89 protein-coding genes, 1 rRNA gene, 4 pseudogenes and 1 riboswitch are annotated in these 101,617 nt (G+C 70.4%); of the genes and pseudogenes, 63 read left to right on the forward strand and 31 right to left on the reverse strand.

Translation table 11 applies throughout. The annotated features are described in order from the left end of the window. The first annotated feature begins 147 nt into the window (after positions 1–147). The 11 genes from rrf to GCN81_RS11755 all read left to right on the forward strand — a co-directional run bounded on the left by rrf (position 148) and on the right by GCN81_RS11755 (position 10,559). Positions 148–264, forward strand: a 5S ribosomal RNA gene (gene rrf, locus GCN81_RS11705). Positions 265–445: 181 nt separating this feature from the next. Beyond that, on the forward strand, positions 446–1,054 hold the full coding sequence (locus GCN81_RS11710) for a CDP-alcohol phosphatidyltransferase family protein (RefSeq protein WP_156724481.1): 609 nt from the start codon (positions 446–448) through the stop codon (positions 1,052–1,054). A gap of 116 nt (positions 1,055–1,170) precedes the next feature. Further along, on the forward strand, positions 1,171–3,666 hold the full coding sequence (locus GCN81_RS11715) for a mannose-1-phosphate guanyltransferase (RefSeq protein WP_156724482.1): 2,496 nt from the start codon (positions 1,171–1,173) through the stop codon (positions 3,664–3,666). An 86-nt stretch (positions 3,667–3,752) separates the two neighbouring features. Continuing rightward, the gene (locus GCN81_RS11720; RefSeq protein WP_156724483.1) at positions 3,753–4,652 is read left to right on the forward strand and encodes a DUF881 domain-containing protein; all 900 of its coding nucleotides are present in this window, start codon (positions 3,753–3,755) and stop codon (positions 4,650–4,652) included. Then, entirely contained in the window at positions 4,649–4,981 is a 333-nt protein-coding gene (locus tag GCN81_RS11725; protein WP_156724484.1) for a small basic family protein, read from the forward strand. Before GCN81_RS11720 ends, GCN81_RS11725 begins: the two co-directional genes overlap by 4 nt. Before the next feature lie 5 nt (positions 4,982–4,986). After that, entirely contained in the window at positions 4,987–5,766 is a 780-nt protein-coding gene (locus tag GCN81_RS11730; protein ID WP_156724485.1) for a DUF881 domain-containing protein, read from the forward strand. A 148-nt stretch (positions 5,767–5,914) separates the two neighbouring features. Further along, positions 5,915–6,802, forward strand: coding sequence for an FHA domain-containing protein (locus GCN81_RS11735; protein ID WP_231626663.1), 888 nt, complete (start codon positions 5,915–5,917; stop codon positions 6,800–6,802). Positions 6,803–6,842: 40 nt separating this feature from the next. After that, positions 6,843–7,589, forward strand: a complete 747-nt coding sequence (gene ftsR, locus GCN81_RS11740; protein WP_156724487.1) for a transcriptional regulator FtsR — start codon at positions 6,843–6,845, stop codon at positions 7,587–7,589. 53 nt (positions 7,590–7,642) lie between these two features. Further along, positions 7,643–8,116 carry a bifunctional nuclease family protein gene (locus GCN81_RS11745; protein ID WP_006123076.1) on the forward strand — a complete coding sequence of 158 codons (474 nt, stop codon included), beginning with the start codon at positions 7,643–7,645 and terminating at the stop codon, positions 8,114–8,116. 187 nt (positions 8,117–8,303) lie between these two features. Continuing rightward, on the forward strand, positions 8,304–8,912 hold the full coding sequence (locus GCN81_RS11750) for a MerR family transcriptional regulator (protein ID WP_156724488.1): 609 nt from the start codon (positions 8,304–8,306) through the stop codon (positions 8,910–8,912). A gap of 108 nt (positions 8,913–9,020) precedes the next feature. After that, on the forward strand, positions 9,021–10,559 hold the full coding sequence (locus tag GCN81_RS11755) for a DNA polymerase IV (protein ID WP_156724489.1): 1,539 nt from the start codon (positions 9,021–9,023) through the stop codon (positions 10,557–10,559). Here the strand turns inward: GCN81_RS11755 and GCN81_RS11760 are convergent. Then, positions 10,463–10,852 carry a PRC-barrel domain-containing protein gene (locus GCN81_RS11760; RefSeq protein WP_156724490.1) on the reverse strand — a complete coding sequence of 130 codons (390 nt, stop codon included), beginning with the start codon at positions 10,850–10,852 and terminating at the stop codon, positions 10,463–10,465. The genes GCN81_RS11755 and GCN81_RS11760 overlap by 97 nt on opposite strands. Before the next feature lie 139 nt (positions 10,853–10,991). Further along, positions 10,992–11,087, forward strand: a riboswitch (glycine riboswitch). A gap of 174 nt (positions 11,088–11,261) precedes the next feature. On the opposite strand from GCN81_RS11760, the gene gcvP reads away from it, so the two are divergent. Then, a complete protein-coding gene (gene gcvP, locus GCN81_RS11765; protein ID WP_156724491.1) occupies positions 11,262–14,147 on the forward strand; it encodes an aminomethyl-transferring glycine dehydrogenase in 2,886 nt (961 codons plus the stop codon). Between the two features lie 133 nt (positions 14,148–14,280). Here the strand turns inward: gcvP and GCN81_RS11770 are convergent, their stop codons facing one another. Both GCN81_RS11770 and GCN81_RS11775 read right to left on the reverse strand, forming a co-directional pair. Continuing rightward, positions 14,281–14,487 (reverse strand): DUF5999 family protein, encoded by a 207-nt coding sequence (locus GCN81_RS11770; RefSeq protein ID WP_156724622.1) that lies wholly within the window; start codon positions 14,485–14,487, stop codon positions 14,281–14,283. A gap of 298 nt (positions 14,488–14,785) precedes the next feature. Further along, positions 14,786–15,373 carry a hypothetical protein gene (locus tag GCN81_RS11775; RefSeq protein ID WP_156724492.1) on the reverse strand — a complete coding sequence of 196 codons (588 nt, stop codon included), beginning with the start codon at positions 15,371–15,373 and terminating at the stop codon, positions 14,786–14,788. 514 nt (positions 15,374–15,887) lie between these two features. On the opposite strand from GCN81_RS11775, the gene GCN81_RS11780 reads away from it, so the two are divergent. Then, the gene (locus GCN81_RS11780; RefSeq protein ID WP_231626654.1) at positions 15,888–17,459 is read left to right on the forward strand and encodes a glutamate--cysteine ligase; all 1,572 of its coding nucleotides are present in this window, start codon (positions 15,888–15,890) and stop codon (positions 17,457–17,459) included. Here GCN81_RS11780 and GCN81_RS11785 read toward each other — a convergent pair. Next, a complete protein-coding gene (locus GCN81_RS11785) occupies positions 17,437–19,239 on the reverse strand; it encodes a substrate-binding and VWA domain-containing protein (RefSeq protein WP_156724493.1) in 1,803 nt (600 codons plus the stop codon). The two genes, GCN81_RS11780 and GCN81_RS11785, sit on opposite strands and share 23 nt — an antisense overlap. A 166-nt stretch (positions 19,240–19,405) precedes the next feature. On the opposite strand from GCN81_RS11785, the gene GCN81_RS11790 reads away from it, so the two are divergent. Continuing rightward, a complete protein-coding gene (locus GCN81_RS11790; RefSeq protein ID WP_156724494.1) occupies positions 19,406–20,206 on the forward strand; it encodes a CPBP family intramembrane glutamic endopeptidase in 801 nt (266 codons plus the stop codon). Positions 20,207–20,253: 47 nt separating this feature from the next. Here GCN81_RS11790 and GCN81_RS11795 read toward each other — a convergent pair whose 3' ends face one another. Both GCN81_RS11795 and GCN81_RS11800 read right to left on the reverse strand, forming a co-directional pair. Continuing rightward, positions 20,254–21,063 carry a PhzF family phenazine biosynthesis protein gene (locus tag GCN81_RS11795; RefSeq protein WP_156724495.1) on the reverse strand — a complete coding sequence of 270 codons (810 nt, stop codon included), beginning with the start codon at positions 21,061–21,063 and terminating at the stop codon, positions 20,254–20,256. A 213-nt stretch (positions 21,064–21,276) separates the two neighbouring features. Then, a complete protein-coding gene (locus GCN81_RS11800) occupies positions 21,277–22,767 on the reverse strand; it encodes a UDP-N-acetylmuramoyl-L-alanyl-D-glutamate--2,6-diaminopimelate ligase (RefSeq protein WP_156724496.1) in 1,491 nt (496 codons plus the stop codon). Positions 22,768–23,269: 502 nt separating this feature from the next. Between GCN81_RS11800 and GCN81_RS11805 the strand changes: the two genes are divergently transcribed. Continuing rightward, positions 23,270–23,866 (forward strand): PadR family transcriptional regulator, encoded by a 597-nt coding sequence (locus tag GCN81_RS11805; protein WP_156724497.1) that lies wholly within the window; start codon positions 23,270–23,272, stop codon positions 23,864–23,866. Positions 23,867–23,976: 110 nt separating this feature from the next. Here the strand turns inward: GCN81_RS11805 and GCN81_RS11810 are convergent, their stop codons facing one another. Both GCN81_RS11810 and GCN81_RS11815 read right to left on the reverse strand, forming a co-directional pair. Further along, positions 23,977–24,405 carry a type II toxin-antitoxin system Rv0910 family toxin gene (locus GCN81_RS11810; protein ID WP_156724498.1) on the reverse strand — a complete coding sequence of 143 codons (429 nt, stop codon included), beginning with the start codon at positions 24,403–24,405 and terminating at the stop codon, positions 23,977–23,979. A 76-nt stretch (positions 24,406–24,481) separates the two neighbouring features. Beyond that, positions 24,482–24,670, reverse strand: a complete 189-nt coding sequence (locus GCN81_RS11815) for a hypothetical protein (protein ID WP_156724623.1) — start codon at positions 24,668–24,670, stop codon at positions 24,482–24,484. A gap of 354 nt (positions 24,671–25,024) precedes the next feature. On the opposite strand from GCN81_RS11815, the gene GCN81_RS11820 reads away from it, so the two are divergent. The 3 genes from GCN81_RS11820 (at position 25,025) to GCN81_RS11830 (ending at position 27,943) form a co-directional block, all read left to right on the forward strand. Then, positions 25,025–25,549 (forward strand): Clp protease N-terminal domain-containing protein, encoded by a 525-nt coding sequence (locus GCN81_RS11820; RefSeq protein ID WP_197287583.1) that lies wholly within the window; start codon positions 25,025–25,027, stop codon positions 25,547–25,549. A gap of 151 nt (positions 25,550–25,700) precedes the next feature. Further along, complete coding sequence (locus GCN81_RS11825; RefSeq protein ID WP_156724499.1) at positions 25,701–26,729, forward strand: EamA family transporter; 1,029 nt, start codon at positions 25,701–25,703, stop codon at positions 26,727–26,729. Between the two features lie 257 nt (positions 26,730–26,986). After that, a complete protein-coding gene (locus tag GCN81_RS11830; protein ID WP_156724625.1) occupies positions 26,987–27,943 on the forward strand; it encodes a DMT family transporter in 957 nt (318 codons plus the stop codon). Here the strand turns inward: GCN81_RS11830 and GCN81_RS11835 are convergent. Further along, on the reverse strand, positions 27,930–28,649 hold the full coding sequence (locus GCN81_RS11835) for a pyridoxamine 5'-phosphate oxidase family protein (RefSeq protein ID WP_156724500.1): 720 nt from the start codon (positions 28,647–28,649) through the stop codon (positions 27,930–27,932). The two genes, GCN81_RS11830 and GCN81_RS11835, sit on opposite strands and share 14 nt — an antisense overlap. A gap of 36 nt (positions 28,650–28,685) precedes the next feature. Here GCN81_RS11835 and GCN81_RS11840 point away from each other — a divergent pair, with 36 nt between their 5' ends. After that, positions 28,686–30,023 carry an aminotransferase class I/II-fold pyridoxal phosphate-dependent enzyme gene (locus tag GCN81_RS11840; protein WP_156724501.1) on the forward strand — a complete coding sequence of 446 codons (1,338 nt, stop codon included), beginning with the start codon at positions 28,686–28,688 and terminating at the stop codon, positions 30,021–30,023. 29 nt (positions 30,024–30,052) lie between these two features. Here the strand turns inward: GCN81_RS11840 and GCN81_RS11845 are convergent, their stop codons facing one another. Continuing rightward, entirely contained in the window at positions 30,053–31,045 is a 993-nt protein-coding gene (locus GCN81_RS11845; protein WP_156724502.1) for a DMT family transporter, read from the reverse strand. A 74-nt stretch (positions 31,046–31,119) separates the two neighbouring features. Between GCN81_RS11845 and GCN81_RS11850 the strand changes: the two genes are divergently transcribed. Continuing rightward, positions 31,120–32,022 carry a LysR family transcriptional regulator gene (locus tag GCN81_RS11850; RefSeq protein WP_156724503.1) on the forward strand — a complete coding sequence of 301 codons (903 nt, stop codon included), beginning with the start codon at positions 31,120–31,122 and terminating at the stop codon, positions 32,020–32,022. Between the two features lie 40 nt (positions 32,023–32,062). Here GCN81_RS11850 and GCN81_RS11855 read toward each other — a convergent pair whose 3' ends face one another. Further along, positions 32,063–32,548 (reverse strand): pyridoxamine 5'-phosphate oxidase family protein, encoded by a 486-nt coding sequence (locus tag GCN81_RS11855; RefSeq protein ID WP_156724504.1) that lies wholly within the window; start codon positions 32,546–32,548, stop codon positions 32,063–32,065. Positions 32,549–32,670: 122 nt separating this feature from the next. Here GCN81_RS11855 and GCN81_RS11860 point away from each other — a divergent pair, with 122 nt between their 5' ends. Further along, positions 32,671–33,330, forward strand: a complete 660-nt coding sequence (locus tag GCN81_RS11860; protein ID WP_156724505.1) for an isochorismatase family protein — start codon at positions 32,671–32,673, stop codon at positions 33,328–33,330. 27 nt (positions 33,331–33,357) lie between these two features. On the opposite strand, the gene GCN81_RS11865 is transcribed toward GCN81_RS11860, so the two are convergent. From GCN81_RS11865 to GCN81_RS11885, 5 genes are all read right to left on the reverse strand, one after another. Further along, positions 33,358–33,846 carry a Rieske (2Fe-2S) protein gene (locus GCN81_RS11865; protein ID WP_156724506.1) on the reverse strand — a complete coding sequence of 163 codons (489 nt, stop codon included), beginning with the start codon at positions 33,844–33,846 and terminating at the stop codon, positions 33,358–33,360. Between the two features lie 138 nt (positions 33,847–33,984). Further along, positions 33,985–36,090: a S9 family peptidase gene (locus GCN81_RS11870; RefSeq protein ID WP_156724507.1), complete on the reverse strand. Its 2,106-nt coding sequence runs from the start codon at positions 36,088–36,090 to the stop codon at positions 33,985–33,987. Positions 36,091–36,106: 16 nt separating this feature from the next. Then, the gene (locus GCN81_RS11875; protein ID WP_156724508.1) at positions 36,107–37,297 is read right to left on the reverse strand and encodes a CapA family protein; all 1,191 of its coding nucleotides are present in this window, start codon (positions 37,295–37,297) and stop codon (positions 36,107–36,109) included. Between the two features lie 22 nt (positions 37,298–37,319). After that, positions 37,320–38,066: a PP2C family protein-serine/threonine phosphatase gene (locus tag GCN81_RS11880; RefSeq protein ID WP_156724509.1), complete on the reverse strand. Its 747-nt coding sequence runs from the start codon at positions 38,064–38,066 to the stop codon at positions 37,320–37,322. 33 nt (positions 38,067–38,099) lie between these two features. Continuing rightward, the gene (locus tag GCN81_RS11885; RefSeq protein WP_231626656.1) at positions 38,100–38,954 is read right to left on the reverse strand and encodes an HAD-IIA family hydrolase; all 855 of its coding nucleotides are present in this window, start codon (positions 38,952–38,954) and stop codon (positions 38,100–38,102) included. Between the two features lie 125 nt (positions 38,955–39,079). Between GCN81_RS11885 and GCN81_RS11890 the strand changes: the two are divergent. The 10 genes and pseudogenes from GCN81_RS11890 to GCN81_RS11930 form a co-directional block, all read left to right on the forward strand. Next, a pseudogene (locus GCN81_RS11890) lies at positions 39,080–40,420 on the forward strand (phosphoribosyltransferase family protein); the annotation flags it as partial. Between the two features lie 147 nt (positions 40,421–40,567). Continuing rightward, positions 40,568–41,005, forward strand: a complete 438-nt coding sequence (locus GCN81_RS31825; RefSeq protein WP_197287588.1) for an NfeD family protein — start codon at positions 40,568–40,570, stop codon at positions 41,003–41,005. A 44-nt stretch (positions 41,006–41,049) separates the two neighbouring features. Then, on the forward strand, positions 41,050–42,165 hold the full coding sequence (locus GCN81_RS11895; protein ID WP_156724512.1) for an SPFH domain-containing protein: 1,116 nt from the start codon (positions 41,050–41,052) through the stop codon (positions 42,163–42,165). Between the two features lie 479 nt (positions 42,166–42,644). Beyond that, positions 42,645–43,634, forward strand: a complete 990-nt coding sequence (locus tag GCN81_RS11900) for an alpha/beta hydrolase (RefSeq protein WP_156724513.1) — start codon at positions 42,645–42,647, stop codon at positions 43,632–43,634. Positions 43,635–43,648: 14 nt separating this feature from the next. Then, complete coding sequence (locus GCN81_RS11905; protein WP_156724514.1) at positions 43,649–45,241, forward strand: peptidoglycan DD-metalloendopeptidase family protein; 1,593 nt, start codon at positions 43,649–43,651, stop codon at positions 45,239–45,241. Between the two features lie 41 nt (positions 45,242–45,282). Next, a complete protein-coding gene (locus GCN81_RS11910) occupies positions 45,283–47,331 on the forward strand; it encodes a family 43 glycosylhydrolase (protein ID WP_156724515.1) in 2,049 nt (682 codons plus the stop codon). Positions 47,332–47,463: 132 nt separating this feature from the next. Beyond that, positions 47,464–48,231: an FHA domain-containing protein gene (locus tag GCN81_RS11915; protein ID WP_156724516.1), complete on the forward strand. Its 768-nt coding sequence runs from the start codon at positions 47,464–47,466 to the stop codon at positions 48,229–48,231. Positions 48,232–48,237: 6 nt separating this feature from the next. After that, positions 48,238–49,653: a serine/threonine-protein kinase gene (locus GCN81_RS11920; RefSeq protein ID WP_231626665.1), complete on the forward strand. Its 1,416-nt coding sequence runs from the start codon at positions 48,238–48,240 to the stop codon at positions 49,651–49,653. Positions 49,654–49,875: 222 nt separating this feature from the next. Continuing rightward, positions 49,876–50,934 carry a BTAD domain-containing putative transcriptional regulator gene (locus tag GCN81_RS11925; RefSeq protein WP_156724517.1) on the forward strand — a complete coding sequence of 353 codons (1,059 nt, stop codon included), beginning with the start codon at positions 49,876–49,878 and terminating at the stop codon, positions 50,932–50,934. Between the two features lie 44 nt (positions 50,935–50,978). After that, entirely contained in the window at positions 50,979–52,631 is a 1,653-nt protein-coding gene (locus tag GCN81_RS11930; protein ID WP_156724518.1) for a peptidase M23, read from the forward strand. 157 nt (positions 52,632–52,788) lie between these two features. Here GCN81_RS11930 and GCN81_RS11935 read toward each other — a convergent pair whose 3' ends face one another. Continuing rightward, positions 52,789–53,883, reverse strand: a complete 1,095-nt coding sequence (locus GCN81_RS11935; protein ID WP_156724519.1) for an alpha/beta hydrolase — start codon at positions 53,881–53,883, stop codon at positions 52,789–52,791. Positions 53,884–53,917: 34 nt separating this feature from the next. Next, complete coding sequence (locus GCN81_RS11940; RefSeq protein ID WP_456115046.1) at positions 53,918–56,374, reverse strand: penicillin acylase family protein; 2,457 nt, start codon at positions 56,372–56,374, stop codon at positions 53,918–53,920. Between the two features lie 329 nt (positions 56,375–56,703). On the opposite strand from GCN81_RS11940, the gene GCN81_RS11945 reads away from it, so the two are divergent. From GCN81_RS11945 to GCN81_RS12015, 18 genes and pseudogenes are all read left to right on the forward strand, one after another. Next, the gene (locus GCN81_RS11945) at positions 56,704–57,630 is read left to right on the forward strand and encodes a hypothetical protein (protein ID WP_156724521.1); all 927 of its coding nucleotides are present in this window, start codon (positions 56,704–56,706) and stop codon (positions 57,628–57,630) included. 96 nt (positions 57,631–57,726) lie between these two features. Beyond that, a complete protein-coding gene (locus GCN81_RS11950; RefSeq protein WP_156724522.1) occupies positions 57,727–58,146 on the forward strand; it encodes a peptidase inhibitor family I36 protein in 420 nt (139 codons plus the stop codon). Positions 58,147–58,211: 65 nt separating this feature from the next. Next, positions 58,212–58,316: pseudogene (locus tag GCN81_RS32705) on the forward strand (HipA family kinase); the annotation flags it as partial. 427 nt (positions 58,317–58,743) lie between these two features. Next, a complete protein-coding gene (locus GCN81_RS11955; protein ID WP_156724523.1) occupies positions 58,744–59,004 on the forward strand; it encodes a ribbon-helix-helix domain-containing protein in 261 nt (86 codons plus the stop codon). After that, complete coding sequence (locus tag GCN81_RS11960; RefSeq protein ID WP_156724524.1) at positions 59,001–59,444, forward strand: PIN domain-containing protein; 444 nt, start codon at positions 59,001–59,003, stop codon at positions 59,442–59,444. Before GCN81_RS11955 ends, GCN81_RS11960 begins: the two co-directional genes overlap by 4 nt. Before the next feature lie 476 nt (positions 59,445–59,920). Then, positions 59,921–60,441, forward strand: a pseudogene (locus tag GCN81_RS11965) (FAD-dependent oxidoreductase); the annotation flags it as partial. A gap of 1,065 nt (positions 60,442–61,506) precedes the next feature. After that, on the forward strand, positions 61,507–62,904 hold the full coding sequence (locus GCN81_RS11970; protein ID WP_156724525.1) for an ATP-binding protein: 1,398 nt from the start codon (positions 61,507–61,509) through the stop codon (positions 62,902–62,904). Between the two features lie 2 nt (positions 62,905–62,906). Further along, positions 62,907–63,707 (forward strand): response regulator, encoded by an 801-nt coding sequence (locus tag GCN81_RS11975; RefSeq protein WP_156724526.1) that lies wholly within the window; start codon positions 62,907–62,909, stop codon positions 63,705–63,707. Then, positions 63,704–64,339, forward strand: coding sequence for a hypothetical protein (locus GCN81_RS11980; RefSeq protein ID WP_156724527.1), 636 nt, complete (start codon positions 63,704–63,706; stop codon positions 64,337–64,339). The genes GCN81_RS11975 and GCN81_RS11980 overlap by 4 nt, the downstream gene beginning before the upstream one ends. A gap of 173 nt (positions 64,340–64,512) precedes the next feature. Beyond that, entirely contained in the window at positions 64,513–64,647 is a 135-nt protein-coding gene (locus GCN81_RS32710) for a hypothetical protein (protein WP_267904575.1), read from the forward strand. Positions 64,648–64,692: 45 nt separating this feature from the next. Then, positions 64,693–64,836, forward strand: a pseudogene (locus GCN81_RS32315) (IS5/IS1182 family transposase); the annotation flags it as partial. A 273-nt stretch (positions 64,837–65,109) separates the two neighbouring features. Beyond that, entirely contained in the window at positions 65,110–66,009 is a 900-nt protein-coding gene (locus GCN81_RS11985; protein ID WP_156724528.1) for a HipA family kinase, read from the forward strand. After that, positions 66,006–66,389, forward strand: a complete 384-nt coding sequence (locus GCN81_RS11990; RefSeq protein ID WP_156724529.1) for a DUF3037 domain-containing protein — start codon at positions 66,006–66,008, stop codon at positions 66,387–66,389. The genes GCN81_RS11985 and GCN81_RS11990 overlap by 4 nt, the downstream gene beginning before the upstream one ends. Before the next feature lie 154 nt (positions 66,390–66,543). After that, positions 66,544–67,305, forward strand: coding sequence for a 3-oxoacyl-ACP reductase FabG (gene fabG, locus GCN81_RS11995; RefSeq protein WP_156724530.1), 762 nt, complete (start codon positions 66,544–66,546; stop codon positions 67,303–67,305). Between the two features lie 70 nt (positions 67,306–67,375). Beyond that, positions 67,376–68,131: an SDR family oxidoreductase gene (locus tag GCN81_RS12000; RefSeq protein WP_156724531.1), complete on the forward strand. Its 756-nt coding sequence runs from the start codon at positions 67,376–67,378 to the stop codon at positions 68,129–68,131. A 140-nt stretch (positions 68,132–68,271) separates the two neighbouring features. Next, positions 68,272–69,852 carry an ABC transporter substrate-binding protein gene (locus GCN81_RS12005; RefSeq protein WP_197287586.1) on the forward strand — a complete coding sequence of 527 codons (1,581 nt, stop codon included), beginning with the start codon at positions 68,272–68,274 and terminating at the stop codon, positions 69,850–69,852. A 145-nt stretch (positions 69,853–69,997) separates the two neighbouring features. Beyond that, on the forward strand, positions 69,998–70,693 hold the full coding sequence (locus GCN81_RS12010; protein ID WP_156724533.1) for a uracil-DNA glycosylase: 696 nt from the start codon (positions 69,998–70,000) through the stop codon (positions 70,691–70,693). A gap of 132 nt (positions 70,694–70,825) precedes the next feature. After that, a complete protein-coding gene (locus tag GCN81_RS12015) occupies positions 70,826–71,371 on the forward strand; it encodes a hypothetical protein (RefSeq protein ID WP_231626658.1) in 546 nt (181 codons plus the stop codon). Here the strand turns inward: GCN81_RS12015 and GCN81_RS12020 are convergent. Next, a complete protein-coding gene (locus GCN81_RS12020; protein WP_231626659.1) occupies positions 71,359–71,949 on the reverse strand; it encodes a hypothetical protein in 591 nt (196 codons plus the stop codon). The genes GCN81_RS12015 and GCN81_RS12020 overlap by 13 nt on opposite strands. A gap of 75 nt (positions 71,950–72,024) precedes the next feature. Here GCN81_RS12020 and GCN81_RS12025 point away from each other — a divergent pair, with 75 nt between their 5' ends. Both GCN81_RS12025 and GCN81_RS12030 read left to right on the forward strand, forming a co-directional pair. Beyond that, positions 72,025–72,183, forward strand: a complete 159-nt coding sequence (locus GCN81_RS12025; protein WP_156724535.1) for a hypothetical protein — start codon at positions 72,025–72,027, stop codon at positions 72,181–72,183. Positions 72,184–72,199: 16 nt separating this feature from the next. Then, entirely contained in the window at positions 72,200–73,105 is a 906-nt protein-coding gene (locus GCN81_RS12030) for a Gfo/Idh/MocA family protein (protein ID WP_156724536.1), read from the forward strand. Here GCN81_RS12030 and lnt read toward each other — a convergent pair. The 6 genes from lnt to GCN81_RS12060 form a co-directional block, all read right to left on the reverse strand. Then, on the reverse strand, positions 73,029–74,600 hold the full coding sequence (lnt, locus tag GCN81_RS12035; protein ID WP_156724537.1) for an apolipoprotein N-acyltransferase: 1,572 nt from the start codon (positions 74,598–74,600) through the stop codon (positions 73,029–73,031). The two genes, GCN81_RS12030 and lnt, sit on opposite strands and share 77 nt — an antisense overlap. A gap of 127 nt (positions 74,601–74,727) precedes the next feature. Continuing rightward, a complete protein-coding gene (locus GCN81_RS12040; RefSeq protein ID WP_156724538.1) occupies positions 74,728–75,207 on the reverse strand; it encodes a nuclear transport factor 2 family protein in 480 nt (159 codons plus the stop codon). A gap of 70 nt (positions 75,208–75,277) precedes the next feature. After that, positions 75,278–76,198, reverse strand: a complete 921-nt coding sequence (locus GCN81_RS12045; protein WP_156724539.1) for a PASTA domain-containing protein — start codon at positions 76,196–76,198, stop codon at positions 75,278–75,280. A 176-nt stretch (positions 76,199–76,374) separates the two neighbouring features. Next, positions 76,375–76,620: a hypothetical protein gene (locus GCN81_RS12050; protein ID WP_156724540.1), complete on the reverse strand. Its 246-nt coding sequence runs from the start codon at positions 76,618–76,620 to the stop codon at positions 76,375–76,377. A gap of 177 nt (positions 76,621–76,797) precedes the next feature. Then, entirely contained in the window at positions 76,798–77,670 is an 873-nt protein-coding gene (locus GCN81_RS12055; protein ID WP_156724541.1) for an undecaprenyl-diphosphate phosphatase, read from the reverse strand. 192 nt (positions 77,671–77,862) lie between these two features. Beyond that, positions 77,863–78,573 (reverse strand): TVP38/TMEM64 family protein, encoded by a 711-nt coding sequence (locus GCN81_RS12060; protein WP_156724542.1) that lies wholly within the window; start codon positions 78,571–78,573, stop codon positions 77,863–77,865. Between the two features lie 467 nt (positions 78,574–79,040). Between GCN81_RS12060 and tuf the strand changes: the two genes are divergently transcribed. Then, the gene (gene tuf, locus GCN81_RS12065; RefSeq protein ID WP_156724543.1) at positions 79,041–80,210 is read left to right on the forward strand and encodes an elongation factor Tu; all 1,170 of its coding nucleotides are present in this window, start codon (positions 79,041–79,043) and stop codon (positions 80,208–80,210) included. Between the two features lie 104 nt (positions 80,211–80,314). Further along, on the forward strand, positions 80,315–81,160 hold the full coding sequence (locus GCN81_RS12070; protein WP_156724544.1) for a spermidine synthase: 846 nt from the start codon (positions 80,315–80,317) through the stop codon (positions 81,158–81,160). Here the strand turns inward: GCN81_RS12070 and GCN81_RS12075 are convergent. Both GCN81_RS12075 and GCN81_RS12080 read right to left on the reverse strand, forming a co-directional pair. Continuing rightward, a complete protein-coding gene (locus tag GCN81_RS12075; protein WP_156724545.1) occupies positions 81,122–82,429 on the reverse strand; it encodes an MFS transporter in 1,308 nt (435 codons plus the stop codon). The genes GCN81_RS12070 and GCN81_RS12075 overlap by 39 nt on opposite strands. A 66-nt stretch (positions 82,430–82,495) precedes the next feature. Then, complete coding sequence (locus GCN81_RS12080) at positions 82,496–83,554, reverse strand: hypothetical protein (protein WP_156724546.1); 1,059 nt, start codon at positions 83,552–83,554, stop codon at positions 82,496–82,498. A 129-nt stretch (positions 83,555–83,683) separates the two neighbouring features. On the opposite strand from GCN81_RS12080, the gene GCN81_RS12085 reads away from it, so the two are divergent. Together GCN81_RS12085 and GCN81_RS12090 are read left to right on the forward strand one after the other, a co-directional pair. Next, the gene (locus GCN81_RS12085) at positions 83,684–84,136 is read left to right on the forward strand and encodes a DUF4442 domain-containing protein (RefSeq protein WP_156724547.1); all 453 of its coding nucleotides are present in this window, start codon (positions 83,684–83,686) and stop codon (positions 84,134–84,136) included. A gap of 154 nt (positions 84,137–84,290) precedes the next feature. Beyond that, entirely contained in the window at positions 84,291–86,822 is a 2,532-nt protein-coding gene (locus tag GCN81_RS12090) for a beta-glucosidase (RefSeq protein ID WP_156724548.1), read from the forward strand. On the opposite strand, the gene GCN81_RS12095 is transcribed toward GCN81_RS12090, so the two are convergent. After that, positions 86,795–87,340 (reverse strand): gamma carbonic anhydrase family protein, encoded by a 546-nt coding sequence (locus GCN81_RS12095; RefSeq protein ID WP_156724549.1) that lies wholly within the window; start codon positions 87,338–87,340, stop codon positions 86,795–86,797. The two genes, GCN81_RS12090 and GCN81_RS12095, sit on opposite strands and share 28 nt — an antisense overlap. Positions 87,341–87,501: 161 nt before the next feature. Between GCN81_RS12095 and GCN81_RS12100 the strand changes: the two genes are divergently transcribed. Continuing rightward, the gene (locus GCN81_RS12100) at positions 87,502–88,344 is read left to right on the forward strand and encodes an acyltransferase (RefSeq protein WP_156724550.1); all 843 of its coding nucleotides are present in this window, start codon (positions 87,502–87,504) and stop codon (positions 88,342–88,344) included. 18 nt (positions 88,345–88,362) lie between these two features. Here the strand turns inward: GCN81_RS12100 and GCN81_RS12105 are convergent, their stop codons facing one another. After that, a complete protein-coding gene (locus tag GCN81_RS12105; RefSeq protein WP_156724551.1) occupies positions 88,363–89,229 on the reverse strand; it encodes a DMT family transporter in 867 nt (288 codons plus the stop codon). Positions 89,230–89,324: 95 nt separating this feature from the next. On the opposite strand from GCN81_RS12105, the gene GCN81_RS12110 reads away from it, so the two are divergent. Continuing rightward, entirely contained in the window at positions 89,325–89,897 is a 573-nt protein-coding gene (locus GCN81_RS12110; RefSeq protein ID WP_156724552.1) for a helix-turn-helix domain-containing protein, read from the forward strand. Between the two features lie 43 nt (positions 89,898–89,940). Next, a complete protein-coding gene (locus GCN81_RS12115; protein ID WP_156724553.1) occupies positions 89,941–90,498 on the forward strand; it encodes a YbaK/EbsC family protein in 558 nt (185 codons plus the stop codon). 46 nt (positions 90,499–90,544) lie between these two features. Here the strand turns inward: GCN81_RS12115 and GCN81_RS12120 are convergent, their stop codons facing one another. Continuing rightward, positions 90,545–90,952, reverse strand: a complete 408-nt coding sequence (locus GCN81_RS12120) for a CoA-binding protein (RefSeq protein ID WP_156724554.1) — start codon at positions 90,950–90,952, stop codon at positions 90,545–90,547. Between the two features lie 89 nt (positions 90,953–91,041). Next, positions 91,042–92,871, reverse strand: a complete 1,830-nt coding sequence (locus GCN81_RS12125) for a serine/threonine-protein kinase (protein WP_156724555.1) — start codon at positions 92,869–92,871, stop codon at positions 91,042–91,044. 366 nt (positions 92,872–93,237) lie between these two features. Between GCN81_RS12125 and GCN81_RS12130 the strand changes: the two genes are divergently transcribed. The 5 genes from GCN81_RS12130 to GCN81_RS12150 all read left to right on the forward strand — a co-directional run bounded on the left by GCN81_RS12130 (position 93,238) and on the right by GCN81_RS12150 (position 101,590). Continuing rightward, complete coding sequence (locus GCN81_RS12130) at positions 93,238–94,284, forward strand: terpene synthase family protein (protein ID WP_156724556.1); 1,047 nt, start codon at positions 93,238–93,240, stop codon at positions 94,282–94,284. Then, the gene (locus tag GCN81_RS12135) at positions 94,281–95,651 is read left to right on the forward strand and encodes a cytochrome P450 (protein WP_156724557.1); all 1,371 of its coding nucleotides are present in this window, start codon (positions 94,281–94,283) and stop codon (positions 95,649–95,651) included. Before GCN81_RS12130 ends, GCN81_RS12135 begins: the two co-directional genes overlap by 4 nt. A gap of 125 nt (positions 95,652–95,776) precedes the next feature. Continuing rightward, positions 95,777–98,677 (forward strand): ATP-binding protein, encoded by a 2,901-nt coding sequence (locus tag GCN81_RS12140; RefSeq protein WP_156724558.1) that lies wholly within the window; start codon positions 95,777–95,779, stop codon positions 98,675–98,677. 227 nt (positions 98,678–98,904) lie between these two features. Beyond that, positions 98,905–100,410 carry an FUSC family protein gene (locus GCN81_RS12145; RefSeq protein WP_156724628.1) on the forward strand — a complete coding sequence of 502 codons (1,506 nt, stop codon included), beginning with the start codon at positions 98,905–98,907 and terminating at the stop codon, positions 100,408–100,410. A gap of 61 nt (positions 100,411–100,471) precedes the next feature. After that, on the forward strand, positions 100,472–101,590 hold the full coding sequence (locus GCN81_RS12150; protein ID WP_156724559.1) for a lactonase family protein: 1,119 nt from the start codon (positions 100,472–100,474) through the stop codon (positions 101,588–101,590). The last annotated feature ends 27 nt before the right edge of the window (positions 101,591–101,617 follow it).

Here is a 101,617-nt window from a genome sequence, read left to right on the forward strand (position 1 = left end):
CTGGAAGCCCGGTAACGGGTGGAGGTGACTGGTACTAATAGGCCGAGGGCTTGTCCTCAGTTGCTCGCGTCCACTGTGTTGGTTCTGAAACCACGAACAACCCCACGTTTGTCACAGAGCGTGGTGCGGTTGACAGTTTCATAGTGTTTCGGTGGTCATAGCGTGAGGGAAACGCCCGGTTACATTCCGAACCCGGAAGCTAAGCCTTACAGCGCCGATGGTACTGCAGGGGGGACCCTGTGGGAGAGTAGGACGCCGCCGAACTAAATTTGGGCCCCGGCCCCCGAGTTTTCACTCGGGGGCCGGGGCTTTTTTGCGTTTTGCGTGGTGTCCCCTGGCCGTATTTGTACCCGTACCGGTAGCCGTACCACCCTCTGTACTTGGTGATGGATGCTGCGGGTAAAGTCGGGGGGTACCGTTGTCGCTTTTCACAGGAGGCCCCCGGGTGGAGGTCCAGGAGACCCGCGTTCAGACCGACCGGGTCCTCACCATCCCCAACATCCTCAGCATGGCGCGCCTCGTCGGTGTGCCGGTCTTCCTGTGGCTGATCCTCAGCCCGGTGTTCGGGGGGCCCGACCTCGACCTGTGGGCTCTGCTCGTTCTGGCGTTCAGTGGTGTCAGCGACTATCTCGACGGGAAGCTGGCCCGGCGCTGGAACCAGGTCAGCAGTCTGGGTCGACTTCTCGATCCGGCCGCGGACCGGCTGTACATCCTCTCCACGCTCGTCGGGCTGACATGGCGTGAGATTCTGCCTCTTTGGCTGACGGGCCTGTTGTTGGCTCGTGAGCTGCTGCTTCTGGTGATGGTGGGCATCCTCAGACGGCATGGCTATCCGCCGCCGCAGGTGAACTTCCTGGGCAAAGCTGCCACTTTCAACTTGATGTATGCCTTCCCGCTGCTGCTTCTCAGTGACGGAAGCGGATGGATCGCGACACTCGCCGCTGTTTTCGGATGGGCGTTCGCTGGATGGGGTACAACGCTGTACTGGTGGGCAGGAATCCTCTACGTGGTTCAGGTCCGTCGGCTTGTCCGGGCGGACGCCACGGCCGATTGAGCCCCCGATTCGGTGGCCGAAGAGCGGCTGGTGGCCCGCCACCTGAGCTGAGCGGGGCTGGCCGGACGGGCTAAGTCGGCAAATCCGTCGTCTCTTTCAAGGAGGACGTTTCCGACATGAAGGCCGTTGTGATGGCTGGCGGTGAAGGCACTCGCCTTCGCCCTATGACCTCGAGTATGCCCAAGCCACTTCTTCCCGTGGCGAACCGGCCGATCATGGAGCATGTGCTGCGGCTGCTCAAGCGGCATGGGCTCAACGAGACCGTGGTAACCGTCCAGTTTCTGGCGTCGCTCGTCAAGAACTACTTCGGGGACGGGGAAGAGCTCGGAATGGAGCTCACCTATGCCAACGAGGAGACGCCACTTGGCACTGCCGGCAGCGTGAAGAACGCCGAGGAGGCACTCAAGGACGACGCGTTCCTCGTCATTTCCGGTGATGCCCTGACTGACTTCGACCTCACCGACCTCATCAGGTTCCACAAGGAGAAGGGGGCGCTTGTCACCGTATGTCTTACGCGAGTGCCGAACCCCCTGGAATTCGGGATCACCATCGTCGACGAGGACGGCCAGGTCGAACGGTTCCTGGAGAAGCCCACCTGGGGACAGGTCTTCTCGGACACGGTGAACACCGGCATCTATGTGATGGAGCCCGAGGTCTTTGACTATGTCGATCCGGATGTGTCGGTCGACTGGTCCGGTGATGTTTTCCCGCAGCTGATGAAGGAAGGCAAGCCGATCTACGGCTATGTCGCCGAAGGCTACTGGGAGGACGTCGGTACACACGAGAGCTATGTGAAGGCCCAGGCCGACGTGCTCGAGGGCAAAGTCGACGTCGAGCTCGACGGGTTCGAGATTTCGCCCGGTGTGTGGGTGGCTGAAGGTGCCGAGGTGCATCCGGACGCCGTACTGCGCGGGCCGCTCTACATCGGTGACTACGCCAAGGTCGAGGCCGATGCCGAGATCAGGGAGCACACGGTCGTGGGCTCCAACGTCGTGGTCAAGAGCGGTGCGTTCCTGCACCGGGCCGTGGTGCACGACAACGTCTACATCGGCCAGCACAGCAATCTGCGTGGCTGCGTCGTCGGCAAGAACACGGACATCATGCGCGCCGCGCGTATCGAGGACGGCGCGGTCATCGGCGATGAGTGTCTCGTCGGTGAGGAATCGATTATCCAGGGCAATGTGCGGGTCTACCCGTTCAAGACGATCGAGGCCGGTGCGTTCGTCAACACCTCGGTGATCTGGGAGTCCAGAGGCCAGGCGCATCTCTTCGGCGCCCGCGGGGTGTCCGGGATCCTGAATGTGGAGATCACGCCAGAGCTCGCCGTGCGTCTGGCGGGTGCCTATGCGACGACCCTGAAGAAGGGGGCGACCGTCACTACGGCGCGAGACCACTCGCGTGGCGCGCGGGCACTGAAGCGGGCGGTCATCTCGGCGCTGCAGACCAGTGCGATCGACGTACGGGACCTGGAGAACGTCCCCCTGCCGGTGGCCAGGCAGCAGACGGCGCGCGGTAGTGCGGGCGGGATCATGATCCGTACGACTCCCGGGGTGCCGGACTCCGTGGACATCATGTTCTTCGACGGGAGCGGAGCCGACCTCTCGCAGGCGGGACAGCGGAAGCTGGACCGGGTGTACGCGCGGCAGGAGTACCGGCGGGCGTTCCCCGGGGAGATCGGGGACCTGCATTTCCCGTCCAGCGTCTTCGACTCGTACACCGGCTCGCTGCTGCGGAACGTGGACACCGCGGGGGTCCAGGAATCCGGGCTCAAGGTGGTCGTCGACGCCTCGAACGGCAGCGCCGGTCTGGTCCTGCCGAGCCTGCTGGGGCGGCTCGGTGTCGAGGCGCTGACGATGAATCCCGGACTGGACGAGGCGCGGCCCACCGAGACGGCTGACGCGCGGCGCGCGGGGCTGGTGCGGCTTGGGGAGATGGTGGCCTCGGCGCGGGCGGCGTTCGGCGTGCGCTTCGACCCGGTGGGGGAGCGGCTGTCGCTGGTCGATGAGAAGGGACGGATCGTTGAGGATGACCGCGCGCTACTGGTGATGCTCGACCTCGTCGCCGCGGAGCGGCGCAGTGGGCGGGTGGCGCTGCCGGTGACGACGACGCGCGTCGCTGAGCAGGTGGCGGCGTATCACGGGACGCAGGTCGAGTGGACGACGACGTCGCCGGATGATCTGACCCGGGTGGGGCGCGGCGATTCGACGATCTTCGGGGGCGACGGGCGCGGCGGGTTCATCATCCCCGAGTTCAGCAGTGTCTTCGACGGCGCGGCCGCCTTCGTGCGGCTCATCGGGCTGGTGGCCCGTACGCAGCTCACACTCAGCCAGATCGACGCCCGTATCCCGCGCGCCCATGTGCTGCGCAGGGACCTGGCGACGCCCTGGGCGGTGAAGGGGCTCGTCATGCGGCGGGTCGTGGAGGCGGCGGGGGAGCGGTCGGTGGACACCACCGACGGTGTACGGGTGGTGGAGGCTGACGGGCGCTGGGTGATGGTGCTGCCTGACCCGGCGGAGGCCGTCACTCATCTGTGGGCGGAAGGGCCCGACGACACGTCCGCGCAGGCGCTGCTCGACGAGTGGTCGGTCGTGGTGGACAGCGCCGGGAGCTGACGTCGTACGCTGCCGGGTAGCGGCCCTGGAGCCGCTGCCCGGCGCACGGATGGGCCATTCGGAGGTATGGGCCTCGACGTGCGACGATGTGCGGCATGCCGCAGCAGCACCCGGATCGGAGCACCGCCTCGCCGCCCGCGCGTCTCGACGCTTCGATGTCGCTGCTGACCAACGTCATGGACCATAGCCTCGACGAAGGCTACGCCGAGGCGGCGGCGCGTAAGCAGGCCCTGGGCGAGGGTGGGCTGCCGCCCACGCTACGCGCCAAGGTCTGGCTCGCGGTGGGCCTCGCGCTGGCTGGTCTCGTGGTGACGGTGGCGGCGGTGCAGGCTCAGGTCACGGCACCGGAGGCCGCCAGGGATCGGCAGGAACTGATCGACCGCATTGAGCGGGAGACCGCGCGGGCGGACCGCATCGAGGACGACATCGACACGCTCCGTGCCGATGTGGGCAAGCGGCAGCGGGAAGCCCTCAAGGCGCACGGCGGCGACCAGGGTGAGCTGGTGGCCCTGCTGTCCGGCGCCACGGCCGTCCAGGGGCCCGGAGTGAAACTCGTGGTGGACGACGCCGAGGAGGCCGACCAGGGCGGCGACGGGCCGCGGGCGGGTAGCGGCTTCGCCGACACCGGCCGAGTGCGCGACCGCGATATGCAGCGGGTCGTGAACGGGCTGTGGCAGTCGGGCGCGGAAGCCATCTCCATCAACGGGCAGCGGCTGACGGCCCTCTCCGCGATCAGGGCGGCCGGTGACGCGATACTGGTGGACAACAAGCCGCTGGTGCCGCCGTACACCGTGCTCGCGATCGGGGACGGGCAGCAGGTGAGCAGCGCGTTCCGCGAGAGCGCCGACGGGTTCTATCTGCAGGCGTTGAAGGGGAACTTCGGGATCAGGTTCCGGCTTGGTGTCGAGAAGGAAGTACGGCTGCCCGCCGCGCCCAGCCTGATCGTACGTAACGCAGAGCCGAAAGCAGGGAAGAGCACATCGTGATCGCCGTACTGGGCCTCATCGCGGGAGTCGTGGCCGGACTTTTGGTCCGGCCCGAGGTTCCCGCGGTGGTCGTGCCCTATCTTCCGATCGCCGTGGTCGCGGCGCTGGACGCCGTCTTCGGCGGTCTGCGGGCCATGCTGGACGGGATCTTCGACGACAAGGTCTTCGTCGTGTCCTTCCTCTCCAACGTCGTGGTGGCCGCGCTCATCGTGTTCCTGGGCGACCAACTGGGTGTCGGCGCACAGTTGTCCACAGGCGTGGTGGTGGTGCTCGGCATCCGGATCTTCTCCAACGCCGCGGCGATCCGTCGGCATGTCTTCCGGGCGTGAGGGCGATGAGCAGCGAAGAACCAGCCGCGCAGGAGGAGACGGGCGGCAGCGAGCCCGCCGAGCAGCTCACTGGCCGCCAGCGGCTCCTGAAGGGTCTCTGGCCGCCGAGGGTGTCCCGGGCGCAACTCATCGTGGCGCTCCTGCTGTTCGTGCTCGGGCTTGGTCTGGCCATCCAGGTGCGCTCGAACAGTGAAAGCAGCGCGCTGCGGGGCGCGCGGCAGGAGGATCTTGTCCGCATCCTCGATGAACTGGACAACCGCACCCAGCGTCTTGAAGACGAGAAGCAGCGTCTCAGCGGTCAGCGCACCGAGCTGGAGAACAGCTCGGACCAGGCCGAGGAGGCGCGTAAGCAGACGGCTGAGAAGGAGCGGCAGCTTGGCGTGCTGGCGGGCACGGTCGCGGCACAGGGCCCCGGCATCACCCTCACCATCTCCGACGCCGCGGGCGCGGTGGAGGCGGACGCCCTCCTCGACGCCATTCAGGAGCTGCGGGCGGCCGGTGCGGAGGCGATCCAGATCAACGACGTCAGGGTGGTGGCCGGTACCTACCTCGCGGACGGGGACGACGGGGTACGTGTCGACGGCCGCAAGATCAGTGCGCCGTATCGTTTCAAGGTCATCGGCAAGCCCGAGGACATCGAGCCGGCGTTGAAGATTCCGGGAGGTGTGGTGCAGACGCTGCAGAAGGAGCAGGCCACGGTCTCTGTGGCACGCGAGGACAAGATCGTCGTAGATGCCTTGCGACGGGCGAATCGTCCTGACTACGCTCGGTCGTCTTCCCCATGAGGCGGGGCGGGGCAGGGGCGGTGAGTCGAGCGCGAGACGTTGCGGGGGGTCGGCGCACCAGAAGAGTGTCGCGTGGTGGAAACTGTCTGGTGGATGCGGACGTTGTGAAGATGTCCGGGTCGACCGGTGTGCGTAGTCAGGGTTCGTCCTGCCCCACGGGCGGGTCTGTTTCGGTCAAGGGGAATCGCCCGTGAAGTTGTTTGCGAAGTTGTTCGGCAAGAGCTCGCGCGAGGACGGCGCCAACAACGCCGCCCGGCACCGCGCCCCCCGGCAGGGAGAGGCCGATGAGCAGGGCGCGGAGCGTCCGCTCTTCCGCGATGAGGTCACTGGGCCAGGCGGTGGCATTTCGGGCGGTCAGGGTGAGTCTTCTGTTGACCCTGCCGCATCCGGCCGCATAGGTTCCGGAGGACCGTCACCCTCAAGTACGGGTGGAGGGTTGACCTCCGACCCTTACGCATCCCATGCCCCCGCGGGGCAGCCGCGGCAGGAGGATCCAGCCATGTCCGCCTTGGTGTGTACGAGGTGCGGAAACCGTAACGCCGAGGCCAGCCGGTTCTGCTCGAACTGCGGGGCGCCGCTGCGCCCTGGAGTGGCGGCTGAGCGGCCCTCGGAGACGACGTCGACGATCTCCATCTCCGGCCTTGAGGCCTATGAGGCGGAGGCCACCGGACAGACGCCGATCCCGGCCCTCTCGCCAGAGGCCCAGGCCGCCGTCGACGCGCTGCCGCTCGGCTCCGCGCTACTGGTAGTCCGCCGCGGCCCCAACTCCGGCAGCCGGTTCCTGCTCGACGGGGACCTGACCACCGCGGGGCGTCACCCGCAGAGTGACATCTTCCTGGACGACGTGACGGTGTCGCGCCGCCATGTGGAGTTCCGTCGTGGGGCGGACGGTGTCTTCACCGTCGCCGATGTCGGCAGCCTCAACGGCACGTACGTGAATCGCGAGCGGATCGACTCGGTCGCGCTGTCCAACGGCGACGAGGTGCAGATCGGCAAGTACCGGCTGGTCTTCTACGCGAGCCAGCCGGGCATCTGACCTCCCCGGACGACGTCCGGGGGACCCTCAGGGGAGGCCCATGCTTGACACATCGAGTGGCGGTGCCGGAGATGGCGCCGCCACGGCGGACGGTCGACTGGTGAGCATCGGCACGGTGCTGAACCTGCTGCGCGACGAATTCCCCGAGGTGTCCATCTCCAAGATTCGCTTCCTGGAGTCCGAGGGGCTGGTCGAGCCGCAGCGCACACCGTCGGGGTATCGCAAGTTCAGCCCTGAGGACGTTGAGCGGCTCGCTCAGGTGCTGCGTATGCAGCGGGACCACTATCTGCCGCTGAAGGTGATCCGGGAGCACCTGGACGCCCTGGAGCGCGGAGAAGAGGCACTGCTGCCCACCGCGGGGCAGCAGGGGGTGCCGTTCGCCTCTGAGGAGGAGGCCCGCGGGGACGGGGAGCCGGTGGTGGCCAGTGTCGGCCGCGCCGAGCTGCTGGCGGCGGCGCAGGTCAGTGAGCGGGAACTGGACGAGTGGGAGGCGTACGGCCTCATCACGCCCGCATCCGACGACGGATACCGCGTCGAGGCAGTGGAGATCGCCAGGCTCGTCGCGGAGCTCGGAAGTTTCGGTATCGAACCACGGCACCTACGGGCCATGAAAGGCTCCGCCGAGCGAGAGGCGGGACTGGTCGACCAGGTGGTGTCGCCGCTGCGCCAGCATCGTAATCCGCAGACCAGAGCCCATGCGGAGGCGCGCGTCCAGGAGCTCGCCGACCTCACCGGCAGGCTGCACACGGCGCTCGTACAGACCGCGCTCAGAGGCCGTCCCTACTGACGGGAAACGTGCTCGACTACCCAAACCTGCCAGGCACGTCCTAGGGTTGCTGTGTGAATGAGCTCGACGTTGTCGGTGTCCGGGTCGAAATGCCCTCCAACCAACCGATCGTGCTCCTGCGTGAAGTGGGAGGCGATCGGTACCTCCCCATCTGGATTGGGCCAGGGGAGGCGACCGCGATCGCCTTTGCCCAGCAGGGCATGGCGCCCGCCCGTCCGCTGACGCACGACCTGTTCAAGGACGTGCTGGAGGCTGTTGGCCAGGAGCTGACCGAAGTACGGATCACAGATCTGCGAGAGGGTGTCTTCTACGCGGAACTGGTGTTCGCCAGCGGAGTCGAGGTCAGCGCGCGTCCCTCGGACGCCATAGCGCTGGCCTTGCGCACCGGTACGCCCATCTATGGCAGCGACGGGGTGCTCGACGATGCGGGGATCGCCATCCCGGACGAGCAGGAGGACGAGGTGGAGAAGTTCCGGGAGTTCCTCGACCAGATCTCGCCCGAGGATTTCGGTACGAACAGTCAGTGAGCTGTTTCAGCCAGTCGGTGCGGTGGTCCGGCGCTGAGCCGGACCATTCGGCTAGCCTTTCCCCGCAGGGGGGCGGGGGAAACCACTCTCGGGGTGATTATCACTCGGCGTGCCGAGTGTGGCGTTCGTTGACGCGTCCCTGGGTACTCCCTACCTTCGTGTAGGCAGGTCAAGGACGGAGGTCGGCGTGAGAAGCAGCGGCGACGGTACGGCGGCTGGCGGTCCGTATCCGCTCCACAGCGGTGCGGCGAGTTACTCCGCGCAGCGGCCGACGGTGGTGGCGGGGAGCGGCGGCGCGACGTCCGATGAGGTGGGTTACCGGGGGCCGACAGCATGCGCGGCGGCCGGGATCACGTACCGGCAGCTGGACTACTGGGCGCGTACGGGCCTGGTCGAGCCGAGCGTCCGGCCGGCGAGCGGATCGGGGACCCAGCGCCTCTACGGCTTCCGGGACGTCGTTGTCCTGAAGATCGTGAAGCGCTTCCTGGACACCGGAGTGTCCCTCCAGAACATCCGGACGACGGTCCAGCACCTGCGTGACCGCGGGTCAGCGGATCTGGAGCGGATGACCCTGATGTGCGACGGCGCGACCGTCTACGAGTGCTCGTCGCCCGACGAGGTCGTGGATCTTCTCCAGGGTGGCCAAGGAATCTTCGGGATCGCCGTGGGCGTCGTCTGGCGTGATGTCGAGGCGGCGCTGTCGCAGCTGCACGGTGAGCGCGTGGACACGGGCGAGACACTCATCGGCCACAACCCCACCGACGAGCTGGCACAGCGCCGCAACCGCGCGGGCTGACACCTGGCGGCGCCGCGCTGTCAGACGGGGCGCTGTTCAGGCGCCGCTTTGCCAGGCGCCGCGTTGTCTGGCGCCGCGTTGTCAGTGGCGTAGGGCAGCATCAGAGGTGTGAGATCAGCGCCCACCGTTCTGCATCTGGATATGGATGCGTTCTTCGCCGCCGCCGAGCAGGCGGCGAAGCCGAGCCTGCGCGGCAAGGCCGTGATCGTGGGCGGGCTCGGGCCGCGCGGGGTGGTCGCCACGGCCTCGTACGAAGCACGGCGCTTCGGGGTGCACTCGGCGATGCCGATGGGGCAGGCCCGCAGGCTGGCGCCGAACGCGGCGTATCTGGTGCCCCGCTTCGAGGTGTACCGCGGCATCAGCGAGCAGGTCATGCGGCTGCTGCACGGACTCTCACCGCTGGTCGAGCCGCTGAGCCTGGACGAGGCCTTCGTCGACCTCGAGGCGGGTGGGGTGGCCTGGGACGAGGTATCGGCGCGGGCGGTGGGGGAGCGGCTGCGCGCGGACATACGGGCGGTCACGGGCCTGACCGGTTCGGTGGGGCTCGCCGCCTCCAAGATGCTGGCCAAGATCGCGTCAGAGCGAGCCAAGCCGGACGGTCTGGTGCTCATCACACCGGGTACGGAGCGCGCGTTGCTCGGGCCGCTGCCGGTGCGCACGCTGCCGGGGGTGGGGCCGGTGACCGGGGACCATCTGCGGCGGGCCGGGATCACCACCGTCGAGGACATCGCCGAAGCCGGGGCGGATGAGCTCGTACGGCTGCTGGGCAAGGCGCACGGCGGGCAGCTGTACGCGATGGCCCTGGCGCACGACGAGCGGCCCGTGGTGGCCGAGCGGGACACCAAGTCGGTGTCCGTCGAGGACACCTACGACGTGGACATCCACGACCGGGTGCGGGTGCGGATCGAGGTGGCGCGGCTCGCCGAGCGGTGTGTGCGGCGGTTGCGCGGGTCCGGGCACTCCGGGCGGACCGTCGTGCTGAAGGTGCGCCGCTATGACTTCTCGACGCTGACCAGATCCGAGACGCTCCGGGGGCCCACGGACGACCCGGTGGTGATCCAGGAAGCCGCGGGCAGGCTGCTGGAGGCTGTGGACACGACGGGCGGGGTGCGGCTGCTGGGGGTGGGGGTCACGGGTCTGGCCGACTTCACGCAGGAGGACCTCTTCGCGCAGGCGCAAGCACAACAGGCCCAGGAGGCCCAGGAGGCCCAAGAAGCGCAGGAGGGGTTGGCATCGGAGGGGGAGCCGCGGGTGGCGGTGGAGGCGGCGTCGCCGGGTGAGGCGGGAGGGGTGGAAGCGGCGGAGGAAGCGGGAGAGGGGGCGGAGGACGCGCGGGGGGAGGGCGTGGCGGCGGAGCGGCGGTGGCTGGCCGGGCACGATGTGCGGCATGCCGAGTACGGAGCGGGGTGGGTGCAGGGCAGTGGGCTCGGGCGCGTGACGGTGCGGTTCGAGACTCCCGCGTCCGGGCCGGGCCGGGTGCGTACCTTCCGGACCGACGACCCCGCGCTCGAACCGGGGCAAGCGCTGCCGCTCGTCCCCGAACCCGCTGGTCAGGATTCGTCGGAGCCGGCGATCTGGCCGAAGTCGCGGTCGGGCGCCGGGGACTCCGGCGATATCTCGTCGGGTGGCGTGACGTCGAGTCCGTAGTGGTGGTAGAGCTGCAGCTCCTGCTCGGGTGAGAGATGGCGGCCGACTCCGAAGTCGGGGGCGTCCTTGATCAGTGCGCGCTCGTACGGGACGCGCAAGGTGCCCTCGACCACTTCGCTGGGTTCCAGGGGGACGAAGGCGTCCCTGCTGAACAGGCCGGTGCGGATGGCCGCCCACTCGGGTGAACCGGTGGCGTCATCGAGGTAGACCTCGTCCACCGTGCCGAGCCTGCTGCCGTGCCGGTCGTACGCCTTGCGGCCGATCAGGCTCCGCGGATCGATATCGGTCTGCACGGTCCCTCCAAGAGGTCGCAACCCATCCGTAAAGTCTACAAAAGAGCAGAATGCGGGAGGCGGCCACTCGGGACCATGCTGCCTGTCGTTGGGCACCCGGCTGCCAGGTGTCCGCGCTGGTAGGCTGGCAGACGGCTGCTGACCCCGTGCGGGAGAGCTCTCCGGCTACCGCCGGAGGCGCCGAAGGAGCAACTCCTCCCCGGAATCTCTCAGGCCCCTGTACCGCACGGACGAGGTCACTCTGGAAAGCAGGGCGGGCGTCGACGGCATCCGCTCTCACCGACGGTGAAAGCTGGCCCGCGTAGCGCGGACCGGTGAAGCTCTCAGGTTGAGATGACAGAGGGGGAGGCCGTCCGGGTACCCGCGCCGTGGTACCTCTCGCAGGTCGTAGTGACCAGGAGGCCTCCGTATGACCGCCAACCGTATTCCGCTCTCCCAGCTGGAACGTGGCATCCCCTTCGAGCAACGCCACATAGGGCCGGACGCCGGGGCCCAGGCGAAGATGCTCGCCCAGGTCGGTTACGGCTCACTCGACGAGCTGACCGCGGCCGCGGTGCCGGAGGTCATCAAGTCCGCCGAGGCGCTGAACCTGCCCGCAGGGCGCACCGAGCCGGAAGTCCTGGCCGAGCTGCGCTCCCTCGCGGACCGCAACGACGTGCTCGCGCCGATGATCGGCCTCGGCTACTACGGAACGTTCACGCCGCCCGTGATTCTGCGTAACGTCATGGAGAACCCGGCGTGGTACACCGCGTACACGCCGTATCAGCCGGAGATCTCCCAGGGGCGCCTTGAGGCGCTGCTGAACTTCCAGACCGTGGTCGCCGAGCTGACCGGACTGCCCACGTCCGGGGCCTCGCTGCTCGATGAGGGCACCGCCGCGGCCGAGGCCATGGCGCTGTCCCGCAGGGTCGGCAAGGTCAAGCAGGGCGTCTTCCTGATCGACGCGGACGCGCTGCCGCAGACGATCGCGGTGATCCAGACCCGTGCCGAGCCGACCGGTGTCGAGGTCGTGGTCGCGGACCTGTCGCAGGGGATTCCCGCTGAGGTGGCCGAGCGCGGTGTGTTCGGTGTGCTGCTGCAGTACCCGGGCGCCTCGGGTGCCGTACGGGACCTGAAGCCCGTCATCGACGAGGCCCATGATCTGGGCGCGATCGTCACCGTCGCCGCCGACCTGCTGGCGTTGACGCTGCTCACCGCGCCCGGTGAGCTCGGCGCGGACATCGCGGTCGGTACAACCCAGCGCTTCGGTGTCCCGATGGGCTTCGGTGGGCCGCACGCCGGTTACATGGCCGTACGCGAGAAGTTCGCGCGCAGCCTGCCGGGACGGCTCGTCGGCGTCTCCGTCGACGCGGACGGCAACAAGGCCTACCGCCTCGCGCTGCAGACCCGCGAGCAGCACATTCGCCGGGAGAAGGCGACCAGCAACATCTGCACCGCTCAGGTGCTGCTCGCCGTCATGGCCGGGCTGTACGCGGTCTACCACGGCCCCCAGGGCCTGAAGGACATCGCCCGCCGCACGCACCGCTACGCCGCGATACTCGCCGCGGGCCTGACGGCGGGCGGCGCCGAGGTCGTCCACGGCGCGTTCTTCGACACCGTGACGGTGCGCGCTGAGGGCAAGGCCGCCGACATCGTCGCCGCGGCCCGCGAAGGCGGCGTGAACCTGTGCCTGGTGGACGGCGACCACGTCTCGATCGCCTGCGACGAGACCACCACGCGGACGCAGCTGGCAGCCGTGTGGGCGGCCTTCGGCGTCGACGCCGACATCGAGGCGCTCGACGAGACGGCCGCCGACGCGCTGCCCGACGCGCTGCTGCGCGCCGACGCGTATCTGACTCACCCGGTCTTCCACCAGTACCGCTCCGAGACCGCGATGCTGCGCTACCTGCGCAGGCTGGCCGACCGGGACTACGCACTCGACCGCGGCATGATCCCGCTGGGCTCCTGCACGATGAAGCTCAACGCCACGACCGAGATGGAGGCCGTCACCTGGCCGGAGTTCGGTGCGTTGCACCCCTTCGCCCCCGGCGAGCAGGCGCAGGGCTATCTCACGCTGATCCGTGAGCTGGAGGAGCAGCTCGCCGCCGTCACCGGCTACGACAAGGTGTCGTTGCAGCCCAACGCCGGTTCGCAGGGCGAGCTCGCGGGCCTGCTGGCGGTACGCGGCTACCACCGGGCCAACGGCGACACCCAGCGCACCGTCTGCCTCATCCCGTCGTCCGCGCATGGCACCAACGCCGCCAGCGCCGTGATGGCCGGGATGAAGGTCGTCGTGGTGAAGACCGCCGACGACGGCGAGATCGACGTCGAGGACCTGCGCGCCAAGATCGAGCAGTACCGCGACGAGCTGGCCGTCCTCATGATCACGTACCCGTCGACGCACGGCGTGTTCGAGGAGCATGTCGCGGACATCTGCGCCACGGTGCACGACGCCGGTGGCCAGGTCTACGTCGACGGCGCCAACCTGAACGCCCTGGTGGGCCTCGCCCAGCCGGGTCGCTTCGGTGGCGACGTCTCGCACCTCAACCTGCACAAGACGTTCTGCATCCCGCACGGCGGCGGCGGCCCCGGCGTCGGCCCGGTCGGCGTGCGGGCGCACCTGGCTCCGTACCTGCCGAACCACCCGCTGCAGCCCGAGGCCGGTCCGGAAACCGGTGTCGGCCCGATCTCCGCGGCCCCGTGGGGCTCCGCTGGCATCCTGCCGATCTCCTGGGCGTACGTACGCCTCATGGGCGGCGAGGGACTCAAGCGCGCCACCCAGGTCGCGGTGCTCGGGGCCAACTACATCGCCAAGCGCCTGGAGCCGCACTACCCGGTGCTCTACACCGGCCCCGGCGGTCTGGTCGCGCACGAGTGCATCATCGACCTGCGGCCACTGACCAAGGCGACCGGTGTGACCGTGGACGACGTCGCCAAGCGGCTCATCGACTACGGCTTCCACGCGCCGACGATGTCCTTCCCGGTGGCGGGGACGCTGATGATCGAGCCGACCGAGAGCGAGGACCTCGGTGAGATCGACCGGTTCTGTGAGGCGATGATCGCGATCCGCGCCGAGATCGAGAAGGTCGGCTCGGGCGCGTGGCCGACGGACGACAACCCGCTGCGGAACGCTCCGCACACGGCGGCGGTGCTCGCGGGCGAGTGGGAGCACGCGTACGCGCGTACGGAGGCCGTCTTCCCGGCTGGTGTCGAGGCCGCGGACAAGTACTGGCCGCCGGTGCGCCGGATCGACCAGGCGTACGGCGACCGCAATCTGGTGTGCTCCTGCCCGCCGATGGACGCGTACGACGACTGAGCGGCGGCGGTCATGCGTCGGGGCCGGTTCGGAGGTTTCCTCCGGGCCGGCCCCTCGTTTCTGGTGAGCTCTGTTCTGCTCTGTTCTGTTCCGTGCTCTGTTCTGTTGTGTCGTGATGCGTGGTTGTCTCGTGCTACGCGGCGCGCGCGACCCCCTCGGTGCCCAGCGGTCGGTGCGGGGCGATGATCTGCCCGTTCGGCAGCAGCTCCCCGGTGTCCTCGAAGAACAGGACGCCGTTGCACAGCAGGCTCCAGCCCTGTTCGGGGTGGTGGGCCACAAGGGCCGCTGCCTCCCGGTCGGCTGAGTCGGCTGTCGGGCAGGGTGGCTGGTGCTGGCACATGGAGGTGTTCTTTCGCTGCGTCGTCGTGGTGCTGCGTGTCCCGCGGTTCGATGCGGTGTTCATTCCGACCCCCGTTGATGTCGGTCTGATTCCAGTGTTCCCCTACGGGAGAGATTCCGCAGGGATTTCGCGGCAGCTCCCCTCACTGAGAGAGGACGCATCACCCGTGCGGACGGTTCAGCCCAACTTCACTGCACCACTGGGTGGTTAGAGGGGGCCGGATGGGACTAGTCCGGATGGGGCGGACAGCGGAGCGCCCCGCGACCGGGTGGGCCGCGGGGCGCGCGTGGTGGGTGTGTCAGGCGGGTGAGCCGAGCAGGGGCGCGGGCCGCAGGCGGTGGGTGAGGGTGGGCAGCAGGTCCGCGACGCGGTGCGGGAGATGGGCGGCGATCCCCGGCGGGGCGGGAGCGATGGGCACCAGCAGGTCAGCGGGGGCCAGAGGGCCGCCCGCGCAGTCGCTGTCGGTGTCGCCGTGCAGCCACAGGGTGAGCATATAGAGCTCGGGGACGGACAGCAGCCGCGGCTGGTAGTGGCCGGGCATGGCCTCCGCCTGCCGCAGGGCACGCTGGGTCGCGGCGATGTACGGGCCTTCGAAGAAGTGGGAGAAGGCCCAGCCGTCCGGGGTCAGCCGGGTGTCGCCCGCGGCGACGGCGCGGTCGCCGCACCGGATCAGGAAGCGCCAGCCGGCCAGCCGGGTGCGGGGCGGGCCGTCGAGCGGGGTGACCCGGTCGAGTACATGGACAGGAAGGGGGAGCTCGGGGTGGGCGGGTCCCTGGGCGGAGCGCAGGGACGGGGTGCGCGCCTCGCGGACGGCGGTGGGGGAACCGAGTGCCGCGAGGACGCTGCGCAGGGCGGGCGCGGGAGCCGGGGGGACATGCAGCGGCATGGTGGGTGCCTCTCACTTCGACAGGCCGGGTGAAACAGGGGGCAGACGCGGACGACGCTGTCAGCTCTTGGGGCCAGAGAGGGCGGGAGGGGGCGGGAGCTTCGGTCCGTCTGCGCCAACTCTCTGCCTCGTCTGCGGAGTTTATACGACGTGTGTTCAGGTCGTGTTTCGTCGAACGGTCCCACTGGAGTTGACAAGGCGTCATCCGGTCGAATTCTTCCGCTCAATTGCGGCATTGATCCCGGTTCTTGACGTCGTTGACGCGGTGGCCTCGGCTTATCTCGCGTGGGTGGTCGGCCGATTCTGGTCGGCATATTGTGCTGGTTCCCGCGTCCGGCGAATCCGCGTACTGCCGTGTGCCGTGCCGTATGCCGTGTAAATGTGCCTGGCGGCGACGGGTTCGAGCCTACTCCTCAGCGGTCGGGCACGGGGCGTTATTGATCACATCGGCTGGGCATCATCCCCTGACGCACCGGCCGTGGCGTGGGTTGCCCAATCGAGGAAGGACGCTCCGATGGGGGAGAAGGTCGTGGCAGGCGTGAGCGACCTGTCCGATCGGCAGCGGTACCGCAGAAGACTCCAGCAGTGTCTGGCGGGGTTGCGGAGGCTGTTGGAGGAGCAGAAGTTCGACCGGCCAAGGAATCTGGTGGGGCTGGAGATAGAACTGAATCTCGTCGGCCCTGACGGGATGCCGAGGATGATGAATGCCGAGGTTCTGGAGCGCATCGCGAGCCGTGATTTCCAGACCGAACTCGGAATGTTCAACCTGGAAGTGAATATCGCTCCGCACCGGCTGGGCGGGCGGGTACTCGACCAGCTCACCGAGGAGTTGCGTACCGGACTCGCCTATGCGCACCGCAAGTCCGGTGAGGTGGCCGCCGGTATCGCGATGATCGGTATTCTGCCGACTCTCACCCGGCAGGACCTGGTCTCCGCCAACCTCTCCGACGTCGACCGCTACGCCCTGCTCAACGACCAGATCGTGGCCGCGCGCGGCGAGGAGTTCACCCTCGACATCGAGGGCGTGGAGAGGCTGACCTGCACCTCTACGTCGATCGCGCCCGAAGCGGCGTGCACCTCCGTGCAGCTGCACCTTCAGGTGACTCCGGCGCGGTTCGCCGACGTGTGGAACGCCGCGCAGGCGCTCGCCGCGGCCCAGATAGCCGTCGGCGCCAACGCGCCGTTCCTGTTCGGGCGAGAGCTGTGGCGTGAGTCGCGGCCGCCGCTGTTTCTGCAGTCCACCGACACGCGGCCGCCGGAGCTCCAGGCACAGGGAGTGCGGCCGCGCACCTGGTTCGGCGAGCGGTGGATCAGTTCCGCGTACGAACTGTTCGAGGAGAATCTGCGTTACTTCCCGCCCCTGTTGTCCCTCTGCGACGACGAGGACGTGCTGCGGGTCATCGACGGTGGCGGCGTGCCGCGGCTGGCCGAGCTGGTGCTGCACAACGGCACCGTGTACCGGTGGAACCGTCCGGTGTACGGCGTCGCGGACGGCGTACCGCATCTGCGGGTGGAGAACCGGGTGTTGCCCGCGGGGCCCACGGTCACCGATGTGATCGCCAACGCCGCCTTCTACTACGGCGCCGTGCGGGCCCTGGCCGAGGACGCGCGTCCGGTGTGGACCCGGCTGCCGTTCGAGACGGCGGCGGCTAACTTCGACGCCGCGTGCCGTCATGGCATCGACGCCGAGTTCGAGTGGCCGCGCGCCGGCCGGGGCGGCGGCACCGTACGGATGGCTGCCGTGGATCTCGTACGGGAGGAACTGCTGCCGCTGGCCGCGGCCGGGCTCGACGCGTGGGGTGTCGAGCCCGCCGACCGCGACGCCTACCTCGGGGTCATCGAAGGCCGCTGCCGAGCGCGGGTCAACGGCGCGTCCTGGCAGGTGGCGACGTACCACCGGGCGCTGGCCTCCGGGCTGGGGCGGGAGGCGGCGCTCGCCGCCACCACCCGGCGGTACTGCGAGCTGATGCACATCGGGGAGCCGGTGCACACCTGGCCGGTGGGGCTGCTCCCCGGATCCGGGGCAGGGCCGGGGCCAGGGTCGGGGCCGGTGGCCGAGGGTGTCAGTTCTGGCCCGCTGTCATGATCGCCTTGAGGATGACCTGGTGGATCTGTGCCGGGTCGTTGACCTGATGGCCGGAGCCTCCGGTGGCCTTGGCCAGCTCGGCGACCTCGTCCTTGTCGGCGTCCGGGCCGACGGCGATGGCGATGAGCGGGATCGGGTGCTTGGGGTCGGAGAGGCGCTGGAGTTCTCTGACGAGGGCGCTGCGGGAGAGGGACCCCGGGTCCTGGTTCACGCCGTCGGTGAGGACCACCACGGCGTTGAACTTGCCGCTCACGTACGTCTCCCGCGCCTCCTTGTAGGCGGCGAGTGTGGTGTCGTACAGACCGGTGTATCCGCCGGGGATCGGCCGCAGCTCGTTGAAGGCCTTGGTCAGCAGCGTGCGGTGGCTGGTGCCCTGGTCGGTACGGTCGCCCAGGCGCGCGGTCTCCACCAGCTTGCGGTAGTCGCGTTTGCCGTCCAGCAGCGTGGAGAACTCCCAGAGGCCGATCTCGTCGTCCGCGGTGAACTGGTCGAGCGCCCGCACCAGGGAGTTCCTGGTGACCTCCATCCGTGACTGGTCGCGGCCCGGGACCGGTGCCGCCATCGAGGACGAGGCGTCGACGACGGTGGTGAGCCGGGCGCTCTGCACGGTGACGGTCCACAGCCCGAGGGCCTCCAGGAGCTGCTCCGGTGTCGGGGGTTCGGCCGTGGCCGTCGCGTACGGCTGGGGGGCGCGGCCGCCGGCGGCTGAGACCAGCGCGGCGGGCGGGGTGCCGTTGCCGCTGCGGAAGCCGTTCTTCGTGAGGATAGCCTGGCCCGGGTCCTCGCCGAGGAAGTGCATGAAGCGCAGCGCGGCCCGGCTCTGGTCCGTGGACAGCCGGATCTCGTTGATCAGCGCGAAGGGGTAGTCGAGTTGCGGGGCGCCGTCCTTGGGGTAGAAGAGCGCGAGTCCGCCCTCGGGCCCCGCTGTCGCGTTGTGGGTGAAGGCGGCCTGCTCGGAGACGAGCAGGGCCTGGTTGCGGCGCGGATTGCCCCGCTCGGTCCCGGAGTCGTCGCGGGCGAGGGTGTCCAGGGCCTGGGCGTCGCTGTCCGAGGTGCGCTGGGACAGCAGCTTGGCGGTGGCGGCGACCTGGGTCTCGGCCTCGGGGCCGCTGGACCGCTCCGCTGACGTGCCGATCGCGGCGAGCGCCAGCAGTCCGGTGGCGCTGCGCGCGGGGTCGGCGGCACCCAGCTTGAGCTGGTCGTCGCTGGTCGCCGCCAGGGTCAGCTCCGCCCAGGAGTACTGCTTGCGCGGCCAGCCCAGGGACTTGGCGGCTGACGGTACGGCGCCCATCGCCACCGGCGTGTGGGCGATGTTGCCCGCGGCCGTGAGCGGTACCCGTGCGTCGCCCTGGGCCGCCCGGTCCAGCCAGAGTTCGGAGTCCGGCACCCACACCTCGTAGCCGAGGTCGTCTCCCGCGCGCAGCGCGTCGGCCATCTTGTACGAGGCACGGGCGCTCACCCGGACATCCAGGCACTGCCCGTCCGATGTGACCTCCCGCTTGCGGGCCTGGGTCGCCGCTGCCCGCAGCGTGGGCGCCATGTCAGGCGACGCGACGAGGTTGACCCGTACCGCGGTGTCCGCGCACGAGCCGCTGAAGCCGCTGAAGGAGAGCAGGTCGCTGCTGACCGCCACCGCCGTGCCCGCCGCCACGCCGAGTACCACCACGGTCGCGAGCGCCACGGAGCGCTGGCGGGTGCGCGCCACCGAGCGCTGGCGCGTGCGCGGACGCGGCGTTGCTCTGTCCCGCGCGTGGCGGTCGGATCTGTGGTGACGTCCCATGGCGGTGCTGCCCCTCCTCGAGCGATGACGCAGGGAAAAGGGGGAGTACGGCACGATGTGGCGTACCGTCCCCCTCGGCCTTTCGCGCACGTACTCCGTACCTGCATTCGAGAACCTAGTGCGGTGCGGATACGTGTGCGGCGGGATGGAACAAGTGGAGGCATGTGTGCGGGTGGAGGCGGGGCCGGTGGCCGGTTTTCTTCAGGATGAGCGTTTCTCGCGACGGATCGTGCGGAACGAGATGCTCCTGGTCCTGGCGCTGTCGCTCGGCGCGAGCGCGGTGTCCTCGCTGATCAGGTTTATTGGGGTGGCCACCAGGCCGGGTGGACTGAAGGACCAGGCCGCCACCTTGAACGCCTCGGCCGCTCCGGGGCGGCCGTGGCTGGATCTGGCCTGGCAGCTGTTCGGCATCAGTGTGGCGCTGGTGCCGGTGGCGCTCGTCGCGCATCTGCTGCTGCGCGAGGGGGCCGGGCTGCGGGCGATCGGCTTCGACGGGCGGCGGCCCTGGTTCGATCTGGGGCGCGGGACGCTGATCGCCGCCGGGATCGGGAGTACCGGGATCGCCTTCTATCTGGCCGCCAGGGAGCTGGGGTTCAACCTGACGGTGGTACCGGAGGCGCTGCCCAGTGTGTGGTGGAAGTTCCCGGTACTGATCCTCTCCGCGATGCAGAACTCCGTGCTCGAGGAAGTGATCGTCGTCGGCTATCTGGTGCGCCGCCTTGACCAGTTGGGCTGGTCACCGATGGCGGTGCTGATGACGAGCTCGGTGCTGCGTGGCTCGTATCACCTGTACCAGGGCATCGGGGGGTTCATCGGGAACATGGTGATGGGGGTGGTGTTCGTGCTCCTCTACCGGCGCTGGGGGCGGGTCGGGCCGCTGGTGGTGGCGCATACGCTGCTCGATATCGGGGCGTTCGTGGGGTATGCGCTGCTGGCGGGGAAGGTGGGGTGGCTGCCTACCGCGTGAGGGGGGTACGACAGGTTCGTACGCCCCTCCCCGTCGCGTGTGCCCGGTCAGGCGAGCAGCTCGCCCTCGATGACCGTGACCGCGTGGCCCGTCAGCAGGGTGCGGTCGCCCCGGAGTGCCGTGCGCACCAGGCCCGAGCGGGCCGAGGCCTGAAGGCCGGTCAGATCGTCGCGTCCCAGTCGTGGCGCCCAGTGGGGTGCCAGCGCCGTGTGCGCGCTACCGGTGACCGGGTCTTCGTCGATGCCCACGCGCGGGAAGAAACAGCGTGAGACGAAGTCGTAGCCGCGGGTGGGGTCCTGGGCCACGGCGGTCGCGATGATGCCGCGCTTCGAGTGCGCGACGAGCGCCCGCAGGTCGGGGGTGAGGGCGCGCACCGTCTTCTCGTCGGCGAGCTCGACCAGGAGGTCGCCGACCTGCGGCCCGGTGTCGAACGCGGCCAGCGGCTCGGCTCCCAGCGCCTCGGCCACGCCCGCGGGAACGGAGACCTCGGTGAGCGGGGCGGTGGGGAAGTCCAGCGTGTGGGAGCCGTCGTCGTGGGCGGCGGAGGTGAGGACGCCGCTGCGGGTGGTGAAGTGCACGGCGGTGTCGGTGGTGCCGGTGCTGCGCAGGACGTGCGCGGTGGCCAGGGTGGCGTGTCCGCAGAGGTCCACCTCGGTGGTGGGGGTGAACCAGCGCAGCGCCCAGTCGGCGCCGCCGCCGGTGGGGAGCGGGTGGGCGAAGGCGGTCTCGGAGAGGTTGACCTCCGCGGCCACCCGCTGCAGCCAGTCGTCTGCGGGGAAGGCGTCGAGGAGCAGCACTCCGGCCGGGTTGCCACCGAAGGGACGGTCGGTGAAGGCGTCGACGATTCGAATCTTCATAGGGCTGACGCTAGAGGGCGGGGAAGCCGCTGACCAAGGCCAATCGGTGCTGGCTGGCCCTGTGTCTCGTCGCAGTGTCCGGTGCACGGAAGTTCGACAAGGCCGACTGCACAGAGCGCCACGAGATACGACAAGTCCGCCGTCCACGACGAGGCGACGGTGCTGGTCGCAGCCCTCAACGAGTGGCGGTGACCAGCACTTCCGAAGGGCACCCTAGTCCCGTATGGCTGACAGATCGCGCACCGTCGCCATATCGCTGAACGGGATCAGCTGGTCGCCGACGATCTGGTACGGCTCACTGCCCTTCCCCGCGATCAGCACGATGTCGGCCGGCCCTGCGGCGGACAGGGCGAAGGCGATGGCGTCGCGGCGGTCGGCGATCCGCTCGAAGGGGGTGCCGGTGGCCGTGAGACCCGGAGCGATCTGGTCCATGATCGCCTCGGGGTCCTCGTTACGGGGGTTGTCCGATGTGAGCACGCACAGATCGGAGTGGGACCCGGCGATCTCGCCCATCTGGGCCCGCTTGGTGACGTCCCGGTCGCCGCCGCAGCCGAAGACTGTGATGACGCGTGCGGCGGCGAAGTCCCTGATGGCGGCGAGCACCTTGTCCAAGGAGTCGGGCGAGTGCGCGTAGTCCACGATCACGGAAGCGCCCTGCGAGGTCTCCAGCCGTTCCAGCCGCCCGGGGACCGGGGGCATCTGGTCGAGCGCCGCCACCAGACCGGTCAAGTCATGGCCCAGCAGATGGCATGCGGCCAGGGTGGCCAGGGCGTTGGAAACCGAGAACCTGCCGGGTACGGGGATCGCGGCCGGGTACTTGCGCCCGTCGTGGTGGAGCGTGAACCGCGTGCCGAATGCGTCCATGTCCAGGTCGGTCGCCCGGTAGTCGGCTTCGGCGTCCAGGGCGTACGTACGGGCCAGACCCGGCATCATCGCCGGAACCAGCGCGCCGACCGGGTCGTCCGCGTTGACCACCGCGCGCTGGCAGAGTCCGTCGAAGAGCCGGAGCTTGGCGTCCCGGTAGTGCTCCATCGTGCCGTGGTCGTCCAGGTGGTCCTGGGTGAGGTTGGTGAAGATGCCCACGTCGATGAAGGAGTGGTCGATGCGGTGAGTCAGCAGGCCCATCGAGGTGGCCTCCAGGACCACGGTGCCCACCTCGTGGTCGCGCATGTGCCCCAGCAGATACTGGAAGTCCGGTGACTCCGGAGTGGTCAGCACCGAGCGCGGCATCGGGATCAGCTCGTCCCCGATCCGGTTCCCGCCCGTCCCGATCACACCCACCTTCGCGCCCTCGGCGATCCGCAGCACGGACTCCACCATGTACGAGACGGACGTCTTCCCGTTGGTGCCGGTGACGGCCACCATGTCCATCGCCCGGCCGGGCTCCCCGTAGTAACGCGAGGTGATCAGCGCTGCGGCCTTACGGGTGTCGGCCACCCGCACGACGCAGGCGCCTTCCGCCGACGGCCATACCGCTGGGGGAAGACCGGACGCGGGTTCCTCGACGAGCACCGCGACGGCGCCCCGCGCCAGCGCGGAACCGACGGCTTCGGGGCCGCCCTCGCGGTGCCCGGGCACCGCGAGGAAGAGCGAACCCGGCGAGACGCGGTGGGCATCCAGGCACGCTCCCGCGGTCACTCTCGTCTCCGGATCGCCCAGAAGTACTTCGTGGTCGTGCCCGGCCAGCAACTCGCTCAGCTTCACAGGGGTCCTCTCAGGGTGCCGCTGGCCCGCCGGGTCGCGGGAAGCGATAGCGGCGGTACGCCAGGGGCGGGGGCGCAGGGGGGTAGTGCGGGAGGGGGATGTGCGGTTCAGGACGCGCGGTTCAGGGACGCGCGGTGCGGGAGCCCGCCGAACCCTTCGGCAGAAGCTCAGGAGACGGCGCCGTGGTGCGCCGGGTTCGCCGTGGAGGTGCTTCCTGCGGGCGCTTGGGCATGGCGGGAAGGGGGAGACGGGAGAACCGGATGCGCGGGCCCGTCGGGAAAGTTGCTAGCCGTGACCGTGCAGCGCACGGCAGCGCGCCTGGGGCGCGACGGGACCCAGCGGTTGAAGGGCCCGGACCGGGCTCTCCGTCGCCGTATGTGTATGCCCCATACGGAGAGTGTACGTGCCCGGAGCGCCAGCGTTCTGGTGCTTGCCAAGCGAACAGTCCCGATATATCGTTGAAGCATCGCGACTGATCATATGGTGAAGGAGAGTGAGCGCTATGCGTTCCCAGCGGAATGAACGCGGGCATGAGCACTGCGGACCCGGTCATCGGGGTCGGGGTGACTTCGAAGAACGGCGTGCCGCCTTTGGTCCCTTTGGGCCCGGCTTCGGGGGTGGCCCCTGGGCCGGGCGGGGTCGGGGTGGACCTCGGGGGAGGGCGCGGCGTGGTGACGTACGCGCGTCGATCCTGGCTCTGCTCAAGGATCGTCCGATGCACGGGTACGAGATGATCCAGGAGATCGCCGAACGCAGCGCGGGGGCATGGAAGCCGAGCCCCGGGTCGGTGTACCCGACGCTGCAACTGCTGGAGGATGAAGGGCTTATCGCCAGCGAGAGTGGCGGCGGGAAGAAGCTGTTCGCGCTGACCGACGACGGCCGTGCGGCGGCTGAGGAGGGTCCCGACGCGCCGTGGGAGGAAGCCGGGCGCGGGGTCGACTGGGAGACGGTCAACGAGATCCGGCAGGCCGGGTTCGGTCTGATGGAGGCGTACGGGCAGGTCTGGAAGACGGGTTCGCCTGAGCAGCGCAAGAAGGCGCTCGATGTCATCAACGAGGCCCGGAAGAAGATGTATCTGATCCTCGCCGACGAAGGGTGAGGCGGTCGGCCGGTCGGCCGGTCGGCCGGTGGAGGGTGGGGGTGCGGCGGCGTCTCGCGTGGTGTGCGTGGGGCGCCGCCGTTGGGTGTGGCGAGGAGTTTCGGCGAGGGTCAGGTGATGAGGGTGCTCAGTTTGCGTAGGGACTCGTTGAGCGCGGCTGTCGCCGACTCTTTGAGCTTGCTCGCCATCAGGGATACCGCGGCGCCGGTGAACTCGCCGTCGATGCGGACCGTCGTGGCGTCGCCGTCAGGCGTGAGGCGGTAGCGGGTGCCGACGCTAACGCCCATCGGGCCCTTGCCCTTGATGGTCAGCACCCGGGCCTCCTCGAGTTCGTCCACCGTCCAGGTGACTTCGGCGGGGAACCCCATCATCTTCATGTTCTCCTCGAAGGTGTCGCCGACCGCGAGTGAGGCGGGGGCGCCCTGAGGGAATCCGGTGTGCGTGGCGTTCCACTCCCCGTACACGGAGAAGTCGGTCAGCTTTGACCAGACCTTCTCGGCGGGTGCCTCGATGCGTGCCTCCGCGCTGACTTCGGCCATGCGGCCACCCCTTCTCGTCGGGCGCTGCGGCGGGCGCAGCTACGGTGTCGCGGAACGTAGCGGCGGGCTCCTGAAGTTACAAGGCTGATGGCCCGTCAGAAAATGCCGGTGGCTCACCGATGCGCCGGATGACGGCGGTGTCGAAGAGGTCGGGGGCCCAGGGGAACGGCCCCTCGTCGTGGCAGTGCCAGGCCTCCCAGAAGAGATCCGCGAGGAGGGCGTCGGCCGGTGCGTACACCCGGTACACGTACTGCTTGCCGTCCATCGCGGGCAGTGCGACCAGCCAGCAGTCGTATTCCTCTTCCTCGGCGGGCTTCGGCTTCGGCTTCGGGGCGTGCGACGCCATGTGCCTGGTGGCGCGGTGTGGACCGGGTGGCATGCGTCGCCTCCTTCGGCGGGTCGACGGGTCGGCGGATCGGGTGTCGGGGTGGACGTGTCAAGAGTCGGGCGTGGTTGCGTAGGGGGAGCGAAGCAAGGCGGCGCGCGCCCCTCAGGGGTGAAGAGCACGATCTCATCCGTAAGGATGAGGACTCGCACGCGCGTCCCCAACTTCTGTGGGAGGCTCGCATGCTTCCCGTCGGGGATGTCTTGAGCGTCCGGGGCTGGTGGGGTAGGAGATGTGCCAAGTCCTGCCCGGTCGACCCCGCATCCCGGCCCTCTGTGTACGGATCGTGGCGTCCAGCTCAGCGCGGAGCTGACGTCAGCGGTCGCCGGTGCGCGCAGGCGTGCCGCGCGCACCGGCGATGGACAGATCGACACGGCGCATCTCCTGCACTCCCTGCTGGAGTCGGACCCCGCCGTGCGCGACGCGTTCAGTGGCGCCGAGATGTCCCGGCTGCTCGGCTATCTCGTACAGCGCAGCATCGGGTACGGGCTGCGCTGGGCGGGTGCGGTCGAGGACTCCGGCGCAGTGCCGGTGGTACGGGAGTACGCCGGGTGGTCACCCGCTGCGGCTACGGCGATGACGGCCGCCCTGGCGTGGGCCGAGCGGCGCGGCGTGCCGCGCGCCTCCGGCCTCGGACTGCTGGCGGCGCTGACCGGGGACCCCGAATGCCGGGCGGTCGAGGTGCTGCGGCGGGGCGGGGTGGAGCCGGAGGTTCTCGCGCGGCGGCTCGCTGACCAGGCCGGAGGTGCGCCTGGGTGAGCGGTCCGGCGGGCTGCGTTCGGGGCGTGGTCTGTGTCCGGTCAGGGGCGGGCGCTGGTCCGTCAGCGGGCGGGCGCTGGTCCGTCTCGGGCAGTGAGATGTCAGGGGTCTCGGTGGTGACGCTCATGACTTCGGCTGTCATGATGTGCCGATGTCCAGGTCTCAAGGGATTCAAGTGGCCCCCGGAAGCCGGGGGAAGGGCGTCGGTCTCGGGTACGCCCTGATCGCCGCGTGCGCGTTCGGCGGTTCCGGGGTCGCGGCCAAGCCGCTGATCGAGGCGGGGCTCGACCCCCTGCATGTGGTGTGGCTCAGGGCGGCCGGTGCCGCGCTCATCATGCTGCCGATCGCCTGGCGGCACCGGGCGCTGGTGCGGCAGCGGCCGATGCTGCTCGCGGGCTTCGGGCTGCTCGCGGTGGCGGGTGTGCAGGCCTTCTACTTCGCCGCGATCTCCCGCATCCCGGTCGGTGTCGGGCTGCTCATCGAGTTCCTCGGGCCGGTGCTCGTCCTGGGCTGGATCCGCTTCGTACAGCGTCGGCAGGTGACCCGGGCCGCGGCGGTCGGGGCGGCGCTCGCGGTGACCGGGCTGGCCTGTGTGGTCGAGGTGTGGGCCGGGCTGCGCTTTGACGCGCTCGGCGTGCTGCTTGGTCTGGGCGCGGCCTTCTGTCAGGCCGGTTACTTCCTGCTCGGCGACCACGGGAGCGACGCGGGGGACGCGGCCCCGGACCCGCTCGGCGTCATCGCGTACGGGCTGATCGTCGGAAGCGTGGTGCTGACGTTCATCGCGCGCCCCTGGAACATGGAGTGGACGGTGCTCACGGGCGACGCCGACATGGGCGGCACCTCCGTGTCGGCCCTGGTGCTGCTGGGCTGGATCGTGCTGGTGACGACCGTACTCGCGTACAGCTTCGGAGTGTTCTCGGTGCGGCGGCTGTCGCCGCAGGTCGCCGGGGTGGTGGCCTGTCTGGAGGCGGTCATCGCGACCGTGCTCGCCTGGGTCATGCTCGGCGAACACCTGTCGGCGCCGCAGATCATCGGTGGTGCGGTGGTGCTCGTGGGAGCGGTCATCGCCCAGTCCACGGCACCCGCCGGGCCGCCGTCCGGGCCGGTTGCCAGCGGGGGGCCGGTCGAGGGCCAGGACCACGAGGGGGAGAGGTTGTCCGCGCGTGGGCACGCGGCTTAGGGTGACGATCATGCCGAACACGCTCGTCCTTCCGCCGCCTGCCGCTTAGCGCGGGCGGCCATCACGCTGATGCTGTGACCCCGGGGGTTCCGGGGCGGATGAGTGCTGCCCGCAGACGACAGTCCTGATCGTTCTGTCTCACGCGGAGAAGCCACGTGTCGTCGTCATCTGTTGTGCCTTCTGTATCTCCTGTATCTGCTGCATCTGCTGTTGCCTCCGGGCCTGGTGGTCCCTCTGGTCCCTCTGGTGCTGGTGGGCTGTCTGTCGGGCGGGGCCTGTTCGCTCTCGTCATCGCCGGGATCGCCTGGGGCACCGCGGGCGCGGCCGCCTCGCTGGTCTTCCGGGTCAGCGACATCGGGCCGCTCTCGCTTTCCTTCTGGCGCTGTGCGGGCGGCTTGCTGCTGCTCGGTGCCGCCGGGCTGCTGCGGCGCCGTCGGCGAGCGTCGGGTGGGCGGGTGCGGCTCGGCCGCGTCGTCCTGCTCGGGGTGGCCCTGGCCGTCTTCCAGACCGCGTACTTCGCCGCCGTGGACGCCACCGGTCTCGCCGTCGCCACCGTGGTCACCCTGGGCACGGGTCCCGTACTCATCGCGCTGGGCGCCCGGCTGACCCTGGGCGAGCGGCTGGGGCGCGGAGGTGTGTGCGCGGTCGCGGGGGCGCTCGCTGGTCTCGCGGTGCTGGTCCTCGGGGACGGCGGCGCGACCGTACGTCCGTCGGGTGTCCTGTGGGCGCTGGTCTCCGCGGCCGGGTACTCCACGATGGCGCTGCTGGCGCGCCGGTGGGGGCGAGGCGGTGGGGGTGACTCGGTCACGACGACGGTGTGGGCCTTCGGGGTCGCCGCGCTGTTCCTGCTGCCGCTGGCGCTGGTCGAGGGGCTGCTGCCGCACGCGGCGGACGCCGGGCGGGTGCTGGTGCTGGCCGCGTACATCGCCGCCGTACCCACGGCTCTCGCGTACGCCCTGTACTTCGCCGGTGCGGCCGTGGTGCGAGCCGCGACCGTTTCCGTGGTCATGCTGCTCGAGCCGGTGAGCGCGGCCGTGATCGCGGTCGTCCTGCTGGGCGAGGGCCTCACGCTGGCCACGGTCACCGGCACGCTGCTCATGCTGGCCGCGGTGGCGGGGCTGGCCTGGGTCGAGGCGCGCGGGGCGATGGCGGCGCGGAAGGCGGCCGCCATCGGTGGCCCGGCGCGCTCGGCTGGCGACGTCAGAGCGTCTTGAGGTAGTCGGGCAGCTCGATGCCGGGGGCCAGGTCGTCGGCGGGTATGGGGGTCCCGTACCCCCGCACCACTGGGATCACGCCGGTCCAGTGCGGGAGTTCCTGGTCCTCCAGGTCGTTGCTCGGGCCACCGGTGCGGACCTTCGCCGACACCTCGTCGAGGTCGAGCCGGAGTATGGCGGTGGCGGCCACCTCCTTGGCGTTGGCGGGGCGTGAGTCCTGGGAACGGCCGGGGATCGCGTGGTCGACCAAGGTGTCCAGCGCGGTGCGCTTCTCGTCGAGGTCGGTGACCTGGTGGGCGGTGCCGTGCACCACGACTGAGCGGTAGTTGAGCGAGTGGTGGAAGGCGGACCTGGCCAGGACGAGGCCGTCGACATGGGTCACCGTCAGGCACACCGCCAGACCGGGATCGGGCTGCTCGGGCTGCTCGGGCTGCCCCGCCATCCGCAGCGGCCGCGAACCGGTGGAGCCGTGTACGTACAGCCGCTCGCCAAGGCGGCCGTGCAGGGTGGGCAGCACGACGGGCGCGCCGTCCCGGACGAAGCCGAGGTGGCAGACGTATGCCCCGTCAATGATCGAGTGCACCAACGCGCGGTCGTACGAGGCGCGTTCCCGGGCCCGGGTCGGGACGGTGCGGTCCGTCGGGGCGTAGGCGTCGCTGGCCGGGGCGGCGGCGGTGGTGGCGGCGGTGTCTGGCGGGACGGTCATTTGCGGGCTCCATTGTACTAGTGCATAATGATGTTTGTGCTAGGAGAATATCGGATTCAGGGGCGACGTGCAGCGGATATCGCCGCCAGCGTGGAACGGGCGGTCGGCGACGGGATGCTGGAGCCAGGTCAACTACTGCCGCCCATGAGAGAGTTGGCGGCCCAGCTCGGCGTGAATCCAAACACCGTCGCCGCCGCGTACCGCACCCTGCGTGAGCGCGGGGTGATCGAGACCGCGGGCAGGCGGGGCAGCCGGGTGCGACCGAGGCCCGCGAGTACGGCGCGCGAGGCGATCCGGGTCGACGCCCCGCCGGGGGTGCGCGATGTCTCGCAGGGAAACCCGGACCCGGCGCTGCTGCCCTCCCTCACCGAGGCGTTGGCGGCGGCCGGAGAGCGCGCCGCCGAGCGGCCCGTGCTGTACGGCGCCCCGGCCGTCGACCCCGAGCTGGAGCGATGGGTGCGCGCCGCCTTCGACGCGGATGGCATCCCGCAAGGTCCGGTCGCGGTCGCCTCCGGAGCGCTCGACGCCATCGAGCGGGTGCTCGCCGTCCATCTCAGGCCGGGCGACGCCGTCGCCGTCGAGGACCCCGGCTGGGGCAGCCTGCTCGATCTGGTCCCGGCCCTCGGGTTGCGTACCGTCGGGATGGAGGTCGACGACGAAGGGCCGCGGCCCGACGCCGTCGAGCGGGCCCTGCGGGCGGGGGTCAGCGCGGTCATCGTCACCGGCCGGGCGCAGAACCCGACTGGTGCCGTGGTCAGCGCGTCGCGCGCGCGAGCGCTCAAGACCGTGCTCGCCGCGTACCGGCAGGTGCTGTTCATCGAGGACGACCACGGCCACGGCATCGTCGATCAGCGGCCGCATCCGGTCGCGGGGGTGACGGACCGGTGGGTCCTGGTCCGCTCGGTGGCCAAGGCCTACGGTCCGGATCTGCGGCTGGCCGTCTTCACCGGCGACCCGGACACCGTTGACCGGGTGCAGGGCAGGCAGCGGCTTGGCCCGGGCTGGGTGAGCCGGTTGTTGCAGGGTGCCGTGCTGCGGCTGTGGACGACGGGCGCGGTGGACGCGCGGGTGGTCGCCGCGAGTTACGGGAAGCGTCGGGACGCGCTGATCGCCGCGCTCGCGGAGCGCGGTGTCGTCGCGTACGGGCGCAGCGGGCTGAACGTCTGGGTGCCGGTGCCGGACGAGACCGGGGCGGTGGCGCGACTGCTGCACGCCGGGTGGGCGGTCGCGCCGGGGGCCCGGTTCCGGATGGATACGGCGCCCGGGGTGCGGATCACGGTGTCGTCGCTTTCGCCCGACGAGATCCGGGCGGTGGCGGACGCGGTGGCCGACGCCGTGGCGGTGGGCCCGGGGCGCGCTCGGCGCCATGAGTGAGAGGCCACGAAGGCAGGCTCTGAAGTGCGCTACCCGCGTGGGCGCGGCCTGGACTGGGTGAGTGCGGCGCCCGCGAGGATGATCAGCGCACCCACGGGTGTCGACCAGGTCAGTGCTTCGCCGAGCAGCGTGACACCCGCGGCGGTGGCGATCACCGGGATGAAGTACGTGACCATCTGGGCGGTCGTCGGGCCGACCTCGGCGACCAGGCCGTACTGCAGCAGCAGCGCGAGACCGGTCCCGAGCGCGCCGAGCGCCACCACCGCGAGCAGCGGCACGAGCGGCAGCTCGGTCGGCATCGAGGTGAACAGCGGGGTCACCACCGCCAGTTGCGCCGTGGCGAGCAGCAACTGTCCACCGGTCATGGACAGGTTCGAGTGCCCGCTGCCGGCCAGCGTACGGCGCACGTAGATCCAGCCGATCGGGTAGCTCAGCGAGGCCAGCAGGGCCAGCGCGGTGCCGCCGAAGTCCAGCCCGTTGAAGCCCTGCCAGGCGCCCAGCACGGTGAGTACCCCGAGGAATCCGATGCCAAGTCCCGCTACCCGGCGCCGGGTCGGCCGGTCCTCGGACAGTGCGGCCAGGGACAGGGCCATGCCCCACAGCGGTGACGTGGCGTTGCAGATCCCGGCGAGGGTGGAGGGGATGGTCAGCTCGGCGTAGGCGAAGAGCGAGAACGGCAGGGCGTTGAGCAGGAACGCCGAGACCGTCAGATGTCCCCAGGTACGCAGGCCGCTCGGCAGCCGCTCTCTGCGTACGGCGAGCGCGACTCCGAGGACGGCGGCGCCGAACAGCAGCCGCCCGAAGGTGACTTGGAAAGGGGCGTACGCCTCGGTGCCGACCTTGATGAGCAGGAAGCTGAAGCCCCAGATGAGCGAGAGGACCGCGAAGCGGATACGCCAGTCGATGGCGGGACGTCGCGGTGTGGGCGTGGAGGCCGAGCGGGCGGTGGTGTGGGTGGGCGGAATGGGTGGTGTGGGTGGTGGGGGTGGTGGGGCTGGAGTGGGGAGCGCGACGGGTGCCATGGGAGTCACCTTGGCGGAGACAATCTCTTAGCACAATCGAGATTTTGTGTGTCCCATGACGTAGCATCGCTTACATGTTGAATCTGGAGCGACTGCGCACCCTGGATGCCCTCGCCCGGCACGGCTCGGTCAGCGGAGCCGCCGCGGGGCTGCATGTCACCACCTCGGCCGTGTCGCAGCAGATGACCAAGCTGGAGCGCGAGGTGGGTCAGCAACTGCTCGCCAAGAATGGCCGCGGCGTCCGCCTCACCGACGCCGGGCGGCTGCTCGCCGACCACGCCGCACGCATCCTGTCGCAGGTCGAACTCGCGCAGTCCGACCTCGAGGCGCAGCGCGGCCTCGCCGTCGGCGAGCTGCGGATCTGCGCCTTTCCTACCGCCGCGCGCGGGCTGTTCCCCACCGCGCTGGTCGCCCTGCGCGAGCGGCATCCCGGACTCCGCGTCACCTCACGGGAGTTGGAACCCGCGCACGGCACCGCCGGAGTCGTACGCGGCGACCTCGACCTGGCCGTCGTACTCGACTGGTACAACAAGCCGTTCGCGGTGCCCGAGGGGCTGGCCAGGGCGTCCCTGCTCGACGACCCCGCCGATGTGCTGATGCCCGCGGGGCACCGGCTCGCCGACCGCGACGAGGTCGACCTGGAGGAGCTCGCCGGTGACGCCTGGGTCTCCTGGCCGGAGGGTGAGTACTGCCACGACTGGCTGATGTACACGTTGCGGGCCAAGGGGGTTGAGCCGCGCGTCAGTCACTGTGCGGCGGAGCATCACACGCAGCTGGCGCTCGTCGCCGCGGGGCTCGGGGTCTGTGTGGCGCCGCGCCTGGGCCGTGGGGCGGTGCCGGAAGGGGTGCGGGTGGTGCCGGTGCGCAAGGGGGTGCGGCGGCATGTGTACGCGGTGTGGCGGGCGGACGCCGACCGCCGCCCGTCGATCCAGGCGGCGGTGGAGGCGCTGCGTGCGGCGGGGGCGGCGGTCGGTTGAGGTGGTAGTCGGTTGGGGTGGAGGTCGGCTGAGGTGGGGGCTATGAGTGGGGCGGCTGCTGGGGCGAGGCGAGTTTGCGGAAGTCCCAGGAGGCGATCGCGTCCGGGGTGAGCCGTGCCCAGGCGTGCCTGCCGTCGTGTGGCATCTCCTCCATGCCGAAGTTCTTCCGCGCGAACAGCCGCTCCGGAGCCTCGAGTTCGGCGCACGGCTCGCCGGTGCGCGGCGCCTCACCGACGAACTCCGCGGTGCCCGAGAGTTCGACGCCACGCAGATCGCCGTACTGCTCGCCCGCGTCGACGACCACGGCGATCCGCTGGTCCTTGCGCAGGTCGGCCCAGCGCCTGCTCCGGGTGATCGAGTACAGCCACAGCGCGCTGCCGTCCCAGGCGAACCAGAGGGTGCTGGCGTGCGGCGTGCCGTCCGGCGACACGGTGGCCACCCGGCAGGTGCGTTGTTCGGTCAGGAAGGCGTCCCGTTCATCCGGCGTCATCATGATCCTTCGGCCCCTGCGCTGGGTTTCGGCCATAGGTCCTCCCCTGACGTCGTGTCTGACGTGGCGCCTGACGTAGTGTCAGGAAAGGATGGGGCCTCTTCCTTCGGTACGCAATGGGCGTTACTCTCGCGCCGCATCCTGCGACAGGGGGACTCATGCTGACGAACGGAGAGCTCGTCGAACTCCTCGACCCGGCCTCGACCGTACTGCTCACCGTCGAATGCCAGCAGGGCGTGGTCGGTACGGACAGCGCGCTGCCCGAACTCGCCCAGGAGGCCCGGGCATCGGGGGCACTCGGCCATGTCGCCCGCCTGGTGTCCGCCGCGCACACCGCCGCCGTACAGGTGCTGCACGCGGTGGCCGAGCGTCGTCCCGACGGCCGGGGCGCCAACCACAACGCCCGGCTGTTCCGCGCCGCCCAGCGGCTCCCCGTCCAGCAGCACTCGGGCACCAAGGCCGTACGGATCGCGGCCCCCATCGAGGTGGCCGAAGAGGACCTTGTGGTGCGGCGGCTGCACGGCCTCTCGCCGCTCGCGGGGACCGACGTCGACGCGCTGCTACGGAACCTCGGCTGCCGTACGGTGATCGTCACCGGCGTCTCGGCCAATGTCGCCATACCCAACGCCGTGTTCGACGCCGTGAATCTCGGCTACACCGCGGTGGTACCGGCCGACGCCATCGCCGGGGTGCCCGCCGACTACACCCCGGCGATGATCCGTCACACGCTCTCCCTGGTCGCCACCATCACCACCACCGACGCGGTACTGGGCAGCTGGAAGCACCCACGCCGCGGCGCGCGGGGCCTGACCTCCTAGGCCACGACCTAGGCGAGCCTGCACGACCTAGGCGAGCCTGATGGAGTCGCCCTCCACGGTGATCTGGGTGGCGGGCAGCGGTCGGGGCGCGGGACCCGCCGCGACACTCCCGTCGGCGAGGTCGAACCTGCTGCCGTGGCACGGGCAGTTGATGGTGCCTTCCGCGACGTCCCGCACCGTACAGCCCTGGTGCGTACAGGTGGAGGAGAAGGCCTTGAACTCACCCGCGGTCGGCTGGGTGACCACCACACCCTGCTCCTTGAACACCGTGCCACCGCCCTCCGGGATGTCCGAGGTCGGCGCGAGCACCTCCCCCTCGCCCGTGCCGCCGGTCGTGTCCTCACCGGGCTGCGGGGTCTGGTCGTCGGAGTCCCCGCAGGCCGCCAGTACCGCCGCGAGCCCGGCCGCGCCCACGGCGGAGACGACGACGCGGCGGGACGGGGTGTGGGCGGCGCCTGTCGGAGCGGGGTGTGTCTGAGCGGGGTGTGTCGGAGCGGGTTGCTGTACAGCGGTCATGCCGGTCTCCCCTGGATCGCCTCGGCGTGGTAGCTAGCCGTGCCGGATATGGTGCGTTTGCTGCGCCCTTGCCGTTGTTAACCGTTCTTACGGTGGTGCAGTCCTCGGGGAGTCGTACGGAGCGCCGCGCCGGGATGTTCAAAGTTCCAGCGATTTCCTCACGAACTCCAGCTCGTGCAGCAGCAGCGCGTCGGCCACCCCGGCCCCGGTCGCCAAATGCGTGGCATCGGACAACGGCAGGACGCTGTGTGGCCGCCCCGCGGCCAGCAGCGCGGCGGAGAACCTGAGCAGGTGCGCGACGACCACGTTGTCGTCGGTCAGTCCGTGGACCAGCAGCAGCGGCCGGGTCAGCAGATGCGCGTGCGCCACCAGCGAGCACCGCTCGTAGTTCTCCGGCTGGTACTCCGGATGGCCGAGATAGCGCTCCTTCCAGTGGGTGTCGTACATCTGCATATCGGTCGGAGCCGCACCGGCGACCGCGGCCCGGAAGACGTCCGGCCGGTGCAGCACCGCCCCCGCCGCCAGAAACCCGCCGAACGACCAGCCACGGATCGCCACCCGCTCCAGATCGAGGTCCGGATGCGACCGCGCGGCCGCGTGCAACGCGTCCACCTGGTCGTCGAGTACAGGCGACAACTGGTCGCCGTGGATGGTCTTCTCCCACCTTGGCCCACGCCCGGGCGTGCCGCGTCCGTCCGTCACCAGGACGGCGAAGCCCTGGTCGGCGAACCACTGCGAGACCGCCGACCACCAGCCCCTGGCCCGCACCACCAGCTGGACGGAGGGCCCGGCGTACGGGTTGAGCAGCACGGGCAGCCGTCCGCTGCCCGGCTCGTGGCCGGTCGGCAGGTACAGGTGGCCGCGCAGTTCGCGGTCGCCCAGGCGCAGCAGGGCAGGTGCGGGCCGCACCAGGGGCTGTTCGGCCCGTACGTCGATCTGTCCGGCGGCCTTCCCGTCGCGCAGCACCGTCACGGTGTGCCCGTCCGGGGTGCGGCTGTCCAGCACCAGGGTGCCGCCGCCCGCGGCGGCCGTGTGCACCCCTGGCCCCTCGCTGACCTGGACGAAGCCGTCATCCGGAGCGTACGACCAGACGTGGACCTCGGTCGGCTCCGCGCTTGCCGTGAACAGCACCCGCTCGCCGGTGGTGGCCAGCACCTCGCGGACCTGGAGTCCGGGTGGACTGATGGCGTTCCCGATGCGCAGGCCCGTCGTGTCGTTCTTGGCCCAGGGGAGTACGGGAGTGCCGGACTCGGTGCGTACCACCGTGCCCGGCATCAGCTCCACCCACGCGTCATCGCGGCGCTGGTGCAGCAACTCCGTACTCCCGGTGTCCGGATCGACGCCGAAGACGCATACGGAGCGCTGGTCGCGGGTCTGCCGTGAGACGAGCGGCCCGTGCTCGTCCCAGGACGCGTGGGTCATGTACTCGAGGGCGGTGTCGGTCCAGTCACCGGCGAAGTGGTGGTCGGCGGCGACCGCGTCCGGCGTACGGACCTCGGCGCGCCGGCCGTCGAGCCGCAGCAGACTGAGACTTGTCACGGCGTTGGCGGTGCCCACCGCCGGGTAGCGGACCGCCCGGGGCGGGCGCTCGGGGTGTGCGGGGTCGGCCAGGTACCAGCGCTGTACGGGGGAGGTGTCGACGCGGGCCGCCAGCAGGGCCGTACCGTCCGGGGCCCACCAGTACCCGCGATGGCGGCCGATCGACTCGGCGGCGACGTGGTCGGCGAGGCCGTATGTCACATCCGGTGACTCGGGCGCCGCGAGCTGCCGGTCCTCCGTGCCGTCGGTACGGACCACGCGCAGGGCGCCCTCGCAGACGTACGCGATGACCGAACCGTCCGGCGACGGCCTCGGGTCGATCACCGGTCCGGCCGTCGGGACGCGGCGCGGCGCGCCGCCGTCCGTGCGTACCACCCAGAGCGCGCCACCGAGCGGAAACGCCACTACGCGCGCGTGGCGGTCGGTCGCGTAGGCCACCACTCCGTCTGATGTCTCCCGGGCGCGTTCCCTGCGGACCCGCTCCGCCTCGGGAAGCGCGCCGTCCCGGTTCAGCACCAGCGGATCGGCGAGCATCCGCTCGTCGCCGCCCTCGTACAGCCACAGCCGGCTCACCGGGTCCGTGCCGCCGGTGGAGCGCAGGAACAGCACTCGCTCGCCGTCAGGCGACACGGTGAACGCGCGGGGCACACCGAGGGAGAAGCGGCGGGTGCGGGCGAACTGGCGGGGCAGGTCACGGGTGTTCATCCGGGCACTCTGCCAGTCAGGCGGCCCTGAGTGACAGGGCGTACCCCGCTGAGTCCACCGAGCCCACCAAGCCCACCGAGCCCACGGAGCCCGCCCAGTCCGTCGCGACGCACGGCCGGAACCCCAGGGCGAGTTGGTCCAGGAGCGAGCGCAGCCACTGGGAGTCCTCGGACGAGGCGTGGCACAGGCGCATGCGGCGGGCCTGGAGCGGGACGACGCGCACTTCGGCCAGCCGACCCGTATCCGGTTCGAGCGAGACGAAGTAGAGGAGTCGCAGGTCGTCGCGGTAGCGCTCGTACCCCGTGATTCCTTCGTAGTCGTTGATCAGGTCGCCGCAGCCGTGCAGGACCAGCTTGCCGCGGTACGTCTCCAGGGGGCGGGGGTGGTGTGAGGAGTGACCGTGTACGACGTCCGCTCCGGCGTCGATCAGGGCATGGGCGAGGGCGATGTGGTCCCGGGACAGGTCGTAGCCCCAGTTGGAGCCCCAGTGGACCGAGGCCACCGCGATGTCTCCCGGGCGCTTCATCCGCCGTACGTGGTCGGCCACTTCGGCCGCGGCGGTGCCGGAATGGCTGGCCACGAAGCTCACCCCGCTGAGGTCCGCGGTCGCCGCCCAGTGGTAGGGGATGCCGCTGGAGGGCATGCCGAAGGCGAAGACGAGGAGACGGCGGTCCCCGTCGAGCGGGACGATCGCCGGGTGGCTCGCCGCCGTGGAGTCCCGTCCCGCACCGGCCGTCCGCAGCCGCGCACCGGACAGCGAGTGGAGGGTCTCCGCGAGGCCGGGACGGCCGAAGTCCAGGACGTGGTTGTTGGCCAGGACGCAGACATCGGGACGGGCGGCCGCCAGGCAGGGGAGGTTGGCGGGATGCATCCGGTAGTGGATCTCCTTGCCGGGCGCGAACGCGTCGTGGCGCGTGACGCTGGTCTCCAAATTGATGACGCGGACGTCGGGCGCGGCCGCGTCCAGGACCTCCAGCGCGTCGCCCCAAGGCCAGCCGAAGTCGACCGGGCGCGGAATGGGCCCGTTCTCCGCCTCCGCCAGGCGGACGTATTCCCGGGCGTCTCGTACGTAGCTCTCGCGCAGTTCAGGGTCGCAGGGGTGCGGCAGGATCTGGTCCACGCCACGACCGAGCATGACGTCGCCACAGAAGAACAGAGTGGTCAAGCCTGCCCTCCGTCCCTCCGCTGCCTTGCCTGATCGACTCATTGACGACTGAGCGACCGAGCGACTAATCGACGACGCCGATCAACGCCAGGGTGATGTTGTCCGGGCCGCCCGCCTCGATGGCGGACTTCCACAGCTCGAAGGCCGCACGGCCGCCGTCGTGGCTCCGGAGCACGGCGTCGAGCGCGTCCTCCGGCACGGGGTCGGTCAGGCCGTCGCTGCACACCAGGTAGCGCTCTCCCGGGGCGAGCGGTGCGGTGTTGACATGCGGCGTGATCGCGTTGAACCGCGAGGCGCCACCGAGCGCCTGCGTGACGACCGGCGTGGTGCGCTGACCGGGCTCCAACGGCGGACTGTCGTCGACGCTCAACTGGTGTGGCGTCGCGTGGGTGCTGGTCACATCGAGCACCCTGCTGTCACCGACGTTGAACACCAGCAGTTCCTTCGCGAGGACCACGACACCCGCGACCGTCGTCCCCATGGCGGTCAGGTCCGGATCGCGCTCGGCGGCCCCGTACACGGCCTGATTGCAGACGTCCAGCGCGTTCCGAACGGCCTGCTCGCTGTCCAGCGTGGGCCCGAGCGCCGCCAGATGCCGGACGACGAGGCCGCTGGCCACCTCGCCGGCGGGCTGGCCGCCCATGCCGTCGGCGACCGCGACGACAAGCGGGGAACCGAGCGGGAAGCCCAACGTCTGCGGGTTCTCGGTCACGGTTCCGCACAGCGTCCATGGCCCGACGGCCAGGCTGTCCTCGTTGTGATCGCGCACGAGGCCCGGGTGGCTCAGAGCGGTGACCGTGACGAACGGCATAGCTCCATTGTCGCGCCCCGAGCCGCGTTTGGCTCAGCCGGAGCCCGTGGCCAGGCGTTCCAGGAGGTCGGGCAGGTCAGCGAAGGAGTCGAGTACGTGGTCGGGCGTGCCGCTCGCCGCCCGATGGGTCTCGGGCAGGTACTTGCCGGTTTTGACGAGGACGCCGGTTACTCCGACGCGCTGGGCGGCCAGCACGTCGGACTCGATGTCGTCGCCGACCATGAGCGTCCTGGACGGGTCGGCGCCGAGGTGGGAGAGCGCGGCGGCGAAGAACGCCGCCGACGGCTTTCCGGTGATCTCCGCCTCGACCCCGGCGGCCCGCTCCAGGCCCGGCAGAAAGGCACCCGTGTCGAGGTCGAGGCCGTCGGCGGTGCGCCAGTAGAGGTTCCGGTGCATCGCCACCAGGCGGGCTCCGAGCCGCAGGTGCCGGAAGACGCGGTTGAGGGCGTCGTAGCCGAACTGGGGGCCGGCGCCGCCGATGACGACCACGTCGACGTCCGGGTCCAGGCCTGCTGGTGCGTCTGGTGCGTCTGGTGCGTCGACCAGCGTCACGCCCGTCAGGTCGTCCCGGATGTCACCGGCGTTGAGCAGCAGACACCGGGCGCGTGGGTGGTGCTCGCGCAGATGCGCGGCGGTGACGGCGGGCGCGGTGAGGATGTCGTTCTCGGCCACGGGGAACCCCGCCTCCGCGAGGCGACCGGCGATCGAGGCGCGGGTCCGTGAGGTCGTGTTGGTGACCAGCGCGAAGGGAACCCCCGAGGCGCGCAGCCACTCCACGGCCGCGACAGCCCCGGGCAGCGGCTCCCAGGACACCGTGAGCACTCCGTCGATGTCGATGAGCACGGCCCTGGCATCCTCGCCGCGATCACTGCGGCTCACTGGTTCCACAGGACCGACGGTAGTCATCTTCGTACGCCGTCGCAGCGTGTACGTCGCGCCGTGTGGGGGACCCGGAAGAACGGATAGGCAGATAATGGAAGTCCTTCCAACTCCCCTGAGATGGGGCGAGCACAGTGCTGTTCACCGACCGTGTGGATGCCGGGCGACGCCTCGCCGAGGCAGTGCGGCACCTGAAGGAAGAGAAGCCCGTTGTTCTTGGCCTGCCCCGGGGCGGCGTCCCGGTGGCCTTCGAGGTGGCGCGGGTACTCGGTGCCCCCCTCGATGTGATCGTGGTCCGCAAACTCGGGGTCCCCTACCAGCCGGAACTCGGTTTCGGCGCGATCGGAGAGGACGGCGTACGGGTCCTTAGCGAGGACATCGTGCGCCGCGCGGGGATCGATCCGACGCAGATCGCGACGGTCGAGCAGGAGGAGGAACAGGAGCTGCTACGGCGGGCCCGGCGGTACCGCGACGGGCGATCGCGGGTGCGGATCGAGGGCCGTACGGTGATCGTGGTGGACGATGGCATCGCGACCGGCGCCACGGCAGCGGCCGCGTGCCGGGTGGCACGGGCGCAGGGCGCGGCCCGAGTGGTGCTCGCCGTGCCGACGGCGCCGCCGGACACGGTGCACCGGTTGCGCGAGGCGGCGGACGACGTGGTGTGCCTGTCCACGCCGCACCTGTTCCGCGCCGTGGGCGAGTGGTACCAGGACTTTTCGCAGACCAGCGACGAGGAAGTCGTCTCCCTCCTGGCACAGGCCGCGAACACCGCGAACACCGCGAACACCCGCCCGTCCGGCCGGGCCAACCCGGTCGCGGCCGAGGTCGAGGTGGACGCGGACGGAGTCCGACTTGCCGGAGACCTGGCCGTGCCCGACGGCGCGGCGGCGGTGGTGATGTTCGCCCACGGCTCCGGAAGCAGCCGACACAGTCCCCGTAACCGCTCGGTGGCGTCCGTCCTGCGGGAGGCGGGCCTCGGCACGCTTCTGTTCGACCTGCTCACGCCCGCCGAGGAGACCGACCGCGCAAACGTCTTCGACATCGACACCCTCTCCGGGCGGCTGCTGGGTGCCACCCGATGGCTACGGGAGCGCGAGTCCCTGCCGATCGGTTACTTCGGAGCCAGCACCGGGGCCGCGGCGGCGCTGCGGGCGGCCGCCGACGCGAGCGCTGCCGCTGACGGCGCCGCTGACGCGGCCATGGGCTTGGGCTTGGGCGTGGGCGCCGTGGTGTCCCGGGGCGGACGGCCGGATCTCGCCGCGCCCCGCCTCGGCGACGTACGCGCACCCACCCTGCTGATCGTCGGCGGGGACGACGCGCTGGTGCTCGACCTCAACCGGGCCGCCCAGGCGGAACTCCGCTGCGAGAACCGGCTCGAGATCGTCCCGGGGGCCACGCATCTTTTCGAGGAGCCCGGAGCCCTCGACGATGTCGCCGACCTCGCACGGGACTGGTTCATCGGGCATCTCGCGGCGTTATCGGCGCAGGGCGCGGGTCGTGTGTGGGCGGTCTCCGAGGGGCGAGGACGGCTGTCCGCGCGAGAACCCCGGCTGCGATGTCTGTGCTGCCCGGTGTTTTGGGAGGTAGCTTGGTGGAGAAGGCCCCTAAGGGAGGGCGATTCGATGCCGTGGTTCATTTGGCTGCTCGCCGCCGCGGCGCTGGGTGCCGCGGAGTTCTTCACCCTGACGCTGGTGTTCGGGCTGCTGGCGGGTGCCGCGTTGGTCGCCGCCGTAGTCGCTGGTGTGGGCATCGGCTTTCTCGGCCAGCTCGTGGCCTTCGGCGTGGCGGCGGCCGCGGGCCTCGTCATCGTCCGTCCTATCGCGCTGCGGCAAATGACCCAGCAACCCCTTTCGCGCGAGGGCAGTGACGCACTGATCGGCAAGCGGGCCGAGGTCATGGAGGAGGTCACCGCGACCCACGGCCTGATCAAACTCTCCGGCGAGGAGTGGTCCGCCCGTACCCTGGACGAAAGCCTGGTGATCCCGGTGGGCGCGCTGGTGGACGTCATGGAGATCGAAGGCGCCACGGCCATCGTCTACCCCCGCGAACTCCTTCCGTGAACGGCTGAACACAGAGCAGCTGAACAGTTAGCGATGGAGGCACTGTGGAACCCGTTGTCATCGTCTTTCTTGTCGCGGCCCTGGTCGTCGTCTTCCTTGTGGCCTCCACGGTGCGGATCGTCCCGCAGGCACGCCGCTACAACATCGAGCGCTTCGGCCGGTATCGCAGGACGCTGCAACCCGGCCTGAACCTGGTCCTGCCGGTGGCGGACCGCATCAACTCCAGACTCGACGTACGCGAGCAGGTTTATTCGTCCGATCCCAAGCCGGTGATCACCGAGGACAACCTCGTGGTGAATATCGACACCGTGCTCTACTACCAGATCACCGACCCTCGGGCGGCGGCCTACGAGGTCGCTGACTACCTGCAGGCGATCGATCAGCTCACCGTGACGACGCTGCGGAACGTCATCGGCAGCATGGACCTGGAAGCGACGCTCACCTCACGTGAGGAGATCAACGCCCGGCTCCGCGCCGTCCTGGACGATGCCACCGGCAAGTGGGGCATCCGCGTCAACCGCGTCGAGATCAAGGCCATCGATCCCCCGCACAGCATCAAGGAAGCGATGGAGAAGCAGATGCGGGCCGAGCGCGACAAGCGCGCGGCCGTCCTGCATGCCGAGGGTGAGCGGCAAGCCAAGATCCTTACCGCGGAAGGCACGAAGCAGAAGGACATCCTGGAGGCACAGGGCACACAACAAGCCATGATCTTGCGGGCGGACGGTGAGGCGAAGGCGGTGGAGCGTGTCTTCCAGGCCGTCCATCGCAACAACGCCGACGCGAAGGTCCTGGCCTACAAGTACCTTGAGACGCTCCCGCATCTGGCGAGCAGCGACAACAACACGTTCTGGGTGATCCCGGGTGAGCTGACCGAGGCGGTTCGGACCGTCACCAGCGCGTTCGGTGATCATTCGGCGATGGGTCTGCCGCCCTCCGCGCAACGTGAGGAGGCGGCCATCGCCGCGGACGAGACGTCGGACGAAGGCCGGACGCCGGAACTCGACGCGGGCTCGACGGCTTCACCCGAGGCTGCCACGGCCACAGCGATGGAGGAGGCCGTGAAGCAGGCGGCCGCCGCGGTGAGCGACGCCAAGGCGGAGGCCGAGGCCGCGAAGTCGTCGCCCCAGGTGCCGGGCCGCGGGCAGACGCCCGACGAGTGAGCCCGTCCTAGGCTGCCGTCAGGGAACGCGAAGGACAGCAGTTCTGGTTCGTTTCCGGACGCCCTGGTTGGTGACGTACACCGTGACTCGTACGCGAGCCATGGGCTTTCTCTGCCGTGAGCGCCCAGTCGCACAGCCGACGCGCGGGCGGCAGGGCGCCGATGTCGGCACCGTAACGCGGACAGGCCCTGCCGCCGCCACGGTCCGCAACCGCTCGACCCGGGAAGCCAGTTCGCACAGCACGCCCAGACGCACTCTCCTGGGCGTGCTGTGGGCGTATGCGGACGGTTCCCTGCCGCCAGCCTCGGATCCACCGGCGACCGTACGGGATCGCGTCTGTAGCGGACACGCGTCGGGTCTGTCAGTCCGTAAGGTTCCGGGTACTCCCGCCGGGCGGGCTTCGCTAGCTTCCGAACCGGCCGCGCCGCCGGAACGGGCGGCCGGATTCCCCCATCCACGCTCGCCCACAGGAGGTCACTGTGACCGCGCAGAAGCCCACCCGCAGGAGCATCCTCAGGACCGCTGGCGGACTCACCGCCGCGGCGGCCCTGGGCGCCGGAGGCGTCCTCGCGGGGGCGACCACGGCCGCGGCGGTCGGCAACGGCCGCGGCCTGACCATCACGCAACGCGACGAGCGGGACCACCGGATGTGGTACTACCGGTTCCGGACCGACGCGATCGGCTGGGACCCCGCGGTCAACGTGCTGCTGCCCGACGGCTACCACACCAGCGGACGCCGCTACCCCGTCCTCTACCTGCTGCACGGCGGCGACCAGGACTTCATCACCTTCGACGCGCACCACAGGATCCGGGAGGTGACCGCCTGGAAGAACCTCATCGTCGTCATGCCCGACGGCGGACGCGCGGGCTGGTACTCCAACCCGGTCGGCTCCAACGTCGGCCCCCGCAACTGGGAGCACTTCCACATGGCGCAGCTGCTGCCATGGATCGATGACAACTTCCGTACCTACAACGAGTACGACGGCCGCGCCGTCTCCGGCTTCTCCATGGGCGGCTTCGGCGCGCTGAAGTACGCGGCCAAGTACTACGGCCACTTCGCCTCGGTCAGCGCCCACTCCGGCCCGGCCAACCTGCGCGGCGCCAACGGCAACCTGGTGACGAACTGGGCCAACCTGTCCTCCGCCGCCGTGGAGTTGGGCGGCGGCAGTGTCTACGGCATGCCGAACTGGGATGAGGCCCGGGTCAGCGCCGACAACCCGGTCGAGCGCATTGAGAGTTACCGGAACAAGCGGGTCTTCCTGGTCGCCGGCACGAGCCCCGATCCGATCAACTGGTGGGACCTGGCCAACGAGGGGATGGTCCTCCGCACCCAGCGGGAGTTCCGGCACCACCTCGACCGCGTGGGCATCCCGCACGAGCCGCACGAGGTGGACGGTGGTCATTTCGTCCGCCACGAGCTGCTGGTGCGTGACATCGACGGCGTCATCGCCCGTCTGCGCAAGGCGTGACGGGCGGACGTCACATGTCGCTCGGTCTTTCCCGGCTTTCCCAGATTTCCCGGCTTTCCCGGCGCCTGACGGCATGTGTGCCGAGACGGGCCGTCGTCGCGCTCATCGCGGCGACGGCGGTCCTGGTGACGGGGCCCGCGGTGGCGGCGCCAGCCAAGGCGCGGGCGGCCACCGCGCAGACCTCCGACCGGGCGGCCGGCTTCGCCGCCGCCTGCCCGGCCACCGGTTTCATCTCCCAGGGCTACACCCCGGGCCACAACGGCATCGACGTCGCCGCCGACTACGGCACCCCGATCTACGCTGTGGGCGACGGCGAGGTGACCATCTCGGGTTACGACCCCGGTGGCTACGGCCAGTGGATCCGCATCCTGCACCCCGACGGCACCACCACCGAGTACGGCCACATGTACCAGCGGGACGTCCAGGCGGGCGATCGCGTGACAGCCGGGCAGCAGATCGCGCTGATGGGGAGCGAGGGCCAGTCCAGCGGGCCCCATCTCCATCTGCGGGTCTGGGTGAACGTGGGCACGGGGGTGCACACCGACCCGATCCCGTACCTGGCGGATCGCGGCGTCAACATGCCCTGCACACCGGGCAGCGACCCCCGTCCGGTGCCGTTGGAGCATCCGGCGGAGTCGGGGCGTGTGGTGTCGGCGCGGTCGGCGGACGGTCGCCTTGAGGTGTTCGCCGCCGGGGTTGACGGCGTCCATCACGCCTGGCAGGAGAGCGTCAACGGGGCCTGGTCGGACTGGGAGCCCCTCGGTGGGCCGCCCGGCTCGGAACTCGCGATCGGGCCGAACGCCGACGGTCGGCTTGAGCTCTTCGCCATCAACGGCGACGTCTTCCAGCACCGCTACCAACTCCAGCCGTCGGGCGGCTGGTCCGGCTGGGAGTCCTTCGGCCGCGGCGGGCGTGATATCGCCGTCGGCGCCAACGGTGACGGCCGCCTCGAAGTGTTCGCCTCAGGACCCGACGCCGTACTGCACAGGTACCAGACCGCGCCCAACGGCGGCTGGTCCGGCTGGGAGGCCACCGGCGGCGGACCCGCGAACAGCCGTATCGAAATGGAGAAGGCGCCCGATGGACGGCTTGAGGTGTTCGCACTCAACGGCGACACGTTCCAGCACCTGTACCAGACAGCCGTCAACGGCGGCTGGTCCAGCTGGCAGCCGTTCGGCACCGGCGGACACGACCTGACCCTGGACCACAACCAGGACGGCCGCCTTGAGGTCTTCGCCTCAGGACCCGAAGGCGTCTTCCACAGGTACCAGACCAGCCCCGCCGACTGGTCGGGCTGGGAGGAGTTCGGCGGCCCGGCCGACTCCCAACTCACCAGTCAGCGCGCCGCTGACGGTCGCATCGAGGTGTTCGCCATCAACGGCACCACGGCCCAGCACATCTGGCAGACCGCCGTGAACGCCCCCTATGGCGCGTGGGAGCCCTTCGGCGATGGTGGCACCGAGATCACCGCGACGGCCAACGCCGACGGCCGCATCGAGGTGTTCGGCACCAACCCCACGGGCGTCTACCACCGATGGCAGACCGGATTCTCCACCTGGTCCACGTGGGCCTGGCTCAACAACACCCCCGGACCCGGGGTCAACTGATCCGCAGTCAGCTGACCTCGGTGTCGGTCTGGAGCAGTCTCGTGCATCCGATCAGCAGGCGGCGCCTGCTGCGGGCGGCCGGAGCGGGAGCCCTCGTGCTCCCGCTCGCGGGCCGTACCACGGCCGCCGCCTCGGCCGCCTCCGACGCCTTCGCCGACGGCCCGGCGTCCCGCTCCTGGGTGGGCGCCGGTTCCCTCACCCACGTCTACGACCCGTCCACACCCGGTCGGCGTCGCTACCTCAACGACCACACGCTGATCCGAGCGAACGACCGGTGGCATCTGTTCAGCATCGTCGGTGACAGCGCGGCCCCCGGCGAGGCGCCGGACAGCGCCGCCGAGACCGCCTTCGCGCATGCCTCCGCGCCCGACCCGTACGGCCCGTGGACGACCCACGCCGACGCGCTGACCGTCGCCCCCTCCTACCATGGCGAGGAGCACCTGTGGGCCCCGCACGTCATCGAGGCCCACGGCACGTACTGGATGTTCTACGCCGCCGGCGGCCGCACCGGGGCCGCGATCAACCTCGCCACCTCCACCGACCTGTTCACCTGGACCCGGGTGCCGTCGGGGCCGCTGTTCCGGGGGCTCGTGGCGCGTGACCCCATGGTCGTGCGGATCGGCGCCGAGTGGGTCATGTACTACACCGAGCTCTCCGCCGCCGACGGCCGTCACCTGGTCTGCTACCGCAGGTCCGGCGACCTGCTGCGCTGGAGCGCTCCCGGCGTCGCGTACGCCGATGAGGTCACCGACGCCACCGGCGTCTCCGTCACCGAATCGCCCTCCGTGGTCGAACGCGACGGGTGGTACTACCTGTTCATCGGGCCACGGGGCGGGTATGACGGCACGGACGTTCTCGCTTCTCAGGACCCCTTCCGCTTCACCCTCGACGCCTACGCGGGTCATGTGCCCGGCCACGCGGTCGAGCCGGTCACTGACGGGCGACGGTGGTACGCGAGCGCCGCGGGCTGGTTCCGGAGCGGCCTCTATCTGGCCCCGCTGCACTGGCGGGACACGCCGCCCGCGTGGCAGAGCCCGGACAACCCGGTCGCCGCCCTGGATGTGCGGGACCGCCTGACCGTGTTCGCCCTCGACGCCGGTGACCGCTCGATGCTGCGGCGCGTCCAGCTCGACCCACACGCCGACATCTGGTCGGACTGGGAGCCGTTCGGCGGACCGGCGGGCGCGGTCCCCATGCTCGGCCGCAACGCCGACGGCGGTCTTGAGGTGTTCTCGCTCGCTCCCGGCGGCGCCAACCTGCACCACCGGGTGCAGCGGCCGGACGGCGGCTGGCACGACTGGGAGGAGTTCGGCGGTCCGGCCGGGGCCGCCCCCGCCGTCGCCCGCGACGCCGACGGCTGCCTTGAGGTCTTCGCGCTGAGCCCCGGCGGCGGGGGTATCGCCCGGCGGCGGCAGAGGTCGCCCGGGGCACTGGCCTGGGAGCCGTGGAACATCGGATTCGGCGGTCCGGCCGGAGCCCCGCCCGTCGTCGCGGTCAACGCGGACGGCCGCCTGGAGGTGTTCGCCCTCGAACCCGGCGGCGCGGCGATCCTGCACCGGTGGCAGCAGGCGCCGGGCGGCGACTGGTCCGCGTGGAGCCGGTTCGGTACCGCGGCCGGTGCGGCGCCGCGGGTGGCGCGCGACGGCAGCGGTCGGCTCACCGTCGCCGCGATCGCCCCGTCCGGCGTGGCCTCCTTCCACCGCCGCCAGACGCAGCCGAGCGGCGGATGGGGGGAGTGGCGGTCGCTGTTCGGCTGGTCGGCCGCGGCCCCGCTGCTCGTCCCCAGCGCCGACGGGAGGCTGGAGGCGTTCGCGCTGTCCCCCGGCGGCGACCGGCTTGATCACCGCTGGCAGACCGCGCCCGGCGGCGACTGGGATCGGGGCGGTGAGTTCGGCGAGCCAGGCGCCGTACTCGCCGCCACACCGTCCGCAGCGGCCGACGCGACCGGGCGGCTCCATGTCTTCGCGGTCACCGCCGAAGGCCGGATACGGACCCGCGTGCAGGTCCGCCCGAGCGGCGGATGGCAGCCCTGGACCCTGTTCGGCGAGCGGGTCGTGGCACCCCTGCGGTCGGGCGCGCGCGCTCCGTGACAGGCGGCGCCGCGGCGCGATCCGATCGGTGGCCGTGAAACGTGACTCACGCCACTCAGTGAGTCCCCGCATGCTCACGGTAACGTTCGCTGTGGCCAGCAGCGTTGGGCATGTGGAGCGGGGAGCGGAGCGTTGAGCGGAATCGTCGTGTACCTGCCAGAAGGGGACGGTGCCCCTGCGACCCTCAGGCTCGGTCCAGGGCAACGCGTGCGGTTCGGCCGCGGCTCGTCCAGCACGCCGGTCGAGCTCCGCCTCGCCGACGCGACCGTCTCCCGCCTCGCCGGGGAGATCCACGCGACCGACGACCACTGGCAGTTGAGCAACCTCAGCGCCACCCACAGCTACCTCGTGCAGAATCCGGAAGGGGCGGGCGAGTACCTGCGCGTTCCGCCGCGCCGGGCTGGAGCGCCCATCCCGTTCGAATTCTCCCGGGTGGTGCTCCCCTCACGTCGCGACACCCCGGTCTCCTTCCAGGTGTTCGCACCCGACCATGTGTACCTCGACCCGCGCGCCATGGCCGGGTCCGGCGAGAGCCGCACCCTGACGGCGTACTCCCTGGACGAGACCGCTACGTACTTCCTGGTGCTCGTCGCGCTCTGCGAGCCGTGGCTGCGTGACAGTTGGCCGGTCGCGGTGCCGACCACGCCCCAGGTCGTCGAGCGGCTCCGCGACCATCCCGCGTGCGGCAGGCTGACGGCCCGCGCGGTCAGTTCGCACCTCGACTACCTCGCCGACGAGAAGCTGCGGGTCCAGGTGCCCGCCCCCGACGGAGGCGGACGGGCGGACCGCAGGAACGGCAAGCGCGAGGCCGTGGTCGCGGTCGCGCTGAAGTTCGGCGTCATCAGGGAGGAGCATCTCGCGCTGCTGCCGCGCCGAGCCCAACCCGCGACCAGGCGGTAGGCCGTGGTGACCCTGCACGACCGGGCCGCCTCATGGGGCAGCGGCCGCTGTGAACTCCTGCCCCGCGGGCACCGCGTGGGCGGCTGGATCGTCGACGAGCCGATCGGCGCCGGAGGCTGGGCCACCGTCTACGCCGCACGTCCGGCGGACCGCGCGGACGGTCCCGAGGTCGCCCTCAAGGTCATGCCGACCGCCGGACTGGCGCCCCGCCAGGTCCGTGACGTGGTCGAAGCCGCCCGCCGCGAGGTCGAGGTCGGGCGCGCGGCGCCGCACCCGAGGCTCGTCAGGCTCCTCGACACGCTCGTGCTGAGCACACCGGTCCAGCCGTCGCTCGACGGGGCGATCGTCCTCGTCATGGAGCGGGCCGCACGCAGCCTGCGTGACCTGCTCGCCACGGGCATCACCGAGAGCGAGGGTGAGCGGATCGTCGCCGGAATCTGCGAGGGCCTCGCCCATCTGCACCGTATCGGCTGGGTGCACACCGACCTCAAGCCCGAGAACATCCTCATCGGCCAGGACGGCGAGGTGAGACTCTCGGACTTCGGCTTCGCCATCGAACTCAGCGGCACCCACGGCTACGCGGCCCCCATGGGCACCCCGGACTACCTTCCGCCCGAGCGATGGCGGCAGCCGCTGGGGGAGCGGGGCGTCCAAGTCCGGTCCACGGCCGACATCTGGGCGCTCGGGATCGTGATCCACGAGGTGTTCGCCGCGGGGGTCTCGCCGTTTCCCGGTGCGACGCCCGGCGCGCGGGGTGCCGCCGTACAGGAGTACGCCGACGGCAGGGCGCCGCTGCGCATGGACAACGCCGTGCCGGAGTTCTGGCGCGCGCTGGCCGCCGACTGCCTCGCCCCCACCCATGCCGCCCGGGCCGCGCACACGGCCGAGAACCTGCTCGAACGGATTGAGGCCGCCGTGCGGTCGCCGGGCCGTCGGCCGCCGCGTCTCCGGTCCTGGTCCCGATCCCGGTCCCGATCCCGGTCCCGGACCCGCTTCCGTACCGGGCTCCTCGGCGCCGTCCTCACCCTCGCGGCGGGTGCGACGACGGCCGTCCCTGTGTGGTGGCCTTGGGGCCAGGACGATTCCGGCCAAGGGCCCGCTAGTGTCCGGGTGTTCAACGCCGAGCGCGGCTGTCAGGACCGTGCGGACCGCGACCCGCACTGCAGTCTGGGCCTCGCGAAAGACCCGCGCCAGCCTTACACGGCCGAGAACGTCGTGGAGACCCGGGTGTGGCACGACGACGTCCTTGAGGCGGACTGTCGACTGCGCGACGGCCAGCCCATCATCGACGAGGAGGACCTGCGCTCCACCGTCTGGTTCCGGATCCGCCTCCCCCGCACGGACCCGGCGTCCACGGCCTGGCTACCCGCCGTACGCACCCGCGAGGGCCCGGCGCTTCCCTGGTGCGGCGTGTCGCCGTAACCGCCCCGAGCGTACGGCACCGCTCTGGCGGCCCCGACGACCGTACGACCGCGACCCGCGCACGGTTAATAGTCCCGCGCACGAGCCGACGCGAGATCGAGGATGCCTGGTCTGGTCCCGGGTGTCACTCCGGATCGTTCCGGATGCCCCGCCCGGCGCTCCCCCCGCTACCTTTCGACGGCGCCCGCAAGACCGACCCGTCTGGAGCCCGGGGGAGCAGCGATGCCCGCGCACGTCACCACCGACCGCCCTACCGCCACCGCGCTCACGCACCAGGAGCGCCAGGTGCTCGCCGCGGTCGGCTGCGGTCTGCGGGACGACGAGATCGCCGCCGCCCTCGCGATCCGTGAGGACACCGTGGCCGAGCAGCTCGCGCGGATCCTGGTGCGGCTCGGGCTGCGCGACCGGCACGCCGCCATCGTGCACGCCTTCGACTGCGGTCTGGTCGTCCCCGGACGCGGCCCCCGCACGCGGCCGGTGCGACCGGCCCAACCGACCCAACCGGCCCAACCAACGACGGCCGTACCCGTGGCGGCACCACGGATACGGATCTCCCTGCTCGGTCCAGTGCGGGCATGGCGGGACGAACGGCCCCTGAACCTGGGGCACCTGCGCCAGCGAACCGTCCTGGCGGCCCTGGCGCTGGGCGAGGGGCGAGCCTTCAGCCACAAGGAACTGCTCGATGCCGTATGGGGGATGGAGCCGCCGGTCGCGAACGTGGTGCCGGTGTACGTCTACCGGCTGCGCAAGGCCCTGGGCGTCGGAGACGGTCAGGCCCCGGTCATCGAGCGCGGGCCGCGTGGCTACCAACTGACCTCCGCCGACGTCGACGTGGACGTGGCCCGCGTGCGGCAACTGGTCGCCGGTGTCGGGAAGGCCGAGCGGGCGGGCGAACCGCTGGAGGCGGTGCGCCTGTGCGCCCAGGCCCTGGAGCTGTTCCGCGGGGAGCCCCTGGCCGGTCTGCCGGGGCCGCTCGCCGAACTCGAGCGGCTGCGGCTCACCGAGCGCAGGATCGCCCTCGTACAGCGGAAGGTGGAGTGGCAGCTGCGTCTCGGCCAGGACGCCGACGCGATCGCCGAGTTGTTCGCCCTGTCGGCGGCGCACCCTCTCAACGAACCACTGGCCGCGACGCTCATGCGGGCGCTGCACCGGAACGGACGCCAGGTCGACGCCTTAACGGTGTTCGAGCGTTCCCGCCGCCGCCTCGCCGACGATCTCGGGGTTCCGCCGAGCCGGGTGCTGTGCCAAGCGCGCCAGATGATTCTCCGCGTCGGCGCGTGAGCGTCGCCGAACGGACTTCGCCATTCACGACAGAAGGGCACTCCATGCCAAGAACCAGCTTAATCCGAATACTCACCAGACTCGCCTGGGTGGCCGTTGCCTGGGTGATGGTCATCGGGACGACCGCGTCGGCCGCCGTCGCGGGGCCCGAGCCCGTTCCGAAGCCGGATGACGACGACCGATCCAACTTCTCCCGGTTCTCCAGCCTGGCCATTCCGACCGCGCCGTGTGACCCGGCGGGCCCGTCGGCCATGGACGGCGTCCTGGCCGACCAGCTCAACCCGCAGCTGAACGCGAGGATGGCCGGCCGGCTGAACGCCTACCGGGTGTCCTGCGCGCGGATGGTGACGCAGGCGGTGAAGGACCGGGGGCTCAACCCGAGAGCCGCGGCGATCGCCCTCTCCACGGTCATCGTGGAGACCGACATCAACAACTACTCCCAGGCTGTCGACCACACCAGCATCGGGCTGTTCCAGCAGCAGGACTGGTGGGGCACCAAGGAGCAGCGTCTGGACCCGGTCTACGCCACCAACGCCTTCCTGGACGATATGGAACGGCGGTTTCCGGACGGCTCGTGGAACAACACCCCGATCGGCGAGGTGTGCTGGCGTGTGCAGCAACCGAGAGAGGACCTGCGCGGCCTGTACGCGATCGAGGCAGGCGACGCCACGCTGATCGCCCATGCCTTGTGGTCCGGTACGAGCGGCGGTCCCAGGCACCCGTACGCCTCCGGCCGGGTCGTGTCCGGTCAGTCCGCTGACGGGCGCCTTGAGGCTTTCGCCGCGGGCGCCGACGGCGTGTACCACGCGTGGCAGACCGAGGTGAACGGCGCCTGGTCGCCGTGGCGGTCGGCGGGCGGTCCGCGCGACGCCCAGCTTGCGGTGGCGCCCAACGCGGACGGCAGGCTTGAGCTCTTCGCGCTGTCGGAGAGCACGTTCGAGCACATGTGGCAGACCGGGCCCGGCGCCGGGTGGTCGTCCTGGGCGAAGTTCGGCACCGGCGGGCACGGGTTGGCCGCGGGCAACAACGCCGACGGCCGGATCGAGGTGTTCGCCTCCGGTGCCGACGGCGTGTTCCACCGCTGGCAGACGGCGCCCAGCGGAGGCTGGGACGCCTGGGAAGGCACCCACGGCGGCCCGGCGAACGCGCGACTCGCCATGGAGACCGCGCCCGACGGGCGACTTGAGGTCTTCGCGCTGTCCGACTCGACGTTCCAGCACCTGTACCAGACGAGCGCCAACGGCGGGTGGTCCGCCTGGGAGGACTTCGGCACCGGAGGACACGCCGTCGCCGCCAGTCACAACCAGGACGGCCGGATCGAGGTGTTCGCCTCCAACGCAGAGGGCGTGTTCCACCGTTGGCAGACCAGCCCGACGTCGTGGTCGCGGTGGACCGACACCGGCGGGCCCCGCGACGCCGAGCTCGCCACGTCGCGCTCCGTCGACGGGCGCGTGGAGGTGTTCGCGATCAACGGAACCACCGCGAGCCACTCCTGGCAGTCCGCACCGAACGCGGAGTTCTCGCAGTGGGAGACCTTCGGCGGCGGTGGTACGTCGATCGGCACGGCCAACAACGCCGACGGTCGCATCGAAGTCTTCGGAACCAACGAAACCGGCGTGTACCACCGATGGCAGACCGGCTTCGCCACCTGGTCGAAATGGGCCTGGCTGAACGACTCCGGCCCCGCGATGCCCTGACCGCGCCGCCGCTGTGGACCGGGTCCGGAGAGGGAAGGAAGCCTCCGGACCGCGCGCCCGCCGTCGCCCCGTCCGCCGCTGGTGCGGCCTGCGGGACGACGGCGGGCGCTTGCCGTCAGGCGGTGGAAGCCTGCCGTGAGGCAGTGGAAGCGTGCCGTCAGGCGGCGGCGAACTCCCTTTCCAGCCTGGGGATCAGATCCCGCAGGTCCTGTTCCCAGCACCCGGCGTTGTGGCCGCCGTCGCACTGGGTGCCCCAGCCGGCTCCGTCGCCGTAGTTGACGTAGTAGTAGGACATGTCCAGCCTGTCCATGGCGGCCTTGACGTTCTTGGCCGCACCCGCGACCCAGAACTCCATGGTGAGGGGCGAGCCGCCGCCGTCGCCCACGTAGATGGAGACCCCGACTCCCGCGTCGGCCAGCCTGTCCATGTGCTGCGACGGGTCGACCTCGTTCCACCGCCAGTCGGCGTTGAACACCGGGTAGGGCGAGCCGAACGCGGCGTCACTGCCCACCGCGGGCTTGTACGGGGAGTCGTTGGGGTCACAGAATCCGGACGCCGAGGCGCACACAACGCCCGGCGCGTTGATGAGGGTGGCGACGACGGCCAGCCTGAGGTCCATGGACCTGGCCGACAGGTCGATGTCTCCGGACAGCGACGCGGTGTGGCTGAACAGGTCGGGACGGACCTGGGCGTAGTGGAAGGCGCCGAACCCGCCCATCGAGACCCCGGCGATGGCCCGGGCCTTCTTGGCGGCGATGGTCCGCAGGTTCGCGTCGATGAACGGAACTACCTGCTTGAGGTGGAAGTTCTCCCAGTTCTGGGCCCCTGCCGCGGTGTTCTGGTCGAGCCAGTTGGCGTACCAGCTCCGAGCGCCGCCGTCCGGGATGACGGTGATCATCTCGTCCGACATCGACAGCGCCGGATACGTCTGCCCGACCGGATCGTCGGGCGAGCCGTGCAGGAAGTACAGCACCGGGTAGCGCCGGTCCGGATCGTCGTAGTAGCCGCTCGGGAGGATAATCTTGATGTGCTGCTCGCCCGCGACCTCGGGTGTGGTCACGGTGAGGTAGAAGTTGGTGGCGTTTCCGTTGGCCGCGCCGACCTGGGTCAGGCCGAAGCCGTCCGTCATCGGCGGTGGTTCGGCACCGGAGTCAGCGGCCTGTGCCGAACCCGTCGGCGCGATCACGGTCACGGCCACGGCGGCGAGCAGCCAGGCCACCGCGAGTCGCCACCAGTGTGCTCTCCTCGTCACTGCGTTCTCCCTCTCGTTGACGTCCTCTGCGTGCTCAGTTCAGAACCTTGGTCCGCAGTTCCGGTGCGGCCGCGATCTGGTCCTCCGTGAACCGCGCGGTCACCCACTTACCGTCCGAGAACAACTTGGTCTGGTCGGCGTAGTGCGGCGAATTCGGGTTGGCGGACTGCGAGTAGGCCATCACGGAGAACGCCTGTGGCGGCCCGTCGGCGGTGAACCGCACGTGCTGGATGAAACTGGACCCGTACACGACGTCCGGTTTTCCGTCCACCTGGCCGGGGGTGATCACGTTCAGCACGCCCAGTTCGCTGAGCGAGCCGTGGATCGGAATCCGCTCCCCACCGCGGGTGACCTTCTGGACGTCCGACAGCGGCGCGTCCAGGGCGATGCCCGCCTTGCGCAGCGCGAGCACGGCGCGACCGAACGCGTCACGGACCTCCGAACTCCCCGAGTCCAGCGAATTGGGGGTGTGCACCGGGTCCTTGGGGTCGAAGGGCACCCGCCACGGCAGTTTGTCGACGCCCCGTCCGTTGAGCAGGAGGAACCAGTAGTTCGCGAAGAGCCAGGAGCCCCGACTGTCCGACGTATAGGCGTGGCTCTTCCAGGCAGCCAGGATCGGACACGCCTCGCGCACGTTGACCAGGGTGCCGTCCACCAGGATGAGCCCGAAGGGGGCGTTCTGGCACATCTTCACCGTGGCGTTGAGGGCGAGGTCGGCCGCCCTGCTCTTGTCGGCGAACAGCAACCGCCCCATCGTCTCCGGGGTGAAGCCCTTGCCCGGCAGGCCGTCGGTTCCGTTGATCCGGTTCCGCGCGGTCAGGATGAGTTCCTGGGTACGCAGCGATCGCGGCGCCGAGCTGTCGCCCATCACCCGGGGGAAGGACAGCGGCTGTTCGGGGTTGGCCAGCCAGGCGCTGTCGTTGGCGTTGCCCACGAAGTCGGACCGGATCAGGCGTGGCTGCTCGTGCGGGTCAAGCAGACCCGGTGCGACCGCGTTCGGGTCGTCGGGCCAGTCGCAAGCGCTGCGTTTGCCGTCGAGGATGGAGACCGGCGGCACGTTCGGCAGCGGCAGCGACTGGTAGAACAGCAGCTTGCCGGTTTCGGTGAGGCACGCTCGCGCGTGCTCGTCGGTGATGTTCGGGGTGGCCTGGATGTCCGCGTACAGGGCATTGCCCTCGCGGTCGGAGGCGACCGTGTTGAAGTACGGGATGCCCTGCGTCTTCTCCAGGATGTTCACCACATCATGGACGTCCTTGGCCTGGTCGAGGCCGAACCAGGTGTTCATCGCCCGCAGGTTGTGCATGTTCACGTCGCGTACGGCGTGCGCGCTGACCACCCAGGGCAGCGGGTTGCCCAGTATTGAGGTGGTGATCGGCCCGTACCGGGTGGACCACAACGTTCTGGCGACCTTGGAGAGCGAGCCGTCCGGCTTGCGTACGTCGACCGAGACCCGCTGCGAGGTCATCTGTTCCCAGTCGCCGTCCACCAGGTACTTGGTGGGGTTCAGCGGATCCACCTGTACGTCGAACAGTCCGAACGGGGCCACCGTGGCGACCGTATGGCTCCAGGCGACGTTCTCGTTGTGGCCGATGTTCACCGCGGGGAATCCCAGCAGGCTGGCCCCGGCGACGTTCACCTTGCCCGGAATCGTCAGCTGGCTCTGCCACATCCGGTTCTTGCCCTGCCACGGGAAGTGCGGGTTGGCCAGCAGCATGCTGGTCCCGCCGGACACGCCCTGCGAGCCGACCGCCAACGCGTTGCTGCCCATGCTCTGTTGGCGGCTCTCGGCCAGCGCGTCACGGATCTCGGCCGCGGTCTTCGCGGAGCTCTTCGCCGGGGTCTTCGCGGGTGGGGGCGCGGGCTGCCCGGTGGCTGTGGCGGCGGACCCGGGCGGTGCGGCGGTCACCTGGCCGTCCAGCAACGCGTCGGCGCTGCCCATGATGATCTCGGCATGCGCGTGCCGGTACACGTCCAGCTCCGTGAGGGGCCGCACCCAGGCCGCACCGCGACAGGCCGGGTCGGAGATGTCGTTCACGCCCGTCTCGGCCAAGTACCGGTTGTACCCCCGCACATAGCCGCGGATGGCCTCTTTGACCTCCGGCTCCGGGCCGTCGGGGGCGGGCTTGTCGAGGAGCCGCTCCACCACCCGGTCGTCCTTGATCCGCTGGAAGTACAGGTCGCTGTTGAGATTGGTGGTGGTGTTCTGCTTCTCTCCGGGGCTCGCCTTGCCATCGGGCCCCAGGTAGCGGGACCGCTGGGCGTTGACCATCAGATAGGTGTCGGCGAGGGTGCAGATGTTGTCCTTGGCCGCCGCGTAGCCGTAACCCGTCCCCAGTCCCTCCCAGTCCGAGGCGATGATGTGCGGGATCCCGTACTCGGTGTAGCGGATCGTCGGCTTCTCCGGACCCGCTTCGGCGGCGGCCGCCCCCGTGACCGTCGACCCGGTGGCCGCCAGCGTGCTCATCACCGCCACCGCGGCCATGGCCGCCATCGGCAGCCTCGTTCGGTATCTCCTCCGTGCCATCGCCGTCCTTCCCCTGTCGAGTGGGCCGTCGTCTGAACACGGCCACGCTAAGGAGGAGCGATGAAATCTCGATGACCGGGCGAAGAGCCCTCCACGGCGCGCGCCGGGAGGCCGCCCCGGCCCTACCTCACGGACCCGCGGGGCGTCATTCCGCGAGCTTCCGGATGGTGCGCCGCGCCGCGCCCCGGATACGTTCCGCAGCGTCACCCGGCGACGGACACCGCGAACCGCCGCGGACTGCCGCGAACCGCCAACGACACCGCATCGACGGCATATCGACGACACGAGGAGTTCCGATGAGCGGAAAGGGTCTGCTCCGGACGCTCGCCGTGATGACGGGTCTGCTGCTCGTCACGGCCTGCGCCGCCGCTGACCGGCCATCCGAGGACGAGGACACCGGCGGTCGGCTGCGCACCGGACTGAGCGACGCCGAGCGCGCGCTGCTCAGCGAGGCGGAGCAGCGGTTGATCACCAACTGCATGCGGGACAAGGGCTTCCAGTACGGGCTCGACCCCGACGCGCCGCGCACGGAAGCACCCGAACGCCGGTTTGGCCTGGACGACGTCGCCTGGGCCCGCCGACACGGCTACGGCTTGGCGGACGCGGCCCGTTCCGGCGACCGAGGCGGGAAGGCCGCCGCCGAGAACAGCCCCCAGACACGCTACCTGGCCTCCCTCCCGTCCCGGCGCAAGGCCGAGTTCGACCGTGCCCTCAACGGCACCGACCGCGCCGCGATCGTCGTCCCCGCGCCCGGCCGCGGCCAGATCTTCACCAGCGCCGACGGCTGCCAGGCTGACGCCCGCGGACGGCTCTACGGCGACCTGCGCAAGTGGACCGAGGCCAAGGCGACCGTGGTGAACCTGGCGTACGTCACCTTCGACGACGTGGTGGCGGAACCGCGGTACACCCGGGCACTGACCGACTGGCGCGCCTGCATGAAGACACGCGGGCTGGCCTATCCGAGCTCGTCGGAGGCCATCAGCGCCGTGGCGAAGGAGAACCGGTCCCGCACCGCCGAGGACGCGCGGAAGCACGAGGTGACCGTCGCGGTCGCCGACGCGGAGTGCAATCGCGAGGCCGGGCTGGCCAGGACGGGTGCCCGCCTGCAACGGGAGCACGTCCGGGACGCCGCGCGCCACGAGTTCGCGCGCCAGACCCGCTACTACACCCAGGCGGTCACCACCGCGCTCACCCGAGCCCGCTCCCTCGTGGGCTCCGACTGACCCCGCGCCAGTCAACCCGGCGCGGCCCCCGGCAGAAGCCGGAGAACCCACCAAGAGAACCCCCACCAAGAGAACCCCCACCAAGAGGAGAACACCATGCGGACCACCAAGCGTGCCCTGCTGGGGCTGGCCCTGGCCACCTTCCTGGTTCCGATCGCCGCCACGACCGCCCAGGCCGGGGGCACGTCCCCCACCTACACCCAGTGGAACCCGGGCAACTGCCTGGCTGGGAACCTGTGCGTCTACAAGGACATCAACTACGGACAGGGCGGGGCCGGTATCGCTATGTTCAAGTACGACAACCCCGTCTGGTCGGACACCCGGAACGCGTACATCGCCCAGGAGGACTCGTCCTGGTTCAACAACGGCACCGGCACCTCGTTCAGCTCCGTCATGGTCTACTCGGACTACGGCTACACGGGGAACGCCTTCTGCCTGGACAAGGGCTGGGGCAACACCTGGGACCGCGTGGCGAACGACCAGGGTGAATCCAACCGCTGGGTGAACGGCTGCTGACCCGCCCCGCGGCGCCAAGCCCGTTCCATGGATTTCCAGGTAGTCACTCCGTATAACCTGGCGAAATGCTGACAGAAGTCACCGCGACCCGCTACGTCACACCACTACGTGAGGGCGGATCGCTGCCCGGGATCGTCGAGGCCGACGACCTGGGCACGTACGTCATGAAGGTGTCTACGTGGTGGCGCTGACCTGCATCGATGCGGCTGTAATCACCACGTTCGTGCTGCGTTACGCGGTCGATTCTCCCCACGCGCTCCCCAGGACCGTCGATACTCCCCAGATCCTCCCCAGAAGCGCCGTTGCGGCGGGCCGTGGTGGCACGGGACGTCATCAGCGCCCCTGTCAGACGGGCACAAAGCGAGGACCGTCAACCGGATTTCCTTCACGAACCTGCGGGAAGCCGCGCACTCACGCGCCTCGACGCGAGTGTGGTGAAGGCTTGGCGGCGCAACGCTCGGCCCGCCAAGGCGCCGGTGGGCCAAGGATCCGCGCGAAGGTTCCGCTGGGTGTTTCGCCGGTCGATCAGGCCGCGGTGCGATACAACCGCTGCCCCACACACATACATCAGGCTGGTACATACGCTAGCCTCGGTACATGTCCATGAAGCGAACCAACGTCTACGCCGACCCCGAGGACCTCGCCATCATCAAGGAGGCGGCCAAGCGGCGCGGCATCAGCGAGGCCGAGATCATCCGGCAGGGCATCCACCTCGCGGCCATGGCCAACCGTGTCTGGGACGAACCTCTCTTCTCACGCACTTTCGAGGGGGCCGGCCGTACCCCCAGTAAGCGCGAGGTCCGTGACACCGTGGCCGACGCCGTACGCCGTGGGACCGAGTCCGGAACCGCCGCGTGATCATCGTCGTCGCGGACACGTCGGGACTCCTCGCGGCCCTCGACTCCACCCACCCCGAGCACCAGGCGTCCAATGAAGCGATCATGGCCGCCGGCCTGCTGGTGATGTCGCCTCTGCTGCTCGCGGAGATCGATCACGTGGCCACTCGGGAACTCGGTCGTGAAGCCGCGCTCAGCGCGGTCGATGACATTCGGAACTGGATGCGTCGCGGTCGAGTCACCGTTCCTGAGATCACGGAGGATCACTTGGGGGTCGCCCAGTCCGTGCGTGCTCGCTACCGGGACCTCGACCTGGATCTGGCAGACGCCGTGAACGTTGCCCTCGCTGCCGACTACGACACCGACGCCGTCCTCACTCTCGACCGCCGCGACTTCCGCGCGGTGCGCCCGCTGGGCCGCCACAAGGCGTTCCGGGTTCTCCCGGACGATCTTCCCCTCTGAAGTCGGCGGCGCGTGTCTGAGTCGTCGTCTTCGCCAGCCCTGACGCTCATTTGACGCTCTGGGTGCCAGCGTGACGGGTGACGAGCCGAGAAGACGGCTCTGACCTGGTGTTTTCTGGGGCCCGTTCAGGCCGACACCTTTCCGATGACGTCGCACGTGGAGTGCGTGGCGATCCTGGAGCCTGCGCAAAGAGCGTTTGACCTGCGGTCCGTGGATTGGGTGGGCTGCTCGACCTGTTTCCCGCCGTTCAACGGGTTGTGCGGCAGGCGGTCCGCCGTAGCCGACCTGACCTGCGGTTCTGTCGCAGCAAAGCGACCTGGCGAACGGTGACCGCTCTGTATGTCTCAGGTTCTTGCCGCTCATATGACGCTCGAGTTCTGGGAGGGCTGCGCCGGGTGCTGCGAGTCGGCGAGGCGTTCGTCGATACCGTGCGGCACACCGCGACGCCCCTACCGCCCGGGCACCGGACGCGGTGACGACATCTGGGAGGTCGGCGGCTTGCCGAAGCGGTCGCCGCTCTGGAGTTGTCGGTGTCCCCGTGGCGTGTTGTCGTGCGACGGCGATGGGTCGTGGCGCCTGGGCATCGACTGTCGGACGCCGTGATCGCCGACATCCTGCGGCCGTTCCTGTCTCTGTGCCTGCCGGTGGAGGGCATCCGCGCCGTACCGGCCCAGCTCGCCGACGGCCTGCCCGACGGCGTCCTGCGCCTCGGTACGCGCGTCGCGGAGGTCACCGACGCCGGAGTGCCGCTCAGGGACGGGAGTGAGGTGCCGACCCCCGGTCGTCGTGGTGGCGACGGATCAGGCGACCGCCGTCGGCCTGCTGCCGGACCGTGCCGGACGCCCGCACCGTCACCACCTACTACCACGCCACCGACAGAACACCGGTGGCCGAACCGACCCTGACGGTGGACAGCACCGGAGCGATCCTGAACACCCGCGTCCTCGGCGAGGCCGCTCCCACCTACGCGCCCCCCGGCACCGGACTGATCTCGACACAGGCTTCGCGGATCGCCCCGTGGTGGGCATCGCCCCGCCGCTGTCCGAGGGCGGCGACCCGCGTCAGGTAGCCGACGCCGGCGCTCTGGGAGCCCGCCACGCTGGGGTGCGGCGGGCGAAGGAGGGCAGCCCTTAGCACAGCTCTCGATTGGTCCAGCCTGCCGTGCGGAGGTTCGTACGGGTTCCCTCGGTCTAACTGCTTAAACCTGCGGGAGGGCGCCGCGGTTGATGCCGACTGGGTTCAGCCGGGGATGCCGCGGAGGTCTTGCCGTAGGTGCGTTCGATGCGGACGCGTGCGCCGCGGCCGTGAACGACGACTTGGGCAGGTTTGTGGTCCTCGGCCTGGTGCCGGGCGGTCAGGGAGGCGAGGAGGTCGCCGCAGGCGCCCAGGCTCATCACGAGGGAGAACACCTGGGCGGGCCAGTGCAGTTCGCGGATGAGGTTTGTTTCCGTAGAGACCGTGTCACCCGCAGGTCGTGTCGCTTGGGGTACGGCTGAGTCGCTGACGCGTGTCGCGCTACGACGGAACATCGTGTCCGATTCTCCGCCACGGGCATGGCGGACATCACGTCTCGCCGAACTCGGCGGCCGAGGAGAAGGCTATCGGGGAAGCGCCCAGGCAGTTGAGTTCGGCACTGCTTACCGACGCGGTGATTGGTATCGGGAGGGTGCGGCACGTGTCGCGGATGCGGCAGCGGCTTGACCTGCTTCGCCGCCAACGCAGCCTCAGTCCCCTCGGCCACAGCCGGACCGATCCTACGACCCCAACCCCCCTATCAAGTCAAGGAGTTATTGATCGACAGCTCCCAGGCTCTCAGCCCGTGCTGCCCTTACCGCCCCAGTTGCGAACGCACAGGGCCCGACACCAAGTCGGGCCCGAGAACAAGTTAGACCCGGTTTCCCCATGTCCATGGGCCGGGTCCGATCGTCGAGTGTCGCACAGCCTTGCGTCGTCATCACCGGATGCGATGAGACGTGGCAAGGGTTGCGATGTATTGCTGTTCCTCGCGCAGCGGCACGCGGAGACTTGAGACGTCCGGGAGCCGGGCTCTCTGCGAGGTGTGATGAAGATCGAGCGGCAAGAAGTGGTCTGGGCGACAGCGCTCCGCGCGCTGGACGCCCAGCACCGCACCACCACTTGGCTGAGGATGGCGTGCGTCGCCACGCTGTGGATGGTCGCGCTCCGCTGTGACCCGCAGGATCAGGGGCAGGTCTTTCTCCAGTTGCTTCCGGTGACAGCGGGCAGTGTCCTGTCCCATGTGCATGCCCGGCCGGCCTTGCTCGACCACCTGGCGTCGTTGCCTGCCCTGGACCGGGTGACCGCCCACCTGGAGGGCACGCGCGGCCGGGCCACAGTCGACCTGCCGGGGGTACTCGAGGGCGGTGGCATCCTCGTTGCCAGCACCCTCTACGGAGGTTGGTGGGCCGTCACCGGCTTCTCGCCCCAGGAACTGATCATCGCTCTCGTCGCGGTGACCGTTTTCACGTGGTCCGTCTTCCTGAACGTCGTCCTCGACCCGGGCTACTACGCGCCGTACAAGGAGATCACCTTCGGCATCGAGCAAAGCGCCGGCCCTCCCTCGCCCGTCCTGAACTGGCTACGGCACGCGGTTCCCCCGGGCGTCGCTCTGCTGGTGGCTCTGATGTTCCTGCCCGCCTGGACGCCATCTCTGGCAGCGGTCCCCTTCGCCGTCCGCGTCGTGCTCGTGCTGAGCATCCTCTCCCTGCGCCTAGCCTGGCTCGGCTTCGACCAGGTTCTGGCCGCCTCGGCCGAAACAGTCGCCGATGCCGAACAGGCCGCACGGGTCCAGGAGGCGGGAGAACTCCACAGCGTCGGCAAGAACGCCGTCGGCAGCATCCTCAACGCTCTGGAGAGCCCTCACTACAAGCACAACGAGGTGCGCTCACTCCTGCGCAACACCCTCGTCGAGCTAGAAGAAACCATCCGCACTTCCCGCGGTACCGCATTGGTCCCCTTGGGTGCTTCATCGCCCCTGGGGGAACTCTGGGACGCGGCGGTGGCCATCCTTCCCCTGGAATGGCGCCTGCGGTGCACACTGAACCCCGAAGCCCACTCCCTGATCCTGGGAGACGCAGACCGGCAGCTCGTGCGGCGCGTCATCTCCGATCTCGTGACCAACGCGCTCAAAGCAGGCGCAAGGCAGGTCGCCTGCACTGTTCGCTACCGCCACGACGACCCCAGCACGATAAAGGTGGAAGTCCTCGTCCACGACGACGGCCGCGGCATGCCTTCTGACGTCCTCGACAACGCCACGACCAGCCTGTCCGTTATGGCCAAGGAGCTACGTCGCTACGGCGGAGACCTCACCTTCACCACCCCCGGCCAGGACGGCGCCGGGACCCTGGTCCGCGCATGCTGGCGATCCGCCACCCCCGCTCCCTCTGTTCCCGTTCCACGATCAGGCGACGCCCCCGTAGCCGCGCTGCAGAAAGAGAGTTAGAGATGCGCATCCTCGTCGTAGACGACATCGTGACGCTCCAGTCAGGTGTCGCCCGTGCCGTCGAGACGGACGGCCACGAAGTCGTGGGTGTCATGAAACCCGCAGATCTGAAGAATCTACTGGTGAGCGACCCTGACTATCAGTTGGCGTTCGTCGACGTCGACTACGGCAACATTGCATCCGAATCAGGCTTGGCGGCTCTTGAAACGCTCGCGAAATACGAAATTCCCAGCGTCGTTTACTGCGCGGATGCAGAAGTCAACCGACTTCTGCACATCCTTGCCGCTTTCGAGTTCTTCCCCCAAACCTGCACCTTCCTTTCCAAGCATGCAGGCGACGTGGAAGTCAATCGAGTAGCGGCAGCCATCGCCAGGGGGGACCGGCCCCACGACAAAGCCGCCCAACGCTATCGACCTCCACGTAACGGCACATCCTTCCTCCGTCAACTCATCACACGCAGCTCCGACTTGCCTTTGTGGCACGCTCTGGCCACCCACAGCACGCTCTCGCTGATCGCCAAAGCAGCCAGCGTCTCGACCAAGACCGTCTCCAACTTCATCGCTGACCGTCAACAGGTCATCGCCGCGCTGCACCACGAGATGCTCGACCTTCCCATCGCCCCACCGACCGCCCCGGGGAAGCGACAAGCCAATCTCCTGGAAGTCTGCCGATTCGCCCGCCCCTACGAAAAGTTCTTCAGGGACAAAGACGTGGAGCGGCTGGTCCGCGTCACCTGGGACCCTGCCCCCCGACGCAGCGCCGGCGCCCGCGCGGGCGATGCCCACCGCCGGAAACGCGCATGAGCGCCTGGCTGCCCTACGTCGGCTCACCCCTGCACCACGGCCCGCTCACGACCTTCTTTGCGGCCTTCGCCATCAGCCCGGGCATCCCCGCGCTTCTGGCGCTCACCCTCGAACGCCGCGTCATGAAAGGCCGCCGCGAGTTCGTAGCCTTCTACTACGGCGACCCGCTGCTGGCCCTGGCCGCGGCGACCGGCGTGGCCCTGAGCGGACCGTCCCCGCAAGCGTCAGTCCTACACCTCATCGCAGGACCGGTGCCCCTCATCCTCATGGCGTGCTGGCTGGCCTTCGGCGCCTGGCAGTGGAAGGCCGAACTCCGGGCCGGTATGTACACACCTGCCCAAGCATGGTCGCCCACCAAGATCTGGCACCAGATGGTGGTCTACCCCGTGCTGGGCTACATGGTGACTGCAACCGTCGTCGCGGGCATGGCGACCCCCACTGGATTCGCAGGCACCTGGGCCAAGATGCTCATCGTCGGCTGCGTGCTCGTCTGGATCCTGGCCAATGTGCACGACCGCCGACATCCCAAACTCGGCCACCCCCCCTACGACTGGCGCCGCCTCAAGCCGGTGCCCCAGCCGTGGCCGCTGAAATCCACCACTCTCCGGGCCAATCGCCGGATCTGTGACTGAACACCATTTGCAAAACCCTGCACCCCGCACTGCCAACAAACGCAACAACAGGTGCGGATGTCAGTAGAAGCACCTGTCTCACATCGAACCGGACGTCACAAATCTTTGCTTCAAGTCCACCCCTCCTTAGCGAGAACCTTGGAGAGGTCGGATCACAAGCAAGGAGACGTGAAATGCCATTATGGGAAATGCTGAAGGAGCTGATCGAGGTCTCTCCTTCGCTCTTCGCGCTGGCAGTCGAAGTGGACAAAGCCTGCAGAGCGAAGCGCCTCAAGGATGAGGGCGTGGACGGAACCGAAAGCGCATGACCGCATAGTTGGTACGGGCATTCCCTGGACGCTGTGCGCGAAGGACGAGCACTCCAACCGTGGACCGAGGCCGGTGTGTGGCCTCGGCTCCACGAGACACTCTTGGCCAAGCTCCGCGGCGCGGACGCCCTGGACCTCTCCAGGGCGGCGGTCGACGGCCCCCACATCCGGGCGCTGAAGTGCGGCCGACCCCGGCGCCGCCCTGACGTCGTGCTCGGCGACCGCGGCTACGACCACGACAAGTACCGCTCGTCGCCATCGATCGCGCTCGGTTACTACGCGCACTTCATGCCGGAGACTGGGAACTGGGCCGGGCTGCGATCGACGGTCTGCTCGGGGAGCGGGCCGTCGGCCAGAACTCCCCAGATTCCCCCCAGGGGCGACCGGCGTGATTCCCCAGGTTGTCCGGCGCTGACCCCGATCCGTGGATTTGTAGGGGGTCAGGCCGTATAGCCTGGGGAAATGCTGACAGAAGTCACCGCGACCCGCTACGTCACACCACTACGTGAGGGCGGATCGCTGCCCGGGATCGTCGAGGCCGACGACCTGGGCACGTACGTCATGAAGTTCACCGGAGCGGGGCAGGGGCGCAAGACGCTTGTCGCGGAGGTTATCTGCGGACAGCTGGCGCGGCGACTCGGGCTGCGGATGCCCGAGTTGGTGGGGATTCAGCTGGACCCGGTGATCGGGCTCGGGGAGCCGGACCAGGAGGTGCAGGAGCTCCTCAAGGCGAGTGGGGGACTCAACCTGGGGATGGACTATCTTCCGGGCTCGATCGGCTTCGACCCGCTGGCCTACGAGGTGACCGCCGACGAGGCGGGACGGATCGTGTGGTTCGACGCGCTGGTCAACAACGTCGACCGCTCCTGGCGCAACCCGAACATGCTGGTCTGGCACGGTGACCTCTGGCTGATCGACCACGGCGCGAGCATGATCTGGCACCACAACTGGCGCACCGCGGAGGCCGCGGCCGCGAAGCCCTACGACGCCTCCGACCATGTCCTCGCGCCGTTCGGGCCCGATGTCGCCGCCGCGGCCGCCGAGCTCGCGCCGCGCGTCTCCACGGACCTCCTCAGTGAGGTAGTCGCCGATGTCCCTGACGTCTGGCTGGTCGACGAGCCGGGCTTTGACCATCCCGACGAGCTGCGACGGGCGTACGTTTCCGTGCTGCACGCGCGCGTTGCGGGGCTGCCCGACCGGATCACCCTGGGGCCGCGTACCGAGCGGCCCGCGTCGCGGGCGCCTGGCTGGCTGACCGACCACCTGGCGCCCTGGCCGCACGCCACGAGCAAGGCCGACAGCGCCGACAGCGCCGACACCAAGGCCGACAGCACGGTTGAGAGCGGGGGCGGCGCCAAGTGAGTGAGCGTCATGTCTTTGAGTACGCGCTGCTGCGGGTCGTACCCCGCGTGGAGCGCGGCGAGCAGTTCAACGCGGGCGTGGTGGTCTACTGCCGCGCCAAGACCTTCGTGGCAGCCCGCACCCACCTCGACGAGGCCAAGCTGGCGGCCCTCGACCCGCACGCGGACGTCGCCGGGGTACGGGCCGCGCTGCGCGCCGTCGAAGGCGTCTGCCACGGCGGCGAGGCGGCGGGGCAGGCCGCCCGCGACGACGCCGGGCGGCGCTTCCGCTGGCTGGTCGCCCCACGCTCGACCGTCGTCCAGCCGGGACCGGTGCACACCGGGCTGACCCGGGACCCCGCGGCGGAGGTGGAGCGCCTCCTCGACCTGCTCGTGCGCTGAGGGGCTGAGGTCCCGCTGGCTCGACGCCCGCACCCGGTGGGCCGTTGACACCGGGTGCCAGGGCTTCTAGCGTCACAGTCTGCTGAAGGTACTAAGCGGTCGCTCACCATCGTGGCGTGCCGTGAGAGCCGTATCAAGGGCGAGGAGAACCAGCATGTCCACCACCGAGCAGCGCGTCGCCGTCGTGACCGGCGGCGCGCGAGGCATTGGCGCCGCGACCGCCGTACGACTGGCCGCCGAAGGCCGCGCCGTCGCCGTCATCGACCTCGACGAGGCAGCCTGTAAGGACACAGTCGAGACCATCACCGCGGCGGGTGGCAGGGCGCTCGCCGTTGGCTGCGACGTCTCCGACGAGGCCCAGGTCGAGGCGGCCGTCGCGCGGATCGCCGCCGAGCTCGGGGCCCCGTCGATCCTCGTCAACAACGCCGGCGTACTCCGCGACAACCTGCTCTTCAAGATGGCGGCGTCCGACTGGGACACGGTCATGAACGTGCACCTGCGCGGCGCGTTCCTGATGGCGAAGGCCTGTCAGAAGCACATGGTGGACGCGGGCTTCGGCCGGATCGTGAACCTCTCCAGCTCCTCCGCGCTCGGCAACCGGGGCCAGGCCAACTACTCCGCCGCCAAGGCCGGACTCCAGGGCTTCACCAAGACCCTCGCCAAGGAACTCGGCAAGTTCGGCATCACCGCCAACTCCGTCGCCCCCGGTTTCATCGCCACCGAGATGACCAAGGCCACCGCCGACCGGGTGGGCATGGGCTTCGAGGACTTCCAGGCCGCGGCGGCCACTCAGATCCCCGTCCAGCGCGTCGGCAAGCCCGAGGACATCGCGAACGCCATCGCCTTCTTCACCGGCGAGGCGGCGGGCTTTGTCTCCGGCCAGGTGCTCTACGTGGCCGGTGGGCCGCTCGACTGACCGCTCGGCTGACGTGCTGCCCGAAGCTCGTACGCGTAAGGCTCCTAAAGCTCGTAAAGGACGACGGATCATGACAGTGCAGGACAGTGGAAAGGCCGCGCTGGTCACCGGCGCGAGCCGCGGCATCGGCTACGGCATCGCCGAGGCGCTCGTCGCGCGTGGCGACCGGGTGTGCATCACCGGGCGCAACGAAGACGCGCTCAAGGAGGCCGTCGAGAAGCTCGGCGCCGACCGGGTGATCGGCGTCGCCGGGAAGGCGCACGACGAGGCCCACCAGGCCGTAGCCGTGGAGCGCGCCATGGAGGCCTTCGGGCGGGTCGACTTCCTGGTCAACAACGCCGGGACGAACCCCGTCTTCGGGCCGATCGCCGAGCTCGACCTGAACGTCGCGCGCAAGGTGTTCGAGACCAATGTCGTGTCGGCGCTCGGCTTCGCCCAGCAGACCTGGAAGGCCTGGCAGAGCGAGCACGGCGGGGCGATCGTCAACATCGCCTCCATCGCCGGTGTCTCGGCCTCGCCCTTCATCGGCGCGTACGGCATGAGCAAGGCGGCCATGGTGAACCTGACGCTCCAGCTGGCGCACGAGTTCGCGCCGGGGGTACGGGTCAACGCCATCGCGCCCGCGGTGGTGAAGACCAAGTTCGCCCAGGCGCTGTACGAGGGCCGTGAGGACGAGGCGGCGGCGGCCTATCCGCTGGGCCGTCTCGGGGTGCCCGCGGACATCGGGGGCGCGGCCGCGTTCCTGACCTCGGACCAGTCGGACTGGATTACCGGGCAGACACTCGTGGTGGATGGCGGCATGTTCCTCAATGCGGGTGTCGGCTGACGAACCGCACGTACGCCTCGAACACCCCGAAGGCGACGTTCTCCCACATCACGTGCCCCGCCGGGCCTGCGCAACGGACCCGGTGGGGCACTGCGGTATCGTCTGGCCACTCTTGGCGTGGCCGATCGAGGAGCGTGCGCGTGTTCAACCGGACCCGATGTCTGCAGGTAGCTGCGACAGTTGCGTCCATATCCCTGCTTACGGGATGCGGAGTGCTCTCGTCGGGCGATTCCGGCGACGGCGAACGCATTGTCGTGGGAACTACCAGCGCTCCGAGTACGCTCGACCCCGCGGCCGCCTGGGACGGCTCCTGGGAGCTGTTCCGCAACGTCTACCAGACCCTGCTGAGCTTCCCGACCGGCGGCTCGGTGCCCGAGCCCGACGCGGCGAAGGAGTGCGGCTTCACCGACGCGTCGAGCCGTACGTACCGCTGTGAGATCCGTACGGACCTGAGCTTCTCCAACGGCGACCGGCTGGACGCCGCCGCGGTGAAGCACTCCATCGACCGGATCAAGACGATCGCGGTCAAGGGTGGCCCCGACGGGCTGCTCGGCAACCTCGACCGGGTGGAGGCGAAGGGCGACCACGAGGTCGTCTTCCACCTCAAGGAGGCCGACGCCACCTTCCCCTTCGTGCTCGCCACCCCCGCCATGTCCCTGGTGAGCCCCAAGAAGTACCCCGCCGACAGGCTCCGCGAGGACGGCAAGGTCACCGGATCAGGGCCGTACGTCCTCGACTCCTACGAGGAGGGGAAGTCGTCCGAGCTGTCGGGCAACTCCCGCTACAAGGGACGGGCCACCCCCAGGAACGACGCCGTCACCATCCGCTACTTCCAGGACTCGGCCGAGATGCTCGCCGACCTGAGGTCCAAGAAGGTCGATGTGGCCTTCAGGGGGCTGGCTCCTGAGGACGTCGTCGCCCTCCAGGACAAGAACTCCAAGGACGGCCTGCAGCTCGTCGAGGGCGCCGGGATGGAGATCCGCTACCTGGTGTTCGACCTGGAGCAGACCTGGTCCAAGAAGCCCGCGGTCCGTAAGGCCGTCGCCCAGGTCGTCGACCGTGGCGCCATCGCGCACAACATCTACCGGGACACCGTCGAGCCGCTGTACTCCATGGTGCCCACCGGCCTCACCGGCCACACCAACGGCTTCCTCGAGGACTACGGCAAGCCGAACGCCGAGAAGGCGGAGAAGATCCTCACGGACGCGGGCATCAACGAGGTCGTGCCGCTCACGCTCTGGTACACCACCGAGCGCTACGGCTCGGTCACGCGCGCGGAGTTCGAGGAGCTCAAGCGGCAGCTGGAGAAGACCGGGCTCTTCAAGGTGACGCTCAAGAGCCGCCCCTGGAAGGAGTACGAACAGGGGTACCGTGAGGGCGAGTACCCGGTGTTCGGGCGTGGCTGGTCCCCTGACTTCCCGGACCCGGACAACTTCATCGCGCCCTTCGTCGGCGAGCGCAACGCCCTCGGCACGCCGTACCCGGCCCCGAAGATCACCGATGAGCTGCTGCCCAAGTCCCGTCAGGAGAGCGACCGGGGCGCGGTGAGCGAGTACATCGAGGAGGCGCAGGAGATCCTCGTGGACGACGTGCGGCTGCTGCCGCTGTGGCAGGGCAAGCAGTACATCGCGGCGAGCGACGACATCGCGGGCGGCGAACGTGCCCTGGACCCGTCGACGATCATGATGATGTGGGAGCTGCAGCGGAAGACCAGCTGGTAGCGGCGGCGACGACGACGGTGGCGGAGGCGCTGGTGGCGGGGGCCGGACTCGGCTCGCAGGGCGTTGTCAGTGCCGGACGGTAGGTTCTGCGGTGAGAGCTGGACGGGCTCTCACCGCAAGTGACCGCATACCGGAGGTTGTTGACGTGACCGACACTGACCTGCTCCCCGAGTCCTGGCGCGGGGTCCTGGGCGACGAGCTGCACAAGCCCTATTTCGACGAACTCGTCGAGTTCGTCGAGAAGGAGCGGGCGCAGGGCCCGGTGTATCCGCCGCGCGAGCAGGTGTTCGCCGCCCTGGAGGCCACGCCGTACGACCAGGTCAAGGTGCTGGTGCTCGGCCAGGACCCGTACCACGGCGAGGGTCAGGGGCACGGCCTGTGCTTCTCCGTACGTCCCGGGGTGAAGACCCCGCCCTCCCTGCGGAACATCTACAAGGAGATGCACGCCGAGCTCGGCACCCCGATCCCGGACAACGGCTATCTGCTGCCGTGGGCGCGGCAGGGCGTGCTGCTGCTGAACGCGGTGCTGACGGTCCGGGCCGGAGAGGCCAACTCCCACAAGGGCAAGGGCTGGGAGAAGTTCACGGACGCGGTGATCAGGGCGGTGGCCGAGCGGCCGGATCCCGCCGTGTTCGTGCTGTGGGGCAACTACGCGCAGAAGAAGCTTCCGCTCATCGACACCGAGCGGCATGTGGTGGTGAAGGGCGCGCACCCCTCGCCACTGTCTGCCAAGAAGTTCTTCGGCTCCCGGCCGTTCACTCAGATCAACGAGGCGGTGGCGGCCCAGGGGCACGCGCCGATCGACTGGCGCATCCCTGACCTGGCCCAGTCGGCGACCTGAGTCCAGTCGGCGACCTGAGTCCGGCCGGTGGCCTGACGGTCCCGGCGCCCCGTGCCTGCCCTGGATTGTCCGTGGCGGCGGTTAGCGTCATCGGTGATCGCCGGTCGTAGATGGTTGGGTGTGGAGGACGTAGTGGCAGAGCAGCAGGAGCAAGCGGCGCAGGACCCCGTGATGGCCCGGGCGGGGCAGGCGATCATGCTGCACCACGCCGGTGACCGGGAAGAGGCGCGGAACCGCTTCCTTGAGCTGTGGACCGAGGTCGGCGAGGACGGCGACCCCCTGCACCGCTGCACTATCGCGCACTACATGGCCGATACGCAGGATGATCCGGCGGACGAGCTGGCCTGGGACCTGCGGGCGCTGACCGCCGCCGAGGTGCTCACCGACGAGCGGCTGGAGGAGCACCACCAGTCACTCGCGGTGCGCGCGTTCTACCCCTCGCTGCACCTCAACCTCGCTGCCGACTATGTGAAGCTCGGCCGTGAGCAGGAGGCGCGCACGCATCTGCGGGAGGCCCGCGGCGTACTCGGCGTCCTGGGGGACGACCCGTACGGCGACGGTGTCCGGGCGGCCGTCGAGCGACTGGAGCTGAGGCTCAGAAGTGAGCGGGGGACGAAGGGGCCCGGGGAGCTGGGGGAGCCCGGCGGATCCGCCGGGCCGCCCCGTCAGCGGCCGTAGGTCTCCCGGCAGATGCGGGCCTGGGGGCTGTCGGCGGGCCAGCCGCCGTACCGCTCACCGACCGAGCACAGACCGGCCCAGGTGGGCGGACCCCCGGGCAGCGGCCCCTGGCCTTTGCCCCTGCCTTGGCCGTGGCCTTTGCCTTGTCCGGGAGGCGCGACGGTGAGTCCGGGGATGTCCGGTACGTGCGTGGGCAGGGGTGGGCGACCCGCCTTCCCCGGGATGCTCGCGGGGCCCCGCTTCTCGGTGGGTGACGTGTCGGGGCGGGACGTGGCGCGACCGGGCGCGGCGGGCTGTGCGGGACCGGCGGGCGCGGAGGACGCAGGGCGCTCAGAGGTGGCTCCGGTGGCCCGAGCCTCGGGTGTTGCCTGGTGCGTGGGGACGATCAGCTCCAGTGCCTCAAGGGCGGGGGCCCGTACCTCGTGCGGCTCCGTGTCCCGGGCAAGGGGCGCGGCGGGCGGTGTCGCCGTGGGGGACGGGACCCGCGCCCCGGGCTGCCCTGCCACGGTGACGCAGCCGGAGACGGCCGACGCCGCCACCGTCACCAGCAGAGCCGCGGTAGTTGTCGTTCGGTGCATCCGCGCCACTCTGGTGCCTTGAGCCCCTCCTGGCGGGCGGACGGGCAGGGATGTGCCCCGCACGAGTGACGCGCCGTGTTGACGCGGCCCGCCCTCCACGCGGCCCCCACCGCCGACCTCGGCCCGGCCCTCACCTCGTACACCCGCGTCCTGCCCGCCTTCGACGGCATCGTCGACTGGTGCCCGCCGCAAGCCACGTATGCTGCGAATGCCGCGAAAGCGGAACGCCAGTGACAGCAGGGAGACGGACGTGAAGGTCGGCTGCATCGGGCTCGGGGACATCGCGCAGAAGGCCTATCTGCCGGTACTCAGCACACTGCCGGGTGTCCAACTGCACCTGCACACGGCCTCCCCCGCGACCCTGGGCCGGGTCGCGGCCACCTACCATCTGCCCGACGCGCGGTGCCACACCGGCCTGGACGCCCTGCTCGACCAGGACCTGGACGCCGCCTTCGTGCACGCGCCGACCGCCGTACACCCCGAGATCGTCACCCAGTTGCTCGAAGCGGGCGTCGCCACCTACGTCGACAAGCCCCTGGCGTACGACATCGCCGACTCCGAGCGGCTCGTACGGCTCGCCGAGGAGCGTGGCACCAGCCTCGCCGTCGGCTTCAACCGCCGCTACGCGCCGGGTTACGCCCAGTGTGTCGAGCACCCGCGCGAGCTCATCCTGATGCAGAAGCACCGCGTCGGGCTGCCCGAGGACCCGCGCACGCTGGTGCTCGACGACTTCATCCATGTGGTGGACACCCTGCGCTTTCTCGCGCCAGGCGCCGTCGACGACATCGGGGTGCGGGCCAGCGTCAAGGACGGCCTGATGCACCATGTGGTGCTGCAGCTCGCGGGAGACGGCTTCACCGCGATCGGCATGATGAACCGCCTCAGCGGCTCGGCCGAGGAGATCCTCGAGGTATCCGGCCAGGACACCAAGCGGGAGGTGCGCAACCTCGCCGAGATCGTGGACCACAAGGGCCAGCCGAGCGTGCGGCGGCGCGGCGACTGGGTGTCGGTCGCCAGGCAGCGCGGCATCGAGCAGATCGTGCTGGCCTTCCTGGACTCCGTACGGGCCGGGATGACGCTCAGCGCCCAGGACGCTCTGCTGACCCATGAGCTGTGTGAGCGGATTGTCCAGCAGGCCCTGGAGCAGGGGTCTTGAGAGCCCGTACACCCGCCACCGCGCCCAGGACGGCCAGCACCGAGAGTGCCCCGTACACCGCCCAGTCGCCGAAGCGTACGTAGAGGGTGCTGCCCGAGGCGAGCGGTACGTCGTACACGGCCGCCGTGCGGGTGTCGGTGCCGAGCTGGTCCCCGACCCGCTCACCGCTCGGGCCGTACACGGCGGAGATCCCGGTGAGCGTGGAGTGCACCATGGGGCGGCCGTTCTCGGCGGCCCGCAGTGCCGCGAGCGAGGCGTGCTGCTCTGGTGCCCAGCTGCCCTGGAAGGTCGACGTCGCGGACTGGGCGACCAGTACCTGGGCGCCTTCGCGCGTCAGATGACGGCTCATGTCGGGGAACGCCGTCTCGAAGCAGACCAGCGGCCCCACCACCAGCCCGTCCGCCACGTCAAGCAGCACGGGCGCCTGACCGCGCCTGCGGTCCTCGTCGGCCGCCTCACCGACGGAGGTCGCCCAGCCGAGCAGCCCACGGGCGGGCACGTACTCGCCAAAGGGGACCAGCCGCATCTTGTCGTAGCGCTGCGTGGTGGGTCCGTCGGGCCCGACCAGCACCGATGACTTGAAGATCCCGGGCCGGTCGGAACGCCGCGCGTCCACATTGACCAGGATCGGGGCGCCCACCTCGCGCGACAGTTCACCGAGCCGCCCGGCCAGGTCGGGCCGGTCCGTGAGGTCGTGGCCAACGCTGCTCTCGCCCCACACCACCAGGTCCACGTCCCGCTCGGTCAGGGTCCTGGTCAGCGCCTCCCCACGGGCGAAGCGCTCGTTGGCGCTGTGTACGACGCCGGGCTGGACCAGCGCGATCCGCACGGGGTCAGCGGGCTGCGGCCGCGGCGACCAGAACCAGACCGTCACGGTGGCGACGGCGGCCGCGCAGACCCCGGCGAGAGCGGGCGTACGGGCCCGGGGCCGCGCGATCAGCACGGTGACGGCCGTGTTGACGGCCACGATCAGCAGACTGAGCAGCCATACGCCGCCCACCGAGGCGAGCCGCAGCGCCGGTTCGACCTGCCACTGGCTGGAGCCGAGGAGCCCCCAGGGGCCGCCAAGCCCCTCCCACGACCTGACCAGCTCGACGACCAGCCAGGCCGACGGCACCGCGAGCAGCGCGGCGGCGCCCCGGCCAGCTGAGGGCCGTCCGCCGAGCAGCCGCCGCACCAGCCAGCCCCACGGCGCCCACAGCAGCCCCATGAGCACGGCGAGCAGCACGGTGAACACATGGAGGTTCGGCAGCAGCCAGTGGTGCATCGCGAACATGAACCCGGCCCCGCCGAGCCAGCCGTCCAGCGCGGCCCGGCGCCCGGTGGGTGCCGAGGCCGCGAGCAGCATCCAGGGCACCAGCGCGACGTACGCGAACCACCACCAGGACGGCGCGGGGAACGCCAGCGCGGGCAGGGCCCCGGCGACCAGGGCGGCGCAGCCTCGCCACCAGGGGCTGGCGAGCGGTCTCGCCCACCGGCCGACAGCGACGTCCATACCGCGCCTCCTCGCCCCCGGACGCCCGGTGCGTACTAGGTCCAGTGTGCGCGCCGGGCGCGACACCGCGACAGGGCGCGTCGGCCGGGGGACGCGCTGGTCGCCGCGGGTACCCATCGGCGTGGGTTCAGTCGGCCGCGGGGGCGGCTTGGTATGGGCGGCGCCACTTCTCGTGCACGACGACGCGGCTGATCCGCCAGCCGATACCCGTACGCAGCACGGAGAACGCGTACCGTCCGCCGCACTCGAAGTCCGGCGCCGAGTCGTCCTCGCGCGCCCCGCCCATCCGCATCGGATTCAGGTAGTCGGCCTGGACCTGGGCGGTGTCCCCGAGGTCGCCGTCCACGATCTCCAGGTGGAATCTCCGGTTGGCGATCAGATGCTGCCGCATCGGGAACCGCCCCACGGTGCCGGCCAGCCACTCGGCCACCTCGTCGGCGGCGCCCTCGACGCCGCCCGCCGAGCGGTAGTCCGCACGACCGTCCGGGCTGAAGAGGGACCGGTAGGCCGCCCAGTCGCCGTCGTCGACGGTGATCGCGTAGTCGGTGATCAAAGCGTCGATGGCCAGCCGGTCCATCACGGTCGCAAGGTCCACACGCTGTGTCATCGGCTCAGTGTTGTCCGCCGCGGGCCCCGCGCCAAGGGCCTTGCCGCGATCAGGCCTGAATGGGTGCGACTCAGGCGGCCCGCCAGCGGTACCGGTCATCGGTGGCCGTGGTCGTGCACCGCATCAGCGTGCCCTTGGCGGTCCGTCCGTAGGCCCCGTGTTCCGAGCAGAACGAACCGGGCCAGACCCCCTGGACGGGGGCGGGGGCAGGAGCTTCGGTCGTGCGGCTGGGCTGCGGGGCGGGCGCGGGGGCCGGGGCGGGTGCGGACGGGGCCGCGGGTGCTGGCTGGGTGAGGGTGGGCTTCGGCGCGGGCTTCGGCTTGGGGGGCGGGGTGTAGGCGGGGTCGTTGGCCGGGTCCAGGTAGCCGCCGCTGGTCTTGGGGCAGGAGGTTCCCGCCTTGACGGCCTCGGCCTCGACGACGCGGAGGGCGGAGGTGACGTCGGCGCCAGCCTGGGGATCGGTCGAGCAGATCTCCCAGTCGCCTGTCTTCGCGGGGACGGTGACGTCCTTGTACGGGCTGACGACGTGGACCGTCGCGGAGTCGATGCCCTCGTCCCGCAGCGCGTCGGTGGCGCGATCGGTCGTGAGGCCGACGAGGTCGGGCAGCCGTGGCCAGGGAAGGGGCCCCTTGTCCCGCTTGGGGCACGGCTCCTTGGCCTTCACCACCCCGAAGTCGACGGTCTTCGCCATGCGCTCCTCGAAGCACACGGTCCAGCCCGAGGGGCGCAGCGGGGTGCGGCTCTGGTCGCTGGAGTCGTGCGATGACGGGGTGAACCCGGCCTCGCGGGCGGCGGTGGCGGCGACGTTCAGCTGGTTGCCCGTCTGGTCGTCCAGACGGGGCGGGGCGGCGGAGGCGGCGGCCTGGGCCGAGGCTGAGGAGCCGGGCGTCGCGGGGTTCTTGGCGTCGTCGGGTGCGGCGCAGGCGCCGAGCGCGGCCAGGGCCGCGACTACCGGGAGAGCGACGGATATGTTCGTACGACGTGACGTCACGCTGGTTCCTCCGTCTATGTGGTTCAGACGGGGGAGTGTGGTGCACGGACGGCTGTGGTCACAGGGGAACGGGAGGCGCGTGGCGCACCTGTGACGTTGTTGATCAGATTCGGGGGTTGGCGATCAGATTCGAGGGCAGAACGGTCCGAAAGACCTGTCCCGTGACACCGGAACGATCAGCGCCGGGTGGCGGTGTCGATCACCCGACGCGGGCGGTTGGGGCCCCGGGGGGTACGCCGACGGGCGGGCGGCTGGGCGCTCTCGTGGCGCACCGCCGCGGCCCACTCCGCGATCAGCCGCTCGTACTCCCGCCGCTGATCCGTGCCCAGGCGGCCACCCGCGCGCGTCCACAGGGCGCGGATCTGCTCGTTCACGACGTCGGCGGACCGCACGGAACGACAGGGCTCAGGTTTCGGGGGCATGACGTAGAGCCTAGGGCCGGAGTCTGACCGTCCGCTCCGCCGTTTCGGGCCCCAGCCACCCCGTTTTGCTGCCGCGCGCGCCGCTGACCAGGGGGTTTCCGTACCAACCAGCCCTACCTCTACGCGGTTGTGACCTTGGCCTCATGGAGGTTTGGAACGCTCGGTGCCCGTTTTCGCTCAGTCCGCCGACTCGCCCGCGTGCGGGCTCAGTACGTCGGTGCCGATCAGGGCGAACAGGACCAGGCCGAGGGCGATGCGGTAGTAGACGAAGGGCATGAAGCTCTTGGTCGTAATGAACTTCATAAACCACGCGATGACCGCGTATCCGACCAGAAAGGCAACCAGTGTCGCGAAGATCGTCGGGCCCCACGAGACATGGCCATCGCCGACCTCCTTCAGCTCGTACGCGCCGGAGGCGAGCACCGCCGGGATGGCCAGCAGGAAGGAGTAGCGGGCCGCGGACTCACGCGTGTAGCCCATCAGCAGGCCGCCGCTGATCGTGGCGCCCGAGCGGGAGACACCAGGGATCAGGGCCATCGACTGGCACAAGCCGAAGATCAGGCCGTCCTTGACGCCGAGGTCCTTGAGGGTCTTGCGCTGCTTGACGGCGCGGTGCCTGCCGCCCGTCTCATCGCGGGCCGCGAGCCGGTCCGCGATGCCGAGGACGACGCCGAGGACGATGAGGGTGGTGGCGATCAGCCGCAGGTCGCGGAACGGGCCGTCGATCTGGTCCTTGAGGGTCAGTCCGAGCACGCCGATCGGGATCGAGCCGACAATGACCAGCCAGCCCATCTGGGCGTCGTGGTCACCGCGCATCGCCTTGTCCGTGAGGGAGCGGGTCCAGGCGCTCAGGATGCGCGCGATGTCCTTACGGAAGTAGATCAGCACCGCCGCCTCGGTGCCGATCTGGCTGATCGCCGTGAACGCGGCCCCCGGGTCCTCCCAGCCCGCGAAGGCGGCTGTCAGCCGCAGGTGGGCACTGGAGGAGATGGGGAGGAACTCACTGAGCCCCTGGACGAGTCCGAGGATGAATGATTCGAACCAGCTCATGGGGCTTGTGCCGTCCCGGATTGGTCATGCGTCGGCCCGTGCGCACGCGGGCCGGACGCCGTGCGGAATGTGGTCAGGTTCAGGTGCAGGTACGGGGACGCTCGGCACCCCGCCGGTGCGCAGCGTACCGTCCGAAAAAGTGAGTACCGCACGAGCCCCCTGGCCCCGCCCGAGTACCCGTTCCCACAGCGGTCAGCGTGGACTCCGCAGGCGGTGGCGCTTGCACCAGGCGACCACCAGCCCGGACAGCCCGGTGATCGCGATGAAACCCATCGCGATCAGAAACACGGGCGACGTCGGGGTGGTCGCCTCGCTGCCCGCGATCACGTACGCGGCGGTGTTGGGGATCGACCCCAGAGCGGTGGCCAGGAGAAAGGACTCACAGCGCGCCCGGGAGACCGCGGCGCAGTAGTTCACGGCCCAGAACGGCACCCCGGGAAACAGCCGGGCGGCCAGCACCGACCGGAAGCCATGCCGACTGAGCTGGCCGTCCACCGCGCGCACCCAGCGGCCGCGCAGCAGTGGACGGAGCGCCTCCTGCCCCAGGACGCGGCCCAGACCGAAGGCGAGACCGGCGCCGATCACCGTACCGGCGAGCGCCCCGACCAGACCCGCCTGGGAGCCGAACAGCGCGCCCGCCGCGAGGTTGAGCAGCGGCCGGGGCACGAACGCCACCGTGCACACGCCGTACGCCACTGCGAAGAAGACGACCGCCGCGGCGCCGTTCACCCGTGGTGGCCAGCCGTCCACCAGGAGCCGCTGCGGCTCGAAGAGCAGCACCGCCGCCCCCGCGGACGCCAGCAGCACCGTGAGCAGGGCGAGCCGAGACCAGGGTGAGAGCAGTACGCCAGCACAGCGCGTGGCGAGGCCCGTGGGCGCGGGCCGGGGGACGGGGGCGAGCATCAGAGGAGAGTAGCCGACCCGAACGTGTGATCGCCGTATGCGTCTCCTCACCCCCATGGGCCCCGCCCCGCACCCCATGGGCCCTGCCCCGCACCCCATGGGCCCTGCCCCGCGCCCCATGGGCCCTGCCCCGCGCCCCATGGGCCCTGCCCCGCGCCCCATGGGCCCCGCCCCGCACCCCCCCCGGATCCGCCCCGCACCCCAGGTCCCGTCCTCCGAACTGCCGGTACGGGGAAAACCATTCGACCCCCGCGCGGCGGTCCGCGATGATCGCTGACATGTTCCGGCACGCCTTCCTCGCAGCTCCGTCCGCAGTCGCGGACGCTGCCAAGGCTGCCGCCGTCCTGCTCGACGGCGCCCGAAGCTGACCCTTCCCGGAACGTCCGGCGGACCCCGCAGGGGGAGGGTCGGCAAGGCTCCGGGGTCCCCGCTCACGCTTCCAGCACCGCGAACGCAGGGAATTCACCATGTCCAAGACGGCATACGTACGCACCAAGCCGCACCTCAACATCGGCACCATGGGCCACGTCGACCACGGCAAGACCACCCTCACCGCCGCCATCACCAAGGTCCTCGCCGAGCGCGGCTCCGGCACCTTCGTGCCCTTCGACCGCATCGACCGGGCCCCGGAGGAGGCCCAGCGCGGCATCACCATCAACATCTCGCACGTCGAGTACGAGACCGACACCCGCCACTACGCGCACGTCGACATGCCAGGCCACGCCGACTACGTGAAGAACATGGTGACCGGCGCCGCGCAGCTCGACGGGGCGATCCTCGTCGTCTCCGCGCTGGACGGGATCATGCCGCAGACCGCCGAGCACGTCCTGCTCGCCCGCCAGGTCGGCGTCGACCACATCGTCGTCGCGCTCAACAAGGCGGACGCGGGCGACGAGGAGCTCATCGACCTGGTCGAGCTCGAGGTCCGCGAGCTGCTCACCGCGCACGGCTACGGCGGCGACAGCGCGCCCGTCGTACGGGTCTCCGGGCTGCGCGCCCTGGCGGGGGACCCGCGCTGGACCACGGCGATCGAGGCGCTCCTGGACGCCGTTGACACGTACGTCCCGATGCCCGTCAGGTACACCGACGCGCCGTTCCTGTTGTCCGTGGAGAACGTCCTCACGATCACCGGGCGCGGAACCGTGGTGACCGGGGCCGTCGAGCGCGGCACCGTGCGCGTCGGGGACCGCGTGGAGATCCTGGGAGCGGACACCGAGACGGTGGTCACCGGTCTGGAGACCTTCGGCAAGCCGATGGCCCAGGCCGAGGCCGGGGACAACGTCGCGCTGCTGCTGCGCGGCGTGCCACGGGACGGGGTACGGCGCGGCCATGTCGTCGCCGCACCGGGCAGCGTCATCCCCGCGCGGCGCTTCACCGCCCAGGTGTACGTCCTGTCCGGAAAGGAGGGCGGCCGTACGACGCCGATCGCCACCGGCTACCGCCCGCAGTTCTACATCCGTACGGCGGACGTCGTCGGCGACGTCGACCTCGGCGAGCTGGCCCTCGCCCGGCCGGGCGACACCGTGACGCTCACCGTCGAGCTGGGCCGGGACGTGCCGCTTGAGGCGGGGCTCGGCTTCGCGATCCGCGAGGGCGGTCGCACCGTCGGCGCGGGCACCGTGACCGAGGTCGGCTGAGCAGGCCCGGACTGGTCAGTCCCGTACCGCCCGCTGTGCCCGCTCTCCGGTGGAGGGCGGGCACAGCGGCGCCGCCCGGCACACACGCCCGGCACAATGGACCGGTGGACGAACCGATACCCGTGACGCGTGCCGTGGACCAGGGCACAGCCAAGTTGATGCCCGACGTGGACCGGGCACGCGCCTGGCTCCTCACTGTCGACGGCGCGCCCCAGTCCTACGTCGACCTGGACGAACCCACCCACCTGGAGTTCGAGTACGCGCGTCGGCTCGCCCACGTCCTGGACACCGTGGCCGAACCCAACCAGCCCCTGGACGTCGTCCACCTGGGCGGCGGCGCGCTGACCCTGCCCCGCTACCTCGCCGCGACCAGGCCCGGTTCGCGCCAGGACGTCGTCGAGGCGGACCGCGCGCTGCTCGCCCTCGTCGCCGAGCACCTGCCGCTCGACCCGGCGGCCGGTGTCCGTACCCACGGCGCGGACGCCCGCGGCTGGCTCGCGGCGGCCCCGGACAGCAGCGCCGACGTCGTGATCGGCGATGTCTTCGGCGGATCCCGGGTGCCCGCGCACCTGACGACGCTGGCGTACGCGCGGGAGGCCGAGCGGGTGCTGCGCCCCACGGGCCTCTACGCGGCGAACCTCGCCGACGGCGCGCCCTTCACCTTCCTCCGGTCCCAACTCGCCACGTTCCAGCAGGTGTTCGCCCACCTCGTGCTGATCGCGGAACCAGGCGTCCTGCGCGGCCGCCGCTTCGGCAACGCGGTACTGCTCGCCGCGCACCACGAGTTCGACACGACCGAGCTGGCCCGCCGCACCGCCGCCGACGCCTTCCCGGCCAGGGTGGCGCGGGGCGAGCCACTGCGCAGGCTCATCGGAAACGCCGCGCCGGTACGGGACGAGGACGCCGTGCCCTCACCCGAGCCCCCGGGCGGCGCCTTCAGCATCGGCTGACGCGGGGGCGGGGCGGTCGGCCCGCGCGACGTCCTTCGTACGGCGCGTCAGATTCCGTACGTCCGGAACGAACAGCACCGCCACCGTGACCACCACGACCAGAACCGAGCAGCCCCACAGCGCGGGCGCGCGCCCGAAGGCGGACTCGGCCGGACCCGCCAGCGCGGTCGCCAGCGGCACCATGGCGAGCGACCCGAAGAAGTCGTAGGCGGACACCCGGGAGAACATCTCCTCCGGAATCTCCTGATGCAGCGCCGTCATCCAGGACACGCTGAACACCTCGATGGCGACACCGCTCACGAACATCACCGTGGCCAGCACTCCCGCCGGCACCGGAACCGCGAGCGCCGCCGACGGCAGTGCGAGCGGGAACACGCACAGTGTGCCGATCAGCAGCAGTCGCCTGGGCTTCCAGCGCATCATCAGCAGCGCTCCGCCGACCGTGCCCGCCCCGAACGCGGCCAGGGCAAGCCCCCACGGGCCAGCGCCGCCCAGCGAGTCCCGGGCCACCAGCGGCCCGTACACCGCCTCGGCCGCGCCCACCACCGCGACCACCACCGAGAACTGCGCGACGATCGACCAGAGCCAGGCCCGGCCGACGAACTCCCGCCACCCCTCCCGTAGATCGGCGAGCATCCCGCCGCCGGGCAGGCGCCGGGGGATGCCGCTGACGTCGAGGAACGCCCGTAGCACCGCGGCGACGGCGAACGCCGCCGCGTCGACGGCGAGTACCCAGCCGGGACCGATCGCCGCGATCATGGCGCCACCCAGCGCGGCACCACCGATCGCGGCGCCCTGCACGGCCATCCGGAAGACGGCGAAGGCGCGCGAGGCCTGCTCGCCGGTGACGGTGGAGAGCAGCATGCCCTCGGCCGCTGGATTGAAGAACGCCTGCCCCATGCCGCCGAGCCCGGTGAGGAGCATCATCTGCCACAGCCGTGGCTCACCCGACAGCACCAGAACGGCGAACGCCGCCTGGGACACGCAGTTCAGCGCGTTGGCGGCGACCATCACCCGGTGCCGCGGCAGCCGGTCCGCTACCGCCCCGCCGATCAGCAGGAACAGCACCAGCGGCAACGTACGGGCCATGGCCACCAGGCCGACGTCACCGCCGCTCCCGCCCGCCTCCAGAACGGCGAACGCCGCCGCGATCAACGCCCCATGGCTGCCCAGGTTCGTCACGACCGCGGCGGCGGCCAGCAGGGTGTAGTTGCGGCCAGCCCAGGAAGGCCGGTGCGATAACGGTGCGGCGCTCTCTGGTTGGTCCACCAGGGAACTATCGCCAGAAGATCCGGTCCTGCCAAACCGTTTTCCGGGCGAGCGCGAGTAGTTGTCCTACTCGGAGTCGTCGGAGTCCTGATCGGCGAGGCGGACGGTGCTCATGATCTTCATGATGTCCTTGTCCGGCAGCTCGTCGTCGACGCCGGTCGCGCCGTGCAGGCTCCAGGCCACGTAGTCGCCCTTGGCGTTCTTGAATCCGAAGACGATGGCCTTGCCGTCAGTGTCGCACTTGCCGTTCTGCGGGGTGTCCTTCGACCGGGCCCACGCGTAACTGCCCTTGATACCGGCTGTGGTGGTGTAGGGCTTGGCCTTCTTGTCGTACGTGATGCTCTTCTTGTCCGGCTGCGTGTAGCCGCCGTACACCCACCAGGGCACCTGCTTCTCAGCGGCGTCGGCGGTGCTCTTCGCGCCGTTGGCGCCCTTGGTGCCGGTCGCGGCCAGGCGGGTGTAGTCGGTCTTCCCGTCCTTGTCCGGGTCGTCGCCGCACCATTCGCTCTTGTAGTACGCGGGAGCCGACATCACGATGAGGGGCTTGTCCCCGGCCTTGGCGTCGGTCTTCTCGTATCCGGTGATCATGCCGGGCGAGTCGATCTCCCAGTCCGCCGGAACGTCGAAGGCCGTGCCGTGCTTGGGGTTGACGACGACCTTCCAGCCCTTGATCTGGGGCTTCAGGTCTTCGGTGCCGCGCGGGTTCTCCTCCTCCTCCGACTCCGTTGGCGAAGCCTCCGGAGTGGGGTCCTTCGGCGCGGTCGCCGAGGGCTTGGGGTCGTCCTTGGGCTTGGCCGTGTCGCTCTTGTCGTCGTCATCGCCGCCGAGCACCAGGTACCCCGTCACGCCCGCCGCTGCCACGACCGCGGTCGCCGCGACGATGGCGATGATCGTCGTCTTCTTGCGGTCGTCACCCGGCGGCTTGGCGACGGCGCCCATCGGGGTCGTCGGCGCGTTCCACGGACCCTGCGGCTGGGCGCCGGGCTGCTGCTGCGTGCCGGGCTGCTGCTGGTAGCCCGGCTGCGTGTACGGGTTCTGTTGCTGGTATCCCGGCTGCTGGTAGGGATTCTGATTCGGATCCTGCGGGTTCTGCTCGCCCCCGGGCGGCTGCTGTCCTGGCCACATGGCGAGAACGATAGAGGGCCGGGTAGCGGGGTTCCATCGCCGCCCCCGCCTTGTGACGGGCTTGGTACACCTGTTCCAAGGATGTGAGGGGATGGTCAAGACGTCCTACTGGTGGGTAACATCGCCGCCATGAGCGCTGACCAGATGTCGATAGGCGAGATGCTCGCCGCCACCGTGCCGATGGCCCGGACCCTGAACCTCGAGTTCATCGAGACCACCCCGGAGCGTGCCGTGCTCCGACTGCCGGACCAGCCGGACTACCACAACCACGTCGGTGGCCCGCACGCTGGCGCCATGTTCACGCTGGGCGAGTCCGCGAGTGGCGCGATCGTGATCGCCGCGTTCGGTGACCAGCTCTCGCGGGCCGTACCGCTCGCGGTCAGCGCCGACATCGCGTACAAGAAGCTGGCCATGGGGCCGGTGACCGCCACCGCGACGCTCGGCCGTCCGGCGGCCGACGTGGTCGCGGAGCTGGACGCGGGTCAGCGCCCGGAGTTCCCAGTGGCCATCGCCATCCAGCGCGAGGACGGCGCAGTGACCGGCGAGATGACCGTGACCTGGACTCTGCGTCCCAACAGCTGAGACAGGCTCAGCAGCGGCACGGATACACAGCGGCGGACGCGCCGACCGAACCCCTCCGGGGCGGTCGGCGCGTCCGCCGTTTCGTGTGGTGGGTCTTCCGTCACGATCGGAGTGTCCACCGAAGGACAGAGACGGTCAGCAGGAAGGACGGCTTATGTCCGACACCGTGTCCAGGCGGTCGGCGCTACGGCTGCTGAGCACCGCGATCGCGGCAGCCACGGGCGCGAGTCTCGCCAGCGCCTCGCCCGCGACGGCCGGACCCTCCCGCCCCTCCCGCCCCCCGCGCGTCACCGCGCTGCTGGACCGGCTCACCCTCGACGAGAAGATCTCGCTGCTGCACGGCGCCGAAGACCCGCGGAGCCTCGGCCAGGCCGGATACGTGCCCGGCGTGCCCCGCCTCGGCATCCCCGAGCTGCGGCTCGCGGACGGCCCCGGGGGCGTACGGGTCAGGGAGCACGCCACCGCGCTGCCCGCGCCCGTGCTGCTCGCCTCCGCCTTCGACCCCGCGCTGGCCCGCGAGTACGGACAGGTCATCGGCCGGGAGGGGCGGGCGCTGGGCCAGGACGTCCTGCTGTCACCGATGGTCAACCTCATCCGCACCCCCTACGCAGGGCGGAACTTCGAGACGTTCAGCGAGGACCCGCTGCTCGCCGCTGACCTGGTGGCCGAGGAGATCCGGGGCATCCAGGACGCCGGGCTCATCGCCACCGTGAAGCACTTCGCGCTGAACAACCAGGAGAAGGACCGGATGACCCTCGACGTGGTCGCCGGGGAGCAGACGATGCGCGAGACCGAACTGCGGGGCTTCGAGGCCGCCGTCGCCGCCGGGACCGGTGCCGTGATGGGCGCGTACAACAAGGTCAACGGCACCTTCGCCTGCGAAAGCCGGGCCCTGCTCAGCGATCTGCTGCGCGACGACTGGGGTTTTGACGGCTGGGTGATGACCGACTGGTTCGCGGCACACAGCACCGTCGCCGCGCTCGACGCCGGACTCGACATGGAGATGCCGAGCGACGTCCACTTCGGCGTCGCGTTGCGGGACGCCGTGCGGGACGGCCAGGTGTCCGAGGCCGCCGTGGACCGTGCCGTGGGCCGGGTCCTGGCGGTGCTCGACCGCTTCGGGCTGCTGGACGGCACGGCCCCGGCACGGCCCGCCCGGGACGCCGAGGCCGGAGCACGGACCGCGCTCAAGGTGGCCACGGCGGGCGCGGTGCTGCTGCGCAACGAGCGCCGCGCCCTGCCGCTGGCCGGGCGCGCGGCCCAGCACATCGCCGTCGTCGGGCCCACCGGGTCCGTCCCCTTCGTCAGCGGGGGCGGCAGCGCGCATGTGGTCCCCGACCACGCCGACAGCCCGCTCGACGCCCTCACCGAACGCGCGGGCAGCGCCGCGCGGGTGACGTACGCGCTGGGCGAGGACCTCTACGGCAAGCCGCTGCCCGCTGCCGCACTGACCTCCGGGTTCGCCCCGGAGGGGCAGGGGGTCGGGCCGGGGGAGACCTGGCAGTACGACGGGACCCTCACCACCGGGGAGGAGGACGAGTGGACGTTCGTCGTCCACTATTCGGGTGAGCGCCCCGAGGTCCGGCTGAACGGCGAGGAACTCTTCCCGCTCGCCGAAGGGCTCGCTGAACTCTTCAACGGCGGACTGCTGCCGACCGCGCCCGACGGGCTCACCGTGCGCCGCAAGACCCTCGCCCTCGACGGCGGACGGCACCGGCTCCAGATCACCGCGCGGGGCGGCGACACCGGCCAGCTCTTCCGGCTGCGGCAGGTCACCGGAGCGAGCCGGGCCCAGGATGTCGCCGAGGCGGTACGGGTCGCGCGCGCCGCGCACAGCGTCGTGCTCTTCGCCTACGAGGACGCCACCGAAGGCCAGGACCGTACGACGCTCGCGCTCCCCGGACACCAGGAACGGCTCATCGAGGCCGTGACGGCCGTCAACGAGCGGACCACGGTCGTCCTCAACACCTCGTCGGCGGTCTCGATGCCGTGGCTGGAGCGGACCGCCGCCGTCCTCCAGATGTACTACCCGGGACAGGAGGGCGCGGCGGCCACCACCGCGGTCCTGTTCGGCGACGCGGACCCCGGCGGGCGCCTCACCCAGTCCTTCCCGGCCGACGACCAGGCGCATCCGATGGCCGGGGACCCGCGCCGGTATCCGGGTGTGGACGGGGTCGAGGAGTACTCCGAGGGCGTACGGGTCGGCTACCGCTGGTACGACGCCGAAGGGGTGCCGCCGCTGTTCCCGTTCGGGCACGGCCTGTCGTACACGACCTTCGCGTACGAGGATCTGGCGACGCACCCGGCGACCGACGGTCTCGCCCCGACCGGCGGCCTCGCCGTCAGCTTCACCGTGCGCAACACCGGTGTCCGCGACGGCGTCGAGGTCGCCCAGGTCTACCTGGGCCCGTCCCCCGACCTGCGGGTCGACCAGCCCGAGCGGACCCTCGCCGGATACCGCAGGCTCGCCCTGAAGGCGGGCGAGCGGCGCCGGATCACCGTACGGGTCGCGCGCCGGACCCTGTCCTCGTGGGACACCGCACGTCACGGCTGGGTGCTGGGGACGGGGCCGCGCACGGTGTGGGTGGGTGCCTCGTCCCGCGATCTGCGACTCAGCGAGCAGGTCCGCGTCCAGGTCCAGGTCCCGGTCCGCGTCGATCAGTCCGCGCTGTCCGCGTCTTCGTGAGCCGCGCGGTGCGCCTTGGCCAGCTCGGTGTACATCGCCGCGTTGACCTTGATGCCCTCGCGCTCTTCCTCGGTCAGCGGCCGCCTGACCTTGGCGGGCACACCGGCGACCAGTGAGCCGGGCGGCACCCGCATCCCCTGCGGCACCAGCGCCTGGGCCGCGACCAGCGAACCGGCGCCGATCACCGCGCCGTTGAGCACCGTGGCGCCCATGCCGATCAGGCAGTCGTCCTCGACGGTGCAGCCGTGCACCGTGGCGTTGTGGCCGACCGACACGCGCTCGCCGATGGTGACCGGGAACCCGGGGTCGACATGGACGGTGCAGTTGTCCTGGATGTTGCTGTCGGCGCCGAGCACGATCGGGCCGCAGTCGGCGCGCAGCACCGCGTGGTACCAGAGGCTCGCGCCGGGGCGCAGCGTCACCTCGCCGATCACGACGGACGTGGGGGCGGTGAAGGCCTCCGGGTCCACCTCGGGGTCCTTGCCGCCGACTCCCGCGATCAACGCCCGCTCTGCCATTGCTTCTCCTTGTTGCCAGTGCCGTGCCATACGGTGCCCGTACGCCTGTCACGCCCACTGGCACCGTAAGCGACCCGGCGTCCCGCCCGCCGACCCGGGTGGGGTGAAGATCACAGCCCGCTCCGCCCGCGCCTCGTATCGGCGCTGAGTACCGTGTGCGAGTGCCGAAGTACAGGAACGTGTTCTCATCGCTGGCCGCACGGCGGCGGCGCCTGGTGACGTGCGCGGTCCAGGCCGGTTGGCGCTGGGTGCGGCGAGCGGGCGCGGTGACCGCGGAGCGGCCCGGCAGGCTGCGCTTCCGCGCGATCGGCACCGGAACGAAGCTGGCGTTTCCGCAGGGCACGGTGTTCGGCGAGCCGTGGATCGAGCTGGGCGACCACTGCATCGTGGGCGAGCAGGTCACGCTCACCGCCGGGATGATGCCCGACCTGGACCTCGGGCCCGACCCCATACTCAGGATCGGCAACGGCGTGGTGCTCGGCCGTGGCAGCCATGTCATCGCCGATACGACGGTGACCGTCGGGGACGACTGCTACTTCGGCCCGCAGGTGTACGTCACGTCCACGAACCACAGTTACGACGATCCGCACCAGCCCGTGGGCAAGCAGTGGCCGCGGATGGAGCCGGTGGAGATCGGCCCCGGCTGCTGGGTCGGCACCAACGCGGTGATCCTGCCGGGCGCGCGACTCGGCCGGAACGTCGTGGTGGCGGCGGGCGCGGTGGTACGTGGCGAGGTGCCCGACCACGCTGTGGTGGCCGGGGCGCCCGCGCGGGTGGTCCGCCGCTGGACCCCGGCGGACGGCTGGCAGCCGCCGCTGCGTACTCCGGCGCCGGTGCCGATCCCGGAGGGCGTCACGTCCGAGGAACTGCTGGCGCTGGCCGAACTGCCGGTCGAAGCGCTTGCCGAGCTGCCGGACGAGCTGCCGGACGAGCTGACGGCGAGCGGAGCGTCGGGCGACGTACCGGATACGGCGCCGGGGGACCGGTCGGCAGCCGGGTCGTAGCCGCCCGGCCTGGCCCCGTCAGCCGCTCGCCAGCAGCAAGGTGCCGATCAGCGCCAGCCCCGCGCCGGTCGCCTGGATGGGGCGCAGCCGCTCGCTGAGGACGCCACGTGCGGCGAGCGCGGTCACCACGGGATAGAGCGAGGCCAGTACGGCGGCCACGGTGACCGGACCGTTCTGCGCGGCGATCGCATAGGTGCCGTTGGCGGCCACATCGGCGAGCCCGACGAACGCGAGCGCCGGGAGCGAGGCGCGGATAACCGCGAGACCGCCGTCCTCGGGCAGCGCCCGCCCGCCGCGCCGCACCGACACGTACAGCGCGCCACCGCCCACCACCACGTTGGCGACCCGCTGTACGAACAGGGCGAGGAACAGACCCGTGAGCGTCGTCGACGCCTCGGAGATCAGCGCCATCACGGAGCCGAACCCGAACGCGGCGACCAGGGTCAGCAGAACCGCCTGCCGCTGCACCGGAGCCCCCCGGAACTGCGGCCCACCCGCGAGCATCACCCCCGCGACCGCCACGCCGATCCCCGCGAACTGCAGCAGCCCGGGCCGCTCACCCAGCACCAGGCCGACGCCGAGAGGGACGACCACCCCCAGCGAGCCGAGCGGCGAGACGACGCCCATCGGCCCGAGCGCCAGCGCCTTGTAGAACGCGAGCATCGCCACCGGGCCCACCACACCGGCCGCCACCGCGAACCACAGCTTCGGCCCCGCCTCGGTCCAGGCCCCGGTCGCGAGCACGATCGCCCCGAGCACCGCCACGGCGATGCACTGGGAGACGACCACCACGGTGAGCGCGGGCGTACGTCGCGTGAGCAGCCCGCCGCCGAAGTCGGCCAGCCCCCACAGGAGGCTGGTGGCCAGGGCGAGCAGAGCGGTCATGAGGGGAACCTCGCAGTACAGTGTGGTGAACCTTCGGGTGTACCACACCGTAGTGCATTGTAGTGAACTATCGCATCCAAAATATTGGACGGAATGTGTCGGATCTCGACCAGCTCACCCAGTCACTCGCCCGCAGCCTCAAGCGCTGGCGCGGCGAACGGGGCCTCACCCTCGACGCGCTGGCCGCCCGCTCGGGTGTCAGCCGCGGCATGATCATCCAGATCGAGCAGGCCCGTACGAACCCGAGTGTGGGCACCACGGTGAAGTTGGCGGACGCGCTGGGGATCAGCATCACCACGCTGCTCGACTACGAGCAGGGGCCCGAGGTCAAGCTCGTGCCCGAGGAGCAGGCCGTACGCATGTGGTGGACGGAGGCCGGGAGTTGGACCAAACTCCTGGTCGGCACCGAGACCCGGGGGCCGTTCGAGCTCTGGTCCTGGCGGCTGATGCCCGGCGACGGGAGCGAGTCCGACCCGCATCCCGCGGGGACGGTCGAGCTGCTGCGGGTCACCGAAGGCGAGCTCACCCTCGTCGTGGACGGTGAGCCGTACCCCGTACCGGCCGGAACGTCCGCCAGCTTCGAGTCCAACGTCCCGCACGCCTACCGCAACGACGGCGACGCGCCCGTCGAGTTGTACCTGGCCGTGTCCGTCCCGCCCGCGCACTGAGACATTCCGGCGAAGTCCCGGGTAGGGCTGTTAACTTGCCGCCATGCGCGCACCCATCGGAGACTTCGACGACGCCCGCCCGGCCCCCGACTGCCTGGACGTGCTGACGCGGCCGGTGGCCGACGCCGTACGCGACTGGCGCGGCACGGTGCCCGCCGAGCAGCTGCTCTACGTCGACACCGACCCCGCGATCGCCGACACCGCCGTCTTCGTCGAGCACCACGGAGCCGCGCTCCTGGACCAGTCGGCGAACTGCGTGGTCGTCGCGGGCAAGCGCGGCGGTGAGACCAGCCTGGCGGCCTGTGTGGTCCTCTCCCGCACCCGGGTCGACGTCAACGGCGTCGTGCGCCGCCAACTCGGAGCCCGCAAGGCCTCGTTCGCCTCGATGGAAACGGCCACCGGCGAGACCGGCATGGAGTACGGAGGCATCACACCGATCGGTCTGTCCGCGTCCTGGCCGCTGCTGGTGGACGCCGCCGTCGTGGACACGGAGTACGTCCTGATCGGCAGCGGCGGCCGACGCGGCAAGCTCATCGTGCCGGGCAAGATCTTCGCGGAGCTGCCCGGCGCGGTCGTCCTGGACGGGCTCGGCGTCAGCTGAGCCGGTCCGAGGCGAGGGCCGGTGTTCTCAGTACCGCCGACTGTTCTCAGTACCGTCGGCCAAACTCGATCGCCGGGCAGCGGTCCATCACCATGTCGAGCCCGGCCGCGCGGGTGCGCGCGTACGCCGCCTCGTCGATGACGCCGAGCTGGAACCAGACGGCCTTGGCGCCCGCGGCGGCGGCCTGGTCCGCCACGGCGCCCGCCAGAGCGCTGTTCACGAACACATCGACGACGTCGATCTCGAACGGCACGTCCGCGAGGGTGGCGTATCCGCGCTCTCCGTGCACGGTCTCCGCCTTCGGGTGCACCGGGACGATGCGCTTTCCGTGCCGCTGGAGTACTTCGGCGACGTCGTAGGCCACGCGGGCGCGGTTGTTGGACAGGCCCACGACGGCCCAGGTGTCGCCGAGCTCGGTCAGCACCCTGTCGATCGTCTCTTTGTCTCCGTACACAGCTGCCTCCCGTGGCTGGTGTCCTTTCTGGGCAACAGCGCGCGCCGAGCGTCGATTCCCGGTCACGGCCCGGGCGTCGGGGCCTGGGGTCACGTCCTGTCGCGCAGGGCGCTCCAGGTGTTGGGCCCCACCTCGCCGTCGACGGCCAGTTTCCGGTCGCTCTGGAAGAGCCGCACCGCCGAGCGGGTGTCCTCGCCGAACTCTCCGTCCACACCGGAGCCGCCGACGCTGTAGCCGCGCTTGCTCAGCATGCACTGCACCTGGAGTACGCGCTGGCCCCGGTGGCCGTAGTGGGTGATCTGGGTTCCCGAGTAGTGCGTGCAGTCGGAGAGCCAGGGGGGCGTGGAGGGAGCGGTGGGAGTCGACTTCGCGGGCGCGGTGGGGGAGCTGGTGGCGCCGGGCTGTGCCGGAGACGTACGGGAAGCGGTGGAGCTGGGGGCGCTCGATACACGGTCGGGCTGGGGTGCGGCGCTCTCGCCGCCTTGCTCGCCGTCGGATTCCTTCTCCGCCTCGTTGTCCTGGTCCGGCTTCCCCTTTCCGCTCTCCTTCTCGTCCCCTGGGGCCTTCTCCGAGGAATCGGAGCCGTCCGGCGAGAAGCCGGGCACGGGTGCGGCGTCATCGGCGGCGCGGGAGTCGTCGGCGGGTGCGCTGGACCGCGTGCCCGCCGCCTCAGTGCGGTCGGTGCCGGTGCCGGTGTCGGGGCGGGTCAGGACGAAGGCGGTGAGGGCGACGGCGCAGACCGCGACCCCGGCCGCGCCGGACAGGTAGAGGCCCTTGCGGCGCTTGCCCGGCGCCGGCGTCTGTGCTGGTGCCTGTGCCTGTGCCTGTGCCTGTGCTGGTGCTGGCATCGGCGCTTGCGCTGGTGCCTGAAGGGGCGGCCCGAAGCCCGGGGGAGCAGGCGGCGGAGGAGCGGGTGACGGTCCCGCGGGCGACGGGAGGCGGAGATGGACCGTCCGCTCGACGGGGAGGTCCTTCAGCACCTCGTAGGCCTGACGACGCGCGGCCAGGTGGGAGCCGAGCGGCTCCTGCCACTGGGGCGTACGCGGCCGTGCCGCCGCCGCGTCGATCAGGTGGTGCGGGGTGGGGCGCTGGCTCGGCTCCTTGGCCAGGCAGGCGGACAGGAGTGAGGCCAACGCGGGGTCGACCGCCGCGAGTTCGCCTATCACCTCGCGGTCCGGGTCCTCGTACGCCACCCGGTGCATCACGTCCACGCCCGTGCCGTCCCCGAAGGGGGCCCGTCCGGTCGCGGCGAAGACCAGGGTGCAGGCGAGCGAGAACACGTCCGACGTGGCATCGGACCGCCCTTCCCGCAGGCGTTCCGGTGACATGTAGGCAGGGGTGCCGACGGCCTTGCCGGTGGTGGTGATGGCGGTACTGTCCGTGGCCTGCGAGATGCCGAAGTCGATCACCTGCGCGCCGTCCCCGGACAGGATCACGTTGGACGGCTTGAGGTCGCGGTGCACCACCTCGGCTGCGGACAGTTCGGCCAGTGCCTGCCCGAGCTCGCCGAGCAGCCGCCAGGCTCCCGGCGCCGCCAGCAGGCCGTGTTCGCGTACGGCGTCCGAGAGGTTGAGACCCGGCAGGTAGTCCGTGGCCATCCAGAGCAGGTCACCGTCGAAGCCGGTGTCCAGGAGCCGTGGCGCGTGCGTACCGCGCACCCGCGCCAGTACGGACGCCTCCCGCTCGAACCGCCGCCGGAACTCGGCGTCCTGGGCGAACTCGGGCCGGATCACCTTGACCGCCGCGAGCCCGGAGCGGTTGTCCGCGGGGCGCGCGAGGTAGACCCGGCCCATTCCGCCACTGCCCAAGTGCCCCAGCGGCGCGTACGGGCCGATCTGATGCGGATCGCCGGGCTGCAGGCGGTCCGCTCCGGCCTGATGGAGCGCGGTGCCCCCGTCGGCGTCTCGCTGCTCCGCCATGGTGTGTGCCCCCGTACTCGTGCTGATGCGCCCCCGGAAGGGTGAGGTTATCGCAGCCTGAGCACGGGTCTCCCAGGAGCCACAGGCGCCCCACAGGCCGCGTGTCCTGGGCGGTGTGGGGCTCGTGCGCCCCAACTGCCCCTGGGCGAGCGAGAGTATGGCACATGCATATGCCTAATGAAGTGACGGGTTGGCAATTGCCCTATCTGTCCTGGTATTTGGCGTCGCAATCTGTTGACAATCTTCTTCAGGGTGAGCGTTAATGGTCATGTGGCTTGTTTGATGTGTCGTTCGTGCGCGTGAATTGATCGAAATTGTTTTGCGTGAGCGGGGAGTGGCTCATCCAGATGCTTGCTGGAGGTAGAAATGGCCCTGCTCAGCTCTTTCGCGATCCCGGACTTCCATCTTCCGTTTGAGAGCACCAAACACCCCCAAGCAGAACAGGCCAATACGGAGGCCACCTCCTGGGCGCTCAGCCAGGGTCTGATCAAGGACGCGGCAGACGATTTCTCCGGCATCGGCTGCGGCCACCTCGCGGCGCGGGTCGCCCATGGGGCGACGTACCGTCAACTCCTCCTGCTCTCCGAGTGGATGGCCTGGTCGTTCGTGCTCGACGACCAGCACGATCACGTCATCAGGTCCGGTCGGGTCGACACCTGGCGGCCCGTAACCGACGCCATCAACGGCCACCTGAGCGACGGCGAGGACTACCTGACCCCGCAGCGGCGGCACGGGAACGCGCTGGTGGACGGCTTCACCGACCTGCACGCCGCCATCCTGGACGGAATGCCCCCGGGGATACGGAAGCGCTACCGGGCGCATATACCGCCCATGCTGCGCTCCCTGGACCAGGAGGCGGTCAATCGCGGAACCGTACGACGTCAGCCAACGGTCGACGACTACGTACTGATGCGCCGCCACAGCTCCCAACTGCTGCCTATGATGGACATGGTGGAGGCCTCACTCGGCGTCGAGGTGCCGAGCGAGGTCTACGACAGCCCGACGTTCCAAGCTCTCCTGTGGAGTGCCGTGGACATCATCTCCTGGGGCAACGACATCTTCTCCCTGCGCAAGGAATACGCCTGCGGGGACAACAACAACCTCGTTCTGCTGCTGGCCTGGTGGGAGGGCTACTCGCTGCCCCACGCCGTGCGCGCCGTCAAGGACCGCATCAGCGCCCGCCTGGTGGACTTCCACTCCGCGGCCCGCACACTGCCACGGGTCCTGGACGTGCTCGCCATCACCGACCCGGCCACGCGCGAAGGAGTGGCGCGGTGCGTGCGGAGCTACGAGGACTGGATCATCGGCGCCGACCTCTGGCAGCGGCACGAGTGCACCCGCTACAGCGACGAACGCTGGGTGAGCGGAGACGAAGGCGCGTACACCCGGCCGGACTTGGTGGCCGTGGCATGACCGGCGGCCAGGCCATCGCGCCCACCCCCCATGAACCCCGCGCCCTTGATGCCCCGGTGGCCCCGGGGAAGCTGCCCGTGCTCGGCCACGCGATCCCGCTGTGGCGCCGCCCGATCGCGTTCCTGGAGTCGTTGCGTACGGTCGGCGGGGTGGTACGGATCGATCTCGCGACCTGGCCGGTGTATGTCCTCACCAGCCCGGACCTCGTCGACGCCGTACTGGTCAGCGAGGCGCGGCACTTCGGGCGAGGCAGGGTCTTCGACAAACTGCGCCCGCTGTTCGGCAACGGCATCGTCACCACCGACGGCGAGTTCCACCGCAAGCAGCGTCGCCTGATGCAACCCGCGTTCCACCGGGCCCAACTCACCGCCTACGCGGAGGTGATGGCCCAGCAGGCCGACGCGATGGCCGCCTCGTGGACTGCCGGGCAGGAGCTCTCGATCGTGACCGAGATGCGGAGGTTCGCGCTGGGCTCGGTGGCCAAGATGATCTTCTCGGGTGATATGGGCAGACCCGCCGTGGCGGAGGTCCACCGCTCGCTGCCGGTCGTCCTGGAAGGCATGCTCGTACGAGCGGTCATGCCCAAGGCGCTCGACCGGCTGCCGATCCCGCTGAACCGTCGTTTCGATGCCGCCGCCGCACGGCTGCGCCGCATCATCGACGAGGTGATCGTGGAGTACCGCGCCGAGCAGGAGGACCGCCAGGACCTCCTGTCACTGCTGCTGTCCGCCGTGGACGCCGATACGGGCGAGAGGATGAGCGACGAGCAGGTGCGCGACGAGGTGATCGCCATCATGTTCGCCGGCACCGAGACCTCGGCCACGGTGCTGTCGTGGATTTTCCACGAGCTGGGCCGTGACCCCGAGGCGCGCAAGCGACTGCAGGCCGAAGTCGACGGAGTAGTTGGCTCCGGGCCCGTACGCCCCGACCACGTCCCCCAGCTGACGTACACGCACCATGTGTTCCACGAGGCGCTGCGCCTGCATTCGCCGCTGCTCTTCACCCGGCGCGCGCTGGCCCCGGTGAACCTCGCGGGCGTGGCCATTCCGGCCGGAGCCGAAGTGGCCTACAGCCCGTACGCACTTCACCGCGACCCCGCGCTGTTCCCCCAGCCGCAGCGGTTCCAGCCAGAGCGCTGGGAGAAGAGCCCGAAGCGACGACCCCACCTGAACAGCTTCATTCCCTTCGGGGCCGGTCAGCACAAGTGCATCGGGGACCACTTCGCGGCGGCGGAGATAGTGATCGCGGTGGCGAGTGTGATGTCCCGATGGGACGTGGTCCACGCGCCGGGCGTGACCGTGCGCGAGGTCGCGGCAGGCATCCCGCAGCCGGACGAGCTGACCATGATGCCCGTCGCGCGGCAGTGACAGGCCGACCAAGGATACGGACCTGACCGGTTGTGGAGTGCGAAGTTCCCTAAAGTGGTCCACAAGCAGCAACACCCTGCGCCCGTGGCCTTACACTCGGCCACACGCGCTGAAGGGGCGTAGGGATGACACAGGAACAGTCTGCGGAACAGCCACGATGGACCACGCCACCCGTGCTCGAACGGGAATCCGAACTGCACGCCATCCGGCGTGCGTTGGATGACCTATGCGGCACCTCACCCGATGGAGCGGGCACGCGACACGGTGGAGTGCTCGCGTTCGCGGGCCCAGCGGGGGCGGGCAAGACCACACTGATCGCTGAACTCCGTCGGCAGGCCACGGAACGCGGCTGCGCGGTGTTGTTCGCGCGTGGCGGCGAACAGGAACGCCAGGTCCCGTTCCATGTGGTGCGCCAACTCGTCCAACCGGCACTCGCCTCCATGGACGACAGCGAGCGCCGCGAGATCCTCGGGCACTGGTACGGCATCGTGGCACCAGCCATCGGCCTGACCGTTTCTCAGGGCGTCGCGGCACCCGACCCACAGGGGGTGCGCGATGGTCTGGACTGGCTGGTCACCCACTTGTCGGTGCGCAACGCTCCCGTACTCCTGGTACTCGACGACGCGCACTGGGCCGATGCGGAATCACTGACGTGGCTGACAGCGTTCGCGGCGCGGGCCGAAGAGCTGGCCCTGCTCATCGTGGTCGCCCACCGCCCGGAGGAACTGCTCGCCGACGTCGCTGGTTTGCAGGCACTGGCCGAGCGCCATGGGGCGCGCCCGCACCAGCTGACCGCCCTCACCACGACCGCGGTGGCGCACCTGGTGCGTGGCGCGCTCGGGGACGACGCGGACGACACCTTCTGCCGGGAGTTCTGGGCGATCACCGGAGGAAACCCGTTTGAAGTCGTCGAGTTGATGGCGAAGGCGCGTGAGCGCGCTCTGCGGCCGACGGAGGGCAGCATCCCGCAGCTGCGGGACCTCGCCTCCGCCGTCAAGGGCAACGGGCTCGTGGAACGTCTCGAGACCCTCGGTCCCTCAACCGTCCGGTTGGCCTGGGCCGCCGCGCTGCTCGGTTCGGGTCATTCCACCGAGCTGGTGGGCGCTGTGGCCGCGCTCGGCGAAGCCCAGACCGCCGACGCCATCGAGCGGCTGCACGACGCGCGCATCCTGACCTCACTGCACCACATCAGGCGTGGCAAGGTCGTGGAGTTCTTCCACCCGCTGGTCGCCACCGCCGTGTACCGGGCGATCCCCGCAGCCGTACGCGTCGCCATGCACGGCATCGCGGCGAACGCCCTGATCGACGCGGGCCACGGCCCCACGGCCGCCGCCCGCCACATTCTGGAGATGCATACGGAAGGCGACCCCTGGGTCGTACAGCAACTCCGCCAGGCCGCCCGCGACAACTTCGCCTCTGGCGCACCCGACGCGGCACTGCGCTGTCTGACGCGCGCGCTGCGGGAGCCGCCAGACGTCGAAGACCGGGCGCAGGTCCTGTTCGAGCTGGGTTCGGCCGGTCTGTTCTACGATCCCGCGACCGCGGTCAACCATCTGCGAGCCGCGCTGGAGGAGCCGAAACTGGACCAGGGACTGCGCGAGGCCGTCAGCTACCGGCTGGCCCAGGCACTCGCGCATGTGGGTCAGATGGGGCAGGCCACGGACCTCCTGGCGGAAGAAGCGCGCCGTACGACCAGCGCCCGTACCCGACTGCGGATGCAGGCCGAGCAGTTCAAGTGGAACGCGGTCCGTGTCGACGAGGAGGACTCCCCGGCCCGCTCCCGGTTGCTGGCCCAGTTCGCGAAGCGACTCACCGGCCGCGACCTTGCCGAACGCCACATCCTGGGACTGCGGGCCTGGGATTCGGTGATGCGCGGCGAACCCGCGGCCCAGGCCCTGCAGTTCGCCGAGCAGGCCCTGGACGGCGGACTCAGCTGGACGGACCAGGACTTCGGGTTCGAGGTACCGGTCGTTGTCGCGCTCACCTTCATGTACGGCGACCAGCCGGGCAGAGCTGAGGAGCTGTTCCACAAGGGCATTGCCGAATTCGAGGAACGAGGCTGGCGCGGGGCACACCTTTCCTTCGCCTACACCCTGCTCGGCTATATCCGCTATCGTCGCGGACGGCTCGCCGAAGCGGAGGACTATGTCCGCAACGGCCTGCAGATCGCCAATCGAGTGGGACAGAACATCCCGGCACAGTGGTACGCGATCGGCACGCTGATCGAGACCCTTATCGCCCGTGGCGACATTGACGAAGCCCAGAACGTCGCCGAGGCCTACGATTTCGGAAAGGACTTCCCGAAGGCCGTCGTCTATCCCGATCCGCAAGCCGTCTACGGAAAGCTCCTCCTCGCCCACGGCGCCCGGGACCAGGCCGAACGGCACCTCGCCGCGGCCGGCCGGCGCCTCGACCGTCGCGGCAGCCGCAACCCCGCCTGGAGCCCGTGGCAGCTCGACCTCGCCCTCGCCCAGGCCGAGTACGACCCCGACCAGGCCCGGGCCACCGCGGACGCCGCCGTGACGCGCGCCCGGGTGTTCGGCACCGCCAGCGCCAAGGGTCAGGCGCTGCGGGTCGCGGCGGCCACCGACCCGGCCCGGGCGGCCATGCTGCTGCACGAAGCCGTCGAGCACCTGGAACAGTCCCCGGCCGCCTACGAACTCGCCCACGCCCTCATCGACCACGGCGCGGCCCTGTACGCGGAAGGCAATCTGGAACACGCCTCCCGCCAGTACCACCGCGGCCTGGAAACCGCCACCGCCTGTGGCGCGGACGCCCTGGCCACCCGGGCGCGCACCGAACTGGGCGCCGCCGGACTACGTCCCCAGCACCCGCAGACCGCGGCGCAGGACACGCTGACCGAGGCGGAGAGCGCGGCGGCACGGCACGCGGTACGCGGCCTCGACAACGCAGCGATCGCCGCCGAACTCCGCCTGGATGAGCACGCCATATCCCGACTGCTGTCCGCGGTCTTCGCCAAGCTGGGAACGGACCGCACGGGGCTGAGCCGCGCCCTCGGCGGGTGAGGTCTCGCTGACGCCCCGTCGGCCGGGTTCCTGCCGGTGATGGTCCGTTGGTCTTGTGGTGGCACAGTCTGACTGCTCGAGACTGTGCCAATGGTTCAGGATGAAAGCGGCGAGTTGAGCCAGTGGGCCGCTTGATGCTTTCCTGAGTCCATCGATGGCGCTGCGGGTGAACCCGCGGCGCCTTTGCCATGTGAAGGACGAAGGGGTGGACCGCGGTCGTGCGGAAGATGTTCGTGGCTCCTGATCCGGGGCTGCTGCGCCTGCGGGTCTCGCTGCGTGCCGTGCTCGGTGTCGGACTCGCGGTGGCGGCCGCCGAAGTCGCCGGGCTCTCGCTGTCCGCCTCGATCACGGGTGGACTGGCCGCGCTGCTCGCGCTCTTCACCGTCGGCGATGCCACCGTACGCGGGCAGGCGGTGACCACCGCACTGCTGCCCGTCGTGGGCCTTCCGGTGCTCGCCCTGGCCGCCGCGCTGCACGGGATGCCGATGGCGCGCGACGCCGCCTTCGTCGCGGTCGTCTTCTGCGGCGTGTACGCGCGCCGCTGGGGGCCGCGCGGCCACGCCCTCGGCATCTTCGCCTTTATGCAGTTCTTCGTCGCGCAGTTCCTGCACGCCGTCCCCGCCCAGCTCCCCGAGCTCTACGCCGCCGTCGCGCTGGCCCTCGCCGCCGCGGCCGCCGTGCGCTTCGGCGCCTGGTGCGTCGAGCGGCGCACCCCGCTCCCGATGCCGCCCGGGCCACTCGCCGGAGCCGGGCTGGACCGCCCCAGCACCCGACAGGCCTTCCAGGCGACCGCCGCCTGCGCCTTCGCGGTGGTCATCGGGCAACTGGTGTCGGGCGACCGCTGGTACTGGGCCGTCGGCACCGCGTGGTGGATCTTCGTCAACACCGCGTCCCGCGGCGAGACCCTGGTGCGTGGCTTCCGCCGCGTACTCGGCACGGTCGTCGGGATCGCCGCCGGACTGCTGATCGCCGTGCCGCTGCACGGGGCGCCCGGGCCCACCGCCGCGCTCGTTGCCGTCTGCGTCTTCGGCATCTTCTACACCGCGGCACCGTCGTACTCCTGGATGATGTTCTTCGTCACGATCATGGCGGGCCTGCTGTACGGACTCCTCGGCGTCCTGCACCCGGGCCTGCTCCTGCTGCGCTTCGTCGAGACCGGCGTCGGCGCGCTTGGTGCCGCCCTCGCCGTACTGCTGGTGCTGCCGATCACCACACACGCCGCCACCGAGGCCTGGATTCAGCGCGCCCTGCGCGAGGTCCACCGCTGCACCAGCGAGGCCGCCCGGCGCCTGGCGGGCGACGAGAACGCCGACCCCGCGCCGCACGCCGCCGCGCTGGAGGCGCTGCTCGGCCGGGTACGGATGGCCCTCGCGCCGCTGGTCCACCCGCTCAGCCCGCTGCGTGCCCGCAAGGCGCGTGCCCGCCAGATCCTCGTACTGCTCGACGCGTGTGCCCGTGAGGTGCGCGGTCTGGCCGTGGTCGCCGCCGACCCCGACGCCTCGCATGACGTCCGGCTGACCGAGGCCTGCCACCGGGTCGCCGTAGCGCTCGAAGCCCTGGTCGATACGGAGGAGGCGCTGGCCGAGTCCTTCGGGCCGCGCCCGGCGACGGTGCCCCGTCACGACCCTGGCGCCGAGCAGGCGCTGGCTCATCTGCGGGAGCTGGAGCAGGCCCTCACCGGCCTCGCCACGCCGTTGCGGCGTGAGCCGCGTCCGGTACTCGCCACCACCTGACCGTTTGGTCTAGACCGCCTGCTACCGTCTGCCGGAAACTGGCCGACGGAGGGGTTCGGATATGGGCGGCATGCGGGCGTACATCGGTTCCTTCACCTCTGCGGGCGGCCGTGGCATCACCACGGCCAGCATCGACGAGGACACCGGAGCCCTCACCGCGCTGAGCGCGACGGACGTGCTCGCCGACCCCTCCTACCTCGCGTTGTCGGACGACGGCGAGGTGCTCTACGCCGTGAGTGAGAGCGAGCGGGGCCAGGTCGCCGCCTTCGGCGTGCGCGCCGAGCGGCCGGAGCCACTGGGCGCGCCAGTCGCCGTGGGCGGGGCGAGCCCCACCCACCTCGCGTTGGCCGCGGGGCATCTGGTCACCGCGAACTACGGCTCGGGGAGCGTGTCCTGGCTGCCAGTCCGCGCGGGTGGCCAGCTCGGCGCGGCAGGGGCAGGGGCAGGGGTACTGCGGCACACGGGCTCGGGCCCCGACCCGGAGCGCCAGCGGGGGCCGCACGCGCACCAGGTGCTGCCCGACCCCAGTGGACGCTGGGTGCTCAGCGTCGACCTCGGTACGGACTCCGTACGGGTCTGCTCGCTCGTCGCGTCGGAGGCGGTCGCGGGGAAGGCGGTCGAGGGAGGGGCAGTCACGGGGGAGGCAATAACGGGGGAGGCAGGGGCGCTCGCTGAGCTGCGGACGCACCGGGAGGTGGTGCTGCGGCCCGGCAGCGGACCCCGCCACCTGGCGTTCCACCCGCGCGGCGATCTCGCGTACGTGGTGCATGAGCTCTCCGCGACCGTGACCTGCTGCCGCTGGGACGCCCAGGCGGGGCATCTGGAGCCGCTCGGTGAGACGCGGCTGCTGCACGGCGGCCCGGTCGCCGGAGACGCGTACCCGTCCGGTCTGGTGGTCTCCACGGACGGCCGGTTCCTGTGGGCCGCCACACGCGGCCAGGACGTGATCTCCGTGCTGGCGCTGGACGGGGACGGCGTACGGCCACGGCTCGTCACGACGGTGGCGTCCGGCGGGCACTGGCCGCGTGACCTCGCGCTGCACCCCTCGGGGCGGTTTCTGTACGCGGCCCATGAGCGCTCGGGCGACGTCACCTGGTTCGCGGTCGACCCGGAGTCGGGTGCCCTGCGGCGGGCGGGGGCGATCGAGGCGCCCGCGGCGTCGTGCGTGGTCTTCGGCTGAGAGCGGGCCTGACAGCAGCGGCGCGGG

Origin of the sequence: Streptomyces apocyni (genome assembly GCF_009739465.1) — a bacterium.
GTDB lineage: Bacteria > Actinomycetota > Actinomycetes > Streptomycetales > Streptomycetaceae > Streptomyces > Streptomyces apocyni.

Coding starts and splice junctions, on each gene's coding strand:
- GCN81_RS11730 (WP_156724485.1), top strand. CDS start 4,987: ATGAGCAGCGAAGAACCAGCCGCGCAGGAGGAGACGGGCGGCAGCGAG.
- GCN81_RS11795 (WP_156724495.1), bottom strand. CDS start 21,063: ATGAAGATTCGAATCGTCGACGCCTTCACCGACCGTCCCTTCGGTGGC.
- GCN81_RS11875 (WP_156724508.1), bottom strand. CDS start 37,297: ATGAGTCGATCAGGCAAGGCAGCGGAGGGACGGAGGGCAGGCTTGACC.
- GCN81_RS11985 (WP_156724528.1), top strand. CDS start 65,110: ATGCTGACAGAAGTCACCGCGACCCGCTACGTCACACCACTACGTGAG.
- GCN81_RS11870 (WP_156724507.1), bottom strand. CDS start 36,090: ATGAACACCCGTGACCTGCCCCGCCAGTTCGCCCGCACCCGCCGCTTC.
- GCN81_RS12130 (WP_156724556.1), top strand. CDS start 93,238: ATGGCCCTGCTCAGCTCTTTCGCGATCCCGGACTTCCATCTTCCGTTT.
- GCN81_RS12140 (WP_156724558.1), top strand. CDS start 95,777: ATGACACAGGAACAGTCTGCGGAACAGCCACGATGGACCACGCCACCC.
- GCN81_RS11825 (WP_156724499.1), top strand. CDS start 25,701: ATGTCCAGGTCTCAAGGGATTCAAGTGGCCCCCGGAAGCCGGGGGAAG.
- GCN81_RS12080 (WP_156724546.1), bottom strand. CDS start 83,554: ATGTGGCCAGGACAGCAGCCGCCCGGGGGCGAGCAGAACCCGCAGGAT.
- GCN81_RS12135 (WP_156724557.1), top strand. CDS start 94,281: ATGACCGGCGGCCAGGCCATCGCGCCCACCCCCCATGAACCCCGCGCC.
- GCN81_RS11955 (WP_156724523.1), top strand. CDS start 58,744: ATGTCCATGAAGCGAACCAACGTCTACGCCGACCCCGAGGACCTCGCC.
- GCN81_RS11855 (WP_156724504.1), bottom strand. CDS start 32,548: ATGGCCGAAACCCAGCGCAGGGGCCGAAGGATCATGATGACGCCGGAT.
- GCN81_RS11930 (WP_156724518.1), top strand. CDS start 50,979: ATGCCAAGAACCAGCTTAATCCGAATACTCACCAGACTCGCCTGGGTG.
- tuf (WP_156724543.1), top strand. CDS start 79,041: ATGTCCAAGACGGCATACGTACGCACCAAGCCGCACCTCAACATCGGC.
- ftsR (WP_156724487.1), top strand. CDS start 6,843: ATGCTTGACACATCGAGTGGCGGTGCCGGAGATGGCGCCGCCACGGCG.
- GCN81_RS11850 (WP_156724503.1), top strand. CDS start 31,120: ATGTTGAATCTGGAGCGACTGCGCACCCTGGATGCCCTCGCCCGGCAC.
- GCN81_RS12115 (WP_156724553.1), top strand. CDS start 89,941: ATGCGCGCACCCATCGGAGACTTCGACGACGCCCGCCCGGCCCCCGAC.
- GCN81_RS12060 (WP_156724542.1), bottom strand. CDS start 78,573: ATGCTCGCCCCCGTCCCCCGGCCCGCGCCCACGGGCCTCGCCACGCGC.
- GCN81_RS11845 (WP_156724502.1), bottom strand. CDS start 31,045: ATGGCACCCGTCGCGCTCCCCACTCCAGCCCCACCACCCCCACCACCC.
- GCN81_RS11780 (WP_231626654.1), top strand. CDS start 15,888: ATGGGGGAGAAGGTCGTGGCAGGCGTGAGCGACCTGTCCGATCGGCAG.
- GCN81_RS12020 (WP_231626659.1), bottom strand. CDS start 71,949: ATGCACCGAACGACAACTACCGCGGCTCTGCTGGTGACGGTGGCGGCG.
- GCN81_RS12050 (WP_156724540.1), bottom strand. CDS start 76,620: ATGCCCCCGAAACCTGAGCCCTGTCGTTCCGTGCGGTCCGCCGACGTC.
- GCN81_RS11940 (WP_456115046.1), bottom strand. CDS start 56,374: ATGGCGGCCATGGCCGCGGTGGCGGTGATGAGCACGCTGGCGGCCACC.
- GCN81_RS12090 (WP_156724548.1), top strand. CDS start 84,291: ATGTCCGACACCGTGTCCAGGCGGTCGGCGCTACGGCTGCTGAGCACC.
- GCN81_RS11880 (WP_156724509.1), bottom strand. CDS start 38,066: ATGCCGTTCGTCACGGTCACCGCTCTGAGCCACCCGGGCCTCGTGCGC.
- GCN81_RS11970 (WP_156724525.1), top strand. CDS start 61,507: ATGAAGATCGAGCGGCAAGAAGTGGTCTGGGCGACAGCGCTCCGCGCG.
- gcvP (WP_156724491.1), top strand. CDS start 11,262: ATGACCGCCAACCGTATTCCGCTCTCCCAGCTGGAACGTGGCATCCCC.
- GCN81_RS11860 (WP_156724505.1), top strand. CDS start 32,671: ATGCTGACGAACGGAGAGCTCGTCGAACTCCTCGACCCGGCCTCGACC.
- GCN81_RS12105 (WP_156724551.1), bottom strand. CDS start 89,229: ATGACCGCTCTGCTCGCCCTGGCCACCAGCCTCCTGTGGGGGCTGGCC.
- GCN81_RS11815 (WP_156724623.1), bottom strand. CDS start 24,670: ATGGACGGCAAGCAGTACGTGTACCGGGTGTACGCACCGGCCGACGCC.
- GCN81_RS12125 (WP_156724555.1), bottom strand. CDS start 92,871: ATGGCGGAGCAGCGAGACGCCGACGGGGGCACCGCGCTCCATCAGGCC.
- GCN81_RS12040 (WP_156724538.1), bottom strand. CDS start 75,207: ATGACACAGCGTGTGGACCTTGCGACCGTGATGGACCGGCTGGCCATC.
- GCN81_RS11715 (WP_156724482.1), top strand. CDS start 1,171: ATGAAGGCCGTTGTGATGGCTGGCGGTGAAGGCACTCGCCTTCGCCCT.
- GCN81_RS11810 (WP_156724498.1), bottom strand. CDS start 24,405: ATGGCCGAAGTCAGCGCGGAGGCACGCATCGAGGCACCCGCCGAGAAG.
- GCN81_RS12000 (WP_156724531.1), top strand. CDS start 67,376: ATGACAGTGCAGGACAGTGGAAAGGCCGCGCTGGTCACCGGCGCGAGC.
- GCN81_RS12055 (WP_156724541.1), bottom strand. CDS start 77,670: ATGAGCTGGTTCGAATCATTCATCCTCGGACTCGTCCAGGGGCTCAGT.
- GCN81_RS11905 (WP_156724514.1), top strand. CDS start 43,649: ATGTCGCTCGGTCTTTCCCGGCTTTCCCAGATTTCCCGGCTTTCCCGG.
- GCN81_RS11770 (WP_156724622.1), bottom strand. CDS start 14,487: ATGTGCCAGCACCAGCCACCCTGCCCGACAGCCGACTCAGCCGACCGG.
- GCN81_RS12150 (WP_156724559.1), top strand. CDS start 100,472: ATGGGCGGCATGCGGGCGTACATCGGTTCCTTCACCTCTGCGGGCGGC.
- GCN81_RS11925 (WP_156724517.1), top strand. CDS start 49,876: ATGCCCGCGCACGTCACCACCGACCGCCCTACCGCCACCGCGCTCACG.
- GCN81_RS11720 (WP_156724483.1), top strand. CDS start 3,753: ATGTGCGGCATGCCGCAGCAGCACCCGGATCGGAGCACCGCCTCGCCG.
- GCN81_RS11785 (WP_156724493.1), bottom strand. CDS start 19,239: ATGGGACGTCACCACAGATCCGACCGCCACGCGCGGGACAGAGCAACG.
- GCN81_RS11950 (WP_156724522.1), top strand. CDS start 57,727: ATGCGGACCACCAAGCGTGCCCTGCTGGGGCTGGCCCTGGCCACCTTC.
- GCN81_RS11945 (WP_156724521.1), top strand. CDS start 56,704: ATGAGCGGAAAGGGTCTGCTCCGGACGCTCGCCGTGATGACGGGTCTG.
- fabG (WP_156724530.1), top strand. CDS start 66,544: ATGTCCACCACCGAGCAGCGCGTCGCCGTCGTGACCGGCGGCGCGCGA.
- lnt (WP_156724537.1), bottom strand. CDS start 74,600: ATGGACGTCGCTGTCGGCCGGTGGGCGAGACCGCTCGCCAGCCCCTGG.
- GCN81_RS12095 (WP_156724549.1), bottom strand. CDS start 87,340: ATGGCAGAGCGGGCGTTGATCGCGGGAGTCGGCGGCAAGGACCCCGAG.
- GCN81_RS11975 (WP_156724526.1), top strand. CDS start 62,907: ATGCGCATCCTCGTCGTAGACGACATCGTGACGCTCCAGTCAGGTGTC.
- GCN81_RS11805 (WP_156724497.1), top strand. CDS start 23,270: ATGCGTTCCCAGCGGAATGAACGCGGGCATGAGCACTGCGGACCCGGT.
- GCN81_RS11835 (WP_156724500.1), bottom strand. CDS start 28,649: ATGACCGTCCCGCCAGACACCGCCGCCACCACCGCCGCCGCCCCGGCC.
- GCN81_RS12085 (WP_156724547.1), top strand. CDS start 83,684: ATGAGCGCTGACCAGATGTCGATAGGCGAGATGCTCGCCGCCACCGTG.
- GCN81_RS32710 (WP_267904575.1), top strand. CDS start 64,513: ATGCCATTATGGGAAATGCTGAAGGAGCTGATCGAGGTCTCTCCTTCG.
- GCN81_RS31825 (WP_197287588.1), top strand. CDS start 40,568: ATGCCGTGGTTCATTTGGCTGCTCGCCGCCGCGGCGCTGGGTGCCGCG.
- GCN81_RS12145 (WP_156724628.1), top strand. CDS start 98,905: ATGTTCGTGGCTCCTGATCCGGGGCTGCTGCGCCTGCGGGTCTCGCTG.
- GCN81_RS11775 (WP_156724492.1), bottom strand. CDS start 15,373: ATGCCGCTGCATGTCCCCCCGGCTCCCGCGCCCGCCCTGCGCAGCGTC.
- GCN81_RS11865 (WP_156724506.1), bottom strand. CDS start 33,846: ATGACCGCTGTACAGCAACCCGCTCCGACACACCCCGCTCAGACACAC.
- GCN81_RS11980 (WP_156724527.1), top strand. CDS start 63,704: ATGAGCGCCTGGCTGCCCTACGTCGGCTCACCCCTGCACCACGGCCCG.